Genomic DNA, 112,578 nt, shown 5'->3' with positions numbered 1-112,578 from the left:
TCGTCGTCTGCGCCGCGGGATTCTGGGGCGCGCAATTCGCCCGGCAGGTCGGCCTGGTGCTGCCGCTGGTGCCGATGGCCCACCAGTACGCCACGACCGGCCAGGTGGCCCCGCTGGTCGGCCGCAACAGCGAAGCGCTCGAGGCCGGCCTGCCCATCCTGCGTCACCAGGACGCCGACCTGTACTTCCGCGAACACGTCGACCGCATCGGGATCGGGTCCTACGCCCACCGCCCGATGCCGGTGGAGATGGCCGGCCTGTCCGCGGACACCGCCGGCGAGGCCATGCCCTCGATGCTGCCGTTCACCGACGAGGACTTCGCCCCCGCGTGGGCCGAGGCGACCGCACTTCTTCCCGCGCTGGACGACTCGAAGGTCGAGGAGGCGTTCAACGGCATCTTCTCGTTCACCCCGGATGGACTGTCGCTGATGGGCGAGCACCGTGAGCTCAGCGGCTTCTGGGTGGCGGAGGCCGTCTGGGTGACGCATTCGGCCGGGGTGGCGAAGGCGACCGCGGAGTGGATCGTCGACGGCACGCCCTCGATCGACGTCCACGAATGCGACCTGTACCGGTTCGAGGACGTGGCGCGCAGCCCGAAGTTCATCGCGCAGACCAGTTCACAGGCCTTCGTCGAGGTCTACGACGTCATCCACCCGCACCAGTACCGCACGGCCCTGCGGGGGCTGCGCACCAGCCCGTTCCACGCCCGGCACCGCGAACTCGGCGCCTACTTCTACGAGGGCGGCGGCTGGGAGCGTCCGGCCTGGTTCGAGGCCAACGCCGGGCTGGCCGAACGCATCGACGGCCTCGACACCCCGCAGCGCGACGACTGGTCGGCGCAGTTCTGGTCGCCGATCTCGATCGCCGAGGCGCACTGGACCCGGCACCGGGTGGCGATGTACGACATGACGCCGCTGACCCGCTACGAGATCGCCGGACCGGGCGCCGCCGCGTTCCTGCAGCGGATGACCACCAACAACGTCGACAAGAGCGTCGGCTCGGTCACCTACAGCCTGCTGCTCGACCACACCGGGGGCGTCCGCAGCGACCTCACGGTCACCCGGCTCGCCGACACCACCTTCCAGGTGGGCGCCAACTCGCCGCTGGACTTCGACTGGCTGGCACGCCATCTGCCTCCTGACGTGACACTGCGCGACATCACCGGCGGCACCTGCTGCGTCGGCGTGTGGGGGCCGCTGGCCCGCGACCTCGTCCAGCCGCTGTGCCCCGACGACCTCTCCCACGTCGCCTTCCCGTACTTCCGCGCGCGGCACACCCACCTCGACGCGCTGCCGGTGACCATGCTGCGCGTCTCCTACGTCGGCGAGCTGGGCTGGGAGATCTACACCGACGCGCAGTACGGCGCGGCGCTGTGGGACCTGCTCTTCGAGGCCGGCCACGACCACGGCGTCATCGCCGCGGGCCGGATCGCCTTCAACAGCCTGCGCATCGAGAAGGGCTACCGCAGCTGGGGCACCGACGTCACCGCCGAGCACTCTCCCGCGGCCGCCGGGCTCGGGTTCGCCGTCCGGATGGCCAAGGACGACTTCGTCGGCAAAGCGGCGCTCGAGTCCGCGGAACCGCCGCCGAACACGTTGCGCAGCATCGTGTTCGACGACCCGGCGGCAGTGGTGCTCGGGAAGGAGCCGGTGTACGTCGGCGCGGAGTGCGTGGGCTACGTGACCAGTGCGGGATACTCGCCGACCGTCGGCCGCACCATCGCCTACGCCTGGCTGCCCACCGACACCGCAGACGGCGCCGCGGTCTGCGTGGACTACCGCGGAACGCGGCACACCGCTGCCGTCCACTCCGAACCGGTGGTGGACCCCGAGATGGCCCGGATCAGAAGGTAGGCCATGACATACGACGTCATCGTGATCGGTCTCGGCGGGATGGGCAGCGCGGCCGCCTACCACCTCGCCGCCCGCGGGCAGCGCGTGCTGGGGCTGGAGAAGTTCGGCCCGGCGCATGACCGCGGCTCCAGCCACGGCGGGTCACGGATCATCCGGCAGTCCTACTTCGAGGACCCTGCCTACGTCCCCTTGCTGCTGCGCGCTTACGAGCTGTGGGGCGACCTTGCCGCCGACTCCGGCCGCGAGGTGTTCCGGCTGACCGGAGGGCTGTTCATCGGGCCGCCCGACAGCCTGACCGTCGCAGGCAGTCTGCGGGCCAGCCGGGAATGGGACCTGCCGCACGAGGTGCTCGACTCCACCGAGATCCGGCGCAGGCACCCGAATTTCACGCCCCGCAACGACGACATCGCGCTCTACGAGGCCAAGGCGGGATTCGCCAGGCCCGAGCTGACCGTGCAGGCCCACATCGACCTCGCCGAACAGGCAGGCGCCACCCTGTCCTTCGGCGAGGAGGTGCTGCACTGGGCGGAGACCGCAGGGGGTGTCTCGGTGACGACGACGCAGGGCAGCCACACCGCGGGCCAGCTCGTCGTCTGCCCGGGCGCCTGGGCGCCACAGCTGTTGGCGGAGTTCGGCATTCCGATCACCGTCGAACGGCAGGTGCTGTACTGGTTCGACCCGGTCGGCGGCGCCGACGCCTTCGCCGACCAGCCGATCTTCATCGCCGAGGACAGCGGTGGCGACCAGATCTACGGGTTCCCGGCGATCGACGGCCCGGCCGGGGGAGTGAAGGTCGCGTTCTTCCGCCGCGGTGTGGTCTGCACGCCCGAGACCATCGACCGCGAGGTGCACGACCGCGAGATCGGCGAGATGCGCGCCAAGGCCGCCGAACTGCTGCCCGCCCTGGACGGGCCGCTGTTGCACTCGGCGACGTGCATGTACTCCAACACCCCCGATCAGCACTTCGTGATCGCCCGCCACCCCGACAGCGCGAACGTCACCGTGGCATGCGGCTTCTCGGGGCACGGCTTCAAGTTCGTTCCGGTGGTGGGCGAGATCCTCGCCGACCTGGCCACCGACGGTGTCACCCGCCACCCGATCACGCTGTTCGACCCCCGGCGACTGGTGACGACATGACGACCCTGCAACCGCCCTCGGGGCTGCGCGCCACCCTGCGCGGCGAGTACTACACCAGCGACCGGGTGTTCGCCGCCGAGCAGGAACACATCTTCGAGGACATGTGGTTCTGCGCGGTGCGGTCCGCCGAACTCGCCACCCCCGGCATGTTCCGCAAGGTGCAGGTGGGCAGGGAGAGCGTGCTGCTGGTGCGGGGACGAGACGGGCTGCTGCGGGCGTTCCTCAACATCTGCCGCCACCGCGGCGCGCAGCTCTGCACCGACGACGCGGGCGAACTGCGGCGCAACCTGCGCTGCCCGTACCACTCCTGGACCTACGCCCTCGACGGCAAGCTCGTCGCGGCGCCGAACATCGGGACGCTGACCGACGACGACGGCGCGCCGATCGACCGCTACCGGTTCGGGCTCGTCCCCGTCGCCCTCACCGAATGGCTCGGCTACGCGTGGGTGTGCCTGTCCGATACGCCGCCACCGTTCGACGACGTGATCGCCGAGGCCACCCGAACCCTGGGCGACGCCGACGCGATCAACCGCTACGGCATCGGCGGGCTCGACGTCGGCAGGCGCATCGTCTACGACGTCGCCGCGAACTGGAAACTGATCGTCGAGAACTTCATGGAGTGCTACCACTGCAGCTCGATCCATCCCGAGCTCGTCGGCGTGCTCCCCGAGTTCGCCCGCGGTGTGGCCGCTCAGGCGAACATCGGCCGCGGTGCCGAATTCGGCTCGGCCGTGGACGGGTTCACGGTGGACGGCGCCGCCGGGTTCGAGCGGCTGCCGGGCATCACCGACGGCCAGGACCGCCGCTACTACGCGATCACCGTCAAGCCGACGGTGTTCATCAACCTGGTGCCCGACCACATCATCTTCCACCGGATGATCCCGATGTCCCCGACGCGGACCGTCGTGGAGTGCGACTGGCTCTACACCGCCGACGTCGTCTCCGCCGGGCGCGACGTCACCCGGTCGGTCGAGCTGTTCCACCGGGTCAACGAACAGGACTTCGAGGCCTGCGAGCGAACGCAGCCGGCGATGGCGTCGCGGGCGTACCGGCACGGCGGTGTCCTCGTCCCCGCCGAACATCACATCGCGGAGTTCCACGAGTGGGTAGTGTCCCGTCTCGACTGTGACTGACGGGACGTGTCGTGGACGGTGAACCGGACCTCTACATCGGAGGGTCATGGCGTCATGCCTCCGACGGGGGCACCCGGGAGGTGATCGACCCCGCCGACGGTTCCGTCGCCGCGACCGTAGACGAGGCGACCCCCGACGACGCGCTGGCCGCGGTGGCCGCCGCGCGGGCCGCCTTCGACGACGGGCAGTGGGCGGCCACCGCCGTCGGCGACCGTGCCGCCCTGCTGCTGCGGATCGCCGATCTGCTGCAGCGCGACAAGGACCGGCTGGCCCGGCTGGAGACCCGCGACACCGGCAAGACGCTGGCCGAGAGCGAGATCGACATCGACGACGTCACGTCGGTGTTCCGGTACTACGCACACCTGATCGCGACGCAGTCCGACCGACTCGTCGACGTGGGCGACCCGACGGTGATCAGCCGGGTGGTGCACGAACCGGTCGGCGTCTGCGTGCTGATCGCGCCGTGGAACTACCCACTGCTGCAGATGGTCTGGAAGATCGCGCCCGCGCTGGCCGCCGGCGCCACCATGGTCGCCAAGCCCAGCGAGGTGACACCGCTGAGCACGATCGCGTTCACCCACCTGCTCGTCGAGGCGGGTGTCCCCGCCGGTGTGGTCAACCTGGTGCAGGGCAGCGGCGCCCGCCTGGGCGAGGCACTCACCGACAACGCGGCCGTCGACCTGATCTCCTTCACCGGGGGCGCGGCCACCGGGCGCGTCATCGCCGAGACCGCCGCCAAGCACGTCACCAGGGTGGCGTTGGAGCTCGGCGGCAAGAACCCCCACATCGTGTTCGCCGACGCGGACTGGGAGTCCTCGGTCGACCAGGTGCTCACCGGGGTGTTCCTGCACTCGGGTCAGGTCTGCTCGTCGGGAACGCGGCTGATCGTCGAAGCCTCGATCGCCGGCGACTTCGTCGCCGAACTCGCCCGCCGCGCCGAGAAGATCCGGGTCGGGCACGGCATGGACCCCGCCAGCGAGACCGGCCCGCTGGTCTCCGAATCGCATCGCGCGAAGGTGGAGGACTATGTCGCGCTCGGGATCTCGGAGGGCGCGGTGCTGGTCACCGGTGGCGCGCGGCCCAGCGATCCGGGGTTGGCCGCGGGCAGCTTCTACCTGCCGACGATCTTCGACCGCTGCGACCGGTCGATGCGGATCGTCATCGAGGAGACCTTCGGGCCGATCCTGACCGTGGAGCGGTTCACCGAGGAGTCCGAGGCGATCGCACTCGGAAACGACACGCAGTACGGTCTCGCGGCCGGAGTACGGACATCCGACGCGGCGCGGGGCGAACGTGTGGTGCGGGCACTGCGGCACGGCACGGTGTGGCTCAACGACTTCGGCTACTACACCGCCGCGGCGGAGTGGGGCGGCTACGGGAAGTCGGGCAACGGTCGCGAGCTCGGACCCACCGGGCTCGCGGAATATCAAGAAATCAAACACATCTGGCACAACGTCGCGCCGAAGCCGGCCGGCTGGTTCACGGGCTAGCCGCAGAGAGGACACCACCATGGTGATCAAGGAACCGAACAGGGCGAGCGGAGCGACGGGAGGAATCGCGGCGGACAGCGGGATGGAGGACTTCGGCTACAAGGAGTCCCTGGACCGCAGCATCGGCAAGTTCGCCAGCTTCGCCGCCGGCGTCAGTTACATCTCGATCCTGACCGGCACGTTCCAGCTGTTCTACTTCGGCTTCGGCACGGCCGGTCCCGCCTACCTCTGGTCCTGGCCCATCGTGTTCGTCGGCCAGATGGCCGTCGCACTCTGCTTCATGGAACTCGCCGCGAAGTACCCGGTGGCCGGGTCGGTCTACAACTGGTCGAAGAAGCTGGGCAGCCGCCTCGTCGGATGGATGTCGGGCTGGCTGATGCTCACCGCGTCCATCGTGACGATCTCCGCGGTCGCGCTGGCATACCAGCTCAACCTGCCGAGGCTGTGGAGCGGCTTCCAGATCATCGGCGACGGCACCGGCGAGTACGACTACGCCGCCAACGCCGTGCTGCTGGGCACCGTCCTGATCGCGTTCACCACGCTGATCAACGCGCTCGGGGTGAAGCTGATGTCGCGGATCAACAGCGCGGGTGTGTTCATCGAGCTGATCGCTGCCGTGCTGATCGTGCTCCTGCTCGCGGTGAACGTGGAGCGGGGGCCGGACGTCTTCTTCTCCAGCAACGGGTACGGCGCCGGGGAGAGCGGTGGCTGGCTGGCCGCGTTCCTGATCGCCTCGCTCGCCTCCGGATACGTGATGTACGGGTTCGACACCGCGAGTTCGCTGGGGGAGGAGACCGTGGAGCCGCGGCGCACCGCGCCCAAGGCGATCTTCCGCGCGATCCTGGCGTCGTTCGTCATCGGCGGCGGCATCCTGGTGTTCGCCGTGATGGCCGCACCGAACCTGGAGGATCCGGCGCTCGGCGAGAGCACCGGCGGTCTGCAGTACATCGTCGAGCAGGTGATGTGGGGCCCGCTCGGCACCATCTTCCTGATCTGCATCGTCATCGCGGTGACGGTGTGCACCCTGGCCGTCCACACCGCGGCGATCCGGCTCACCTTCGCCATGGCACGCGACAACGCGCTGCCGTTCGGCGAGCGGCTCGCCACCGTCAACCCGAAGACCCAGACGCCGATCATCCCTGCGGTCACCATCGGCGTCATCTCGGTGATCATCCTGGTCATCAACATCGGTCAGCCGAAGATCTTCACGGTGCTGACGTCGATCGCGATCATCATGATCTACCTGGCGTACCTGATGGTCACCGGTCCGCTGCTCAAGAAGCGCCTGCGGGGCGAGTGGCCGCCGAAGGACCTGAAGGAGGGCGGCTACTTCACGATGGGGCGGTGGGGTCTGCCCGTGAACATCGTGGCCGTCGTCTGGGGTGTCGGCATGGCGCTCAACCTCGCGTGGCCGCGGTCGGCGGTCTACGGCGACCCCTGGTACAACACGTGGGGCGCGTTCGTCTACATCGGCGTCATCCTCGGCGCGGGGCTGCTCTGGTATTTCGTCAAGGGACGCAACCACATCGGTTGCCTGGAGAGCCATGCCGCCACCACGAAGGCCGAGGCCGTCCTGGATGACTGACACCGCTTCTCCCGCAGGCACATTCGATTACGTCGTCGCCGGCGGCGGTACGGCCGGGTGCGCGTTGGCGGCCCGGCTGTCCGAGGATCCGGACGTGACGGTGTGCCTGATCGAGGCCGGGCCCACCGACGTCGGTGACGACGCCATCCTGGTGCTCTCGGACTGGATGCACCTGCTGGACTCGGGATACGACTGGGACTATCCGGTTGAGCCCCAGGAGCGGGGCAACTCGTTCATGCGGCACGCCCGCGCCCGGGTGCTCGGCGGCTGCTCGTCGCACAACTCGTGCATCGCGTTCTGGCCGCCCGCCGAGGCGCTCGACGAGTGGGCCGCGATGGGAGCGACCGGCTGGAGTGCCGACGAGGTGCTGCCGCTGATGCGCCGGTTGACCGGAACGGTCGGCCTGCGTGATGTCCCTGCCGAAGATCCCTGCGGCGCAGCGGTACTCGAGGCGGCCGCGGCACTCGGGATGCCGACCGTCGCGTTCAACCGCGGCGAGACGGTGCGCAACGGCGCCGGCTGGTTCCAGATCAACGCCGGTGAGGACGGACTGCGCAACTCGAGTTCACACGCCTACCTGCACCCGATCCTCGACCAGCGGCGCAACCTGGAGGTGCGCACCGACTGCTGGATCGCCGAGATCCTCTTCGACGACGCCCGCAACGCCACCGGCGTGCGCTATCAGCGGCCCGACCTGACCGGGTACGACACCGTGGCGGCCCGCCGCGAGGTGATCCTGTGCGCCGGCGCCATCGACACGCCGAAACTGTTGATGCTCTCCGGGATCGGGCCCACCGCGCACCTGCGAGAGATCGGTGTCCCGGTCCGCGTGGACTCACCCGGAGTGGGCGCCAACCTCGACGACCACGTCGAAGGGCTGGTGTTCTGGGAGGCGTCGAAGCCGATGGTGACGACCTCGACGCAGTGGTGGGAGATCGGGTTGTTCACCACCGTCGACGAGGGCGTCACCCAGCCGGACCTGATGATGCACTACGGCAGTGTGCCGTTCGACATGAACACCCTGCGGCGCGGCTACCCCACCACCGACAACGGGTTCTGCCTCACGCCCAACGTGACGCAGGGCCGCAGCCGCGGCACGGTGCAGCTGCGCTCGCGGGACTTCCGCGACCGGGCCAGGGTCGACCCGCGCTATTTCACCGACCCGGAGGGCTACGACGAACGCATCATGCTCGCCGGGGTGCGGCTCGCCCGCCGGATCGCCGAGCAGCCGGCGCTGGCCGACTGGGTGGCGCGCGAACTCGCACCAGGGCCCGACGCCACCACCGACGACGAACTGCTCGACTACATCCACCAGTGCCACAACACCGTCTACCACCCGGCCGCCACCGCCCGGATGGGCGCGGCCGACGATCCGATGGCGGTGCTCGACCCGCAGCTGCGGGTCAAGGGGGTGTCGAGGCTGCGGGTGGTCGACGCGTCGGCGATGCCGAAACTGCCTGCGGTCAATCCCAACATCACCGTGATGACGATGGCGGAGAAGTGCGCTGACCTCATCCGCAACCCCTGAGCCGGCGGACCTGCCGGCGTTCCTCGCCGAGCACACGCCGTTCCAGGCGATGCCCGACGAGGAGCTCGCCGCGCTCGCCGCCGGCGCGTCGGTCGTCGAGTTCCCGGCCGGCGCGCTGATCGCCGACTACACCGACCGGGTGCCCGACGACGTCTGGATGGTGCACTCCGGTCAGGTCACCCTGCGGGCCGGCGTCGACGGCGCCGTCATCGACATCGTCGGGCGCGGCGGGATCTTCGGCTACACCCCTCTGCTCACCGGCGGCGGGATGGAGTTCGACGCGCGAGCGTCGGTGCCGAGCACACTGATCCGGCTGCCTGGCGCGCCGGTGCGGGCGCAGTTCGCCCGGCCGGCGGGGCTGGCGTTCCTGGCGTCGTCGGCGTGGAACACCTCCGGCGAGCGCCCCGCGATCGCCCCTGCCACCGACAACCGCGCGGTCGGCGAACTCGTGCACGGCGCCGTGCTCGTGGTGCCGCCGGCCACCTCCGTGCGTGATGCGGTGGTGCAGATGACGGCCAGTCACGTGTCCTATGCGCTGATTCGCCTGCCGGACGGCGCATTCGGCATCTTCACCGACCGGGACCTGCGCAGCAGGGTCGTCGCGGCGGGACTCTCGGTGGACGTGCCGATCTCGGCCGTGATGAGTGCGCCGGTGCGGACCGTGACCGCGGACCAGAGCGCGGAGACGGTGTTGATGGAGATGCTCGAGTGCGGTCTGCGGCACATGCCGGTGGTGACCCCGCGCGGCGACGTCGTCGGCGTGCTCGAGGACGGCGACCTGCTGGCCGCGTCCGCCCGGCAGAGCTTCCTGCTGCGCCGCGGGATCGCCACGGCCGCCGACAGCGCCGAACTGGCCCGCGTCGGCCAGCGGGTGACCGGGGTCGCCGCGGACCTGTTCCGCAACGGCACCAAGGCGTCGGCCACCAGTGCGATCCTCTCGGTCGTCATCGACAGCCTGGTGCGCAAGGCGCTCGAACTGGCGCGGGCCGAGACGCCCGACGCCCCGGACGACGGGTTCGCCTGGCTGACCCTCGGCTCGGTGGCCCGCCGCGAGGCGATGCCGTCCTCCGACGTGGACAGCGCGCTGTCGTGGGCGACGCACCTGCAGCCCGCCGCGGACTCGCTGCGTGCGCTCGCCGCGCGCACCCACCGCATCCTCGACGCGTGCGGTCTGCCGTCGGACCGCAACGGCGCCACCGCGGACCGGCCCGCGTTCTCCCGATCAGCCGCGCAGTGGTCCGGCGCGGCGACGGGCTGGCTCGACGACCCGCTGCGCGACCGGGGCTTGATCCTGTCGTCGCTGCTCATCGACGGACGGGTGGTGTGGGGCGATCCGGCCCTGCACACCGTGCCCGCCGCCTACCGCCGGATGCGTGACCGGCACCCGAACACGCTGCGCCTGCAACTGCTCGACGCGTTGTCGGGCAAGGTGCGCACCCGTTCGCTGCGCGACGTGCTGTCCCGGCGCGGCGGCACGTTCGACCTGAAGAACCACGCGGTGCTGCCGATCGTGAACCTGGCCAGGTGGGGTGGCCTGACCGCCGGCGTGACCGCGGGCGGTACGCCTGCCCGGCTGGCCGCCGCGGCCGAGGCGGGGGCGATCACCGATCACGACGTCACCGCGTTGTGCGACGTCTTCATGATGGTGCAGCGACTCCGGATGACCCACCAGGTCGGTCAGCTCGCCGCCGGCCACGCACCGGGCGACGTCATCACCTACGCCGAGTTGTCGCCGTTGAACCGGAGCCTGCTCGGCGACGGTCTCCGTGAGATCGCCGCCGTCCAGCGCCGGGTCCGCAACTTCGCGATCCCACCCGGATAGGATCGACCGGCGATGGCGAACGGCGAGGACAGACCGGCAGCGGCGGTGCAGTCAGTGGACCGGGCGCTGCTCGTGCTGGAGAGCCTGGCGAAGTCGGGGCAGGCGGGCGTCACCGAGATCGCCGCCGAACTCGGCGTGCACAAGTCGACGGTGTCACGGCTGATCGCGGTGCTGGAATCCCGCGGCTACGTCGAGCAGGTGTCGGGCCGCGGCAAGTACCGGCTGGGCTTCTCGATCGCGCGGCTGGCCCGTGCCAGCAGGGCGCGCCTCGACCTCGGCAAGCTGAGTCAGGACGTCTGCGACGGCCTCACCGAGTCCGTCGGTGAGACCAGCAACCTGGCGATCCTCGCCGACGACCGGGTGATCAACATCGTGGAGTCGATCGCGCCCGCGGAGATCAGCCTGCGCACCTGGGTGGGCCAGACGTGTCCGCCGCATGCCACCTCCAGCGGCAAGGCGTTGCTGTCCGGCCTGTCCGACCAGGAGGTCCGGGACCGCTTCGCCGGTCCGCTCGAGGCGTACACACCGAACACCGTCGTCGACATCGAAGCGCTGCTGCGGGACCTGGCCGGCGTGCGCGAACGCGGCTGGGCGAGCGTCAGCGAAGAACTCGAGGTCGGGCTGAACGCCGTCGCAGCGCCGGTCTACGACGACGATGCGCGGGTGGTCGCGGCGGTCAGCGTGTCGGGGCCGTCCTACCGCCTCGGCGACGACCGGTTCGACGAGGTCGCCGAGCAGACGGTCGCCGCGGCCGAGGCCGTCAGCCGCCGACTCGGCTGGGTCGAACCCGGGGACCGTGCAGCGACTCCGAGTCGCCGGTGATCACCGCCAGGACGTTCCGCCACGCGTCCGACGGCCAGTTCAGCACGTCGCTGTGGGCCGCCGGACCCGCCATCGGCCTGCCGTCGTCGTAGCGGCCGGCGTCGAGCCGGATCACACCGGGCATCTCGTCGGGGTCGGCGCCGTGCGGACCGCCCGGAATGCCCTGGACGGCCTCGATCGGGTCACCCGGTGCGGTCATCGAGAACCGCAGCACGTCGGGATTGCGGTTGTGCCATTCGTCCGGATGCTCGACGCCGACGCCCGCCCCTGCGGCCGCAACGTAGAGGATCCGGTCGCCGGTCAGGCCCAGCGCCTCGGCGGTGCCCACGATGGAGCCGCCGTAGGAATGCCCGACGTACGTCACCGGCACGCTGCGGCCGGTCGCGTCGACGACCCGGTCGACGTCGTGGCTGAACGACACCAGCCGGGGTGCCATGTCCAGCGCGTACCGGGGGTCGGCGGCGGCGACGAGGCCGGTCAGCGGATTGCCCCGGGGGAACGGCCCACCCAGGTAGGTGATCATCGCGACGTCGCCGCGGGTGGCCGACACGAATCGGCGCGCGGTCTGCGTCGTCCCCGCCGACCCCTCGACGGTGGTGTTCAGTCCGGGCACCAGCACCGCCACGCTGCGCGCGGTGGCCAGCGACCCGGTGAGTTCGACGAGTGATGCCCGGGCCGGATCGAAGGCCAGGATCTGCCGGTCGACACGCGCGCCGGTGCGGGCGGGGTCGTCGATCTCGGCGAGCAGGCCGCGGTAGAGCTCGATGCGTCGTCGCGACGCCGGATCGGCGCCGTCCTCGGCCACGACCGCCTGCGCGATGTTGATCCGGTTGGCGGCGATCCGCATGTCCCACGGGATGCCGTCGGTGTTGCCGACCTGCTGGGGGAACTCGTCGACGAGGGTGCGGCGCTGCCCGGGCGTCATCGCCGCGATCTGCGCGGCGATGCGGTGCTGTGGGAGCCCGGGCCAGCCGGCCACCAGGTCGGCGCTCGACACCGGCGCACTCGCAGCCGGATCCGTGGCCGCGGGCGCTCGCCCGGGTGCGCCGGAGGACTCGACCGCCTCCTCGAGGTCGCGGGCGGCGTCGGCGTCGGCGGCGCCCAGCCGGTCGAGCGCGGCGGTGATCGCCTGCGTGAGTTCGGCGGCCCTGCGCACCATCAGTCCGCGGGCGATCGACGGATCCCCGCCGGAGAGTGCGACGAGCAGCGGCGCCGCGGCCGCGCCGGGGGAGACGGTGCCGTCGTCGGCCACGACGAAGCCGTCCGCCCGTGCGGAGCCCACCACCGCCACCACGTCGGCCAGCGCGCGTGCGAGCTGACCGGCGCCGTCGCGGGCGGCGACCGCGGCCAGCGTCGTCGCCCGCAGCAGCGCCTGACCGTCGGCTGCCACCTCGACAGCCCGGCGCCGCGCGGCTTCGGCCGCCGCACCGGCAGACGGATCACCGCCGGAGCAGGCGGCGACGATCGACGCGAGCAGTTCCTCGACGCGCGCGGCGGTGGTGTCCCAGCCGTCGGCCAGCGCCGCGAGCGCGTCCGGCCGCCACCCCGACGCCGTCGCCAGGGTCGGTGCGCTCACCGGCCGAAGCGGCGGGCGGCGCCCTGCTCGGTGCCCTCGAACGCAGCCGCCGCGGCCACCGCTGCGCCCGCCCAGTCCCGCAGGGCCGCCGCCAGTTCGGCGGTCAGGGTCGCGAGCACCCCGGGCACCGCCGCCCTCCCCACGTCGGACCCGCGGAGAGCCTCGACATCCAATGTCGGCCAAGGCAAGCCGCCGAGCTCGTCGGCGGCGCGCCGCACGGAATCGGCCGACGCCCGCAGCCGGGCCGGATCGACCTCGGTGTGTCCCCCCATGCCTCATGCTGACAGATTCCGGGGCGGCGGCGCCGACGTTATCCACAGGCTCCGCACCGCCCCCCGCGCACCCGCCGGCGCCCGGACCAGTGCGATCACCGGGCGGCCGTGACATTCGGTGACGCGACTGTCAACGCCAGTCGCCGCGGCGCGCGATCGACGGCTTGCCCGCCGCTACCACACGGCACCCCGTAAGCTCGACAGTGTGCAGCGACGAATCATGGGCATTGAAACCGAATTCGGCGTGACCTGCACGTTCCACGGCCATCGCCGGCTCAGTCCGGACGAAGTCGCCCGGTATCTGTTCCGCCGGGTGGTGTCGTGGGGCCGCAGTTCCAACGTCTTCCTGCGCAACGGCGCGCGCCTGTACCTCGACGTGGGCAGCCACCCCGAGTACGCCACCGCCGAATGCGACAACCTCACCCAACTGGTGACCCACGACCGCGCCGGCGAGCGGGTGCTCGAGGACCTGCTCATCGACGCCGAACAACGGCTGGCCGACGAGGGCATCGGCGGGGACATCTACCTGTTCAAGAACAACACCGACTCGGCGGGCAACTCCTACGGCTGCCACGAGAACTACCTGATCGTGCGCGCAGGCGAGTTCTCCCGCATCTCCGACGTGCTGCTGCCGTTCCTGGTGACACGGCAGCTGATCTGCGGCGCGGGCAAGGTGCTGCAGACGCCCAAGGCCGCGACGTTCTGCCTCAGCCAGCGTGCCGAGCACATCTGGGAGGGCGTGTCGAGCGCGACCACCCGCAGCAGGCCCATCATCAACACCCGCGACGAGCCGCACGCCGACGCCGAGAAGTACCGCAGGCTGCACGTCATCGTCGGCGACTCCAACATGTGCGAGTCCTCGACCATGCTCAAGGTGGGCACCGCGTCGCTGGTGCTGGAGATGATCGAGGCAGGCGTTCCGTTCCGCGACTTCTCCCTGGACAACCCGATCCGCGCCATCCGCGAGGTCAGCCACGACCTGACCGGACGGCGCCCGGTACGGCTGGCCGGCGGGCGTCAGGCCAGTGCGCTGGACATCCAGCGCGAGTACTACGCGCGCGCCGTCGAATACCTGCAGACCCGCGAGCCGGACTCCCAGATCGAGCAGGTGGTCGACCTGTGGGGCCGTCAGCTCGACGCGGTGGAGAGCCAGGACTTCGCCAAGGTCGACACCGAGATCGACTGGGTGATCAAGCGCAAGCTGTTCCAGCGCTACCAGGACCGCTACGACATGGAGCTGTCCGACCCGAAGATCAGCCAGCTCGACCTGGCCTACCACGACATCAAACGCGGCCGCGGCGTCTTCGACCTGCTGCAGCGCAAGGGGCTGGCCACCCGCATCACCACCGACGAGGACATCGAGGCGGCGGTGGACACCCCGCCGCAGACCACCCGGGCCAAGCTGCGCGGCGAGTTCATCAGCGCGGCACAGGAAGCCGGCCGCGACTTCACCGTCGACTGGGTGCACCTCAAGCTCAACGACCAGGCTCAGCGCACGGTGCTGTGCAAGGACCCGTTCCGGTCGGTCGACGAGCGGGTCAAGCGGCTCATCGCGAGCATGTAGGGCGTCTCAGAACAGCCTGCTGCCCGCGCGGGTCAGCACGAAACCGTGTTCGCCTGCGCGGCACGCGAACATGGCGTCTTCACTGACCGCGCACTCCATTCCGTCGGACAGGGCGATCCGGTGGCCCGGCGGCAGCACCGGCAGCGTCGACGGCCCGGCATCCGCGCCGGCGGGCGGGTCCGCCTGCTTCGCGGTCGCCGCGTCGTCCGGTCCGAAAGACAGGTCCCAGTAGCCGTCGATGTCGGGCCGCGGCCCGTGACACCACAGCCGGTGGGCGTAGTCGCGGGTGTTCTTCGAGCACAACTGCCCGCCGGGGGTCGCGAACGCCGACCCGCTGAAGTACCGGCGGGTGTCCTCGGCACGATAGGGGGTCCAGTCGACCTCGGGGTAGTGCGCGAGGTCGGGGAAGGCCGTCACGGGCGTCGCCGGGTGACCGTCGGTCAGACGGCCGCACGCGACCGAAGCGCCGAGGACGAGCAGCACCACGGCAGTGCGCAGGTGTCCGTTCATTCCACGGCCTCCCGTGCTCGTCGTCCTACTGATTGTGACGGCGGTGTCGATGCGTCTGGTGCACCAATCGGCGGCTCGAGCGTCAACCGGGCAGCGGAAACTGCGCGCTTCGTCCCGCTCGCCGCCCCGCCGGTGCGAGGAAACGGACAGCACAAGCCCTAGGCTTGGCGGCGTGGCGACCTCCAAAGTCGAACGGTTGATGAACCTCGTGATCGCGCTGTTGTCGACCCGCACGTTCATCACGGCCGACCGCATCCGTCAGGTCGTCGCCGGTTACGCCGACAGCCCCAGCGACGAGGCCTTCGCGCGGATGTTCGAGCGGGACAAGAACGAGCTGCGCGATCTCGGCATCCCGCTGGAGACCGGCCGGGTCTCCCAGTTCGACCCCACCGAGGGCTACCGCATCAACCGCGACGCCTACGCGCTGCCCGCCGTCGAGCTGACCGCCGACGAGGCGGCCGCCGTCGCCGTGGCCACCCAGCTGTGGGAGTCACCCGAGCTGATCACCGCCACGCAGGGCGCTCTGCTCAAACTGCGGGCAGCCGGCGCCGATGTCGACGTCGCCGACGGCGTGGCGATCACCTCCACCGCGGCGCTGCCCGGGTTGCGCGGCTCCGAGGAGGTACTCGGGATCCTGTTGGCCGCCATCGACGCGGGCCGGGCCGTGCAGTTCGGCCACCGGCCGGCACGCAGCGAGCCCTACACCACCCGCACGGTCGAACCGTGGGGCGTGCTGACCTACCGGGGCCGCTGGTACCTCGTCGGCCACGACCGGGATCGCGAGGCCACCCGCACCTTCCGGCTGTCGCGGATCGGCGCCGAGGTCACCGCCATCGGCCCGGCGGGCGCCGTTCGCCGGCCCGAAGGGGTGGACCTGCGCGACATCGTGCACCGGGCCGTCGCCGAATGGCCCACCGGCGGGCAGGCGCGGGTGTGGGTGGCCGACGGCCGCGCCACCGCGCTGCGCAGGCAGGCCACCGTGATCGGGCCCCGCACGCTGGCCGGCCGCCCCGGCGAGGAGATCGCCGTCGACATCGGGATGACCGACCGGCTGGCCCGCGAGATCGCCAGCTTCGGCGCCGATGCCGTTGCGCTGGAGCCGCATTCGCTGCGCGACGATGTGCTGGCGCGATTACGGGCGCACGCCGAGAGCGGGGTGACGTCGTGAGTGCGGTCTCGACGCGGCTGGTGCGGCTGCTGAACATGGTCCCGTATTTCCAGGCCAACCCGCGGATCACCTACACCGAGGCCGCGTCCGACCTGGGTGTCTCGGTCGGCCAGCTGCGCGAGGACCTCAACCAGCTGTGGATGTGCGGGCTGCCGGGCTACGGTCCCGGCGACCTCATCGACTTCGAGTTCTCCGGTGACACCATCGAAGTGACCTTCTCGGCGGGCATCGACCATCCGCTGCGGCTGACCTCCCCGGAGGCGACCGGCGTGCTGGTGGCGCTGCGGGCACTCGTCGACGTGCCCGGCATGGTCGATCCCGAGGCGGCGCGCAGCGCGATCGCCAAGATCGAGTCGGCAGCCGGCGCCGCCGGTCACGACATCGGCGACGCGGTGACCGCCGTCGACGAGCGCGCCCCGGCGGAGAGCGAGGCGGCCGCCGCGGTGCGCGCCGCCGTGCGCAACGTGCGCGCGCTGAGCATCGAGTACTACTCCGCCTCCCACGACGTGTTGACCAGCCGCGTCGTCGATCCCATCCGGGTGGTGCTGGTCGGCGACAACAGTTATCTGGAGGCGTGGTGCCGGTCGGCCGAAGGCGTGCGGCTGTTCCGCTTCGACCGCATCGTCGAGGCCCGCGTGCTCGACGAGCCCGCCGCGCCCCCGCCGCCGGCGGTCGAGGCGGCGCCCGACACCTCGCTGTTCGACCCCGACACCGCCGATCCGGCGCTGCCGTCGGCGACGCTGCTCATCGACCGCTCCGCGTCGTGGATGTTCGACTACTACCCGTTGCGGGTGGTGCGTGAGCTGCCCGACGGCGCCTGCGAGGCCGCGATGACCTACGCCTCCGACGACTGGATGGCCCGCTTCGTGCTCGGCTTCGGGCCGGCGGTGCGCGTACTCGCCCCGGAGTCGCTGGCGCACCGGGTGCGCGAATCGGCCGCCGCGGCGCTGCGCGCCTACGAGGGCGGCGCCGCAGGCGGGTAGACTCGGCCCAGACTTTGGAGGTGACCAACATGGGCGGTCTACAACCCTGGCACTGGGTAATCGTCATCGCGGTGTTCGTGCTGCTCTTCGGCGCCAAAAAGCTGCCGGACGCCGCGCGCTCGCTGGGCAAGTCGATGCGGATCTTCAAGTCGGAGATCAAGGAGATGCAGGCCGACGGCAAGACCGAGCCGAAGCCCGAGACGCCCGGCCCGGCCACGCCGATCGCCTCCGAGCGCCTCGACGTCGCCGATCCCGCACCCGCCGCCGAACCGTCGTCCGACAAACGCCCGGCCTGACCCCACCCTTCTCGTGTGACGCGGCCCGGCGCCGCGCCCGTCAGGCTGTGCTCGTAGGTCGCATCCATTAGGCAGGCCGTTGCAGACCCCTCCGATCCTCAGGAAGCTCGATCCGCGCCGCCGGCGCGCCCGGGCCAATCCCGACGGCACCATGTCGTTGGTCGAACACCTCGCCGAGCTGCGTAACCGGCTGCTCATCGCGGCCGCCGCGGTGGTGCTGACGACGATTCTCGGGTTCTTCTGGTACACCCACGGCATCTTCGGCATGCACAGCCTCGGTGAATGGTTGCGCGGCCCGTACTGCGCGCTGCCCGACTACGCGCGCGCCGACATCACCCCCGGCGGCGGGTGCCGCCTGCTGGCGACGGGGCCCTTCGACCAGTTCATGCTCCGCCTCAAGGTGGCCCTGCTGGCCGGCATCGTGCTGGCCTGCCCGGTGTGGCTGCACCAGCTGTGGGCGTTCATCACCCCCGGGCTCTACAAGAACGAGCGCCGCTTCGCGACCGCGTTCGTGGCCATCGGGGCGCTGCTGTTCATCGGCGGCGCGGTGCTGGCCTACGTCGTGCTGGCCACCGCGCTGGGCTTCCTGCTCACCGTCGGCAGCGACGTGCAGGTCACCGCGCTGTCCGGCGACCAGTACTTCGGCTTCCTGATCAACCTGCTGCTGGTGTTCGGCATCAGCTTCGAGTTCCCCCTGCTGATCATCATGCTCAACCTGATCGGCGTCCTCACCTACGAGCGGCTCAAGGCGTGGCGCCGGGGGATGATCTTCGGGCTGTTCGTCTTCGCCGCGTTCGCCACGCCCGGTTCTGATCCGTTCACGATGCTCGCCCTGGCCGGCGCGCTGACCGTGCTGCTCGAACTGGCCATCCAGGTCGCGCGCATCCACGACAGGCGCAAGGCGAAGCGCGAGGCGCTCGAGGATGTCCCCGAAGACGAAGCCGCGCCGATCGGCACCGCCGATCCGATCGAGGCGCCGTCGGCGGTGCCCTCACCCTCCCGGGTCACGATCGATGACGAATCCACCTGAGTCGACGGCGACCGAACTCGCCGACTTCACCGCCGCGCTGCCGTTCGCGCTCGACGACTTCCAGCTGCGGGCCTGCCGGGCGCTGGAGAGCGGGCACGGGGTTCTGGTGTGCGCACCGACCGGCGCAGGTAAGACGGTGGTCGGTGAGTTCGCCGTCCACCTCGCTCTGGCCGCCGGCCGAAAGTGCTTCTACACCACGCCGATCAAGGCGCTGAGCAACCAGAAGCACACCGATCTGGTGGCGCGGTACGGCGCGGCGCGCATCGGGCTGCTCACCGGCGACCAGTCGATCAACGGCGACGCCGACGTGGTGGTGATGACCACCGAGGTGCTGCGCAACATGCTCTACGCCGATTCCCCGGCATTGCGCGGACTGGCATTCGTGGTGATGGACGAGGTGCACTTCCTCGCCGACAGGATGCGCGGGGCGGTGTGGGAGGAGGTGATCCTCCACCTGCCCGACGACGTCCGGCTGGTCAGCCTGTCGGCCACCGTCAGCAACGCCGAGGAGTTCGGCGGCTGGATCCAGACGGTGCGCGGGGACACCACCGTGGTGGTCGACGAACACCGGCCGGTGCCACTGTGGCAGCACGTGCTGGTCGGCAAGCGGTTGTTCGACCTCTTCGACTACCGCGCCCACGACCCGTCCGCCCGTGGCCGCGAACTCGTCGTCGATCCGGAGTTGTTGCGCCACATCGCGCACCGCAGAGAGGCCGACCGGCTCTCGGACTGGCAGCCGCGGGGCCGCGGCGGCCGGTCGTCGCACCGCGGCCGGTCGGTGGGTGCCCGGCCGCCCAGCAGACCCGACGTGCTGGCCGCGCTCGACCGTGAAGGCCTGCTGCCCGCGATCACGTTCATCTTCTCCCGCGCCGGCTGCGACGCCGCGGTCAAGCAGTGCCTGCGGTCCCCGCTGCGGCTGACCGACGACAAGGAACGGGCCCGCATCGCCGAGATCGTCGAGCGCCGCTGCGCCGACCTGCCCGAGGACGACCTGATCGTGCTCGACTACCACGAGTGGCGCGAAGGCCTGTTGCGCGGCCTGGCGGCCCACCACGCGGGCATGCTGCCGGTGTTCCGGCACACCGTCGAGGAGTTGTTCACCGCCGGGCTGGTCAAGGCGGTGTTCGCCACGGAGACGCTTGCGCTCGGCATCAACATGCCCGCCCGCACCGTGGTGCTGGAGCGGCTGGTCAAGTTCAACGGCGAGCAGCACATGCCGCTGACGCCGGGGGAGTACACCCAGCTGACGGGCCGGGCAGGGCGGCGCGGCATCGACGTCGAGGGCCACGCGGTGGTGCTGTGGCACAGCCACGACGACATGGCCGAGCCGGCCGAGATCGCCGGGCTGGCCTCCACCCGCACGTTCCCGCTGCGCAGTTCGTTCGCGCCGTCGTACAACATGACGATCAACCTGATTCAGCACATGGGCCCGGAACAGGCCCATCAGCTGCTCGAGCAGTCGTTCGCCCAGTACCAGGCGGACCGTTCGGTGGTGGGCCTGCGCCGTGGCGTCGAGCGCGGCGAGCGGCTGCTCGACGAGATCGCCGCCGAGCTGGGCGGGCGCGAGTCGCCGGTGCTGGAGTACGCGCGGCTGCGGGCGCAGATCTCCACCCGTGAGCGCGCGCAGTCGCGGGCCTCGCGGCTGCACCGGCGCAAGGCCGTCAACGACGCGCTGGCCGCGTTGCGCCGCGGCGACATCATCAACATCGCGCAGGGTCGCCGCGGTGGGCTGGCCGTCGTCCTCGAACCGGACCGCGACAGCGACGACCCGCGGCCGCTGGTGCTTACCGAACACCGTTGGGCGGGCCGGATCTCGTCGGCCGACTACACCGGGGCGTCGACCACGGTGGGGTCGATGACGCTGCCCAAGCGTGTCGAGCACCGCAATCCGCGGGCGCGCCGTGACCTGGCCTCGGCGCTGCGCTCGGCGGCTGCCGGCCTGGATCTGCCGTCGCACCGCCGGAGAAGCGGGGAGGCGCCGGAACGCGACGTCGACCCCGAGCTGGCCGGGCTGCGGGAGCAGCTGCGCAACCATCCCGCGCACCACGCACCCGACCGCGAGGACAAGGTCCGCCTCGCCGAGCGCTACCTGCGCATCGAGCGCGACAACGCCGAGATCCAGCGGAAGGTGGCCGCCGCCACCAATTCGCTGGCCCGGACATTCGACCGGATCGTCACGCTGCTCGCCGAGCGCGGCTACATCGAGACGGCGGACGACGGTGACCCGAAGGCGACCGACGACGGCCGGCTGCTGGCCCGGATCTACAGCGAGAGCGACCTTTTGGTGGCCGAGTGCCTGCGCGGCGGCATCTGGGAGGGTCTCGGGCCCGCCGAGCTGGCGGCGGTGCTGTCGACGGTGCTCTATGAATCCCGGGGCGACACACCCGGCGCGCCAGCGGGTCTGGAGGCGCCGACGGCCGCCCTGCGGCGTGCGCTGGCACGGACCCGGCGGACGTCGGCCGAGTTGCGGGCCGAGGAGCAGCGGCACCGGATCGGGCCGAGCCGTGAACCGGACGACGGGTTCGTCGCCGCGGTGTACCGGTGGGCCACCACCGGCGATCTCACGACCGCGCTGGCCGCATCGGACGTCGCGGGCAGCGGGTCACCGCTGTCGGCAGGCGATTTCGTCCGGTGGTGCCGCCAGGTGCTCGACCTGCTCGACCAGGTGCGCAATGCGGCGCCGACGGCGGCGATGCGCACGGCGGCGAAACGCGCCATCAACGACATTCGGCGCGGCGTCGTGGCAGTTGATGCGGGGTAGTGTGTTGCCAGCCGACCCAGGACTTGACCGCAGGATCCACCTCAGGACGACCAAGGAGAGACGATGAGCGGACCGCAGGGTTCCGACCCCTCGCAGCCGTGGCCCGGCCAGCAGCCGGAGACCGGCGCCGATCAGCCGTCGGGTGAGCCGTCGAACGCATCGTGGCAGCCCTCCGGCGCCGGCGGTGACCAGTCCACCTCCCAGCAGCCGGCATGGCAGCCGCAGGCCGCCGACGAGTCGACCACCCAGGTGCCCAGCTGGCAGCAGCCGCCGCCGGCCTACGGTCAGCAGCAGTATCCGCAGTACCAGCAGCCGGGCCAGGAGCATTCGACCTATCAGGCGCCGCAGCCGCAGTACCCGTCCACCGAGCAGTACGGGCAGTACGGCCAGCAGCCCGGGCAGCAGTACGGGCAGCCGCCGCAGTACGGCCAGCAGCCGGGACAGTACGGGCAGACCGGTCAGCAGCCGCAGTACGGCCAGCCTCAGTACGGGCAGCCGGGCCAGTACGGCCAGCAGCCCGACCAGTACAACCAGTACGGGCAGTACCAGGCGCCCGGCTCCGAGTCCGGTTCCAAGAGTTCGCTGAAGCTGATCCTCGGCGTCGTCGGCGGGCTGGTGGCGATCCTCGTCATCGCCGTGCTGGTGACGGCGCTGTGGCTGCCGGGCTGGGCGGTCACCACCAAGCTCGACGTCAACGCCGCGCAGTCGGGGGTGGAGCAGATCCTCACCGACGAGGAGAACGGCTACGGCGCCAAGAACGTGCAGGACGTCGTCTGCAACGACGGCCAGAGCCCCGAGGTCAAGCAGGGCGCCACGTTCGACTGCGACGTCAGCATCGACGGCACCAAGCGCACGGTGACGGTCACGTTCCAGGACGACGACGGAACCTACGAGGTCGGCCGGCCGCGCTAGTCGGGCAGCTCGTCGAGCGCCTTCTGCAGTCGCCCGACCGACGACGTGACGCCCAGTTCGCCGGCCAGGTCGGCGACCTTGCGCGGGTGAACGGCGGCCAGCGGCAGCGTGTCGGACTTCGTGGTGAAGGTGACGGGCGCGTCCTGGGCCACCCGCACCACCGGACCGGCGGCCTCGATGTAGTCCGTCGCCGCGAGCAGCTTCTTTCGGTAGGCCTTGCTCATCTTGGACTTCGGATCGTCGGCGGCGGCCACGATCGCCTCCAGCGAGCCGTACTGCGCGAGCAGGGTGGCCGCGGTCTTCTCGCCGACTCCGGGCACACCGGGCAGACCGTCGGACGGGTCGCCGCGCAGCAGCGCGAGTTCGGCGTACGCCGGCCCGGCCCGCTCGACCGGGACGTGGTACTGGTCGGCGACCTCGGCCGGGCCGAACATCGTCGCCTTGGCCATGCCGCGGCCCAGGTAGAGCACCCTGACCTGGACGGGGTCGTCGGCGACGAGTTGTAGGAGGTCCCGGTCCCCGCTGACCACGACGACCCGGTCCGTGCGTTCGCGGGCGGCGAGGGTGCCCAGCACGTCGTCGGCCTCGTACCCGGGGGCGCCGGCCGTGGCGATCCCGAACGCGTCGAGCACCGCCATGATCATGTCCACCTGCGGGGTCAACTCGTCAGGCACCTCCTCGACGTCGGGGGTGCCCGCCGGTTCGGCCTCCGCGACGCGGTGCGCCTTGTACGACGGGATCAGGTCCACCCGCCACTGCGGGCGCCAGTCGTCGTCGCGGCACACCACCAACCGGCCCGGCCGTTCGCGGCCGATCAGCATCGCGACCGCGTCGAGGAAGCCGCGCAGTGCGTTGACCGGCCGGCCGTCGGGCGCGGTGATCGACGACGGCAGCGCGAAGTAGGACCGGAACCACATGCTGGCCCCGTCGAGCAGGAGCAGCGGCCCGCTCATCGTGCGCTCTCGAACACGTACGCGCCGCTGGTGATCGGCCTGTCGCCGTTGCCCTCGTCGTAGAGCACCACCCTGGCTGCGAGCAGCCCGTCGGCGCCGGTCACCGCTTCGGACTCGGCGCGGAAGGGGCCGGCCGTGCCCCGCGCCATGAACATGACGTGTGACGACGCGCCCTGCAGCCGCCCGGTGCCCGCGAGCCGCGCCGCCGCGTCGGTGGCCGCCGTCTCGAGCAGCACGAACTGCGGCCCGATGTGCAGCGCCGCGTCGGGTGAGGCCACGTCGGCGGACAGTTCGGGCAGCGCCCAGTGCCCGTCCGGCCTGCGGTGCCCGCCGAACACCTGCCACAGCGGCGGCAGATTCGGCGAGTCCACCACCTCGATGTTGTCGACCTCCATCTTCTGCAGGCCCTCCGGCGGGACGCCGATGCTGACGCCCTGGCCCTCGATCAGGGCGAGCACGCGGTCCGGCCGGTCCGCGTCGACGATCTTGGCCCGGCTGTAGCCCATCTGCCTGCCGCGCCGCAGTTCCTCGGACACCACCTCGAAGCGGCGGACGTCGCGGCCGGGGTCGATGACCTGACACGAGTGCACGACGGGGTTGGGCACGGCCTCGAGGTCGGACATGTGCCCGCTCTCGGGCGCCGCGACCGACAGCACCGCGAGCAGCAGGCCACCGGTGGGATTGCGCATGTCGTGGCGCACCACGACGGTGTCGTCGACGTCCCGCGGATCCATGGTGGCGTACTGCCTGCCGATGTAGCGGTAGCTGAGCAGGCCGCCCCAGCGCCGCCGCAACTCCTCGGCGTACTCGTGACTGTCGGTGAGTTCGCGGATGTCGCGCAGCATTCGGCTCACACTACTGGCGGCGATTAGCCTTTCAGCCATGAGTTCCGACCGTTTCGATGCCGATGTGTACGCCCGCCGACTGGCCGCCGCCGCGAAGGCGACCGGCGAGGCCGGGCTGGCCGGCCTGGTCATCACCCCCGGTTACGACCTGCGCTACCTGACGGGTTCGCGGGCGCAGACCTTCGAGCGACTGACCGCCCTGGTGGTGCCGGCGAGCGGAGCGCCGACGGTGGTGGTGCCGCGGCTGGAGCTGGCCGCGCTCAGGGAATCGGCGGTCACCGAACTCGGCATCACCGTGCGCGACTGGGTGGACGGCGACGATCCCTACCGGCTGGTGGCCGACGCGCTCGGCGGCGCACCGGCCGCCACCGCGGTCACCGACGCGATGCCCGCCCTGCATCTGCTGCCGCTGGCCGGGGTGCTCGGCGTGGTCCCGGTGCTCGCCACCGATGTGCTGCGGCGGCTGCGGATGGTCAAGGACGCGGCCGAGATCGACGCGCTGCGCACGGCCGGCGCGGCGATCGACCGGGTGCACGAGCGGGTGCCCGAGTTCCTGGTGCCCGGTCGCACCGAGGCCGACGTCGCGGCCGACATCGCGAAAGCGATTGTCGACGAAGGTCATTCGGAGGTCGCGTTCATCATCGTCGGCTCGGGCCCGCACGGCGCCGACCCACACCACGAATGCTCTGACCGGGAACTGCGGGCCGGCGACATCGTGGTCGTCGACATCGGTGGACCGGTCGAACCGGGCTACAACTCGGACTCCACCCGGACCTACAGCATCGGCGAGCCGGATCCCGAGGTGTCGCGGCGGTATGCGGTGCTGCAGCGCGCGCAGCACGCCGCCGTGCAGGCCGTCCGGCCCGGCGTGACCGCCGAGCAGGTCGACGCCGCGGCCCGCGACGTGCTGGCCGCCGAGGGTCTGGCCGAGGCGTTCGTGCACCGCACCGGGCACGGAATCGGGCTCTCGGTGCACGAGGAGCCCTACATGGTGGCGGGCAACGACCTGCCGCTCGAAGCCGGGATGGCGTTCAGCGTCGAACCGGGCATCTACTTCCCGGGACAGTGGGGCGCCCGCATCGAGGACATCGTGATCGTCACCGAAGACGGAGTGCTGCCGGTCAACAGCAGGCCGCACGAGCTGATCGTGGTGCCGGCAGGTCCCGCCGCGACGGTGTGACGCGCGGCGCCCGCCCGCTAGTCCTCGCCGCGGTCGAGCAGGTCGGAGGAGCCCAGCACCCGCTCCACCCGCACCTCGATGACCACCCGACGCGGGTTGACCCGCGGCGTGCGGTAGCGCTGGGCGTAGCGCAGTTCCGCGTCGCGCACCGCCTCGGGGTCGGTGTTCACGGCGGATTTGCCCTCGAGCGACAGCCAGCGGGCGCCGTCGACCTGACTGAGCACGGCCACGCCGCGCTGGTCGGCGTTGACCGCCTTCTGCGAGCCGCCGGTGGTGATGACACGCGCGATGTGGGTCTTGGGGTCGAAGGTGAATCCGACGGCCACCACGTGCGGCGAGTTGTCCGCCCGCAGCGTGGTCAGCATGGCGAGATGGCGTTCGGTGAGGAACGCGATCGCGTCGTTGGTGAGCCGGGTCGTTGCCTTCGCCATCAACGCCCACGCTAGCGCAGGACATAATCGCAGCTGTGAAAGACACGGCCGACACGGCGGACAAGGTCGGAGGCGTGATCGTCGTCTTCGGCGGCCGCAGCGAGATCGGCACGGAACTCGCCGTGCGGCTGGCGCCCGGCGCCACGGTGGTGCTGGCGGCCCGCGGCCCCGACCGGCTGGCCGAGCAGGTGGCGGCGGTGCGGGCCGCGGGTGCGCACGCCGTGCACACCGTGGCGTTCGACGCCGACGACGTCGCGGCACACGGCGCTCTGGTCGACGCGATCGTCGCCGAGCACGGCCCGATCGGCACCGCGGTGCTGGCGTTCGGCGTGCTCGGCGACCAGGCCCGCGCCGAGCGCGACCCGGCACACGCCGCGGCGATCGTGCACACCGACTTCGTCGCGCAGGTGAGCATGCTCACGGCGCTGGCCGCCGCGATGCAGGCCGCCGGTGCGGGCACCATCGTGACCTTCTCCTCGGTGGCCGGGGTTCGGGTGCGCCGCGCCAACTACGTCTACGGCTCGGCGAAGGCGGGGCTCGACGGGTTCTGCGCCGGCCTGACCGACGCGCTGCACGGATCGGGGGTGCGGCTGCTGGTCGTGCGGCCGGGGTTCGTGATCGGCCGGATGACCGAGGGGATGTCGCCGGCGCCGCTGCCGAGCACACCCGCGCAGGTCGCCGACGCCACCGTGCGGGCGCTGCGGCGCGGGCGCAGCCACGTCTGGGTGCCGGGCGCACTGCGGGTGTTGTTCTTCGCGTTGCGGCTGGTGCCGCGGCCGGTGTGGCGCAGGATGCCGCGATGAGCGCTCGCGCGAAGAGCCGAGGACACCGGTGAGTCGGATCTACGTGGTGGGCATCGGCGCTGACGGCGTCGGGGGACTGGCGCCTGCGTCGGCGGCGGAGTTGCGGCGCGCGACGGTGGTGTACGGGTCCGCACGCCAGCTGGGCCTGCTCGACGAGTCGGTGAGCGCGCAGCGGCGCGAGTGGCCGTCGCCACTGCTGCCAGCGCTGGCGGCGCTCGGTGAGGCCACCGGCGATGTGCACGTGGTGGCGAGCGGCGACCCGATGCTGCACGGGATCGGCGCGACGCTGATCCGGCGGTTCGGCGCGGACCGGGTGTCGGTGCTGCCGCACGTCTCCTCGGTGACGCTGGCCTGCGCCCGGCTCGGCTGGAGCGTGCAGGACACCGAGGTGATCAGCCTCGTCACCGCCGACCCGCACACCGCGGTGCGCCGCGGCGGCCGCGCGGTGGTGCTGTCCACCGACCGCACCACACCGAAGGCGCTGGCCGCGCTGCTGGCCGCGCACGGCCGGGGCGACTCCGAACTGACCGTTCTCGAGCAACTCGGCGGCCGGGACGAGCGGCGCCGCGACGGCACCGCCGCGCAGTGGGCGGACCGGGGTTCCGCCGACGTCGACGACCTCAACGTCGTGGCCGTGCACTATCTGCCCGACGAGCGGGTGGCGTGGCCCGGCGACGACGCGTTCGTCCACGACGGGCAGATCACCAAGCACGGCATCCGCGCGGTCACCCTCGCCGCGCTCGCTCCGCGCCCCGGGGAGCTGTTGTGGGACGTCGGTGCCGGCGCGGGCAGCATCGCGGTCGAGTGGTGCCGCAGTGGACCGGGGTGTTCGGCGGTCGCCTTCGAGTCCGACGAGCGGCGCCGCGCCCGCATCGTGACGAACGCCGAGGCGTTCGGGGTGCGCGTCGACGTGCGCGGCGCCGCCCCCGAGGCATTCGACGCCGCCGAACTCAGCAGTGCAGGCGTGGGCGGGGTGCCGACACCCGCGGCGATCTTCGTCGGCGGCGGCGTCACCGCACCGGGACTCCTGGACGCCTGCGTCGAGCGGCTGCCCGCCGGTGGGCGGCTGGTGGTCAACACCGTCACCGCCGAATCCGAAGCGCTTGTGCTGCAGTGGTATTCACGGTTGGGGGGTGAGCTGCGCCGATTCCAGCACTACCGCGGCGAGCCGCTGGGCGGATTCACCGGATGGCGGCCCGCGATGCCGGTCACCCAGTGGTCGGTGGTGACACCGTGACCGTGTACTTCATCGGCGCCGGCCCGGGCGCCGCCGACCTGATCACCGTGCGCGGGCAGCGACTGCTGCAACGGTGCCCGGTGTGCCTCTACGCCGGCTCGATCATGCCCGACGATCTGCTGGCCTCCTGCCCGCCGGAGGCCAGGATCGTCGACACCGGCCCGCTGACGCTCGAGCAGATCGTCACCGAACTGGCCGACGCGCATGCCGCGGGACTGGACGTCGCGCGGCTGCACTCGGGTGACCCGTCGATCTACAGTGCGCTGGCCGAGCAGTGCCGTCGTCTCGACGACCTCGGGGTCGACTACGAGATCGTCCCGGGGGTGCCTGCGTTCGCCGCCGCCGCGGCCGCGCTGGGCCGTGAGCTGACCGTTCCCGGTGTCGCCCAGACGGTCACGCTGAGCCGGGTGGCGACGCTGTCGACGGCGATGCCTGCGGGGGAGGATCTGCGCACGCTGTCGGCGCCGGGCGCCACGCTGGTGCTGCACCTGGCGGCCGCGCAGATCGACACGATCGTGCCCGAGCTGCTCGCCGGCGGTTATCGACCCGAAACTCCCTGTGCTGTGGTGGCATTCGCGAGCTGGCCGCAGGAGGTGGTGGTGCGGTGCGTGCTGGGCGAACTCGCCGAGCGGACCCATGCGGCCGGCATCACCCGCACCGCCGTGATCGTCGTCGGCGATGTGCTGGCCGCCGAGGGATTCACCGACAGCTACCTGTACTCCAGCGGCCGGACGCGGCGCGGGCGGCATTGAGATGTGCCGGTGACGGCCCGCTTGCGGGTGTTGCTGCTCGGCGGCACGGGCGAGGCCCGCGCGCTCGCCGCCCGGCTGCATCCCGGTGTGCACGTGGTCAGTTCGCTGGCGGGCCGGGTGCCCGACCCCGCGCTGCCGGTCGGAGAGGTGCGCATCGGCGGCTTCGGCGGCGTCGAGGGACTGCGGCACTGGCTGGCGGAGGCGGGCGTCGACGCCGTGGTCGACGCGACGCACCCGTTCGCCGCCACCATCACCGCCAACGCCGCGCAGGCGTGCGGGCAATCCGGCGTGCCACACCTGGTGCTGGCCCGGCCTGCGTGGCCGCACGGCACCGCGATCGTCGTCGGCTCGGATCGGGAGGCCGCCGGAAAGGTTCAGCAGCAAGGGTTCTCGCGGGTGTTCCTGACCACCGGGCGCTCCGGCATCGCGGCGTTCACCGGCGTCGACGCCTGGTTCCTGATCCGCGCCGTCACCGCACCCGACGCCGGCGTGCTGCCACGGCGCCACGAGCTGGTGCTGTCCCGCGGGCCGTACCGCTACGACGAGGAACTGCAGCTGATGCGGGACCGTCGCATCGACGCCGTGGTCACCAAGAACAGCGGCGGAGACATGACGCGGGCCAAGCTCGACGCGGCGGCCACCCTGGATCTGCCGGTGGTGATGGTCGACCGGCCGCCGCTGCCCGCGGGAGTCGACACGGTGCACACCGTCGACGAGGCGGTGGCCTGGCTCAGCTCCCGATGAGCTCCAGCGCCCCGAGGTCGCGGATCGCCTGGCAGCCGCGCTGCGCCATCACCGCCATCATGTCGTCCCCGCGCTCGGTCGACGACGCGAACGCGCACCCCAGCACCGTGATCAGCGGGGCCTGCAGGGTGCCGAGCCGGTAGTCCCGCCAGCAGTCCTCGGCGCTGTAGTCCGGCACGCCGTGGGTGAGCAGCTCGCGGTGGTAGGCCTCGACCAACTCGCGTTCCACCTGGGGGCGCAGCTCCGACGGCAGGCTGGTGGCGAGGAAATAGGCGAGGTCGCGGGCAGGCAGACCGACACCGAGGGTCTGCCAGTCCACCACCGTCACCCGGGTGCGGTCGGGGTCGAAGAGCAGGTTGTCGAGCCGGTAGTCGCCGTGCAGCAGCGAGAACCGGTCGGGCTCGGTGAGCAGCCACGGCGTCACCACCGACATGGCCTCGACCAGCGTCTCGCGGTCCTGCGGCGACACCTTGTCGCCGAGCTTCTCGATCGTCATGTCGGCGGCCATCCTGGCGACGTCGCCCATGCCCTGGGCGGAGGCCGCATCGGGCTTCACCATCGCGATCCCGGGGGTGGCCGCGAGGTCCTCGTCACCCCAGCTGGGCCCGTGCAGACCGGCGATCGCGACCGCCGCGAGCCTCGCCTCCTCGGCGGTGCACCCGGCGATCTGGTCACCCTGGACCGCGGGCGCCATGTCGGCCAGCAGCAGCACGAAATCCGCTCCGTCCCGGTCGATCTCGCAGTGATAGCAGTCCGGCACCGGAACCGTGGTGCGGTCGGCGAGCGACTGGTAGAACGCGTGCTCGGACAGGTAGCCGAGGGTGACGCGCTCGCGCACCGCCTCGTCCTGGGCGGGCAGCTTGACCGCGAAGGTGGCGGGCAGGCGCACGTCGGCGTCGCCGTAGCCGACCGACAACCGGTAGGTGGCGCCGGTCTGGCCGGTCCCGATCGGCGCGACGTCCACCTCGCGGACGTCGGCACCCAGCACAGAGGTCAGCCACTGCGGGGTGATGTCGGTGGGCCGCGCGGGGATCGAGACGGTCGAAGTCATGCGAACTACCTATCAGGTCGGATAGCGCCGTGGTGTGAAAACCCGGTCACCGGAGTCGTCACCGTGGGAATCGTCGCGGTACCACTGGGTCTGGGAGGACCCCACGATCAGCAGGCAGCGCATGTCGACGTCGGCGGGGTCGAGGTCGGCGAGGCGCACCACCGTGATCCGCTCGTCCGGCCCGGCGACGTCGCGTCCGATCACCACCGGGGTGTCCGCGTCGCGGTGGCGCAGCAGCAGGTCGCGCGCCGCGCCCACCTGCCAGGTGCGCGACTTCGACGCCGGGTTGTAGATCGCCAGCACCAGGTCGGCGGCGGCCGCAGCGGCAAGGCGCTTCTCGATCACGTCCCACGGCTTGAGCCGGTCGGACAGCGACACCACCGCGTAGTCGTGGCCCAGGGGAGCGCCCACCCGGCTCGCGACGGCCTGGGCCGCCGTCATCGCCGGAATCACCCGCACCGCGACCCCCGGCCACTGCTTGGCCTCCTCGACGACCGCGGTGGCCATCGCGAACACCCCCGGATCGCCGGAGGACACCACGGCGACGGCGCGGCCCTGCTGCGCCAGTTCGCACGCCAGGCGGGCGCGGGCGGGTTCGTCGGTGTTGTCGCTGGGGTGCCTGCGCTGGTCGGCGCGCGGCCGGACGCGGTCCAGGTAGGGGGCGTAGCCGATCAGGTCGGTGGCCGCGGCCAACTCATGGCGGCTCTGCGGCGTCAACCAGTCCGGGTCACCGGGTCCCAGGCCCACCACGGCCACGCCACCGGGCAGCGGCGGGCGGCGGTGACCGCCGGGCAGCATCGCCAGCGAGAAGTACGGCACCGCATCGGCGTCGGCGTCGCCTGCGGGCAGCACCCGCTGCGCCGGCGTGCTCGCCCGTTCCACGTAGAAGGCGCCGTCGAGCCGATCGGCCGCCGAAAGTGCCTCCCGCACCGCCGGATAAGACCGGCCGAGCTTGAGGATGACGGCGGCGTCGGTGTCGGCGAGGCGGCGGCGCAACTCGTCGGCGGGCAGTGTGCCGGGCAGGATGGTCAGCACCTCGTCGCCCTGCACGAGCGGGATGCCGGTGGCCGCGGAGGCGGCGCTCACCGACGTCACCCCGGGCACGATCACCGCGTGAAAGCGCTCGGTGAGCCGGGTGTGCATGTGCATGTAGGAGCTGTAGAACAGCGGGTCGCCCTCGGCCAGCAGCGCCACGTCGCGGCCCGCGTCCAGGTGGGCGGCGATCCGCTCGGCGGCCTCGCGGTAGAAGTCCTCGATGGCGCCGGCATAGCCGCCGGGGTGGTCGGTGGTCTCGGTGGTGACGGGGTAGACCAGGTGCTCCTCGATCTGTCCGTCACGCAGATAGGGTTCGGCGATGCCGCGCGCGATGCTGCGGCCGTGCCGGGCGCTGTGGTAGGCGATCACGTCGGCCTGCCCGATCACCCGGGCCGCCTTGACGGTCACCAGTTCCGGGTCGCCGGGTCCCAGGCCGACACCCCAGAGTGTGCCCCTCATTCGTGCTCACTCGCGATCGCGTTGACGGCGGCGGCCGCCATCGCGCTGCCGCCGCGCCGCCCGGTCACCATCAGATAGGCGATGCCGCGCGGGTTGTCGACGAGTTCCTGCTTGGATTGCGCGGAGCCGACGAAGCCGACCGGCCCACCGAGCACCGCGGCCGGGACCGGCGCGCCGGCGTCGATCAGCTCGAGCAGGCGGAACAGCGCGGTCGGCGCGTTGCCGATGGCGAGCACGGCGCCGTCGAGCCGGTCGGCCCACAGTTCCACCGCGGCCGCCGACCGGGTGTTGCCGGTGCGCTCGGCGTGTGCGGCCGCCCGCGGGTCGGCCACCAGCGACACCACCTCGTTGTCCGCGGGCAACCGGGACCGGGTGATGCCCGCGGCGACCATCGAGGAGTCGCAGAGCACGGGAGCGCCCGCGGCCAGCGCGGCGTGGGTGCGGGCGACGACGTCATCGGTGAAGGCCACATGCTCGGCCACGTCGACCTGACCGCAGGTGTGGATCAACCGCACCACCACCCGCGCGACATCGGCGGGGAAACGGGTCAGATCCGCCTCGGCGCGGATGGTCGCGAACGACTGACGGTAGATCTCCGCCGCGTCGCGGATGTAGTCGAGCACGCGCTCACCCTACGGTGCGCGACACCCGCCGCTGATAGCCGGAGTCGGTCGCCACGAGCACGTCACCGGTGGCGGGGCTGCCGCAGGCGCGCTCGCAGCCGACGAAGTGGCGGTGGCCCTCGGCGGGGGTGTGCACGGCGGCTGCGGCGTCGGCCCGCACGTCGGCCGCGGACCGCTCACATCCGGGACTCCCGGTGCACGCGCTGATATCCAGCCACGGCGAGTTCGCGTCGAAGACCAGGCCCATCGGCGCCAGCACCCGCAGCGCCACGTCGGCGACGCCCTCGTCCAGATCGTGCACCAGCACCGAACGCCACGGCGTGATCACCATCGGCGCCTCGATCGCGGCCAGGAATTCGGCGACGCGGGCCTGCAGCACGCCGAGGGGCACCGCGGCGCCCAGGGTGACGCGGCCGTCGTCCTGGGGCAACCATCCGACGGGCGGCCGGGCCGACGGCGGCCATGTCCGGCCCGCGGGGGCCGGCCGGTCGAACCCGTCGAGCAGCGCCTCGATGTCGGTGAGTTCGTCGACACGCCAGCACGTTCCGCGGCAGGCGGCGAACCGCACGGCGATCGTGACGAGCGTTTCGACCACGTCGGCGGGGGACAGCCGTACCCCGGTGTCGCGGCCGGCCAGCAGGAGCGCGGCGGTCTCGCCGTCGAGCATGTGCACACCGGTGTCGGCGGCCAGCCCGGAGACGTCGCCGCGGCCGTCGTCGAGGCCGAACCAGAACCGGCCGGACAGCCCGGCCAGCTCCGGCGCGCCCTGGATGCCGTCGTCCAGCAGACTCACCAGGGCGCGGACGTCGGCGGCGCCCCCCGTGCGGCCGGACAGCGGCGACGCGACGACGTTGCGCACCCGCTCGTGGGACGCCGACGGCAACAGTCCGGCGGCGGCGACCGCGTCGGCGAGTGCGGCGGTGTCGGTGACGGCGCGGATCTGGACGTTGCCGCGGGAGGTGATCTCCATTGCCGGCGAACCGAATTCGTTGGCCGCCGTGGCCAGCGCCCGCAGCTGGTCGGGTGTCACCATGCCGCCGGGCAGGCGCACCCGCGCCAGCGCACCGTCGGCGGCCCGGTGCACGCTGAGTGCGCCGGGGCAGGCGTCCTGGTCACGGTGTCGGCTCATCGGTGCCACCATTCTAGGAGTCCGGCCGAGCGTGGCGATGGCGCGTTAGCGAGGAAGTGGTCCGGTGTCGTCTCCTGCCGCCGCGCAGATAGCTGACATTCCACTGAACAGGACTGACAGCGACAGAGGCGGTAGCCACGCGCACGGGTAGTCGACTACGCGTGAGGTAGCTGGGGTCGCGCCGTAGCGTTCGGTTCATCAAGTCCGGGGGGTCCGGACGCGAGGGGGTTGATAAGATGACCGAACTGTCAACGGCACCAGCCGCGGCGACGATGCCGCTGGTCGTGCCGGTCGCGGCTGAGCCGACCAACCAGGTGCTGATCACCGAGCAGCAGGTGCTGTTCTCCACCGCCGCGGCCGCACCGTTGGCGCCCCGCAGGCCACACCGGATCGCCCAGTGGCTGCACGCGTTCTTCGAGGCCCCGCAGCGGCCGAAGCCACCCGCGCGCCTGGACTTCCTGGAGCGCTCCCTGATGTCGCGGGAGATGGGCCGGCTCTAGCGTCAGCTGGCCAGCGCGATCGGTGTCACCACCGCCGAATAGTGTGACGCGTCACCGGAGATCACCCTGCTGCGCCTGCCGTGGACGTCCACCGGGATGTCCCCGGCCAGGGTGACCCGGCTGAGCCGGCGGAACTGGTCGTCGTAATCGGAGACCGCGTAGTGCTGGGTGGCCCTGTTGTCCCAGATCGCCACGTCACCCGGTGCCCAGTTCCAGCGAATGGTGTTCTCCAGCCTCGTGATCCGGGTCTGCAGCAGACCGAACAGGGCGGCCGACTCCGCGGAGTTCAAGCCGACGAAGTGTTTGACGAAGTGGCCGAGCACCAGCACCCGCCGTCCGGTCTCCGGATGCACCCGCACCACCGGATGCTCGGTCTCGTAGTAGTCCTTGACGAACTCCGACCGGTACTGCCGCTCGGCGGCCGACGCCGATGCCGATGGCGTCTCGACATCGGCGATGTAGTCGTACGCGTTGGTGTGCACCGCCCACAGGTTGTCCACCAGCGCGCGCAGCGGTTCCGGCAACCGGTCGTAGGCGGCCTCGGTCGACGCCCACGTGGTGGTACCGCCGTATTCGGGCAGCGTCACCGCCCGCAGCAGCGAGGCCTTCGGGATGCGGTCGACGAACGTCACGTCGGTGTGCCAGCTGTTGGCCTTGTCGTAGCGCGAGTCGATCGGCAGCACCCGCTCACCGCGGGAGGTCACGGTGGGATGGGCCGTCGTCGGCGTCCCGAGCCTGCGTGCGAACGCCAGTTGACCGTCGTCGTCCAGGTCGTGCTGCTCGCGGAAGAAGACGACCTTGTGCTCGAGCAGCGCGTCGTTGATGCGTGCCGCCGTCCCCGCGTCGGACACGCTGCTCAGCTGGACTCCATCGATGCGGGCTCCGATACGGGCACCCAGTTTCACCACGCGCACGGGCGCACACGCTGCCGCAACGGCGCTCGCCGGCCCAGGGTTTCACTCAGTGAGAACCGAACTGGCTGCAGCAGCGCCCCGTTTTGATCTAGTCGGGTTCGGGTACCAGCCAGCCACCCCGGGCGTAGGGTGCTGCGCACACACGGGACGAAACCTACAGCGGAGGTGGGCGTGCGAGGTCTGTGGGACTACGTGACCTCCCATCAATCCCAGCTCCTGTTCGACTCCTATCAGCACGTCAGCGCGGTGGTGCAGAGCGTGCTGATCGCCACCGTCATCGGCGTGGCGGTCGGTGTGCTCACCTACCGCAGCCCGCTGGCCGCCAACCTCGCCACGACCACGTCGAGCATCATCCTGACGGTCCCGTCCTTCGCGCTGCTCGGCCTGCTCATCCCGCTGTTCGGCCTCGGCGTCGCGACCAGCGTGGCGGCGCTGGTGCTGTACTCGCTGCTGCCGATCGTCCGGAACACCATCGTCGGGCTCACCGCGATCGACCCCGCCCTCACCGACGCGGCGCGTGGCATCGGGCTGAGCCGGCTCGGCACCCTCGGCCGCGTCGAGATCCGGCTGGCCTGGCCGTCGATCCTGTCGGCCATGCGGATGAGCACCCAGATGTCGATGGGCGTGCTGGCCATCGCCGCCTACGTCAAGGGCCCGGGTCTGGGGAACCTGATCTTCGCCGGGCTGGCCCGGGTCGGCAGCCCCACGGCGCTGCCGATGGCCCTGGCCGGCACCCTGCTCATCGTCATCCTGGCGCTCGCGCTGGACGCCCTGCTCGTTCTGCTCGGGCGCCTCACCACATCGAAAGGTGTTCGATGACAACCGGACTGACAGCCGAAAGCCCCGCCGAGCAGGACCCGACCGGGGTGCGGATCCTGCTCGACAACGTCTCGAAGGTGTACCCGGGGTCCAAAGACCCTGCGGTGGAGAATGTCTCGCTCGAGATCCCGGCCGGCGAGATCGTCGTCTTCGTCGGCCCGTCGGGGTGCGGCAAGACCACCACGATGCGGATGATCAACCGGCTGTCCGAGCCGACGTCGGGTCGCATCGAGATCGGCGACAAGGACGCGCTGTCGATCAAGCCGACGGAGCTCCGGCGTTCGATCGGCTACGCCATCCAACAGGCCGGCCTCTTCCCGCACATGACGATCCGGCAGAACGTCGGCCTGGTCCCGGGCCTGCTGGGCTGGGATCGCAAGCGCATCGGCGACCGCGTCGACGAACTGCTCGACATGGTGGGGCTCGAGCCCGCGCAGTACGCGCAGCGGTATCCGCGCCAGCTGTCGGGCGGCCAGCAGCAGCGGGTCGGGGTGGCCCGCGCACTGGCCGCCGATCCGCCGGTGCTCCTCATGGACGAGCCGTTCGGCGCGGTGGACCCGATCACCCGCAGCACCCTGCAGGACGAGCTGCTGCGGCTGCAGACCGAACTGCGCAAGACGATCGTCTTCGTCACCCACGACTTCGGCGAGGCGGTCAAGCTCGGTGACCGCATCGCGGTGCTGGGGCAGCGGTCCAAGGTGCTGCAGTACGACACGCCGCAGACCATCCTGGCCAGCCCCGCCGACGACACCGTCGCCGGCTTCGTCGGATCAGGAGCCTCGCTGCGGCAACTCGGCCTGCTGCGGGTCAAGGACGTCGACCTGCGGCCACATCCGGCCGTGCGCCGCGACGACACGGTCGAACAGGCCCGCACCGCGCTGGCCGGAACCGACTTCGACTGGCTGGTGCTGCTCGACGACCGTGACCGCCCGGTCAGCTGGGTGCGCGAGAAGCGGCTGCGGCACGCCGGCTCGCTCAGCGACGTCGCCGAGCCGCTCGACGTGGTCAGCACACAGTCGACACTCGAGGACGCGCTCGAGGCGATCCTGGCCGAACAGCACGCCTCCGCGGTGGTCGCCGGACCCGGCAGCCGGTACGTCGGGGTCGTCACGCTGGACACCCTGATCGAGACCATCACCACGCTGCGGTCGGACGCGGAGGCCGCCACCGGGAACGACGAACCGTGACCACTGCCGTCAAGACCGTCGACACACCCAAGGCCACCGCGGCCGAGCGGGTCCGGCTCTACATCCAGCCGGTGCTGGTGCTCATCGTCGCTGCAGCCGTGGTGTTCTGGGCGTTCAACCGCGATCTCACGGCCACCCAGAAGGAGAACATCAATCCCGGCAACGTCGCCTCGCTGATCTGGCAGCACCTGCTGATCACCGGGGCCGTCACGGCGATCGTCCTGCTCATCGGCGTTCCGCTCGGAGTGCTCGTCACCCGTCCCGGCGCGAAGGTGTTGCGGCCGTTGGTGATCGGTGTGGCGAACATCGGGCAGGCGGCGCCGGCGATCGGCCTGCTGGTGCTGTTGTTCCTGCTCACCGCACGGACCGGGTTCTGGATCGGCGTGCTGCCGATCGCGCTGTACTCGCTGCTGCCCGTGCTGTCCAGCACCATCCTGGGCATCGATCAGGTCGACCGGTCGCTGATCGACGCCGGCCTCGGCCAGGGCATGTCGCGCGCCGCGCTGCTGCTGCGGGTCGAACTGCCGCTGGCCGTGCCCTACATCCTGGCCGGGCTGCGCACCTCCCTGGTGCTGGCCGTCGGTACCGCCACTCTGTCCTTCCTGGTCAATGCGGGCGGTCTGGGCATCCTGATCGACACCGGCTACAAGCTGCAGGACAACGTGACGCTGATCCTGGGCAGTGTGTTGGCGGTGTGCCTGGCGCTGCTGGTGGACTGGGTCGGCGGGCTCGCGGAGTTCTACGTCGGCCCCAAGGGCCTGCGGTGACGGCGCGGCGGGCGTTGCTCGCGCTGGCGTCGTGTGTCGTATTGGTGCTGCCCGGCTGCGGCCTGGGATCCGGCAGCGCGGTGCCGTTCGAGGTGGGTCCCGGATCGATCCAGCCTGCGCCGGAACTGCAGGGCGTGAAGATCACCGTCGGCTCCAAGGAGTACACCGAGCAGGTCATCCTGGGCTACATCCTGGAGTACACCCTCGCCGCGGCCGGCGCCGAGGTCCGCGACCTCACCGGGATCGTCGGCTCGCGCAGCACCCGCGAGGCACAGTTGCGCGAACAGGTCGACGTCGCTTACGAATTCACCGGCAACGCCTGGATAAACTATCTCGGCAACGAGAAGCCGATTCCGAACACCCGCGAGCAGTACGAGGCGGTGCGCGACGCGGACCTCGCCCGCAACGACATGGTGTGGCTGGAACCGGGACCGATGGACGACACCTACGCACTGGCCGCCAGCAGGCGGGTGGTCGAGCGGACCGGCGTGCGCACCCTGTCTCAGTACGCCGACCTGGTGCGCCGCGACCCCGCCGCCGCGAAGACGTGTGTGGACACCGAGTTCCGGGCCCGCCAGGACGGTTTCCCGGGGATGGCCGCCGCCTACGGGTTCGACCCGGCCCGTGCCCAGACGCCGATCCTGCAGGTCGGCATCATCTACCAGGCCACTGCCGACGCCACACAGTGCGATTTCGGCGAGGTGTTCACCACCGACGGCCGGATCGCCGCACTCGACCTGGTGGTGCTCACCGACGACAAGCAGTTCTTCGCGCACTACAACCCGTCGGTCACCATGAAGCGCGACTTCTTCGACGCCCACCCCGAGATCGCCGCGGTGACCGCGCCGGTGACGGCGGCGCTGACGAACGACGCGATCATCGAGATGAACAAGCAGGTCGACGTCGAGGGCCGTGACCCCGCCGTCGTCGCCCGCGACTGGATGATCGCCGAAGGCTTCGTCACCGACCGCTGACGTGCGCGCACGCCGTCGATGTGACGTCCTTCACATTGTCGGGCCGTGTGATCTCCTCCACACAAACGCTTTGTTTCGCCCTTGCCCCTCCGTACCTTTCAGGTGAGGCGATACCGCCGGTATCGCATACAAGGGAAGGGGGCAGCGATGTTCACCATCATCGCTCTCGTCGTCGCTCTGTTCGTCCTCATCGCCGCGATCGGACTGCCCTACCAGCAGTCGTGGCACGCGCGCTGGGGAAACTACGACCGCTGACCCCGGGTGGGGTACGAATGACGGGTGGCCCAGCCGACCCGTCATCCGACCGTCCTGTTGCTGTCGACGTCCGACACCGACCTCACCACCGCCCGCGCCAGCGGCGCGCAGTACCGGTGGGCCAATCCGACCCGCCTGGTGGCCGGTGAGCTGACGGAATTGCTGGACGGCGCCGACTGCGTCGTCGTACGGATCCTCGGCGGGTACCGCGCATGGGAGGACGGCATCGACGCCGTCGTCGCCAGCGGGGTGCCCGCCGTCGTCGTCTCCGGGGAACAGGCCCCCGACGCCGAGCTGATGCGCCGCTCGACGACACCGGCCGGCGTGGCGCTGCAGGCCCACATCTATCTCGCCCAGGGCGGGCTGGAAAACCTGAGGCGGCTGCACGCCTTCCTGTGCGACACCATCCTGATGACCGGATTCGGTTTCGCCCCACCGGAATCCACGCCTGAATGGGGCGTGCTCGAACGCGACGCCGCCGATGTCGACGGCCCCACGGTCGCCGTCCTCTACTACCGGGCCCAGCACCTGGCCGGTAACACCGGGTACGTCCAGGCACTCTGCTCTGCCATTGAAAACGCCGGGGGACAACCACTTCCGGTGTTCTGCGCGTCGCTGCGCACCGCGCCGGCCGAACTGCTCGACACGCTCGCGGCCGCCGACGCCATGGTCACCACGGTGCTGGCCGCCGGGGGAGCGACACCCGCCTCGGTGGGTGCCGGAGGCAACGACGACACCTGGGACGTCGCGCATCTCGCGGCGCTGGACGTCCCGATCCTTCAGGGGCTGTGCCTGACGAGCTCGCGCGCGCAGTGGGCGGCCAACGACGACGGGATGTCGCCGCTGGACGTCGCCACCCAGGTGGCCGTGCCGGAGTTCGACGGCCGGCTCATCACGGTTCCGTTCTCGTTCAAGGAGATCGACGCCGAGGGCCTGGTCTCCTACGTCGCCGACCCGGAGCGGTGCGCCCGGGTGGCGGGGCTCGCCGTCCGGCACGCACGGCTGCGCGCCGTCGCGCCGCCGGACAAGCGGGTCGCGGTGGTGTTCTCCGCCTATCCGACCAAGCATGCCCGGATCGGCAACGCCGTCGGGCTCGACACCCCGGCCAGCGCCGTCGAGCTGCTGCGCGCGATGGCCGCACACGGGTACGCCATCGGGGACATCCCCGGTGTCGAGGCCGGCGACGGCGACGCGCTGATCCACGCGCTGATCGAACGTGGCGGCCAGGATGCCGCCTGGCTGACCGAGGGCCAGCTGGCGGGGAACCCGATCCGGGTGGGTGCGGCCGAGTACCGCGCATGGTTCGCCACCCTGCCCGCCGAGCTCACCGACGCCGTCGTGAAGCACTGGGGGCAGGCGCCGGGCGAGCTGTTCGTCGACCGCAGCCGTGACGCCGACGGCGAGATCGTCATCGCCGCGATGCAGGCGGGCAACGTGGTGTTGATGGTGCAGCCGCCGCGCGGTTTCGGCGAGAACCCCGTCGCCATCTACCACGACCCCGACCTGCCGCCCAGCCATCACTACCTGGCGGCCTATCACTGGCTCGACGCGGGCTTCCGGGCGGACGCCGTCGTGCACCTGGGCAAGCACGGCAACCTGGAGTGGCTGCCGGGCAAGACACTCGGCATGTCCGCGGCGTGCGGCACCGACGCCGCGCTGGCGAACCTGCCGCTGATCTACCCGTTCCTGGTCAACGACCCCGGCGAGGGCACCCAGGCCAAGCGCCGCGCGCACGCCACCCTCGTCGACCACCTGATCCCGCCGATGGCCAGGGCCGAGAGCTACGGCGACATCGCCCGCCTCGAGCAGCTGCTCGACGAGCACGCCAACGTCTCGGCCCTCGATCCGGGGAAGCTGCCCGCCATCCGCCAGCAGATCTGGACGCTGATGCGGGCGGCGAAGATGGACCACGACCTCGGGCTCGCCGAGCGCCCCGACGAGGACTCGTTCGACGACATGCTGCTGCACGTCGACGGCTGGCTGTGCGAGATCAAGGACGTCCAGATCCGCGACGGCCTGCACGTGCTCGGACACCCGCCCGAGGGTGAGTCGCAGCTCGACCTGGTGCTGGCGATCCTGCGGGCCCGCCAGCTGTTCGGCGGCGAGCAGACGGTGCCCGGGCTGCGGCAGGCCCTCGGTCTGGCCGAGGACGGCAACGACGAGCGCACCGCCGTCGACGCCGCGGAGGCCGCCGCCCGCGAGCTGGTGGCCGCGCTGCAGCGGTCGGGGTGGGACGCCGGGGCCGTCGACGGGATCACCGACGACCCCGCGGTGGCGGCCGTCCTGCGGTTCGCCGCCACCGAGGTGGTGCCCCGGCTGGCGGGCACTTCCGCCGAGATCGAGCAGGTGCTTCGCGCGCTCGACGGCCGCTTCATCGCCGCGGGCCCGTCGGGCTCACCGCTGCGCGGCCTGGTCAACGTGCTGCCGACCGGCCGCAACTTCTACTCGGTGGACCCCAAGGCCGTGCCGTCCCGGCTGGCCTGGGAAACCGGTGTGGCGATGGCGGATTCGCTGCTGGCCCGCTACCGCGACGACCACGGCAGCTGGCCACGGTCGGTCGGCCTGTCGGTGTGGGGCACCTCGGCCATGCGCACCTCCGGTGACGACATCGCCGAGGTGCTGGCGCTGCTCGGTGTGCGGCCGGTGTGGGACGACGCCTCGCGGCGCGTCGTCGACCTCGAGGCGATCACACCCGCCGAGCTCGGCAGGCCCCGCATCGACGTCACCGTGCGGATCTCGGGGTTCTTCCGCGACGCGTTCCCGCACGTGGTCACGATGCTCGACGACGCGGTGGCGCTCGTCGCCGGCCTCGAGGAGCCCGCCGAGGACAACTACGTGCGCGCCCACGCCCAGGCCGACCTCGCCGAACACGGCGACCAACGTCGAGCCACCACAAGGATTTTCGGCTCCAAGCCGGGCACCTACGGCGCGGGCCTGCTGCAGCTGATCGACAGCCGCAACTGGCGCGACGACGCCGACCTCGCCGAGGTCTACACCGCATGGGGCGGATTCGCCTACGGCCGCGGCCTGGACGGCAGGCAGGCGACCGAGGACATGAACCAGAACTACCGGCGCATCGCGGTGGCCGCGAAGAACACCGACACCCGCGAGCACGACATCGCCGACTCCGACGACTACTTCCAGTACCACGGCGGGATGATCGCCACCGTGCGGGCGCTCACCGGCAAGGACCCCGCGGCGTACATCGGTGACAACACCCGCCCGGACGCGGTGCGCACCCGGACGTTGAACGAGGAGACCACCCGGGTGTTCCGTGCCCGCGTGGTCAATCCCCGCTGGATGACCGCGATGCGCAGGCACGGCTACAAGGGCGCCTTCGAGATGGCCGCCACCGTGGACTATCTGTTCGGCTACGACGCCACCGCCGGAGTGATGGCCGACTGGATGTACGAGCGGCTGAGCCACGAATACGTCCTCGACGACGAGAACCGCAAGTTCATGTCGGAGTCCAACCCGTGGGCGCTGCACGGGATGGCGGAGCGGTTGCTCGAGGCGGCGGGCCGGGGAATGTGGGCGCAGCCCGAACCCGCAACGCTGGACGGCCTGCGCCAAGTGCTGCTGGAGACCGAGGGCGACCTCGAGGGCTGATCGGCCGGAATGGGTAGGTTGCACATATGCCCGTCACATTCGCCGAGGTCGCCAAGGCCGAGTACATCCTGCTGACCACGTTCACCAAGGACGGCAGACCCAAGCCGACACCGATCTGGGCCGCGCCGTCCGGCGACGGGCTGGTGGTGATCACCCAGGAGAAGTCCTGGAAGGTCAAGCGCATCCGCAACACCCCTCGGGTCACCATCGCCGAGTGCGACCGCAGCGGCAATCCCAAGGGCGAGGCCGTCGAGGCGACGGCGAGGATCCTCGACAAGTCGGCCAACGGCCCCACCTACGACGCGATCGGCCGGCGGTACGGCCTGCTCGGGAAGGGCTTCGGGTTCTTCTCGAAGCTCAACGGCGGGCTGAAGAAGAACGTCACCGTCGAACTGACGGCGGTGAGCTGACATGGCTCCGACGTTCCAGGACGTCTACGGCGAGAAGTACCTGCTGCTGACGACGTTCACCAAGGACGGCAGGCCGAAGCCGACCCCGGTGTGGGGTGTGCCCGACGGTGACCGGCTGCTCATCAGCACCGACGACGGCTCGTGGAAGACCAAGCGCATCAACAACACTCCGCGGGTGACGATCCAGAAGTGCGGGGTGCTCGGCAAGCCCAAGGGTGAACCGGTGGAGGCGATCGCCCGGAACCTCCCCAAGTCGGAGACCCGGCGGGTGTTCGACATGGTGACCCGGCGCTACTGGTGGCACGCCTGGTGGTGGATTCCGCAGGCACTGATCCGCGGCGGTGTGGACAAGGTGCACGCGGCGATCGAGGTGCGGGCGGCCTAACCGGCGCGCAGGTGCGTGTCGAAGAACGCGAACACCCTCGACCAGGCGTCCGCGGTGGCAGCCTCGTCATAGCCGAATCCGGTGATCCGCAGCAGCGGTTGGGCCGGCAACTGGTTGGCGAAGCTGTGGCCGGCGTCCGGGTACACCTTGACGTCGGCGGTGATGTTGCGGGCCTCCACCACCTTGGTCAGTCGCTCGCCGGCGCCGATGCCCAGCGGGTCGCGCCTGCCGAAGCTCGCGACGACGGGGCACGACGCGTCGAGCGCCTCGTCGAGGCCGCGCGGCAGCGGCGTGCCGTAGAACGGCGCCGACGCGGCGAATCCGCGCGGCGACAGCAGCAGCGCGAACTGTCCACCCATGCAGAAGCCCACGATGCCGACCGGCCCGCTGCACTCGGGCATGGCGAGCAGGTGTTCGCGGGCGGCCAGGATGTCGTCGACGGTGGGACCGGTGCGGGTGAACAGGCTGCGGAACGCACTGGTGATGCATCGCACCCGGCCGCGGGAGAACAGATTCGGGGTGATGGTCACATAGCCCTCGGCGGAGATCCGCGCGGTCGTCCTGCGGTTGTCCGGGCCGTAACCGATCGCGTCGTGCACCACCACCACGCCCGGCCACGGGCCTGACCCGTCCGGTACGGACACCATCGCCTCGAGGGGACCGTTGGGTGCGGAGATCCGGATGTCGCGTACGTCGTCGGCCACGCGCCCAATCTACGGAACCCGGGGGACGTGCGGAACGTTGTCCGATCATGATGATGCGGCTGTTCCTGCTCTACGCCGTCGTCGAACTGGCGGTGCTGGTCGCGCTGGTGTCGACGCTCGGCTTCGGCTGGACACTCCTTCTGGTGCTCGCCACGTTCGTGCTCGGGCTGGCGCTGGCGGGCTCGCAACTGAGGCGCCAGATCGGCCGGCTGCAGTCCGGGCTGACCGCCGCGTCGGCCCGCGGGGCGGTGACCGACAGCGCACTCGTCGCCCTGGGCACGGTGCTGGTGGCGATCCCCGGCGTCGCGTCGTCGGTGCTGGGCGCGCTGCTGCTGCTGCCGCCGACGCGGGCGGCCGTCCGGCCCGCGGCGACGGCGCTGGCCGCCCGCCGTCTCGGCCGTGTCCCGCTGGTCACCGTGCCGGGGATGGCGCCCACCCACGGCGCCCGTGACTACAGCGACGGCGGCTACATCGACGGGGAGGTCCTCGAGGTGCACGACACCCCGCCCACCACCGCTTCGGCCGCCCTGCCCGACGTCGTGGAGCGCAAGCCCGACTAGCGTGTCGGACTCGTGGTGACGACACTGCTGGTGGGCGGGCGGATACACAGCCCGGCGATGCCCGACGCCACCGCGATGGCGGTCCGTGGCGACACCGTCGCGTGGCTCGGCGCCGACGACGTCGGCCGAGCCCAGTTCCCCGATGCCACCGTCGTCGACCTCGACGGCGGGTTCGTGGCGCCGGCGTTCGTCGACAGCCACATCCACCTGACCGCGACCGGATTGACGCTGACCGGGCTGGACCTGCGTGCCGCGACGTCGCTGCGGCACTGCCTGACGCTGGTGGCCGATCACGCGCAGGCCCACCCCGACGGGGTGATCTGGGGACATGGCTGGGACGAGTCCGGGTGGCCCGAGCGCCGGGCGCCGAGCACCGCGGACCTCGACGGGCTGCTCGGGGACCGACCGGCCTACCTGTCCCGCGTGGACGTCCATTCCGCGGCGGCCACCACGGCGCTGCGCCGATCGGCCCAGGGTGTCGAGGACGCGGCCGGGTTCGCCGTCGAGTCGCCGCTGACCGCCGACGCCCATCACCGGGTGCGGGCCGCCGCGCGTGAGCGGCTGACCGCCCGGCAGCGCCGGGACGCGCAGACCGCGGCCCTCGACGCGGCGGCCGCGCAGGGGATCGTCGCGGTGCACGAGTGCGCCGGTCCGCAGATCGGCGGCCTGGACGACTGGCTCGCCGTCCGCGACCTCACGCACGGTGTCGACGTCGTCGGGTACTGGGGTGAAGCGGTCGGCAGCCCCGGTGCGGCCCGTGACCTCGTCGACCGCACCGGAGCGCGCGGGCTCGCAGGCGACCTGTTCGTCGACGGCGCCCTGGGCTCGCGGACGGCCTGGCTGCACACGCCCTACGCGGATGCGCCGGACAGCTGCGGCAACACGTACCTCGACGCCGACGCGATCACCGCGCACCTGGCCGCCTGCACCGAGGCCGGAATCACCGCCGGGTTCCACGTGATCGGCGACGCCGCGGTCGGCACGGTGGTGGAGGCCATCGGCCGCATCGTCGAGCGGGTCGGCGCGCCCGCAGTCGCGCGCTGCGGGCACCGCCTCGAACACCTGGAGATGGTCACCGCCGAGCAGGCAGCGCTGCTCGGGTCGTGGGGTGTGCACGCCAGCGTCCAGCCCGCCTTCGACGCGCTCTGGGGTGGGTCCGGGGGCATGTACGCCCAGCGGCTCGGCCCGGATCGCGCCGCCGGGCTCAACCCATTCGCGCTGTTAGCATCCCAAGGCGTGCCCCTCGCTTTCGGCTCGGACAGCCCCGTCACCGGGTTGGATCCCTGGGGCTGGGTCCGCGCCGCGAGCGCGCACCGGACACCGGGCAGCGCGGTGTCGCTGCGGGCCGCGTTCGCGGCGGCGACCAGGGGCGCCTGGAGGGCCGCAGGCGTCAACGACGGCGTCACCGGCACCCTGGTCCCCGGTGCGCCCGCCTCCTACGCGGTGTGGGACGCCGATGAGCTGACGGTGAGCGCTCCGGCCGACGGCGTGGCGCGCTGGTCCACTGACCCGCGGTCCCGTGTCCCGGCACTGCCGAGGCTGGCGCCGGACGACCCGTCGCCGCGGTGCCGCCGGACTGTGCACCGAGGTGTCGTCATCCATGGCTGACCCGCCGGGCCGACGCCGCCGCCGGGCGATGGACGACACCGACGTGATCCCTGCCGTCCCCAGCGACGATGTCGGCGACCTCGACACCGGCCCGAACGAGACCGTCGACGAGAAGACCGCCGACTCGAAGACCGCCGCCCCGCGCACCCGCCGGGCGGACCGGCACCCGCGGCCGTCGCGCTTGGCCCGCGTCGCCCGCGCCGCCGGCCCGGCCGTGCTGTCACGGTGGGCGCAGCTGAGCGCGGCCGGCCTCGGCGGGCTGCTGCTGTGCCTGAGCTTCCCGCCGTTCGGCTGGTGGTGGGCCGCATTCGCGGCGTTCGCCCTGCTGGGGTGGACGTTGACGCGACCATCGACGACGGTCGCGGGCGGGTTCGGCTACGGCGTCCTGTTCGGCACCGTGTTCTACGTGCCGCTGCTGCCGTGGATCAGCGGGCTGGTCGGCCCGGTGCCGTGGCTGGCGCTGGCCGTGGTGCAGGCGCTGTTCCCCGGGCTGTTCGGCGCCCTCGCGGTGCTGGTGCGCCGGCTGCCCGGCCAGCCACTGTGGTTGGCGGCGCTGTGGGTGGGCCAGGAGTGGCTCAAGTCGACGGTGCCGTTCGGCGGGTTCCCCTGGGGTGTGGTGGCGTTCGGTCAGACCAACGGACCCCTGCTGCCCCTGGTGCAGGTCGGCGGCGCGCCACTGCTGTCCTTCGCGGTCGCGCTGACCGGGTTCTGCCTCACCGCGATCGTCGTCGAGGCTGTCCGCTGGTGGCATCACGAGGACGACATGCACACCGCGCTGCCCGCCGTCGTGTTGCCCGGCATCTGCATCAGCGCGGCACTGCTCGGCACCGCGCTGGTCTCGCCGCAGGTCCGGCACTCCGGTGTGGGCGCCACCGACGATCCCACCGTCACCGTCACCGTCGCCGCAGTGCAGGGCAACGTGCCCCGGCTCGGGCTGGACTTCAACGCCCAGCGCCGTGCGGTCCTCGACAACCACGTGCAGGAGACGCTGAGGCTGGCCGAGGACGTACGGGCCGGCCGCGCGCCGCATCCGGCGCTGGTGATCTGGCCGGAGAACTCCTCCGACATCGACCCGCTGGCCAACCCGGACGCCGCGGAGGAGATCACCGCCGCCGCCGATGCCGTCGACGCGCCGATCCTGGTCGGCGGCGTCGTGCGGGCTCCCGACTACCGCCCGGAGAATCCGGTGTCCACCAACTCGGTGATCGTGTGGGAACCCGGAAGCGGACCGGCCGAACGGCACGACAAGCGGATCGTGCAACCGTTCGGGGAGTACCTGCCCTGGCGCGGCTTCTTCTCCAAGCTGTCGCCCTACGCCGACCGGGCCGGCTACTTCATCCCCGGCTCCGGCAACGGGGTGGTGCACGCTGCGGGCATCCCGGTCGGGGTGACCACGTGCTGGGAGGTCATCTTCGACCGGGCCGCGAGGGAGTCGGTGCTGGCCGGCGCGCAGCTGCTGGCGGTGCCGTCGAACAACGCCACCTTCACCGAGCCGATGAGCGAGCAGCAACTGGCGTTCGCCCGGCTGCGCGCCGTCGAGCACGACCGGTACGTGGTGGTCGCGGGGACCACGGGCATCAGCGCGATGATCGCGCCGGACGGACGCGAACTGTCGCGCACCGGGTTCTTCGAACCGGCCTACCTCGACCAGCAGGTCCGGTTGAAGACGCAGCTCACGCCCGCCACCCGCTGGGGACCCGCCGTGCAGGCCGTGCTGGTCGCCGTCGGCGTCGGGGCTTTGCTGGCGGCCATGCTGCACAATGGAGCGTTCGTATCGGCGATCAGACGGCGCCGGCGCAGGGCCGGAAGGGCCGGGCACAGCCCGTCCGACGAGGACGGCAACGACGGAGGACTGACATGACTGTCCCTGGTGGAGCGCAGCCGGGGGAGGGTGCCGGCGGCGCCATCCGGCCGAGTCAGCGCGCATTGGTCATCATCCCGACCTACAACGAGCGGGAGAACCTGCCGTTGATCGTCGGCCGCGTACACCAGTCGTGCCCCGGCGTGCACATCCTGATCGTCGACGACGGCAGCCCGGACGGCACCGGTGAGCTGGCCGACGAGTTCGCGCTGGCCGACCCGGACCGGGTGCACGTCATGCACCGCACCAGCAAGGACGGGCTGGGAGCGGCGTATCTGGCCGGTTTCGCGTGGGGGCTGGGCAGGCAGTACTCGGTGCTGGTGGAGATGGACGCCGACGGCAGCCACGCACCCGAACAGCTGCACCGGCTGCTCGAGGCCGTCGACGGCGGCGCCGACGTGGCGATCGGGTCGCGATACGTCCCGGGCGGCACGATCCGGAACTGGCCGCGGCGGCGCTACGCCCTTTCCAAGACCGCCAACACCTATGCCCGCGTGCTACTGGGCGTCGACATCCACGACATCACTGCCGGCTACCGGGCCTACCGACGTGAGGTGCTCGAGAAGATCGACCTGGCCGCGGTGGACTCCAAGGGCTACTGCTTCCAGATCGACCTCACCTGGCGCGCGATCAACCAGGGCTTCGTCGTGGTGGAGGTGCCGATCACGTTCAGTGAACGCGAACTCGGCGTGTCCAAGATGAGCGGGTCCAACATCCGGGAGGCGATGTTCAAGGTCGCCACCTGGGGTGTCCGCGGGCGCCTCGACCGCGCCCGCGGCATCGTCCGCTAGCGGGTGCTCAGCTGCCGCGGCGCTTGGACTTGATCAGGTCCAGACGCTCCTTGAGCAGCTCCTCGAGCTCGTCCACCGAGCGCCGTTCCAGCAGCATGTCCCAGTGCGTGCGCGGCGGCTTCACCTTCTTGGGCTCGGGCACGTCACCCTCGATCAGGGTGCCCTCCATGCCGTTGCGGCACAGCCAGGTGCCGGGGATCTCGGCGTCGTCGGCGAACGGGACGTCGAACTCTTCGCCGTTGTCGGTGCGGTAGCGGGCCACCTGACGCGGCGCCAGGTCGTGGTTGCGGTCGGTCTCGTAGCTCACGGCTCCGAGGCGACTGCCTCTCAGGACGCGATCAGCCATCGTCAACACTCCTCGATGTGTAAGTTGCCGGATCATCAACGCGGTCGGTGCCCGTTGAGTTCCCGACTCGACCTCCAGGATACCGGGAACCGCACCACCGGCCGTCTACAGTCGACCACCGTGGGGCCTGAAGTGCGTAGCCGCGAGCATCGCGAAGATGTCCGTCGCCGCCGTCTGCAACCCTGCCGGTGGTGCGGCCGCGAGGTGGCCGACGCCGGGATGGGCAGGCGGCGGCAGTACTGCAGGCAGTCCTGCCGCCAGCGTGCCTACGAGCAGCGGGCCATGGTCAAGGGCACCGCACTCGCCCCGGACGCGGTCGTGCTGACCGCCGACGAGGCCGCGCAGCTCTCCGACCGGGTGTACCAGGTGCGTTGCGCCGCAGAGGATGTCGCGACGGCGGTGGACGAGGGCGCCGCGGCCGACGAGCTGCGCCAGCTGTGTGACGAACTCGTCCGGGCGGCCAAGGCGGCCGACGGCTGGCGCTAGTTTGGCCCCGCGGCCGCGGGGTAGCAGACCGCGGTGTCGCAGCACCGCACCGAAACGCATGACGATCTGGCCGCCGTGGCGCAGCGGGAATTCGGCTGGTCACGGCTTCGGCCCGAGCAGCTCGAGGGCATGGAGGCGGTGCTGGCCGGGCGTGACCTGCTCGCGGTGATGCCGACCGGTTGGGGCAAGTCGGCCATCTACCAGGTGCCGTCGCTGCTGCTGGAGCACGCAACCGTGGTGGTGTCGCCGCTGATCGCCCTGCAGCACGATCAGATCGCCGCACTGGACGGCACCGCCGCGGTGGCCGTCGCGGTGCACTCGGGGCAGCGCGTGGCCGAACGGAGGCGCACCTGGGACGCCATCGGCCGCGGTGAGGCCGACGTGATCTTCGTGTCCCCGGAACAACTGGCCAACGACGACGTCGTGGCCGGCCTCGCCGACGCGGCGGTGAGCCTGATCGTGGTGGACGAGGCGCACTGTGTGTCGGCGTGGGGGCACGACTTCCGACCGGACTATCTGCGGCTGTCCGACGCGTTCGGCCGCCTCGGCCCCGCTGTACCGGTCGCGGCCCTCACGGCGACGGCGTCCACGGTGGTGCGTCGCGAGATCGTCGCGGGTCTCGGCCTGCGCGACCCGGTGCGGGTGATCGGCGGTTTCGACCGCCCGAACCTGCGGCTGTTGGTCGAACAGCACCTCGACGACGACGGCAAGCGTGCGGCGGTCTGCGAGCGGGTGCCCCTGCTGGGCAGCCCCGGCCTGCTCTACACCGCGACGCGCAAGGACGCCGAGTTCTACGCAGACGCGCTGGCCGAGCGCGGTATGCGCACCGCCGTCTATCACGCCGGCCTCAGCGCGGCGCAGCGCGACGACGTGCACGCCGGCTTCCGCGACGACAGGTTCGACGTGGTGACCGCGACATCGGCCCTCGGCATGGGCATCGACAAGGCGAACGTCCGCTTCGTGGTGCACGCCTCGGTGCCCGAGTCGCTGGACTCCTACCACCAGCAGATCGGCCGCGGCGGGAGGGACGGCGACGCGGCGACCTCGCTGCTGTACTACCGGCCCGAGGATCTCGGGCTGGCACGGTTCTTCACCACCCACACCCCCGACGAGCAGACCATCTCCGACGTGTACCGCGCGCTGGACGAGGACAAGCCCCGACGGCTCAAGGAGATCCGCGGCACGCTCGATCTACGCGGACGGGCCCTGACGAACGCCGTCAACCTGCTCGAGCAGGCCGGCGCCGTCCGCTCGTCTCGCAAGGGCCTGACGGCGACGGGCATGGACGCCGCGGTCGCCGTGGAGCAGGCGCGCAAGGTGGTCGAGACCCGCGAAAGGATCGACCGCAGCCGCGTGGAGATGATGCGGGGATACGCCGAGACCCGCGACTGCAGGCGCCGGTTCCTGCTGGCCTATTTCGGCGAGGCGCTGCCCGGCCCGTGCGGCAACTGCGACCGGTGCCTGGACCCCGGGCGACCGATCGGCGACAGCGCCGACGGTGTGGCCGTGCCCGTGGACACCGCGGTGCGCCACCGCGAATTCGGCGACGGTGTGGTGATCGGCGGCGACCAGGACCGCGTCACCGTGCTGTTCGAGGAGTACGGGTACCGCACGCTGTCGCTGGCGGCGATCGGGGACAAAGGCCTGCTGACCCGTCTGTAGAAGCAGGTGTGCAGGCGCTGTTTCCGCCCGTGATCGGTAACGGCGGGGGATGCTGAGCACATGCTCACCCACCTGCGCGCACTGCTGGTGGGCATCGGCGCGCTACTCGCGCTCGGTCTGGCCGCGTGCTCCGGCGGTTCGTCGCCGGAGGCGATCGAGTCCTCGGTCGGCGCGACGTCGGCCACCACCTTCCCGCCCGCGGGCACCTACATCGCCGACATCACCAGGGACGGCCGGGCGATGAGCATCGGGATCTCCGTCGACGGTTCGGAGATCGCCGCTTACGCGTGCAACGGCGCCGACGACGAGGCATGGTTCTTCGGCAGCCAGTCCGCAGGCCGCATCGACATCGACTCCCGATTCCGCGACACCCTCGAGGCGACGTTCGACGGCACCGACGTCGAAGGCGAGCTGACCATGAACGGCATGGCGTACCCGTTCATCGCCACACCCGCGCAGGCGCCCGCAGGGGCGTACACCGCCGACGCAGGCGGCGTGCGTTCGTCGTGGGTGCTGCGGACCGACGGGTCCGCGATCGGTGTCCAGTTCAGCGGCGGTGTCAGCGATCACGACCTCGAACAGGCCGAGCGGCTCGCGGCCGAGCAGTTCCGCGACCAGGTGCGCAGTCGGCGCCAACTGCAGCAGGCCGCCCCGCTGGTGGTGATGCACAGCGGCGCGATGGGGTCGACGATCAACGGCAGGGCGGTGACGCCGACGCTGGTCCAGGGAGGCTTCCGGCTCGGCTGACGGCACCCGCGTTCCCGGTCGCCGGGGCGCTTCTTTTCCTCACGGCGAATAGAACCCTTATGCCCTCGAGGCGTCCGCCCGTAGCGTCGTTTCACCGTGGCGAGTTCATCCGAGGTGGCGACTCCGCCGGGCGCGATCGCCACGGCAGGCATCGGCGGGCAAGCGAAAGGCTTACGCGGAGAACGGAAGTGGGCCGTCATCCGGCTCGCGTCGCCGGTGGTGCTGCTGCTGTTGTGGCAGCTGGGCAGCGCGCTGGGCCTCATCCCGCAGGACGTGTTGCCCGCGCCGTCCCTGATCGCGGAGGCAGGCGTCGAGCTGATCGGCAACGGTCAGCTGGCGGACGCACTGCGGGTGTCGGGCATCCGCGTCGTCGAAGGTCTGTTGCTGGGCAGCGTCGTCGGCGTCGCGCTCGGCACCGCCGTGGGGCTGTCCCGGTGGCTGGAGGCCGGCGTCGACCCGCCGATGCAGATGGTGCGGGCACTGCCGCACCTCGGCCTCATCCCGCTGTTCATCGTGTGGTTCGGCATCGGCGAACTGCCCAAGGTGCTGCTGGTGGCGCTCGGCGTCAGCTTCCCGCTCTACCTGAACACCTTCTCGGCGATCCGCCAGGTGGACCCGAAACTCTTCGAAACCGCTCAGGTGCTGGGCTTCTCGTTCTGGCAACGGTTCCGCGACATCATCGTGCCCAGCGCCGCCCCCCAGGTGCTGGTCGGTTTCCGGCAGTCCCTGGCGATCGCATGGCTCACCTTGATCGTGGCCGAGCAGATCAACGCCGACAAGGGCATCGGCTTCCTGATCAACAACGCCCGCGACTTCCTGCGCATCGACATCATCATCTTCGGTCTCGTCGTCTACGCACTGCTGGGCATCGGCACCGATGCCATCGTCCGCGCCCTCGAGCGCCGAGCACTGAGGTACCGCACATGACCATTGCCAGCGAACGCCGTACGCAGACCGCGGGCGAACTCCGCCACGTCGACAAGTGGTACGGCGAGCACCATGTGCTCAACGACGTCTCGCTGCACATCGCCCGCGGTGAGATCGTCGCGCTGATCGGCCGCAGCGGCTCGGGCAAGTCGACGGTGCTGCGGGTGCTGGCGGGACTGTCCACCGATCACACCGGCGACCGGGTGGTCGCCGGGGCGCCCGCGCTGGCGTTCCAGGAACCGCGTCTGTTCCCGTGGCGCGATGTGCGCACCAACGTCGTCTACGGGCTGACGCGGCAACGCCTGTCCCGCGGCGAGGCGAACGAGCGGGCGCTGCGGGCACTGGCCGACGTCGGCCTGGCCGACCGCGCCGGTGTGTGGCCGTTGACGCTGTCGGGCGGTCAGGCGCAACGGGTTTCGCTGGCCCGCGCGCTGGTCGCGGAGCCGGAGCTGATGTTGCTCGACGAGCCGTTCGGTGCGCTCGACGCGCTGACCAGGCTGAGCATGCGATCCCTGCTCGTCGACCTGTGGCGCGAACACGGATTCGGCGTGCTGCTGGTCACCCACGACGTCGACGAGGCGGTCGCACTGGCCGACCGGGTGCTGGTGCTCGACGACGGAAAGGTGGCGCACACCCTCGACATCGACGAGCCGCGCCGCCCGCCCGGCGAATCGACCGCCCACACCGAGCACTACCGCGCCGAGCTGCTCGACCGGCTCGGCGTCAACCGCTGACCGCCACTACGGCTTCGACAGAGGAGACGACCATGCCCAGATCCCGGCCGATCGCCGTGCTGCTCGCCGCAATGACCGCGATGAGCCTTCTCGCCGGCTGTGTGTCGCGTCAGGACTCGTCCGGTGCGCAGCAGGCGCCGCAGACCGTTCCGCTCTCGGAGCTGGCCGGTGTCACCCTGCACATCGGCGACCAGAAGGGCGGCACCCAGGCGCTGCTGACCGCCGCGGGCGCACTGGAGAACCTGCCCTACGCCGTGGAGTTCTCGACGTTCACCTCGGGCCCGCCGCAGATCGAGGCCGCCACCGCGGGCAAGATCGACTTCGCGATCACCGGCAACACCCCGCCGATCTTCGGCGCCGCGTCCAACGCGAAGGTGAAGATCGTCTCGGCGTACGACGGCGGAGGGTTCGGCGACCAGATCCTGGTGCACGCCGATTCGCCGCTGCAGTCGGTCGGCGACCTGCGGGGCAAGAGCATCGCGGTCGCCAAAGGCAGCTCCGCACACGGCCATACGCTGGTGCAGCTCGACCGGGCGGGGCTGACGCCCGACGACGTCAAGCTGGTGTTCCTGCAACCCGCCGATGCGCTGTCGGCGTTCACCCAGCGCCGCGTCGACGTCTGGGCGGTCTGGGATCCCTACACCGCACAGGCCGAGACGGAACTGCCCGTCCGCAGCATCGCCCGCGCCACCGGCGTCACCAACGGCGCCGGCTTCGGTGTGGCGGCCGACGCGGCGCTGGCCGACCCGAAGCGCAACTCGGCGCTGCGCGATCTGCTGGTGCGTTACGCCAAGGCCGTCCGGTGGGCGCACGACAATCCCGCCGAATGGGCCACCCGCTACGGCGAGGATGTCGGCCTCGACCCCGGAGTGGCACAGTTGGCGCAGGGGCGAAGCCTGCGACTGCCCTTCGACCTGTCCGATCAACTCGTGGCTTCCGAACAGGAGATGGCCGACCTCTTCGCGAAGTCGCAGCAGATCGCGTCGGCCCCCGACTTCTCCCGCTGGGTCGACCGCCGCTACGGCGACGTGCTGGCCCCGCTCTACATCGACCGCAAGAAGGAGTGAGATGTCCACCCTCGCCACACCCGGATCGCAGGCTTCGCCCGCTGCAACTGAATCGCAGGCTTCGCCCGCCAAGTTCTTCTGGTTCCTGCCCACCAACGGCGACAGCCGCAACATCGTCGGCGCCTCGCATGCCTCGGCCCACCACACCGTGCCCGCCGGCTACCGCGAACCGAGCAGGCGCTACCTCGCCGAGGTGGCCCGTGCCGCCGACCGGCTGGGTTTCGAGGGCGTGCTCACCCCGACCGGAACCTGGTGCGAGGACGCCTGGTTGACCGCGGCGGCGCTGCTTTCGGAGACCGAGCGGCTGAAATTCCTGGTGGCCTTCCGCCCCGGTCTGGTGCCGCCGACGCTGGCCGCCCAGCAGGCCGCCACCCTGCAGCGCTTCTCCGACGGCCGCGTCCTGCTCAACATCGTCAGCGGCGGAGACGACCTGGAACAGCGGCGGTTCGGCGACTGGCTCGACCACGACCAGCGCTACGCCCGTACCGGCGAGTTCCTGCACATCGTCAACTCGCTGTGGCAGCAGGAGTCACTCGACTTCGACGGCGACCATTACAAGGTCGCCGACGCCCGGGTGTCTGCACCGCCGAACCCGTTGCCCGGCATCTACTTCGGCGGGTCCTCGGCGGCCGCGCTGCCGATCGCCGCGCAGTACGTCGACGTCTACCTGACCTGGGGTGAGCCCCCGCAGGCGGCGGCCGCAAAGATCGAGCGGGTTCGCGCGTTGGCCGCCGAGCGCGGGCGCACCATCCGCTTCGGGATCCGGCTGCACACCATCAGCCGCGACACGTCCGCGGCGGCCTGGGCCGTCGCCGACGAACTCGTCGGCCGGCTGACGCCCGAACAGATCGCGAAGGCCACCGCCCTGCACTCGAAGTCGGAATCCGAAGGGCAGCGGCGGATGACGGCGCTGCACGGCGGACGGGTCGACCAGCTGGAGATCTACCCGAACCTGTGGGCGGGGGTCGGGCTGGTCCGCGGCGGCGCGGGCACGGCGCTGGTCGGCAGCCACGAGGAAGTCGCCAACCTGATCGTCGAGTACCACGCCCTCGGTTTCGACGAGTTCATCCTGTCGGGCTACCCGCACCTCGAGGAGGAGCACTGGTTCGCCGAGGGCGTGCTGCCGCTGCTGCGGCGCAAGGGCGTGGCCTGACCTGACACCGCGGCGCCGCTGCTCGTAGTCTGCGGTGACGATGGATGAATGGTTTGAGCACAGCCCGTTCGTGGGGTTCGCACCGTGGATTCTGTACTGGGTGGTGGCCGGCAGCTCGAGCACCTGGCTCTACGGCGGTCTGTGCGCGGTGATCGCGGCGTTCATCCTCGGGGTGTCGATGCGCGTCGGCGGTCCCCGGTTGCTCGAGGTGGTGACGATCGTGTTCTTCGTCGCCGTCACGGTCGCAGGCATGATCACCGGCGCCAGCGACATGGACTGGATGGACGTCTACTCCACGACGCTGTCGAGCGGCGTGTTGGCCGTGATGGCGCTCGGATCGCTGGCGTTCACCCCGTTCACCGAGCAGTACGCGCGGGACTTCACGCCGCGCAGCGACCGCGAGGAGGCGGCGTTCCGGCGCACCAACCAGATGCTCACCCTGATGTGGGGATTGGTGTTCGCGCTCATCGCGGTGCTCGGCTTCGTCGCGGCCGGTGCGCCGTCGACCGGGCACTGGACCAACTGGGTGATCCCGGTGGTGGTGATCGCCGGTGCGGTCGGGATGACGAACACCTATCCCGAGCGGGTGCAGGCGCGGCTCCGCACCACCGACTAGGTGCGGCGGGTCATTCCGGACAGCCGAACCGGACGCCGACGTCGGCCGGCGGGCTCACCGACTTCAGGCAGCCGAACGGCGCCACCCCCGCGTCACTGAGGCGGGCGGCCGTCTGATGGGCGTAGTTCACGCAGAACAGGCCGGCCGGGTCGGCGCGGCACCGGAAGTCACCGAAGGCCAGTGACCGGCCGTACGGCAATGCCGCACCGTCGCCCCGGACGAAGGGCCCTGGATCGCCGTGCACCGACCCGACGTCGAGCGTCGGACCGGTGAAGTCCACCCAGTCGCCGATCCACTGCCCCGCGATGTCGGGCGGGGCCGGTGGCGGATCGGTGAACCGGACCAGGCAGTCCAGTCCGCCCTCGGACTGCGGATCGGTCATGCACCGCGTCGTGCCCGACGGTGTGGTGAACGCAACCGCCTCGCCGAGCTGTGACACCTCGCCGTCCCGGGTCGCCGAGTGGAAACCGCCCACGTCGGCAGGCGTTCCGGCGGCCACGAACGCGACGACGTCACCGATCGGAGCGCCCGTGACAGGGGCGCCCACCGGCGGCGTCGACGTCCGCGTGGTCGTCGGCGGGGCACTCGGGCGCGTCGCGGGCGACGGCACCGACAATCGGGAACCCGGCGGTGACCCGGACTCGCCGCCCTGCCCGCCGCACCCCACTGAACACCCCGCCACCAGCACAGACGCCGCGAGAAACACAGCAATCCGCATGACGCCAGGCTAGCGGGCCGATGCGGTGAGGCCCGTCAGGCGCGGCGAACAGCGGTTCGTTCGCTACGGTCGGGAGATGCACGAACACACAGTCCGCGCAACGATCAACACCGGCACGATCGAAGGCTTCACCCGTGACGGTGTGCACCGCTGGCGGGCCGTCCCGTACGCCCAGCCGCCGGTCGGCCGCCTGCGGTTCCGGGCGCCGTTGCCCGTGCAGCCGTGGCGCGGTGTCCGGCACTGCCACAGCATCGGGTACTGCGCACCACAGCAGCGCCGGTACACCCTCATCGGGGTCAACAAGTACCAGCCGATGAGCGAGGACTGCCTGACGCTGAACGTCGTTGCGCCGCAGACACCGCCCGACGGCCCGATGCCGGTGATGTTCTTCATCCACGGCGGCGGCTACCTGCTCGGCAGCTCGGCGACGCCCCTCTACGACGGTGCGGCGATGGCACGGCGGGGCTGCGTGTACGTCTCGGTGAACTACCGGCTCGGAGCGCTGGGCTGTATGGACCTGTCCGCGCTGTCCACGCCGGAGAACCCGATCGACGGGAATCTGTACCTGCGGGACCTGGTGATGGCGCTGCGCTGGGTGCGCGACAACGTCGAGGTGTTCGGCGGCGACCCGGACAACGTGACGATCTTCGGCGAGAGTGCCGGCGCGCACGCCGTCGCCACCCTGCTGGCCGTGCCGCAGGCCAAAGGGCTGTTCGCGCGGGCCATCTCGCAGAGCCCGGTCAGCGGCATGGTGCGGTCACCGGAAGCCGCCGCCACATTCGCCGACCAGTTCGCCGGGTTGCTCGGCGCGCGTCCGCAGGACGGGGCCGCCGCGTTGATGGCGGCCAGGCCGAGAGAGCTGGTGACCGCACTCGACCGGTTGCTCACCCACGGCACCGACGACATGCCGGGAGCCTTCGCGCTGGGGCCGGCCTTCGGCACCGACTATCTGCCGCGCGATCCGGTCGAGGCGATGCGTGAGGGCACCGCCCACCGGGTGCCCCTCATCGTCGGCAACAACGCGGAGGAGGGCAAGCTGTTCACCCGATTCCTGCAGTTGCTGCCGACATCCGAGGCGACCATCGAGCTGTTGCTGGCCAACTCGGACGCCGAGCGGCGCGAACGCATCACCTCGGCCTACCCGGGTTATCCGAGCCCGTCGGCGTGTGTGCGGCTCGGCGGTGACTTCGTGTTCGGCACGGCGACCTGGCAGGTCGCCGAGGCGCATTCCCGGCACGCGCCGACCTACGTGTACCGCTATGACTACGCGCCCCGCACGCTGCAGTGGTCGGGACTCGGCGCCACGCACGCCATGGAGTTGCTCGCCGTGTTCGACACCTACCAGACCCGGCTGGGTTCGTTGCTCACCGCGGCGGCCGACCAGCGGTCCGCGCGCCGGGTGAGCCGGGACGTGCAGCGGCGCTGGCGGGCGTTCGGCAGCACGGGTGTGCCGGGGGAGGACTGGCCGCTCTACACCGCCGACCGACGCGCCGTGCGCGTGTTCGACCGCAGGCCCAGGATCGAGTTCGATCCCGACGTCGACCGCAGGACGGCCTGGGAGGGTTTCAGCCTCGCGGCGCGGTAGCGCCGAGCACATCGAATCGCTGCGGGGCGCCGCCGGATGTGATTGCGTGAGCGCGTGCACCCTCTGGATCCCCTGGCCGCAGACGAATTCGCGGCGGTGGCGGCGATACTGCGTCGCGACACCGACGTCGACGACGGCTGGCGGTTCGCCTCGGTCGAACTGGCGGAACCGGGCAAGGCGGAGCTTCGGGAGTTCGCCGCCTCGGGCACCCGGCCGCCGCGCCGCGCCACGGTGATCTGTCTGCAGCGAGCCACGAACAGCACCTACAAGGGTGTGGTGTCGCTGACGGGCGATCGGGTCGAGTCGTTCACGCATCTACCCGGCGTGCAGGCGAACTTCACCGTCGACGAGTTCGCCGAGTGCGATCGGATGCTGCGGTCGCACCCGGACCTGATCGCCGCCCTCGCCCGCCGCGGCATCACCGACCTCGAACTGGTGTTCATGGACACCTGGACGTACGGAAACGCTGTCGCTCCACCGGAATTCCGTGACCGCCGGATCGGCTGGTCGGACACCTGGCTGCGCGGCGCACCGGGTGCGAACCCGTACGCGCACCTGGTCAGCGGGCTGCACTGCGTCGTCGACCTCAACGCCATGTCGTTGCTCCGGATCGAGGACACCGGCCCGTTCGCCGGTGGCGGCGCCGAATTGCCGGACGTCATGGGTGAATACGCGCCGAGCCACATCCCCGAGCGGATCAGGTCGGCATGGCGCCGCGAGCCGCTGGCGCCGCTGCACATCACCCAGCCGGAGGGCACCTCGTTCCGGCTCGACGGCAATCTGCTGCAGTGGCAGAACTGGTCGCTGCGGATCGGGTTCAACCACCGCGAAGGGATGACACTGCACACGGTGTCCTACCGGGACGGCGACCGCGACCGGTCGGTGGCGCACCGGTTGTCGTTCGCCGAGATGGTGGTGCCGTACCGGGACTCGTCGCAGGACCACTACCGCCGCACCGCTTTCGACATCGGCGAGTGGGGCCTCGGCTTCATGACGACCTCCCTGGAACTCGGCTGTGACTGCCTCGGTGAGATCCGCTATCTGGACGCCGTGCTGCACGACAGTCGCGGCGTGCCCTACACGATCACCAACGCGATCTGTATCCACGAGGAGGACAACGCGGTCCTGTGGAAGCACGTCGACCACGACGCGGGCGCCGAGGTACGCCGGATGCGGCGGCTCACCGTGTCGTTCCACGTCACGGTCGCGAACTACGAGTACCTGGTGTACTGGCGGCTCTACCAGGACGGCAACATCGAATGCGAGGTGCGCGCGACCGGGATCATGGTCACCACCCCGCTCGCGCCAGGCCAGCCCCATCCGAACGGCACGCTGGTCGACGACCGCACGTATGCGCCGTTCCACCAGCACTTCCTGGTGGCGCGGCTCGACCTCGACGTCGACGGCAGCGAGAACACCGTTTACCGCACCGAGTCCTACGCCGAGCCGATCGGACCCGCCAACCCCTACGGCCTGTCGGTGCTGCTGCGCGAGGTGCCTTTGCGCACCGAGGCCGACGGCATGCAGGACGTCGACTTCGCCTCCCAGCGCGGCTGGAAGGTGGTGAACACCAACGTCGTCAACGGGTTGGGCACCCACCCGTCCTACAAGCTGACCCCCACCGGGGCGCTCCCGCCGATGTTCGATCCGGCGTCGCCGGTGCTGCGGCGCGCCAACGTCATCGGCCACACCCTGTGGGTGACGCCGAACAGCCCGGACGAACGTTGGCCCGCAGGCGAATTCGTCAACCAGTCGGAGACCGACACCGGGCTGGGCGAGTGGACGAAGGCGAACCGGCCGATCGACAACACCGACGTGGTGCTGTGGTACGTCTTCGGCATCCATCACATCACCCGACCGGAGGACTGGCCGGTGATGCCGGTGGACGTGGTGTCGTTCTGGCTCAAGCCCTACGGCTTCTTCGATCGCAACCCCGCACTCGACGTGCCTGCCGCGCCGCCGCAGCACTGCCATACGCCTTCCACCACCAGCGCGCCGCACTGATTGACACCCGTCAACAGTGTGATCCACCCCACTGCTACGTTCATCCGGTGGATGCACGTGACGACCTGGTGATCGAACAGCCGGCCGACCTCACCGCCGACTGGCTGACCACGGCGATCGGCGCGGGGCGCGTCGCCGACTTCTCCTTCGAACGCATCGGCACCGGCCAGATGAGCGAGTGCTACCGCGTCGCGCTGCGGTACGCCGACGACGCGGCCACCGGCCCGGAGTCGGTGGTCCTCAAGGTCGCCGCGACCGACGCCAACAGCAGGCAGACCGGACTGGCGATGGGACTCTACGAACGCGAGGTGCGGTTCTACACCGACATCGCCCCGCGACTCGGCGGCCCGGTCGCGCCCTGCCACCACGCCGCCTACGATCCCGCGAACGGGACGTTCCACCTCGTCCTCGGCGACGCCGCGCCCGCCGTCGTGGGTGACGAAATCCGCGGCGCCACAATCGAACAGGCCGCCCTCGCGCTGACCGAACTGGGCCGGGTGCACGGGCCGCTGCTCGGTGACCCCGCCCTGGCCGACGCGGACTGGCTCAACAGGGAGTCGCCGTTGAATCAAGGCCTGATCGCGGCGTTGTGGGCCGGCTTCGCCGAGCGGTACGCCGAGTCGATCGCACCCGAACACCGCGAGGTGTGCGAGCGGCTGGTGGCGAGCTTCGACGCCTACCTCGCCGAAGAGGCCGCCGCGCAACGCATCGCGGGGCTGGTGCACGGTGACTACCGGCTCGACAACATGCTGTTCGGTCAGGCAGGCGCCGACCGCCCGTTGACGGTGGTGGACTGGCAGACCGTCACGTGGGGCCCGGCCTTCACCGATGTGGCCTACTTCCTGGGCTGCGCCCTGTCGGAGTCGGGGCGCCGCGACCACTACGACGACCTGCTGCGGGCGTACCACGAGGCGCTCGGCCCGCAGTCGCCGGTCAGCCTCGACGGTGTACGGGACGGCGTCCGGCGGCAGAGCTTCTTCGGCGTGATGATGGCGATCGTGTCGTCGATGCTCGTCGAGCGCACCGACCGCGGTGACCGGATGTTCATGACCATGCTCGCCCGGCACTGCTCCCATGTGCTGGACACCGGCGCGCTCGACGTGCTCCCGTCGGCGCAGCCGCCCGAAGCCTTGCAGCCCTCGACCGACGACGAGGGCGCGCACCACCCCGGCGACGAGGAATTGTGGAACGAGAGCTGGTATTTCGACTTCGCCGACGCCGGCCAGGGCATCGGCGGCTGGGTCAGGGTCGGCCTGTACCCGAACCGGCGCACGGCCTGGCTCAACGCGCTGATCTGCGGGCCCGACATGCCGACCGTCGCCGTCCTCGACTTCGAGGCGCCACTGCCCGAGGACCCGTTCCTGGCCCGCGGTGACGGTGCCGAGATCACCATGGCGGCCGACGATCCGCTGCGCAGCTTCCGGGTGACCGTGCGGGGCGGTGGCCAGGCGTTCGACGACGCGGGCGCGCTGCTCGACGGCGCGCAGGGGCGTCCGGCCGAGTTGACGATGGACCTCACCTGGACCACCGTCGGCACGCCCTACCAGTACCGCATCACCCCCCGCTACGAGATCGCCTGCACGGTGTCGGGTTCGGTCACCGCCGACGGTCGGACCGTGACGGTGCGCGACACACCCGGGCAGCGCGACCACTCATGGGGGGTACGCGACTGGTGGTCGATGGACTGGGTCTGGAGTGCGCTGCACCTCGACGACGGCACCCATCTGCACGGCGTCGACCTGCGCATCCCGGGGGTGCCGCCGATGAGTGTCGGCTACGTCCAACCGGCGGGAGCGCCGCTGCAGGAGACGGCGACCGTGAGCGCGCAGGCGACGTTCGCCGAGAACGGCCTGCCCGTCACCACCAGGTTGACGATGTCGCCCGGCGACGTGGACGCCACCGTTGACCTGCGCGGTTTCGCGCCGGTGCGGCTGACGGCCGACGACGGCCGCGTCAGCCACTTCCCGCGCGCCTGGGCGGCCGTCACGCTCGCCGACGGTCGCACCGGCGTGGGCTGGCTGGAGTGGAACCGCAACCTCGGCTAGCGCTGGCCGAGCGTGCGTGTCTGCGGCCCGACACGCCCTCAATCACCGACAAATTTGCACGCTCGCGGCAGGCTGACGGGCATGGTCGTGGCCAAGTCGGTGATGTTGTTCGTGCTCGCGGCGCTGCTGGAGATCGGCGGCGCCTGGCTGGTCTGGCAGGGCGTACGGGAACACCGCGGCTGGGGGTGGGTCGGATTGGGGGTGATCGCCCTCGGTGCCTACGGATTCGTCGCGGCCTTCCAGCCCGACGCCCAGTTCGGCAGGGTGCTGGCCGCCTACGGCGGTGTGTTCATCGCCGGCTCGCTGGCGTGGGGGATGGTCGCCGACGGCTTTCGCCCGGACCGGTGGGACATCACGGGCGCGGTGGTGAGCCTCATCGGCGTCGGCGTGATCATGTACGCGCCGCGCTGAATTGTGACGGATTCCGGACGCCGCGAATGACGGCAGGGCCGACGGGTACCCGCCGCTGCATGAGCGAAGATTTCAAGAAGGGCGACAAGGTCAGCTGGCAGAGCCACGGCAGCACCGCCGAGGGCACCGTCCAGGAGAAGATCACCTCGGAGAAAGAGGCCGCCGGCCGCAAGGTCAAGGCGTCCAAGGACGAGCCGCAGTACCGGGTCAAGAGCGAGAAGAGCGGTAACGACGCCGTCCACAAGCCGGGCGCACTGAAGAAGAAGTGACCGATGGCCGACAGTGACACCAAGAAGGACGACACCAAGCAGGACGAGGACCACAAGCAGACGTGGGACGAATTCCACGATGTCGTCAACATGACCGCGTCGGAGCTGCAGAAGTGGCTGGACTCAGATGATTCGAAGTCGGTGGGCCAGAAGTCCGGCGGCGGCGAGTCCACCGGCCACGAGAGTGGCAGGCACATCGTCAAGATCCTCGAGGCCAAGAAATCCGACCTGTCCGACGACGACTACGCCCACATGCGCAAGGTCGTCGGTTACGCCAGACGCCATCTGGCGCAACGGCCGTCAGGCGACATCGAAGACTCGGCGTGGCGTTACTCGTTGAAGAATTGGGGCCACGACCCCGTCAAGAAGTCCTGAGTCCGGCGCCGTCGTCGTCGAGGTCGTTGCGGTTGAGGCCCATCGGGGTGGCCTGGGGCAGGTCGCCACCCGCCACGACGGCGCGGGCGAGTGGTGTCAGCGTCTGGAACAGCAGCTCCACCTCGTCGTCGGTGAGGCCGTCGAGCGCCGAGAGCGACAGCGCATCGGTGGTGTCCTCGATGTGCTGCTTGAGCGCCCGGCCGGCATCGGTGAGCCCACCGTCAGCGTCGATCAGGCCGCGGCCGGCGAGCCGGCTCTGGTGCTCGGCCCACTGCTGCTCGTCGTAATCCCTACTGCGCATGATCATCTCGGCGGGCACCTTGCCCGCGGCGGCGTGCAGCACATTGCACTCGCGGCCGCTGATGCCCGCGGCGGCGAGCACCGCGACGTGCGCATCACCCCGGTGTTCGCGCAGCAGCGTCACCGCGTGCCACAACCGCGCCAGAGGATCGGTGGGCCAGTCCAACGACAGGTTGGCGGCGAACAGCGGCCGGCCGTCGACCGGCGCCGCGACGGCCGCCTTGGCCGCGAGTTCGGCTGCGGTGCGCAGGCCGTCGTCGTCGACCAGGCCGTAGCGGCGCAGCGCCGCGACGGCCGACTCCTCACGCGCGCGCAGCGCCTCGGCAGGGCCGGCCACTTCCCAGGCCGCGGGCAGCGCCTTGGCCACCCGCGCGGGTGCGAAGTTGTAGAACACGGCGGTCACCACTTCTGCGGGGACCGGCCCCAGTGGCGCGGAGCGGGCGGCGAAGTACCCCATCCAGAAGCCGCGGTACCCGAGCGCGTCCATCGCGGCCCGTGCCTCCGGGGCGAAGTACGTGACGGCGTGCACCGGCTCGAACCGGTCGAAGAAGCGGCGCGCGAGATTCGGTTGTCTGCCCACCATGGCAGTTAACCACTGCCGCATCATCCTGATCGTCGCCGCTGGCGGCGGGTTCAAGCAGGTGCATGCGTCAACTTTTGTTGACGCGCGCGGACCAGGGGGGACTGCCGAACCGCGCCGCACCTAGCGGACGCAGGCCGTCAGCCCTTGATGACCTGCGTCCCGCCGGCCAGCTCGTCGTGTTTGCCCTGCTTGGTCGGGCTGCTGTTGATGGTCACCGCGATGACGATCATCGCCACGAACGCCAGCAAGCCGCCCACCAGCGGGATGATGGTGAGGACGGTGAACGCGTTGCGGATCGCGGCTTCGCGGGCGGTCGGCCTCGGGGCGCCGCCTGCGCCACGCACGTGCAGGCCGAGCAGCTTCTTGCCCGGGGTCCAGCCCTGGGTCATCTCGAACACGAAGAAGTAGAGGAACATCGGCACGCCGGTGAAGAGCCCCGACGCCCAGAAGCTCGACATGGTGTCGGTCAGCACGATGAGCAGCCCGGAGACGATCCCGACGAGAACACCGTCGATCAGCCGGGCCAGGAACCGTGGCAGCAACGCGCCGGGCGCACCCGCTCCGGGCGAGCCGTAGGAACCGGACGGGGAACCGTACTCGCCTGAAGTCATCGCATTCACTCCTGATCAGGATGGGTGGATGCGAATGTACCGCCCGAGCGGGCGCCGGGAAGGGGCGACGGCCGCTCGGGCGGTGACGGATTTCGGTGTCAGCGCAGGCGCTTCTGCTGCTTGTTGAGTTCCTTGCGGGTCTTCTTCAGTTCCTTGCGGGTGGCGCCGGCGATGTCTTCGGCCCGGTATCGGGCGGCGTCGGCGACGGCGGCGCTGCGCTTGGCGGCCGCGTCGGCGAGCTCCGGAGCCCGGTCGCGTGCGACGTCGGCCCACTCGTATCCGCGTTCCCGCGCCACCTCGGCGAGTTCGGCGCTGCGCTTGCTCGCGACGTCGGCCAGTTCGGCGCCGCGCTTGCTCGCGACGTCGGCGAGCTCGGCGCCGCGCTCACGGGCCACATCGGCCCACTCGGCACCACGCTTGCCCGCGACCTCGGCGAACTCGGCGCCGCGCTCACGGGCGATCTGTGCGAGCTCGCGGCCGCGCTCGGCGCCGACCTGCAGGCCGTGGCCGACCTTGTCAGCCAGTTCACTGTCGGTCAGCGAGTTGCCCGCGGCCGCACCCACCGGAAGCGCGGAGGAGACCGCGACGGAGACCTTGCGGGCAGCGCGGCGGCCCCGCCAGCCCAGTGACGGCCTGCCCTCGGTATCGACGGCGGCGATGATCAGGCCGCCGATGAGGCTGATGTCGGTGAGGAACGCGCGACGCTCGTCGGCTTTGCGGCCCGGCTCGGTCTCGGTCCAGAACGCGTGGGCGCCGAGGCTTCCCGGCACCACGCTCAGGGCGAGTGCGGCCGAGGCGAACCGCGGCAGCTTGCCCGTCGCCAGCAGCAGGCCGCCACCGATCTGCACGGCGGCGGTGACCTTGGCGACCGTCTCGGCGTCGGACGGGACATTGGGGCCGACCGGATCCGGCAGCTTGCTCAGGCCGTCGAGCGTCGGTCGGGCGGCGTCGGCGGCGGGCTTGGGGCTCCGCAGCGCATCAACGCCGCGCCCGATGAAAACGGCAGACAACATGGGGCGCGCGACTCGTCGAATCAACATGGCCCGGGGGTTCCCACGGCATCGGCTTCACAAACCCTGATCTGCCTCAATAGGACGTGTCGGTCTTGCGTCGTCCCCACAGCGGCAGCGCGAACCAGAAGGTGTTCAACGCCAGCAACGTGGCGGCTCCGGCGATCCACGCCCCGGTGCGCCCCGCGACGGTGTCGAAGATGACGACCGCGACTCCGGTGAGTGCGGCGCCCAGCAGCAGCAGGCCCCAGATCGCGTACCGGTGCGAGGCGGACACCAGCGCCTCCATCCGGTGCCGCCGGAACAACAACCGGTGCATGCCGACCGGCGCAACCAGCAACACCGTGGCGCCCACCGAACAGGCCACGGTGATCAGGTACACCATCCGCATCACCGCGTCGAGCTGGGGGAACCGGGCCTGGAACGGCAGCGTGAGCAGGAAGCCCGTCAGCAGCTGCACCCCGGTCTGCGCCACGCGCAGCTCCTGCAGCAGGCTCGACCAGTTGCGGTCCAGTCGCTGCGCCTCGGTCTCGTCGCGATCGTCATCCCATCGCCCGGCACCCGGGTGCTCGACGTCCACACCGGCCATTCTCGCAGCAGGGTCATCGGAGCACCCCGCTTCGGCGAAGTCAGCAGGCGCCGTACTTCAGCAATGTGACGCCCGAGGCGAAGGTGCGTGCCGGCTCGAGCACCGAGAGCCGCGGGAGCGCGGTGCCGTCGGGGAACAGCGGCCGCCCGCGGCCCTGCACGGCGGGGTAGACCGACAACCGGAACTCGTCGACCGATCCGGCCGCGATGAGCAGATGGGTGAGCGTGATGCTGCCGGTGACCACGATGTCGCGGCCGGGTCGGGACTTCAGATCTGCCATCTCGGCGACCGGATCTCCGCGCAGCACGGTCGAGTTCGCCCAGCCGGGGTCCGTCATCGTCGACGACACCACATACTTGGCGACCTTGTTGAGGCAGTCGGTGATGCCGGTGCTGTCCTCGGACTGCGCGGGCCAGTACTCCCGGAAATCCTCGAACGTCCGCCGGCCGAGCAGCAGGGCATCGGACTGCCGGTCCTGGCGGTGCGTCTCTTCGAGGAGTTCGTCGTCCTGGACCTGTGGATCGAACCAGTCATCGAGCATCTCGATCGATCCGTCCAGCGTCACGTTCTGGGTGATGACGAGTTTTCGCATGCCGATACCGACTCGCGCAGCGGCCCGGAATCATCGGCGGTGCTGACTAGGCTGTCGAGACGACCCGAGTCGAGGAGGTGGCGGTGACGCTCGTTGCGGGGTTCGACTCGTCGACGCAGTCCTGCAAGTTGGTGATCTGCGACGCCGAGACCGGCGAGGTGGTGCGCGCGGCGTCGTCGCCGCATCCCGAGGGCACCGAGGTCGACCCGCAGCTGTGGTGGTCGGCGCTGCAGGCCACCGTCAGCGCCGCGGGCGGCCTAGACGACGTCGCCGCCGTCGCCGTCGGCGCGCAACAGCACGGCATGGTCTGTCTCGACCGGCACGGTTCGGTGGTACGAGATGCACTGCTGTGGAACGACACCCGGTCCGCCTCGGCCGCCGCGGATCTGGTCGGCGAACTCGGCGGCGGCGCCGCGTGGGCCGACCGGATCGGTGTCGTTCCGGTCGCCTCGATCACCGCGGCGAAATTGCGCTGGCTGGCCGATGACGAACCCTCCAGCGCCGACGCGACGGCGGCGGTGTGTCTGCCGCACGACTGGCTGACGTGGCGGCTGTCCGGCTCCACCGACATCGCCGACCTGCGCACCGACCGCAGCGACGCCAGCGGCACCGGATACTTCTCGGCGGAACGTGATGCCTACGACGACGGGCTGCTGGAGCTGGCGACGCGGGGCCGCCGTCCGTCGCTGCCGACCGTGCTCGGACCCCACGACGAGGCCGGCCGCACGCCGGCGGGCGCGGTGCTCGGGCCCGGAGCGGGGGACAACGCCGCCGCCGCGTTCGGCCTCGGGGCCCAGCCGGGGGACTGCGTGATCTCGCTGGGAACGTCGGGGGTGGTCAGCGCGGTCGGCCACACCGCACCCCACGACGCGGAAGGCATCGTCGCCGGATTCGCCGATGCCACCGGCCGTCAGCTGCCCCTGGTGTGCACACTCAACGGCGCACCGGTGCTGGCCGCGGTGGCCGCCATGCTGCGGGTGGATTTCGACGAACTCGACCGGCTGGCACTGTCGGCGCTGCCGGGGGCCGAGGGCCTGACCCTGGTGCCCTACCTCGACGGGGAGCGCTCGCCGAACCTGCCCGAGTCCGCGGGCGCCGTGCAGGGGGTGACGACCCGCAACCTCACCTCCGCCAACATGGCACGGGCGGCGGTCGAGGGCCTGCTGGCGTCGATGGCCTACTGCATCGACAAGATCTCGGCGCAGGGTGTGGCGGTGGAGCGCATCATCCTGGTGGGCGGCGGGGCCCGATCCCGGGCCGTGCGCAAGATCGCCCCCGCGATCTGGGGCAGGCCCGTCCACGTCCCGACCCCGGGGGAGTACGTGGCGCTCGGCGCCGCGCGGCAGGCGGCGTGGACGCTGTCCGCCGGCGGGGAGCCACCGGAATGGTCCTTCGGCATCACGGCGTCCTACACCGCCGACGCCACCCCTGCCGTGCTGGACCAGTACCGCGCCGCGCAGCCGCTGACGCTCGGCCAGTGACGTAAGCGGTTGCGAGACAGAGGTCTCCGAATTCGCTCAGTGGCGGGCCGCAGGCCTCGGCCACGATTCGGCGGGCACCGGATTGCCGCGCGGCCGCAGCCGGTCGAGCACCAGCCGCAGCGGCGGCCAGGTGGAGCGGCCGCGCCGGGTGACCGCGAAGGCGGTGAGCATGACGGCGGGTTCGGTCAGCGGCAGCACCCGCACGCCGGGTCCCGTCGGCCGGTGCACGGGCAGCAGTCCGACGCCGTAGCCGGTCCTGATCAGGTCCTCGACGAGTTCGAGGCTGTCGATCTGGTGGGCGATGGTCGGGGTGAATCCGGCCAGCGACGCCAGGGTGCGGACAGCGTCCTCGTCGGCGGTGTTGCGGGAGTTGACGATCCAGCGGCGATCCGCGAAGTCGCGGAGGTCGGCGGTGTCGCTGGGGTCATAGTCGGGCACCCCGAGGCCCCACGGTGTGGTCCACAGCGGAACCGCCTCGAGGACGGCGTCCGGTGATGCGGGCGCGAGGTCGTACTCGTAGGTCAGCGCCAGGTCGAGGTCGTCGTCGGCGAGCAGGCGGAACGCCTCGATCGGTTCGTATTCGCTGATCACCACCTCGACCTGGGGGTGGCTGCGGGAGAGTTCGTCGAGGATCGGCAGCAGTGAGACCCGGATCCCGGTGGCGAACCCGCCGACGCGCAGCGTGCCTGCCGGGTCGGCCTCGGGGTCGAGGTCGAGCCGCGCGGCGTCGACCGCAGCCAGGATCGTCACGGCGTGGTCGGCCAGCCGCCGTCCGGCCGGGGTCAGTCGGACGCGCCGGCCGTCGGGTTCGATGAGCCGGGTATCGGTGTCCCGGGCCAGCGCGGCCAACTGCTGCGACACCGTCGATGTGGTCAGGCCGTGCGCGTCGGCGACCGCCCGCATCGAGCCGAGCCGCGACAGCGCCAGCAGCAGGTGCAGCCGGCGGGTGTCCACATTCTCGATTGTCCGTGATCGCCGCATCGTGTGTCCACCACCGTCCGGCGATGATGAACGATACGCGTCTGTGCGAAGATGCCCCGGTGACCCGACCCGCGCACTTCACGCAGCTCGACGAGGATCGCTTCCAGCCGACGCGGTTCGCGCAAAGTCATTGGGGTGCCGACCATCTCAACGGGCCGGCCGTCGTCGGACTCGCCGCCCGTGCACTCGAGACTCATTTCGGGTCGCCGGAGTTCACGCCGGCCCGGCTCACCGTCGACCTGTTCCGCGCCGCACGGGGAGTGCCGACCGAGACCGTCACCCGGCTGGTGCGCGACGGCAGGCGGGTGCGCAACGCGGAATGCGAGATCGTGCAGGGCGATGTGACGGTGGCCCGCGCGACGCTGGTGCAGTATCGGCGCGGTGCGCAACCGCGCGGCGAGGAGTGGACCGCGACAACAGAATTCGCTCCGCCCGCCGACCTGGACCAGGGCCGGCCGATCAACATCGGCAGCGACGGGGTGGGTTGGTCCCATGCGATCGTCGACCACCAGAACGCAGCCCGTAAGCGCACCGTGAACCGCACCGCGGACGTCGTCGAGGGGACGGACAACACGCCGTTCGTCCGGGCGGCGATGGTGGCCGAGGGCACCAGCCTGGTGACCAATCTCGGCACCGCCGGTGTCGGCTACATCAACGGCGATCTCACCGTGGCGCTGGCCCGGTTGCCGGTCGACGACTGGGTGGGCGTGCAGGCCGACGCGCACTGGGTCGACGACGGCGTCGCGGTCGGCACGGCCACCCTGTTCGACCACCTCGGACCGTTCGGGACGGGGATGGTGACCGCGATCGGCAATCCCGACGCGCAGATCGACTTCTCCGACGATCCGTTCCCGTCACGCACCCACTGATCGGCCCACGCCCGGGCAGGCCCACCGCGTAGGGTCGGGACCGTGGATCTGCTGCTCGGAATCGACATGGGCACGGGAAGCACCAAGGGCGTGCTGGTCGACGCCGAGGGTTCGGTGATCGCGTCGGAGACGATCACCCATGCGATGAGCCTGCCGCGCCCGGGATGGGCCGAGGTCGACGCCGAGGCGCTGTGGTGGCGCGAGGTCTGCCAGATCAGCACCGTTTTGATGGCGCAACTGCCCGCCGGCGCCGCGCTGGCCGGCATGTGCGTCAGCGGTGTCGGACCGTGCCTGGTGCTGTGTGACGGCGACCTGCGGCCGCTGCGTCCCGCGATCCTGTACGGCATCGACACCCGCGCCACTGATGAAATCGTCTCGCTGACGGCAGAATTCGGCGAGGAGGCGATCCTCGAGCGGGCAGGCACGCTGCTGTCGAGCCAGGCCGTCGGGCCCAAGCTGGAGTGGGTCCGCCGGCACGAGCCCGAAGTCTTCGAACGCGCCACCGGCTGGTACGGGTCGAACTCCTACATCGCGGCCAAGCTCACCGGCGAGTACGTCATGGACCATCACACCGCCAGCCAGTGCGATCCGCTCTACGCCACCAGGGACTTCGCCTGGAACGACGAATGGGCGCGCCGGATCTGCCGGCATCTGCCGCTGCCACGGCTGGTGTGGCCGAGCGACGTGGTGGGCCGGGTGACCCCGGCGGCGGCCGAGGCGACCGGCGTGCCCGCGGGCACACCTGTGGCGGCAGGCACGGTCGACGCCTACTCCGAGGCATTCTCGGTCGGTGTCCGGCGGCCGGGCGACCAGATGCTGATGTACGGGTCGACGATGTTCCTGGTGCAGATCATCGACACCTATCACAGCGACCCGGCGCTGTGGACCACAGCCGGTGTCGAACCCGGCACCCTCGCGCTGGCCGCGGGGACGTCGACAGCGGGCAGCCTCATCGGGTGGCTGCAGAACGTCACCGGCGGTGCGAGTTTCGACGATCTGATGGCCGAGGCGCGCAGCGTGCCGCCGGGCAGCGACGGCCTGCTGATGCTGCCGTACCTCGCCGGAGAGCGCACGCCGGTGTTCGACCCGCAGGCCCGCGGGGTGGTCGCCGGCCTGACGCTGAGGCACGGCCGCGGTCACCTGTTCCGTGCGGCGTACGAGGGCATCTCGTTCGGTATCCGGCAGATCCTGGAACGATTCGACGACGCCCATTCGGCGGCCCGCACGGTGGCGGTCGGCGGCGGCCTGCGGAGTCCGGTCTGGGCACAGACGCTCTCCGACATCACCGGCCGCCCGCAGCTGGTTCCCGAGCAGGCGATCGGCGCGAGTTACGGTGATGCGCTGCTCGCCGCGATCGGCGTCGGCCTGGTGCCGCCGAGCACCGACTGGGCCAGGATCGCCACGGAGATCGAACCCGATCCGGCCAACCGGGCCCGGTACGACGACCTCTACGAAACCTGGCGGGAGCTGTACCCCGCCACCCGCGAGCAGGTTCACCGGCTGGCGGCCGCCGAGCAGGGCGGTCAGCCCATCGTGTAGCCGCCGTCGAGCGGAAGGTCGACTCCGTTGACCATGCTCGCGGCATCGGAGGCGAGCCACACCACCGCGTCGGAGACCTCGTGCGGGACGGCGAAGCGGCCCAACGGGATACGGGCGAGCATGGGAGCCGCCTTGGCCTCCTCGCCCCACACCCGCTGCCCCATCTCGGTGAGCACCACCGTCGGGCACACCGAGTTTGCCCGGATGCCGTGCGGGCCGAGTTCGCGGGCGAGCACCTTGGTCGCCATGACCAGTCCCGCCTTCGACGCGCAGTACGCGTAATGGTCGGGCAGCGGCGCCAGCGCGGCGGCGGAGGCGACGGTGATGATCGCGCCGCCGGTGCCCTGCCGGACCATCGCCGCACCGACGGCGGCGGCCAGCAGCGCAGGCGCCCGCAGATTGACGGCGATGGTGGCGTCGAACAGCGCGGGATCGGTGTCGACGGCCGGCTGGGGGTGCGAGATCCCGGCGTTGTTGACGAGGACGTCGAGGCCGCCGAACGCGTCGGCGGCGACTCCGGCGAGCGTGTCCGGTCCCTCCAGGTGCGCGAGGTCGACTGCCGCGGTGCGTACCTGGGCACCGTAGCGATCCGAGAGTGCGGTGCGTGCGGCATCGAGTTCGTCCTCGTCGCGTCCGCTGAGCACCAGATCGGCGCCTGCGGCGGCGAAGGCCCGCGCGATGTCGGCGCCGATACCCTTGGTCGCGCCGGTGATCAGGGCGCGTTTGCCGTCCAGGCGTAGCACCCCGGAGTAGCGCGCATCGGCGGTCGTAGTCACGGGAATCCTTTCGGGAGCAGCGCCGGTCAGGCGTCGCGGTCGACGGCGTCGAGGATCGCCGCGGCCGTCGCCGGATCGGTGACGAGTTGATTGAAGTACCCGCCACGGGCGCCGGCGATGATCGACTCGACCTTGTCCGGCCCGACGGCCACCGCGATGGTGACCGGGATGTGGCGCAGCGCATCCAGTTCGACGGCGATCAACCGGTCGCTGCCGTCGAAGTCGACCGGTTCACCGTCGCGGTCGTAGAACCGGGAGCAGACGTCGCCGACCGCGGCGCGCAGCGAGGTCGAGCGGGTGGGCACGAACCGGGGGATGTCCGATCGCATGAGCGGTGGCGCCCCGACGCCCATGAGCGCGCACCGGGCCTGCGGCCACAGATGCAGCACCCGCTGGATGCTCGGGTCGTTGAGCAGCGACGGGTACAGGTCCGCACCCGGAAGTGCCGGAGCGAAGAGGTAGTTCGGCCTGCCGTTGACGCGGTTGGCCACCAGCCGGGTGATCTCGTTGGTCTGGTACCACTCCTCGGGCTGGTCGTTGCCGCCCACGGTCGGCGCAACGAGGACGCCGGGCAGTGCGTGCATCTCGTACTGCGCCACCTCGTAGACGGTGCGTCCCGACGACACCAGCAGCACGTCGCCCGGCAGCAGCCCCGCCGCGCCGAGGGCACGCCCGACGGCGGGTGCCAGTGCTGCACCCATCACGTCGACGATCGTCCTTCCCGGCCCCGGATTCGGCAGGGGGTGGCTGAGGAACACCGTCGTCAGCGCCAGGGCGCGCATCAGCCGGTCACTCAGATCGCCGGTGGCGACTTCGGCGGGTGGGACGACCTCGATGCGCACGATGCCGCGCCGTTTGGCTTCGGCGAGAAGACGACTCACCGTTGCACGGCTGGTGCCGAGCTGGGCGGCGACGTCCGCCTGGGTGGCGTCCTCGGTGTAGTAGAGCTTGGCGGCCGTGTACAGCAGGGACGGCGAGAAGTGACCGGCATCGGCGTCGGCGGCGGCGGCGTCGACACCGGCCGGGCTGACGGGCTGTGCGGGCCGGGGCACGCACCGAGTATGCCATCGACCCGCAGTTTGAACACCTGTTCCTGAACGAATTCTCCTTGAACAAGTGTTCTGGACATATGTGCATGGGTTGGTTAGTGTGACTGCAACCACATCCCGAGGAGCCGCGATGACCGCACAGATTCCCGAGAAGATGCAGGCAGTGGTGTGCCACGGCCCGCATGACTACCGACTCGAGGAAGTCGCCGTGCCGCAGCGCGGTCCCGGGGAAGCGCTCATCCGGGTCGAGGCGGTGGGCATCTGTGCCAGCGACCTGAAGTGCTACCACGGCGCAGCCAAGTTCTGGGGTGACGAGAACCGGCCGGCCTGGGCCGAGACCATGGTGATCCCGGGGCACGAATTCGTCGGCCGGGTGGTCGAACTCGACGACGAGGCCGCGCAGCGCTGGGGGATCGCGGTCGGCGACCGGGTGGTCTCCGAGCAGATCGTGCCGTGCTGGGAGTGCCGGTTCTGCAAGCGCGGCCAGTACCACATGTGTCAGCCGCACGACCTCTACGGCTTCAAGCGCCGCACACCCGGGGCGATGGCCAGCTACATGGTGTATCCGGCGGAAGCGCTGGTGCACAAGGTGTCCGGCGATGTCGCGCCCGCGCACGCCGCATTCGCCGAGCCGCTGTCGTGTGCCCTGCACGCCGTCGAGCGCGCCCAGATCACCTTCGAGGACACCGTGGTGGTCGCCGGCTGCGGCCCGATCGGCCTGGGCATGGTCGCCGGTGCACGCGCCAAGAACCCGATGCGGGTGATCGCGCTCGACATGGCGCCGGAGAAGCTGGAACTCGCCACCCGCTGTGGCGCCGACCTGACCGTCAACATCGCCGAGCAGGACGCCGAGCAGATCGTCAAGGACCTCACCGACGGCTACGGCGCGGACGTCTACCTCGAAGGGACCGGCCACACCTCCGCGGTGCCGCAGGGCCTGAACCTGCTGCGCAAGCTCGGCCGCTACGTCGAGTACGGCGTCTTCGGCAGCGACGTCACCGTGGACTGGAGCATCATCAGCGACGACAAGGAGCTCGACGTCCTCGGCGCTCACCTCGGCCCGTACTGCTGGCCGGCCGCCATCAAGATGATCGAGTCCGGTGTGCTGCCGATGGATCAGATCTGCACTCACCAACTGCCGCTCACCGATTTCCAGAAGGGTCTGGACCTGGTGGCGAGCGGCAAGGAGTCCGTCAAGGTCTCGTTGATCCCGGCCTGAACGAGCGAAGGACCGAAGACATGAGTCGATTCACTCCCTCGGGCCCGCGGATGACGCGGCGGGACCTGTTGACCGCAATGGGCATCGCCGGAGCCGCCGCGGCTAGCCTGCCGGTGCTGTCGGCCTGCGGCGTGGGCGGGAAGGCCGGTGCGCCGAACGGCGCGTCGGAGATCAGCGGCGGGTTCGACTGGCGCAAGGCGGCCGGGTCGACGATCAACATCCTGCAGACCCCGCACCCCTACCAGCTGTCGTATCAGCCACTGCTGCAGGAGTTCACCGAACTCACCGGCATCAACGTCAACGTCGACCTGGTGCCCGAAGCCGATTACTTCACCAAGTTGAACACCGAGCTCGCCGGCGGTTCGGGCAAGCACGACGCGTTCATGCTCGGCGCGTACTTCATCTGGCAGTACGGCCCGCCCGGCTGGATCGAAGACCTCGATCCCTGGCTGAAGAACAGTTCCGCCACCAGCGCGGAGTACGACTTCGAGGACATCTTCGACGGCCTGCGCACGTCAACCCGATGGGACTTCACCCTCGGCAACCCGCTGGGCACCGGTGGGCAGTGGGCGATCCCGTGGGGTTTCGAGAACAACGTGGTGGCCTACAACAAGCGGGTCTTCGACGAGAAGGGCATCAAGAAGCTGCCCGACAACCTCGACGACTTCATCCAGCTCGCCGTCGACCTCACCGACCGCTCGGAGAACCGGTACGGCCTGTCCACCCGCGGATCCAAGTCGTGGGCGACCATCCATCCCGGTTTCATGACGCAGTACACCCGCCAGGGTGCGGTGGACTACACGTTCAACGGGTCCGAACTGGTCGCCGAGATGGACAGCGACAAGGCCATCGACTTCACCGAGAAGTGGATCGACCTGCAGCACCGGGCTGGTCCGACGTCGTGGACCACCTACGACTATCCCAATGCCACCGGCGATCTCGGTGACGGCAAGGCGATGATGGTGTTCGACGCCGACAGCGCCACCTACCCGAAGAACAAGCCGGGGGCGAGCAAGGAGGCGGGCAACATCGCCTGGTACGCCGGACCCGCAGGGCCCGACGGCAACTACAAGACGAATCTCTGGACGTGGAGCTGGGCGATGAGCTCGGCGTCGCGGAACAAGCTGCCCGCCTGGCTGTTCATCCAGTGGGCCACCGGCAAGGAGTCGATGAACAAGGCCGTCCAGGGCGGCACCTACGCCGATCCGGTGCGCAAGTCGGTGTTCGACAGCACCTTCAAGCGGGTCGCCGCCGACCAGTTCGGCTACCTCGAGGCATTCGAGACGGTGATCGGGGAGTCGAAGATCCAGTTCACCCCGCAGAAGAAATTCTTCGACACCACCCAGAGCTGGGCGGTGGCGCTGCAGGACATCTACGGCGGCGACGACGCGGCCACCCGGCTGCGCAGCCTCGCCAAGACCAACACCTCCAAGGTCAACCTCTAGGAGCCGTGGCGCACATGACAACTCAGACCCCCAAGGCACCGGAGACGTCGTCGGAGCAGCCGGCGCATGTCCCGGGGCGCGACCTGCCCGAGGTGCCGACCTGGCGCCGCAGGCTGCGCCCGTACCTGCTCTCGATCCCGGCCCTGGTCATCGTCATCGGGATTCTCTACCCGTTCGCCGTCGGCGCGTACTACGCCTTCCTCAACTACGCCGCGGTCAATCCCGACCCGCACTTCGTCTGGTTCCAGAACTTCGCCTCGGTGCTCGGCGACCAGGTGTTCTGGCGCAGCGTGCAGGTGACCGCGATCTTCGCGGTGCTCGCCACGGCCATCGAGACGGTGCTCGGTGTCGGGTTGGCGCTGCTGCTCAACCGGTCGTCGATCATCGGCAAGATCTTCGAGAAGGTGCTGATCCTGCCGCTGATGATCGCCCCGGTGATCGCGGGCGTCATCTGGAAGCTGATGTTCAACCCGCAGTTCGGCATCCTCAACCACGTTCTGGGGCTGGGCAACACCTTCGACTGGCTGTCGGCGGGCAACGCGCTGTTCTCGGTCATCCTGGTCGACATCTGGATCTTCACCCCGTTCGTGGCGATCCTCGTGCTGGCGGGCATCCGGTCACTGCCCAGAGAGCCGTTCGAGGCGTCCGAGGTCGACGGCGCGAACTGGTTCTACATGTTCCGCAAGCTGATGCTGCCGATGCTGTGGCCATACATCCTGGTGGCCGTCATCTTCCGGTTCATGGACAACCTCAAGGTGTTCGACCACATCTACGTGCTCACGGCGGGCGGTCCGGGGGTGGCCACCCGCACCCTGCAGATCGGCGCGTTCGAGGACTCGATCATCAACCTCGACTACTCCCGCGGCAGCACCTACATGTTGCTGCTCTGGATCATCGTGTTCATCACCGCGCGCTACCTGGTGAGCGTGCTCGGCAAGGCGCAGCGTCGTGCTGCCGGAGCGGAGTCCTGAGAGATGGCACTGAAATTGAGCCGGGCCGAACTGCTCCCCGGCCAGAAGCGGCTCTCGATCGGCGCGGTGGCCGCCGACGTCGGACTGGTGTTCTGGTTCCTGTTCTCGCTCTTCCCGATCTTCTGGATGCTGATGCTGGCCCTGAAGAACGCCGAGCAGCAGACCACCACCTACTTCTCGTTCAGCCCGACGTGGTCGAACTTCGCCACGGTGCTGTCCGAGAAGGGCACCCAGATGACCAGCGTCGACTTCAAGGCGTCTCTGCTCACCAGCCTGCTCAACTGCGGTGGCGCCGTTCTGGTCTCACTCGTCATCGGCATCCCGGCCGCCTACGCCGCCGGCCGCTGGCAGTACCGGGGCTCCAACGACCTGATGTTCCAGATGCTGTCGTTCCGCTTCGCGCCGGAGTTGATGGTGATCGTGCCGCTGTTCGTGATCTACAACCAGATCGGGCTGTTCGACACCAAGGTCGGCATGATCTGGGTGCTGCAACTGGTCACCATGCCGCTGGTGGTGTGGATCCTGCGGTCCTACTTCCAGGACCTGCCCGAGGATCTCGAGCAGGCGGCGCTGCTCGACGGCTACACCCGCAGGCGCGCGTTCATGATGGTCGCGCTGCCGATCGTGCGGCCGGGTATCGCCGCCGCGGCGCTGCTGGCGTTCATCTTCGCCTGGAACAACTACGTGTTCCCGCTCATCCTGGCCGACAGCAATGCCGGCACCGTCACCGTGGCGATCACGAAGTTCCTCGGCGGCGGCGGCCAGGCGTACTACAACCTCACGGCCGCGGCGGCGATCATCGCGGCTCTTCCGCCCCTCATCCTGGCGCTGACCATTCAGCGCTACCTGGTCCGGGGCCTGTCGTTCGGGGCGGTGAAAGCCTGATGGCCACGGTATCGGTTGTCGATCTGCACAAGTCGTTCGGGAAAACCCACGCGGTCAACGGGATATCCGTCGACATCGAGGACGGCGAGTTCTTCGTCATCCTCGGTCCGAGCGGCGCGGGCAAGACCACGACGCTCAAGTCGATCGCAGGCCTTGTCGACATCGACGACGGGTCGGTGGCGATCGGCGGCCGGGACGTCACCCTGGTCGAGCCGTATCACCGCAACGTCGCGATGGCCTTCGAGAGCTACGCGCTGTACCCGCAGAAGACGGTCAGCGAGAACCTCGCCTCGCCGCTGAAATCGGGCCGCACGGGCCGCTACACCGAGGCGCAGCGCACCGAGCGGATCGACCAGGTCACCACCACGCTGGGGATCAACCACCTGCTGAAGCGGTTCCCGCGCGAGCTGTCCAACGGCCAGCGTCAGCGCGTCGCCCTGGGCCGGGTGCTGGTGCGGCCGGCCGACATCTACCTGCTCGACGAACCGCTCAGCCACCTCGACGCCAAGCTGCGCGCCTCGATGCGGGCCGAACTCAAACAACTGGGCGCGATGTCGAACACCACCACGCTCTACGTCACCCACGACTACCAGGAGGCACTCGCGCTGGGCGATCGCATCGCGGTGATGCGCGACGGGACCCTCGTCCAGATCGGCACCCCGGAGGAGATCTGGCGGCGACCGGCGGACACCTTCGTCGCCAAGGCGCTGGGCCAACCGGAGATCAACCTGCTCGACGGCGTGGTCGACGACGGCCGGATCCGGCTCGGTGACGGCTCGTTCGACGTGCCGGTGCCCGCGGGCACCTCGGTCGACCGGGGTGATCGGGTCCGAGTCGGCCTGCGGCCCTGCGACATCCACGTCACCCCCGGTGCGGGCGTACTGCGCGGCAGGGTGTCGCTCGCCGAGCGACTCGGCCGCAACGTGGAGCTGACCGTCGAGGTCGGGGGAGTGCCGTTGATCGTGCTGGCGTCCGGCCGCGAGGGCGTCGACGAGGGCGCCGAGATCACCATGTCGGTCGCGGACGGCGACATCCACGTGTTCTCCGCCGGCGACGGCGACACCCCGCGGCTCGGCGCCGACAAGATGCTGGAGGCGATGAAGTGACGACCACGACGGTCGACCCGAAGACCACCACCGCGCAGAGCCTCACCCTCACCGACCTGGTCAAGACGTACATGGCGCGGGGACGCGAGAGTTTCCAGGCGGTCAAGGGCATCAACCTCGACATCGCTCCCGGTGAGCTGATCGCGCTGCTCGGCCCCTCGGGGTGCGGCAAGACGACAACCCTGCGGATGATCGCCGGACTGGAGACCGTCACCAGTGGGTCCATCAAGATCGGTGAGCGGGAGATCTCCGGGCTGCCCGCCGCCAAGCGCGGTATCGGGGTCGGATTCGAGAGTTACGCGCTGTATCCACCGATGTCGGTGCGCGACAACCTGCTCTACGGCCTGAAGGCACGCAAGGTCAAAGGTGCCGAGCAGATGGTCGACTCCATCAGTGAGCGGCTGGAGATGCGCGAGATGATGAACTTGCGGCCTGCGGGGCTGTCCAGCGGTCAGAAGCAGCGGGTGGCCTTGGCCCGCGCACTGGTCCGCAACCCACCGGTGCTGCTGCTCGACGAACCGCTCAGCCACCTCGACGCCTCGGCGCGCCAGCGGGTGCGGCGTGAACTGAAGGTGCTGCAGCGGGAGTTCGGCTACACCACCATCGTCGTCACCCACGATCAGGTCGAAGCCCTTTCGCTGGCCGACCGCCTCGCGGTGATGGACGCCGGCGTGGTCCAGCAGTTCGGCACCCCGGACGAGGTGTTCGACGACCCGGCGAACCTGTTCGTCGCGCAGTTCGTCGGCGAACCGCAGATCAACGTGCTGCGCGGTACCGCGCGCACGGTGGACGGCCGCGTGCGTGTCGAGATCGGCAGGGACGCAGGCGCTCTGGACACCACCGTGACCGGCGTCGCCGACGGCACGAAGGTCAGTGTCGGCGTCCGCCCGCAGGACTGCGCCATCGCCGCCGACCCGTCCCGCGGCGTGGCCGCCACGATCGCGTATTTCGAGCACCTGCTCGAGTTCGGCCTGGCCACCAGCACCGTCGCCGGGATGGAGGAGGGCATCGTGGTGCAGACACCGGCCGCGGAGAGCTATGAGCCCGAGCAGCAGGTGACCGTCACCGCGCCGCCCGAGCGGGTCTACCTGTTCGACGCCGAGTCCGGAGATCGGTTGCGATGACCAAGCTCTTCAACGACCCGGCGCGGTTCACCGAGGACATGCTCGCCGGGTTCCTCGACGCCAACGCCCGCTACGTCGTCGGCGTGCCCGGCGGAGTGGTGCGCGCCCAGGAGACCCGGCCCGGGAAGGTCGCCGTCGTCATCGGCGGCGGATCCGGCCACTACCCGGCGTTCTGCGGCACGGTGGGAACCGGTTTCGCCGACGGCGCGGTGGTCGGCAACATCTTCACCTCCCCGTCGGCCGAGGAGGCGGCGTCGGTGGCGCGCGCCGCGCACGGCGACGCGGGTGTGCTGCTCACCACCGGGAACTACGCGGGCGACGTGATGAACTTCGGCCTGGCGGTGACACAGCTGCGCGGCGAGGGCATCGACGCGCACTACTTCGCCGTGACCGACGACGTCGCCAGCGCCCCGAAGGGCGAAGAATCCAAGAGACGCGGCATCGCAGGCGATTTCACCGTTTTCAAGTGTGCGAGCGCCGCCGCCGAGGAGGGTCTCGACCTCGCGGGTGTGGTCGCGGTCGCGGAAGCCGCGAACGCCGCCACCCGCACCCTCGGGGTGGCGTTCGACGGCTGCACCCTGCCGGGTGCCGATCACCCGCTGTTCACCGTGCCCGAGGGCACGATGGGCGTCGGCCTCGGCATCCACGGCGAACCCGGGGTGGCCGAGGAGTCGATGCCGACGGCGGCGGACCTGGCCGCCACCCTCGTCGACGGCGTGCTGGCGGAGAAGCCGGACCAGTCCGGGGAGCGCATCGCGGTGATCCTCAACGGACTCGGCCGCACCAAGTACGAAGAGCTGTTCGTGGTGTGGGGCGAGGCGGCACGGCTGCTGCGCGAGCGGGGCTACACGGTCGTCGAGCCCGAGGTGGGCGAACTCGTCACCAGTCTCGACATGGCGGGCTGCTCGCTGACCGTGATGTGGCTCGACGAGACGCTCGAGCGGTACTGGACCGCCCCCGCGGACACCCCGGCCTACCGGAAAGGCGCGGTGCCGGTCGCCGGGCAGGGTCCGCGGCGCTCGGAATCCGACACCGCATCCGCACCCGACGCACCGCGGCCGGCCGAGCTTTCCGACGAGGACGGCCGGGCCGGCGGCCGGCTGGTGGCGAAGGCTCTCGAGGCGATGGCCGCAATGCTGGCCGACGCGGAGGACGAGCTCGGCCGCATCGACGCGGTCGCAGGCGACGGCGACCACGGCCGCGGCATGGTGAAGGGGTCGTCGGCCGCCCGTGCCGCCGCCACCCGCGCCGTGGACGACGGCGCAGGCCAGGGCTCCGTACTGACCGCGGCGGGCAGGGAGTGGGCGGCCAAGGCCGGCGGCACCTCCGGCGTGCTGTGGGGCGCACTGCTCAGCGCCATCGGCGGACGCCTCGGCGACACCGGCCGCCCGGACTCCGCCACCGTGGCCGCGGGCCTGCGCGACGGCTACGACGCGCTGATCGAACTCGGCGGCGCGGCACCGGGGGACAAGACCATGCTCGACGCACTGCTGCCGTTCGTCGAGGAACTCGAGCGCCGGACCGCAGACGGCGAATCCTGGCAACAGGCTTGGACATCGGCGGCCGAGACCGCCACCGACGCGGCCCGCGCCACCGCCGAGATGCGGCCCAAGGTCGGCCGTGCCCGGCCGCTCGCCGAGCGCAGTGTCGGCACACCCGATGCCGGCGCCACGTCACTGGCGATGTGCGCACGCACCGTCGCGGGCTGCCTCACGGCGACCGCAGGAGGAGACAGGAAATGACCGACGGACTTCGCATCGTGGTGGGTTCCGACGACGCCGGCTACGAGTACAAGGAAGCGCTGAAGGGCGACCTGAAGGCCGATGAACGCGTCGCCGAGGTCACCGACATCGGCGTGGGCACCGACGAGAACACGGCATACCCGCACATAGCGGTGGCCGCCGCACGCCTGGTGGCCGAGGGCAAGGCCGACCGCGCGCTGCTGGTGTGCGGTACCGGCCTCGGCGTGGCGATCAGCGCCAACAAGGTGCCCGGCATCCGCGCCGTCACCGCACACGACAGTTTCTCCGTCGAGCGGTCGGTGCTGTCCAACAACGCCCAGGTGCTCTGCTTCGGACAGCGCGTGGTGGGCCTGGAGCTCGCGCGGCGGCTGGCGCGGGAATGGCTGGGCTATGAGTTCGACCCCGGCAGCGCATCGGCCGACAAGGTCGAGGCCATCTGCGGATACGAACCGGCGGCTCCGTCGTCCTGACCGGCCGGCGTTTGCCGTCCGGGGGCGACGGGGTAGCCGAAATTCATGGTCACTTCCACCGTCGAGGCACTCGACACCGGTACCCAGAAAGTCTCCCGGCGTGTGCGGGTGAACGCCCCTGCGGCCGAGATCTACGCGCTGCTGGCCGATCCGCACCGCCACCCCGAGCTCGACGGCTCGGGCACGATCCGCGACGTGCCGATCACCGGACCGCATCGCGTGGCGCCCGGTGACTCGTTCACCGTCGGCATGAAGCAGTACGGCGTGCCGTACACGATCACGTCCACCGTCACCGTCGCGCAGGACGATCGGGTCATCGAGTGGCAGCATCCGCTCGGGCACCGCTGGCGCTGGGAGCTCACCCAGGTGGCGGCCGACTCCACCGAGGTCACCGAGACGTTCGACTATTCGACGGCCAAAGCCCCGCTGCTGATCACGATGTTCGGCATGCACCGCAAGAACGCCGAGGGCATCGCGTCGACCCTGCGGAATCTCGCCCAGCGGTACGCCGCGCAGAGCTGACCGGCAGGCCGCGTTTGACGGCCCCCATCCGGGGCACCGTTAGGGCATGGTCCGCCTTCGCAACGACCCGCACGAGCGCGGCGTCGACACCGGCAGCATGCTGCCCCCGGTCACCCACGACAATCCCGTCCAGGCACAGGGTGACGTGCTCGTCCGCGTCGACCAGCTCGGCGAGCGCGGCGTCCGGGAGGTGAGAACCGAGCGGCACGGCGTCCTGGCGGTCGGCGTAACGCCCGACGGAGAACCGTTCGCCGTCGGCAACGTCTGCCGCCACCAGTTCGCCCGCATGGGGCGTGGCCGTGTCACCGCGTCGGGCTGTCTGGAATGCCCCTGGCACCGCGCACGATACGACGTGACGAGCGGCCGGATGGTGGAAGGGCCGAAGGGCCGCATCTTCGGATTCCGCCCGTACTCGGCGATGGTCCGGTTGTTCGGCAACCGGTTCGGGCTGCAGACGGTCCCGGTCCGGCTGCAGGACGGCGCGATACACCTCGTTGCGTGACGGCCACACCGACCGTTCACGGAACATGAACAATGTGTCCGTCGAAATCGCGTGGACGCGAACGGTCTGACTCCCGTTCAATGCAGGAATGTCGAGCAGTCACGTCCGCACCGGGGCGTTCATGGCCGTGGCGGCCATGCTGTCGGTGCAACTCGGCGTGGCGGTCGCCGTCGCGCTGATCGACCGGATCGGCGCCGACGGCGCCGCGTGGTTACGGCTCAGCTGGGCCGGCCTGCTGTTCCTCGTCGTGCTGCGGCCACGCGCCGCGCGGTTCACCCGCCGGACGTTCGCCACCTGTGTCGGCCTCGGCGTCGTCACCGCAGGCATCACCCTGCTGTACATGGCTGCGCTGGAGCGGATTCCGATGGGAACGGCCAGCGCACTGGAGTTCCTCGGCCCGCTCGCCGTGGCGGTCGCCCACGGCCGCGGCCGTGGGCGCATCCTGTGGCCCGCCCTTGCGGCGGCCGGGGTGCTGCTGATGACCGAGCCGTGGTCGGGCACCGTCGACCCGGTCGGCGTGATGTACGCGCTGGCCGCCGGGTGCTGCTGGGCGGGCTACATCCTGCTGACCCAGCGGGTCGGTGACCAGGTCGCCGGGATCGGGGGTCTTTCGGTGTCGATGCCGGTGGCGGCGCTGGTCGCGACCGCAGTCGTCGGTCCCGACGTGTTCGACCGGCTCACTCCGCAACTCCTGCTGATCGGCCTCGGATTGGCCGTGCTGCTGCCGGTGGTTCCGTTCGCGCTGGAACTGCTGGCACTGCGTCGGCTCACCACTGCCGCGTTCGGCACGCTGATGAGCCTCGAACCGGCCTTCGCGCTCGTCATCGGATGGGCGATCCTGCACCAGATCCCCGAGGCCTCGGCGGTGGCCGGCATGTGTTTCGTGGTGGCGGCGGGCGCGGGCGCCGCGCGTGCGGGTGACCGGTCGGCGCCGGTACCCGCCGAGGTCGGCTGAGGGCTACGCTCGTCGGAGCATCAGGGAGGTGGCGATGGCGCGGGGGATGTTCGACTCGCCGCTCGTGGGTGTCGTGAATGCCGGTGTGGTGCGACTGCTGAACCTGCCCCTCGTGGGCCGGCTGGTCGGCCGCGGCCTGGTCGTGATCCGGTATGTGGGACGCCGTTCGGGTACCACGTTCGAGACGCCGGTGGGTTACCGCCGCCGCGGCGACACGATCGTCATCGGCATCGTGGCCCCCGGCAAGAAGAACTGGTGGCGCAATTTCCTCGACGGCGGCGCGCCGATCACCCTGCTGGACTTCGAGGGCCGCGACCGGACGGGGCACGCCGTGGCGCATCGCGACGACCGCGGTGAGGTCTCGGTGGCGGTGACACTGGACCCCTGACAGCCCTGGTACAGCCGCCGCGCGGCGACGACCGCGGGTTCTGCCCAGCCCGGTGTCAGCCCCGGCCGTCGGGCTGGCTGGTGTTCTTGTGCGCACCCCAGCCGTGCACACGCTCGATCTCGAGCAGTGCGCTGACCCGCGGGCGGTCTCGCTGTGCGTACTGCTCACCGGTGTAGTGCCGGGACAGGGCGTCGATGTCGCCGAGGCCGTCGTCCGCATAGATGTCGACTATCCGGCCGATGAGGGTGACGTGGGTGTACCAGTCCTCGCCGTCCAGCACCGTGAGTGACACCCGCGGGTCGTGGCGGATGTGCTCGAGCCGCTTGCGGCCCGCGTCCATGTTCACCAGCACGCGACCGTCGCGCAGGAGGTACCAGGTGGCAGCGGACACCGGTTGCCCGTCGCGCCTGACCGTGCTGATGACGGCCGGATTGGGTTTGGAGAGCATCGCGGTGGCGTCGTCGGACAGCAATGGCGCGGGCACGGTGTCTCCCCTCGAACGAGCGTTGTCGCAGGGCCGGATGCCCCGTCCACCCGGCGATGAAACCAGGACGACCCGCCTCAGCCGTCGATCCGCTTGCGCCGGTAGAGCGTTCCCACCGCGAGCAGGATCAGGCTGACCACCAGGATCGCGGTGGCCAGCACGTTGATCTGCGGTGGCACCGCCGCCTTCACGGCTGCGTTCACATACAGCGGGTAGGTGACCGACGAGCCACTCACGAAGTAGGTGATGATGAAGTCGTCGAGAGACAGCGCGAACGACAGCATCGCCGCGGCGATGATTCCCGGAACGATCAGCGGCAGGGTCACCTTGAAGAACGTCCTGGCCGGACCCGCGCCCAGATCCATCGACGCGTCTTCCAGCGTCCAGTCGAACCCGCGCATCCTGGCCCGCACCGTCATCGCGATGAAGCTGACCTCGAACGCGATGTGCGCCAACAGGATCGTGACGTAGCCCGTCGCCCAGCCCAGGTCGAGGAACAGCACCAGCAGCGACGCACCCATCACCACCTCGGGCGCCGTCAACGGCAGGATCAGGAACGTGTCGACCGCCCGCTGACCGCGAAACCGCTGGCGCACCAGTGCGATCGCCACCAGCGTGCCCAGCACCAGCGCGACCGCCGTCGACACCGCGGCCACATTGAGGCTGAGCTTCATCGCCTCGGTGAGCGCCGGATACTTGAAGGGATCGCGCCAGTTGTCGAGCGTGAACCCCTGCCAGCTGTAGTTGAACTTGCCCTTCGGGTCGTTGAAGGAGAACAGCACGATCACGAAGATCGGGATGAACAGGTAGACCAGCACCAGACCGGCCACGATCCGCAGTGCCCAGTCACCCCACTTCGGGGTGCCCTTGATGGTCTTCCCCGGTTGCCCGGCCTTCCGGGCCGCTGCGGCCACGGCGGCGCCCGCCTGCGTCGTCATACCAGGTCCTCCGTGCCCAGCGCGCGGGTGTAGAGCAGGACGCCGGCCAGGATGATCGACATCAGCACCAGGCTCAGCGCCGCGGCGGCCGGATAGTCCTTGACCACCAGGAACTGTTGCTGGATCACGTTGCCGATCATCGTGGTCTGGGTGCTGCCGAGGTACTCGGCGTTGATGAAATCGCCTGCGGCGGGGATGAACACGAGCAGGCTGCCGGCCAGCACACCCGGCAGGGCGAGCGGCAGGATCACCTTGGTGAAGCTGCGGGTGTTCGACGAGTACAGGTCCTTGGACGCCTCCACCAGCCGCGGATCGATCTTCTCCAGGCTGACGTAGAGCGGCAGGATCATGAAGATGATCCAGTTGTAGATCAGCCCGCCGATCACCGCCCAGCTGGTGGACAGCAGCCGGCCGTCGCTCGGCAGCAGCCCGACGGTGCCCAGTGCGGAGACCACCCAGCCGTCGTCGGCCAGGATCGTCTTCCAGGCGATGGTCCGGATCAGGAACGTGACGAAGAACGGCAGGATCACCAGACCCAGGATCAGGTTCTTGAACCGGCCCGCCTTGAAGGCGATCACGTACGCCAGCGGGAACGCCAGCAGCAGGCACACCACCGTCGCGGTCAGCGCGTAACCGAAGGACCGCAGGATCTGGTCGTGATAGCGACTGAACGCGTCGGCGTAGTTGCCGAAGTTCCAGGAGAACGTCAGCGTCGGCAGGAACACCGACCCGCCCGACGACGACAGCGACGTGCGCGCCAGCGAGACCAGCGGCACGACGAAGAAGATCGCCAGGTACGCCAGCGCGGGCAGGATCATCAGATACGGCGCGATCCAGCTGCGCCGTCTACTGCTGGTGGCGGTGCCTGCCATCGGTCAGGCGCCGGTGACCGCGGCGTAGGCGGCGTTGAACTCCTGGGTCTGTTCATCGGTCAGCGCCGGCCAGGTCTTCAGCTTGTCGCGGGTGGCCTGCGGCGGGTTGATCAACTCATTCTTCGCCAGCGCCGGATCGAGCTTGTCGAGTTCGGCGTCCATGTCCGAGAGCACCGGCACGTACTGGGTGAAGGCGATCAGCTTCGCGTAGTTCGCCCGGTCGTAGACGTAGTTGATCCACTCCTCGGCGGCGGTCTTGTTCTTCGTCGAGTTGGGGATGACCATGGTGTCGATGGAGGTCAGTCCGCCGGATTCGGGCACGATGAACTGCAGGTCGGGATTGTCCTTCTGCAGCTGCACGACGTCACCCGAATAGGCTTGCGCGATCACGAGATTGCCCGCCGCGAGGTCGTCGGAGTAGTCGTTGCCGGTGAACCGGCGGATCTGGCCGCGGTCCTTCTGCTCGCGGATGAGGTCCACCGCCTGCTGAACCGTCTGGGAAGTCGCGTTCTCCGGCGAGTTGCCCTGCGAGAGCATGATCATGCCCAACCCGTCCTGGGTGTCGGAGAACAGGCTCACCTTGCCCTTGAACGCGGGGTCCCACAGGTCGTCGACCTTCGTGATGTCGCGGCCCGTGGCTGCCCGGTTGTAGGCCAGGCCGACCATGTAGGACATGTACGGCGCGCTGAACTTGCGCCCCGAATCCGCAGGCGAATTCATCAGTTCGGGCAACAGGTTCTTCTTGTTGGTCCACCGGGACTCGCTGATCTCGTTGAGCCAGCCGAGCGAGTTGAGCCGCGCCGCCATGAACTGCGTCGGCACCACGAGGTCCGCACCGATGTCCTGGCCGCGCGACAGCGGCTCCTTGACCTTCGCGAACCACTCCTCGTTGTCGTTGTAGTCCTCTTTGTAGTCCACGGTCAGGCCGGTCGCCGTCTGGAAGGCGGCGATGAAGCCGTCGGCCATGTACAGCGGCCAATTCGAGATCCGCAGATTGCCGCTGGCCGGCGCCCCGTCGTCGGTGGCGGTCGCCGACGACGACCCGCCGCCGCTGTCTGACCCGCAGGCGGCCAGCACGGTGGGACCCAGCGCCAGGGCCGCCGCCGCCGCGGCGCCCCCGCCGATGAAGCGCCGGCGGGAGGTCCGGGCCGCGGTCAGCCGGGCGAGCAGTGTGGGGTCGATGTCGGCGGAGTTCTTGGAGCGCATGGCGGGTGTGCCTTTCGTGATGGGTGAGGGGAGCGGACCGGATGGCTCGACGATCAGGAATCGTCGAGCATCTCCTCGAGGTCCTCCGTGGTGGGGATGTCCGCGGCGGGCAGCACCAGCGACGCTTCCGGCGCCCAGTAGGCGAACACCTCGTCGCCCGGGCGCAGCAGCGGCAATTCCTGCTCGGGCCCGACGTGCGCGACGATGGCGGAGCCGTCGGCGGCGGCCAGCGAGAGCCGCACCACCGGCCCCTGAAAGGTCAGGTCGGCCACCTTCGCGCGGACGGCCGCGAACTGCGCGGCGGGCTGTTCCATCGCGACCCTGACCCGCTCGGGGCGGATCATCAGCGTCGCGTGGCCGCCTGCCTCGATGGTGGTCTCGCCGGCGCGGGCCCGCAGCGTGGCGCCCAGCACCTCCACGTCGACCAGGCCACCGTCGCTCCGGCCGGTCTGGCGTCCCGGCCAGAGATTCGCTTGGCCGATGAAGCTCGCGACGAACACGGTGGCGGGCCGCTCGTAGATCTCGTTCGGCGTGCCGATCTGCTCGACGTTGCCTGCGTTCATCACCGCGATGCGGTCGCTCATCGTCAGCGCCTCCTCCTGGTCGTGCGTCACGTAGATGAACGTGATGCCGACCTCGCGCTGGATCCGTTTGAGCTCGAACTGCATGATCTGGCGCAACTTGAGGTCGAGGGCGCCCAGCGGTTCGTCGAGCAGCAGCGCGCTGGGGTAGTTCACCAGTGCCCGCGCCAGCGCCACCCGCTGCTGCTGACCGCCGGAGAGCTGACCCGGCCTGCGCTTGGCGAAGTCGGTCAGGCGGACGATCTCGAGCAGCTCGTCGACGCGACGTTTGACCTCGGGCTTGTCCTTCTTCCTGCTGCGCGGTCCGTAGGCCACGTTGTCCCACACCGACATGTGCGGGAACAGGGCGTAGTGCTGGAAGACGGTGTTGACGTTGCGTTTGTGCGGCGGGACCCGGGACACGTCGGCGCCTTCTAGGCGGATGGCGCCCGATGTGGGTGTCTCGAACCCGGCGATCATGCGCAGCGTGGTGGTCTTGCCGCAGCCCGACGGCCCGAGCATGGAGAAGAACTCACCCGAACCGATCGAGAAGTCGGCGTCGGCCACCGCCACGTAATCGGCGAAGCGCTTCGTGACGTGGTCGATCTCGATCACAGGGCCCGTTGCGGCGGATCCGCCCGGGGTGCCGGTGATCTTGTCGACGGCGGTGGTGTGTGTGCCGGTCAGAACGCAGTCCTCCTCGATGCAGCCCCCCGCAGCCGTATAAACCATGGCCGATACTGGCGACCTTCGCAAGCGATTCCGCAACGAATTAACATTCCGACAATGGAATCCTTCGTCAGACCGTGTGACGCCGAGAGATTCCGCGCAAATGTCGGGCCGCGGGTCGCTGCGCTTCGGAACCCGAAACCGTTTACCTTCAGCGCGTGATCGGGTAGTGAGGTGGCATGGCATCGGTTGACGTTGCGGTTACCTCGGATCTGAGCCCGGAGAAGGCATGGGAGCTGGCGTCGAACCTGCGCCGCTTCGACGAGTGGCTGACGATCTTCGCCGGCTGGCGCAGCGACGTGCCCGACGAGATCGAGGTCGGCACCTGCGTGTCGTCCCTGATCAAGATCAAGGGTTTCCGCAACACCATCCACTGGCGGGTGACGCGGTACGACGAGCCCAAGGACATCGAGCTCGTCGGCACCGGCAGGCCTTCGGTCTGCATCGCGCTGTCGCTGCACGTCGAGGAGAAGGGCGACGGCACGAAGTTCCGGGTGATCGCCGACCTGTCCGGCGGCCTGTTGAACACCCGGGTCGGCAATCTCGTCGCGAAGGTGATCGAGTCCGACGTGCAGAAGTCGGTGTCGAACCTCGCCGCGTTGCGCTAACCCCACTCGTGGTTCATAGCCCGCGTCTCGTAGCGGGCTTCGTCGGACTCCACCCCGCGCTCACGGGAGCGCGACAGCGCGATGAGCACCATCGCCAGCGCGGCGGTCACCGCGCCCGCCCAGAAGATCGTCACGAAGCCGGCCTCCACCGGTAGCCCGGTGCCGGGCTGGGTGTGCGACAGCAGCACCGCGACCACCGCGGCCGCCGTCGAACTGCCGATGGTGCGGGCGATGGCGTTCATTCCGGTGGCCACCCCGGTCTCACCCGCGTCGACGTCGCCGACGATGAGCGCGGGCAGCGCGCCGTAGCCGAGACTGATGTAAGCGTTCGCCAGGATGCCTGCCACGATCACCTGCCAGGGACGGCCGTGGGCGACCGCCAGCATGACGAACCCGGCGATGCCGGCGAGCGCGGCCGCCACCAGCACCCGGCGGGCGCCGAACCGCTCGATGAACCGCCCGCTGACCAGTGCGACCGCGAAACCCGTCACCGCGCCCGGGAGCAGGTACACCACGCTCGCCTCGAGCACATCGGCCCCGAAGCCGTACCCCGCCGCGCTCGGAGTCTGCACGAACTGCGTCAGCCCGAGGAACGCGAAGTACAGCCCCATCCCGACGAACACCGTGGCGAGGTTGGTGAGCAGGATCGGCCTGCGGGTGAGCATCCGGGTCGACACCAGCGGCCGTGCAGCGCGCCGCTCCCACCACCACCAGGCGACCAGCACCAGGACACCCGTCACCGCCGTGCCGATCGTGCGCGGCGACGCCCACCCCCAGATGTTGCCCTGGGTGACGGCGAGCAGCAACGCCGAGAGGCCCGCGGCCAGTCCGGCCGCCCCGAGCCAGTCGACGGTCCCGGACGTCGACCGCGGGCGGGACGGCACCACCGCCAGCACCACGCCGATCACCACGACGGTGAAGGCAGTGGTCAGCCAGAACACCTTCTGGTAGCCGGCGCCGTCGGCCATCAACAGGCCGGTGACCACCAGGCCGGCCCCGCCACCGAATCCCAGCGTTCCCGACATCACCGTCATCGCGCCCACCAGTCGTTCGCGCGGCAGCTCCTCACGCAGCACCGCCACCCCGATCGGGTAGAGCGCGTACGACGCGCCCTGCAGGACGCGTCCGACGATCAGCATGGCGAGCGACGACGTGACCGCCGCCAGGACACTGCCGACGAGCACCACGGCCAGGACCGCGAGCAGGACGCGCTTCTTGCTGTACAGATCGGCGAGCCGGCCGATCAGCGGTGTCAGGGCGATGGCCGCGAGGAGGTTGGCGGTGACCGCCCAGCTGACGGCGACACCGGACACGGCGAGCTGGGTGGCGATGATGCCCAGCACCGGCACCACCGCGGTCTGCAGCACCGCGACGGTGAGCACCACGACGCTCAACCCGGCGACCAGCAGGCCGGGCCGCCGCACCGGCGGGAACGCAGGCGTCGACCGGTTCGCGTCGGTTCCGACCACACCCACTCCGATCGTTAGCTCGCCTTCGTTGTCCGTTCCGATGACGCTAGCCTCCGCGGTGACCGCGCACGGCGTCGAGGTGGCCGGGGCGGGAGCGACCGACCGTGGTCGAATGAACCCATGACTTCTGGCCCGACGTCGAATGCGCTGACCGCGGCGACCTTCACAGGTCACCGACCCTCGGGGGTGGGGGACATGTCCGTGGAGACCCACGGCATCGCGCCCATCCCCACCGACCAGCGGTACGGCAAGCCGGCCCGGTTGTTCACGGTGTGGTTCGCGCCCCAGGTCACGATGAGCGGGGTGTTCACCGGCACGCTGGCCATCGTGCTCGGCCTCGGCTTCTGGCTCGGCATGCTGGCGATGGTGATCGGCACCGTTCTGGGTTCGCTTGTGGTGGCCTACCTTTCGACGTGGGGACCGCGCACCGGGACCGGTCAGCTGCCACATTCCCGGATGGCGTTCGGCGGTGGGGTGGTGCTGCCGGGAGTGCTGCAGTGGGGTTCGTCGATCGCGTGGGACGCGTTGGTGGGACTGTTCGGCGGCGAAGCGCTCGCGGCGCTGCTCGGCATCCCGTTCTGGGCCGCGGTGCTGATCGTGCTGGGCGTGCAGGGCGTGGTGGGGTTCTTCGGCTACGAGCTGATCCACCGGCTGCAGGCCGTGCTGACCGTCGTCCTGTTCGCCACCTTCCTGGTGTTCGGCATCAAGGTCGTCAGCAGCCACGACGTGATCACCGCCGCCACCGTGGCGGGCCCCGACCTGGTGGGTGCGTTCGTCCTGGAGGTGACGATCGCGTTCAGCCTCGCCATCTCGTGGGCCAGCTACGCCGCCGACTTCAGCCGCTACCTGCCCGCGACCTCGCGGCGCGCCAAGGTCTTCGGATACACGTTCGCCGGAATAGTGTTGGCGTACATCTTCGTTCAGGCGATCGGCATCGCCGCCGCCGACCTGCTCGCCGACCAGACCGCAGAAGGTGTGCGGTCGGTGATGGGCGGCGGCGTGGTCGGCGGCCTGGCGCTGGTGGTCATCGCGCTGGCCTCGGTGGGGTCCGGGGTGATGAACGACTACAGCGGCTCGCTGGCCCTGCAGACGGTCGGCGTCCGGGTGCGCAGGCCCGTGTCGGCGGTCATCATCACGGCGCTGGCGTTCCTGCTCATCCTGTGGCTGCACGCCGCCGACACCGCGACGAGGTTCACCGACGTACTGCTTCTGGTGAGTTACTGGATCCCGGCGTTCGTCGCCGTCGTCGTCATCGACTGGCGGCTGCGCAGCGCCGGCCGCGACACCGTGGATCCCGCTGCCGAGCACACCGACCCGCGGGATGCGGCGGTGGCGCTGGCCGCGTTCGTGATCGCCTACCTCGCCGCGATGCCGTTCATGCACACCACGCTCATCGAGGGCTTTGTGGCCCGCGCGTGGCACGGGGCCGACATCGCCTACTTCGTCAACTTCGCGGTGGCGGCGGTCCTCTACGGCGGCTACCGGATGGCCACGCGGCGCCGCGTGCGCGGTCCCGAGGTCGTCTGACTCTGCGAGCGGCGGAGATTCGCGAAGCCGCGATTCGGGTATCGCTCATCCGACGAAAGGGGTCCCCATGCGGGCAGCCACCCTGGCCAAGACGGCCGGAGCAGTCTTCGCCACCGCGGCAGTGGGCGGTCTGGCGAGTCGGCCGGCCGCGTCGGCGTGGTATGCGAAGCTGAAGAAGCCGAGCTTTCAGCCGCCGCGCCAAGCCTTTCCGATCGTCTGGCCCATTCTCTACGCCGACATCGCGGCGGTGTCCGCAGCGACCCTCGACGAGCTCGACGACACCGCGCCCGAGAAGGCGCGCGCCTACCGCGTCGCGCTGGCGGCGAATCTCGTCCTCAACGGCGGCTGGACGTGGCTGTTCTTCAACCAGCACCGGCTCGGGACGTCAGCGGTGGCCGCGGCGGCGCTGACGGCGAGCAGCGCCGACCTGACCCGGCGTGCGATCGAGGCGCGCGGACCCGGCGCGGCGGTGCTGGCGCCCTACCCGCTGTGGTGTGCCTTCGCCACTGCGTTGTCCAGCACCATCTGGTGGCTGAACCGCTGATGGCGAAGCCGACGCGAGAAGTCAAAGACGCCAAGGACGCCAAGAACGAGGAGAAGGAAGACGATCGGCAGCGGTTCGCCGACCGTGCCCTCGGCGTCATGGAAGACGCCATCTACTGGGCGATCGCCGTCGTTCTGGTGATCGGGTCGGGCGCCCTGCTGGTCGCCCAGTTCAACACCATGCTGCGACTGCGCAACTCGGCTGCCTCGACGGTCATGCTCGAGGTGCTCGACGGGCTGCTGCTGATCTTCATCTTCGTCGAACTGCTCTACGCGGTGCGGTCGTGTCTGCGGTCCCACGAGATCGTCGCCGAACCCTTTCTGATCGTCGGCATCCTCGCCGGCATCAAGGAGATCGTCGTGCTGTCCGTGGAGGCGGCGAAACTACTCGACCAGGGCCCGGTTTTCGCCCGCGCCGTCGTCGAGATCGGGGTGCTTGCAGGCGTGGTGCTGGCCCTCGCGGTGGCCGCGTTCGTGCTGCGGGAGCGGCGGCGTGACACCGAGGACGCCGGGAAGCAGGTCGCCGAGGAGGAAGCCGAAGAAGAGGACGACGCGGAGTCCGCGTCCGATTAGGCTGCCGTCGCGCCGTTCCGGGCCTCAGCGCAGAGCGTCCACGAGTGCCTCGGTCACCTCGCGGGTGGAGGCGGTGCCGCCGAGGTCGCCGGTGCGGGTGTGCGATTCGGCCAGGGTCGCGGTCATCGCGGTGACGATGTCCGCGGCGGCCGCCGGGTGACCGAGGTGGTCGAGCATCATCGCGGCCGACCAGACCGCGCCGATGGGGTTGGCCACTCCCTGCCCGGCGATGTCGGGCGCCGACCCGTGTACCGGTTCGAACATCGACGGGTACTGCTTGGTCGGATCGAGATTCGCCGACGGCGCGATACCGATCGACCCGGCCACCGCGGCAGCAAGGTCGGACAGGATGTCTCCGAACAGGTTCGACCCCACCACCACGTCGAAGCGTTGCGGGTGCAGGACGAATTTCGCCGCCAGCGCGTCGATGTGCTCGCTGACGACTTCGATGTCGGGATGGCGGGCGCTGCGTTCGGCGACGACCTCGTCCCAGAAGGGCAGCGTGTGCACGATGCCGTTCGACTTCGTCGCCGAGGTGACGTGTTTGCGCCGGGTTGCGGCGAGTTCCAGTGCGTAATCGGCGATCCGGCTGATACCGACCCGAGTGAACACCGACTCCTGGACCGCCATCTCGTCGGGGAAGCCACGGTTCATCCGCCCGCCGATCTCGCTGTACTCGCCCTCGACGTTCTCGCGGACCACGACGAAGTCCACCCCGTCGGCGTCGCGCAGCGGACTCCGCACGCCGTCGAACACCCGGATCGGCCGCAGGTTCACGTACTGACGGAAGGCCCGCCGGATGGGGATGAGCAGGCCCCACAGCGAGATGTGGTCGGGGACGCCCGGCCAGCCGACGGCGCCGAGCAGGATGGCGTCGAATCCGCCCAAGGTGTCGATCCCGTCGGCGGGCATCATCGCGCCCTCGTTGGCGTAGCGTTCGCACGACCAGTCGAAATCGGTGTAGGACAGCGAAATCGAGTGCTTGCCGCACACCGCGTCGAGCACCGCGCGCGCCGACTCGATCACCTCACCGCCGATCCCGTCACCCGGGATCACCGCGATCTTCTGGGCGGTCACGACCCGAGTCCCAGCATTGCGACCAACAGCGGCAGGAACACGATGATGAGGATCGCGCCTGCGACGTCGAAGGTGATACCGGAGCGGATCATCGTCGTGATCGGCACCGCCCCGGACCCGTAGACGATCGCATTCTGCGGTGTGGACACCGGGAGCATGAAGCCGAATGACGCGGCAAACGTGGCTGCCAGGGCCGGGACGAACGGGTTCACCCCCGCGGCCACCGCCACCGGGATGATGATCGGCACCACGACGGCGGCCGATGCGGTGTTGCTCGTCGTCTCCGACACCACGATCGCCAGCAGCACAGCGAAGATCGTGATCGGCAGGATGCTGGACAACCCGAGGGAGTCGGCCACCGAGGTGCCGATCGTCTCGGCCAAGCCGGTGTCGGCGAGCAGCGACCCGAAGATGATGCCCGTGCCGAACAGCACGATGGTGCCCCAGTCGATCTGCGCGGCGTCACTCCACCGCAGCGTGAATTCCCGTTCCCGCCAGTCGGTGGGCAGCAGGAACAGCAGCGCCGCGCCGAACACCGCTACGGTGCCCTCGTCGAGCCGGTCGCTGACCGCGGTGTAGATGTCGGAGTCGTTGCCGAAGATGAGCGCGATCACGCCGGGGAAGATCCACAGCGAGACCGTGATGCCGAAGGCGATGAGGGTGTTCTTCTCCGCCCGGGACAGCTTGCCCATCTCCGCACGCTGTTCGTCGACGTACTCGGTGACACCCTCGATGTGCTTGATCTCCGGCTTGTTCAGCTTGATCAGCACGAACGCGAGCACCACGAACATCAGCAGGCAGATCGGCGCTGCCATCACCATCCACTGGCCGAAGCTGATCCGCTCACCGGTGGCCTCCTCGATGAGTCCGCGGCCGATCAGGTTGGGCGGGCTGCCCACCGGCGTCAGCAGACCGCCGACACTCGCCGCGTACGCGAGCATGAGCATGATGGCGGCGCCGACCTTCAGCCGCAGCGGGTCGAAGTCGTCCGGGACCTTGCCCTGGACCTGCAGCAGCTTCGCCACGACGCCGAGGATGCCGATCGCCGTGGGCAGCAACATGGCGACGGTGGCGGTGTTGGAGACGAATGCCGACAGCAGCGCGGTGATCGCGCCGAACGCGATGATGACCCCGGTGGTGGACTGCCCGACGCGGGGCAGTGCCAGGATGCGGAACGCGAACCGCCGGGCGAGACCATGTTTGAGCATCGCCTGGGCGAGGATGAAGGCGCCGATGAAGGTGAACACCGTCGAGGATCCGAAGGGGCCCAGCACGTCGTCGGCCGGTGCCACACCCATGAAGACCACCACTGCGACGCCGAGCAGGCCGCCGATGGGGATGGGCACCGCCTCGCTCACCCAGAGCACGATCACGCCGAGCAGCACGCCGGCCAAGGTCTGTTGTTGCGGCGGGATGTCGATGGGCAGTGCGAGGAAGGCGATCGCGACGGCCGGTGCGAGGAAGAGACCGACGGTGCGGCGGCCCTTCTCGAACCGCTCCTCACCTGGCGAGAGGCGCTGTTCACCCAGGCTGCGATACGTGGCGCCGCCCATCAGCGCCTTGTCGACGTCTGTCCTGTTGGCCCGTTCCCCGGCGGTCATGGCGCTCTCCTGACGGCAGCTGGAAGACGTGTGGCTCGCGTCACACCGAGAAGTGGGTGCCCAAACCGGTCCCGGACTAACCGCGCTAACGTGCCCATGTGCCGAGCGCATACCGCGAGTTCACCGCGTACGGGGCGTCGCACTGGGCGGCGATCGCGCTGTTCGTCGCAGGCGCAGTGGCGCTGGTGTGGCTCGGCCGCCGTCAGACGCCGGCGCAGTCCCGGCGGTTCGGCCGCATCGTCGGAGCAACGACGGCGGCGATCTACGCTGTGGCGGTTGTCTATTCGATGTTCCCGCCCAGTCTCGACCGGTCGGTTCCCCTTCACCTCACCGATCTCGCCACCGTGGTGTCGGCGTATGCGTGGTGGTCGCAGCGACATTGGGCGTATGCGCTGGTCTACTACTGGGGTCTGGTGCTGAGCATGCAGGCGCTGATCTCGCCGGCCCTGCGCGGGCCCGACTTCCCGCACTACCAGTACCTGGGGTTCTGGTTCATCCACCTGGTCGTCGTGTGGGGAGCCGTCTATCTCACCTGGGGCCGCGGCCTTCGCCCGAATTGGCGCAGCTATCGCATCGCCGTGGTGGTGACGTCGGCGTGGGTGGTGATCACGTTCGCGTTCAACGAGCTGACGGGCAGCAATTACGGCTTCCTGAACGGCAAGCCGAGCACCGACAGCCTGCTCGACGTCCTCGGCCCGTGGCCGCTCTATGTCGTCGTGGGCCTGGCCGCCGTGTTCCTGGTGTGGGCGTTGATGACGTGGCCGTGGACGCGGACCGCACGCGGTCACGCCTCTCCGGCGGGGTGAGCACCCATCTGCTCGGCGGCCAGCTGCTCCACGCTGAGGCCGTCGACCAGGCGGTCGAGCGTGCCGACCATCGTCGGGCACTCCCGCGCGGGATGGTCGGCCGGACAGTGCAGCGCATGGGTGAGGAACACCTGGGCGCCCTTCGCCTGGGCGATGACGCGGTCGAGGGTGTCGATCTGATCGCGGACGGTCTGGCGCCACTGCGAACTCGGTGCGTCCAGCACCGCGGCGGCGGTGTCCAGTGGCAGTCCCAGTCCGTGGGCGAGTTTGAGGAACGCCAACCGCCGCATCTCTTCGGGCCCGTACATGCGGCGTCCGCCCCTGCGCGCGTGCGGCGACACCAGTCCGCGCTCGTCGTAGTAGCGCAGTGCGGACGTCCGCATTCCGAGCCGCACGGCCGCGTCACCGATCGGAATCAGTTCCATCCCCGCATTTGACTTCAACCCGGCTTGAACCGGCAAGGTTTTTCGAAGACCGCCGCCGGAGTCGAAGGAGTCAGCGATGGCCGAGATCACCGCCGTCAACCATCACGCAGACCATCCGGGCTTCGCCGGCCCGGGCGGGCTGTTGTTCGCGATCGTCCTGCTGCTGGTCGGGCGCCCCAACGCCCGCCTCGCCGTCGAGCTCGCCGAGGTGTCGGGCGCAGATCGCGTGATCGACATCGGTTGCGGCGCAGGGGTTGCTGTGCGCGCCGCCGCTCGCCGTGGAGCCCGCGCGACGGGTGTCGACCCGGCGCCGGTGATGCTGCGCGTGGCCCGGCTCGTCACCCGGGGCGGTCGAACGGTCGACTGGGCGCAGGGGAGTGCCGAGCGGGTCCCGGCGCCGGATGCCTCGGCGACGGTGCTGTGGTCCTTGGCTACGGTGCACCACTGGAAGGACGTCCATGCCGGGCTCGCCGAGGCGCACCGCGTCCTCGAACCGGGAGGCCGGTTGCTGGCCATCGAGCGCCGGACCGAGCGCGACGCCACCGGGCTGGCCAGTCACGGTTGGACCGGTGAGCAGGCGAAGTCCTTCGCCTCACAGTGCCGGGCCGCAGGATTCGCCGACGTCGGGCTCACGCAGCACGGGCAGGGGCGACGCGGTGTGTGGGCGGTGCGCGGCGTCCGGCGGTGAGGCGCGGTCAGGCGACGGTCCGGCGGTTCGCCTCCGGGCTCGAGTGGATGGCGATGATCCGCTGCTCGCCGCGTTGCAGGCCGCGCATCCGGACCGAGCGCCTGGCCGCGGCGTCGAGCAGTGCACGCAGGCCGGGGTGGCCCGCCGCCAGTTCGGCGTGGGCCTGCTCGGCCGGGATGTCGTCATGCACGGCTTGGTCGAGCCGGGCGGCCAGCATGGTCATCCAGCGGTGCCGAAGCGACAGCAGCAGCCCTTCCTCGTCGCCGAAGAGGCGTCGCACATCGGCGGCCCGCTCATCCAGGTCGAGTGCGCCTTCCGGGTCGGAAGTGGCTTGTTCGATGAGATCAGCCATGAAGGCCATGCGTTCGTGCAACTGTGACCATGTCATGGCTCGACGCTACGAACTGGTACGGGCGTACGCGTCGTGCTGCGGGTCGATTGCCGTTGCGACCGTGGTAGGACGACAGATGCCGACCACGGGATGATGTACGCCCGCGGTCGACAGTTCTACGATGGCACGATGCCGCGTCAGGCAGAGCGCTACTACCTGCGGAGATGCCTCCGCCGCGGGGCCGAGATGATTCCGCTCGGTTACACGTGGCGGTTCGTGATGGCCGTCGACGCCACGATGCTGGGCGTCGGCCTCGTCGCGGCGCTGCAGCGCCCGCTGTCCGATCTGCCGATCGCCGTCGTCGCGCTCCTGGTGTCGCTCACGCCGTGGTTGTTTTTCTTCACGTTCGGCCCCAAGTACGAGGGATTCGCGCTGTGCGTGGCATGGACGGCGGCCACCGGAATACTCCTGTTCGCCACTTCGGGCCCGGTCGCCGACGACTTCGCGCCGCTGCTGCTGGGTCTGATGGTGGGCGTGGTGGGCGCATTGACCGCGATGACGGGCGGATTCCTTGCGGCGTCGGCAGCGGCGGTCCTGCTGCTGGTGGCGTCCGCGGTCGGTCGCGTCGACTCGCTGCCGCTCTACCTGAGTTTCATCGGGATCGGTTGGCTGGTGGGGTATCTGATGAACGGTCAGAGCCAGCTGCTGATCCAGCAGCAGCAGGCACAGGCCCGACTCGGCGAGATGGCCGCCGGTGAGGAACGCCGCCGCATCGCCCGCGAGGTGCACGACGTGATCGCCCATTCGCTTTCCATCACCCTGCTGCACGTCACCGGCGCACGCCGCGGACTCCAGGAGGACCGTGACGTCGACGATGCCGTCGAGGCGCTCGAGCAGGCCGAGCAGCTCGGACGCCAGGCGATGGCCGACATCCGCCGCACCGTCGGGTTGCTCGACGCTGCCACGGTGAAGATGGCGCCTGAGCCCGGTGTCGCCGACATCTGCGGGCTGGTCGACGATTTCGCCCGCGCCGGCGTGCAGGTGGACCTCGTCGTCGACGGTCCGCTGGACCGGGTGACCGCCGCCGTCGGCCTGGCGCTGTACCGGATCACCCAGGAGTCGCTGGCGAACGTCGCCAAACATGCCGTGGACGCCCGGTGTCACGTCGCGCTCACCATCACCGCCCATCACGCGGTGCTGACCGTCACCAACGACATCCCCGTCACCGTCGGCGTCGGTTGCCCGGGGGAGGGCCGCGGCATGCAGGGCATGCGCCAGCGCGTCGAACTGCTGGGTGGACAGATCGACGCCGGACCGTCCGGAGGTGAATGGTCGGTGCGTGCCGACATCCCGCTGGCCGACGGGAACACCGGCCGACTGCCGAGACACTGTCCGCTGTGAGCCACGAGACGGCCGAGATCGCCGCGCTACTGGTCGACGACCAGGAATTGGTGCGTTCGGGCTTGCGGCGCATCCTTCGTCGCAAGGACGGCATCGTGGTCGTCGCCGAATGCTCGGACGGCGACGAAGTCCTCGAAGCGGTCGAGCAGCACAGGCCCGATGTCGTGGTGATGGATCTACGGATGAAGCGGGTCGACGGAATCGAGGCCACCCGGTTGCTCGCCCGCGGAGGCGGACCGCCGGTGCTCGCGCTGACGACGTTCAACGACGACGACCTGCTGTCCGGCGTGTTGCGGGCCGGCGCAGCGGGTTTCGTCCTGAAGGACTCGTCGGCCGAGGAGCTGATCCACGCCGTGCGCGCCGTTGCCCGGGGCGACAGCTACCTCGATCCCGCGGTGACCTCGCGGGTGCTCAACGTGTATCGCGGTGCGGCACAGTCGTCGCCCGAACCTGTCGCCGCAGAGCTGACGTCCCGAGAACTGGATGTCCTGACGTTGATCGCCCGAGGTCGGTCGAACGGTGAGATCGCCGACGAGCTGTTCATCTCCGGTGTGACGGTGAAGAGTCACATCGGCCGCATCTTCCTGAAACTCGGTCTGCGGGACCGGGCGGCGGCGATCGTCTACGCCTACGACCACGGGATCGTCTCACCCAACTGACGCGTGTGATCTCGCCAGAACCATTGGCATCGACTACTACGAAGCGTAGTATTCGACGCGAGGGTCAGGGAGGCGCGCCATGCGGTGGAGTTTCGCTCAGGTCGGATTGCTGGTCATCTGTGTCGTGCACCTGATTCAGGCGGTCGTCGGATTCATTGCCGAACCCAGCTTCGCGACCGGACCGGACGCGCCGACCGTGCAGATTCTGGGGATGGACTACAACGGCTGGCACGCGCTCGCCGGCGTTGCGCTGTTCGGACCCGGACTGGTGTTCGCGATGCGCAAATCGTGGTCGGTGCTGTACCTGCTCGCCGCGGCGGTGGCCGGTGCGCTGCCCGGAATCTGGGCGTTCTTCTCCCAGCAGGTCGCCTACGTCTTCACCTTCCCGAACAACGTCACCGACGCGGTGGTGCATCTGGTGACCGCCGCGGTGATGATCACGGTGGCGGCGGTGCAGATCGTCCTCGACGGCGGCATCAAGAATTCATTCGCCGACCTGCGGGGCTGAGCAGTCGTCGCGGGTAGTCCACGGGGCACGAGTCTCCGAAGTCGAGTGGCGTAGTACTCGCAGCCGCGAACCCGATCGGCGCAACGATCGAGTCCTGGGTGACAACACCCGGAAGCGAGGAAGGGAAGCGCCATGAACCAGATTTCGATCGCCTGCACCGCAGCCATCGGCGCCGTGGCCATTCTTGCGGGCTCGACCGTGGCGCACGCCAATCCGGCGACACCCATGCCGGTCATCGAGTCGTCTGCACAGCAACTGTGCGACGCCATCAACGCCGATCCCACCGAAGACGGAGTCTTCGCCGGGATGGCCGGCCTGGACGACGGACGGCTCGACGATATGGACGGGGCGCTGGTGTTGATGACTGCCGTTCAACACGTCTGCCCGCAGCACGAGGAGCTGATGATGAGCGTCATCGATCCGATGGCGGCGGAGGAACTCTGCGGCAAGCCGGCATGATTGCCGCACTTGGCATTTCGTCACAGTGACGATTGCAGGTCGCTGGGGCTGGGTGGGGGGCGACGCGAGGCCGGCCGCCTGCAGCGCACATTGTCGTCGCGTATGGCGACGGCATCAGGCTTCGCGGGCCTTGGGCGTCACGGGCAATGGCGGCGCAGCGCGAGCATGAGCGGCAGGGCGGCACACGCAATTTTGTAGCCACATGAACCTGCTGCGTGCGTCAACATGTGTTGACGGGTGCGCATGCGCACACAGCCTGGGACAGCCCAGCCCCGCAGCTCAGCGTTTTGCCGATAAGCCACATTATGTCAGTTCGTGCGCCGGGCCGTCCGAGGTCTTCCACACCCCCACCCTCACGGCAACGAGTTCAATCTGGTCAGTGGCCGGCTAACACGGAATGGGCATGCCGGTGAACAAGTCCCGGCCGCACTCGACGCGGACCGAGCCCGCCGGTGGGTTCGGCCCGTCCCAGAGATTGCTGTGTTCGAGGCGGAAAGTGCCGTCCAAAGATCGATATGGCACATTGCCCGTCCCTGGCGCGACGCGGTACCACGTGTGGCACACATTCATGTCCCAGGCGCCGGGGCTGATACCCGGTCCCGGCGGAGAAGCCAACGACGTGCCCGGGCACCATGTGTGTGCGCCCGGCGGGTCGGCCGCAGCGGTGCCCGTGGCCAGGCTCAGGCCGGCCGCCGCGAGACTGACCGACGTCAGCGCCCCGGCCAGTATCCGTTTGGTCTGCATGTCGATATCCCTTCGCTTGTTGCGCAACGTCGATTCGCGTCGTCCCGGCGAGTACACCCGGGAAGTACGTCTACCGATCCCAAGAAGACGGGACCGTCGCGCCGCGTGAGCACGCAGGCCGGCTATTCCGCTCCGCGGAAATAAGGTTTAACCGTGCCACTGAGCTTGACGACCATGGGATTTCCGCGGCGGTCCTTCGCGGTAGGGACTTCCACACGCACCCAACCCTCGGCCACGTTGTATTCGTGAACATTGGTCTTCTCGGCGCCGTTGAACCGAATACCGACATCGCGGCGAAGCACCTCTTCGCTGTAGAAGGCGCTGCGCGGATCGATGGAGAGGTGATTCGGTGGAACGTCTGTGTTGTGATCCTCGGACATGATGGCCTTCGTCGAATGCTCGGACTGTTCACAAGGAATCTACGCGACCGTGCCGTAGCGGAATGCCCGTAGCCACTGGAAGCGGCCTGACCGCTCGGGGAACACCACCAGGGTGGACACTATGACGTGGCTCTTTCTGCAACAGTGTTCAAAGTCGAACTCGGCGTCTCCGATGTCGATCACGGTTACTACGCCGATCACACGCTGACCGTAGCCCGTCATCCCAGTGAGACCGATGAGCGGATGGTGGTGCGGTTGTTGGCGTTCGGGCTGCGCGCACACCGTCTCAGCGACGTCGACGGTGAGTTGGCGTTCGGGGCGGGCCTGTCCACCCCCGGCGTACCGGACTTACGGCTTGCGGACTACACGGGCCGGATCCTGGAGTGGATCAACGTTGGCCAGCCCGATGAACGCGTCTTGGGCAAGGCGGCCAGCCAGGCTGACCAGGTGCTGCTGTTCCCGTTCGCCGCCGGCGTGGCCACCTGGTGGCGCACCGTGGGACCGAAAGTGGCGAAGCTGTCGAACCTGTCGGTGTTGCAGATACCGCACGGGCCGGTGCAGCAACTGGCCCAGAGCCTCGATCGACGGGTCTCGGCGCAGGTGATGGTGATGGAAGATGAGGTGACGATGACCGTGGGCGGTGTCGACGTCACCTTCACGCCCGAGCCGTTTCAGTGAACTGCTGAGCCCGAGGTGCCAGTCGATGGCCTGGCCGGCCCTTCCGCCGTGCGATCGAGCTACACGTTGATGTCGAAACCCAAGTCGACGTCGCAGGCGGCCTGGCCGCCGCGAACGCCCCAGTTCTCGACAGCGCTCTCCCGCACGACGATGGTCACGTGATCGGGTGGTATTCCCAGGGCGCCCAGGCGGTCCACGATCTCTCGATACAAGTTCCGCTTGGCCTGCACCGAGCGTCCAGCGAAACAGTCGATCGCCACGAATGTGTACAGCTCCGGATGAGCCAAACTCGGTGAATGCGCGAACCGGTGTGGCTCATGACTGACCAGCCGGACGTGCTTGTCTCCGGGCGGAATCTCGAACGCCGCCACCAACGCATCGTGAACCGCATCGATGATCGCGACCTCTTCATCGGCGGGATATGGCCGCCGAACCTCGATCGTCGTGCTGGGCATCGCAGCATCCTCACACAATGACCCGTTGACGATCACCCGATTTTTGGGCGGGCCGCCCACGCGAATGCGTTGTCTCGTCTCGAGAGAACGAGACAAGCGGCCCAACGCCGCTCCCCCTGTCACGGATATCGGCCCGAACGGTTTGGGCGTTAGAGGACACTGGCTGTATGTCCACTGCGCTCTGGATCCTCATTGCAGTCCTTGCCGTCGGCACCGTCGCCGGTGGCTTGTTGCGGATACGGGCCTGGTTGCAGAAACCAGCCTCGCCCGAGGTGATTGAGGCCGCGCGCCGTCGCGAACAGGACAAAGACTGACCGCGCCGGAGTTGAGCCCCGTCGCCGAGTTCGACTTCGTCATCGTGGGGGCGGGCAGTGCGGGATGTCTGCTCGCCAACCGGCTCAGCGCCAACCCCGATCACCGTGTGCTCTTGATCGAGGCCGGCGGTGAGGACAACTGGTTCTGGATCAAGGTGCCGGTGGGCTACCTGTACACCATCGCCAACCCCCGCACCGACTGGTGCTTCGCGACCGAGGCCGACCCGGGACTGGCCGGCCGCAGCATCCACTACGCGCGGGGCCGGGTGATCGGCGGCAGCTCGTCGATCAACGCGATGATCCACATGCGCGGCCAGGCATCCGATTACGAGCTGTGGGCGCAGGCCACCAATGACGATCGCTGGCTGTGGGACGGCTCCGGCCAGACACTCTCGATCTACAAGGAGTTGGAAGACTACTTCGGCGGCGCCGACGAGTGGCACGGCGCCGGTGGTGAGATCGCTGTCGAACGGCCACGAGTGCGCTGGAAGATTCTGGACGCCTGGCAGGCCGCCGCTGCCGAACTCGGCATCGACCCGATCGAAGAGTTCAACCGCGGAAGCAACGACGGCAGTGCGTACTTCCACGTCAACCAACGGCGTGGCCGTCGCTGGTCGATGGCCGATTCGTTCCTGCATCCCGTCGCCCACCGCCCTAATCTCACCGTCTACACCCACACCCAGGCCCTGCACCTGCTGATGGACGACCAAGTCCACGAAGGTCAGCGGCGCGGCGCCTGGACGACAGCACAGCACCGCGCCACCGGTGTGCGGCTGCGCAAAGACGGCCAGATCATCGACGTCCGGGCCCGCCGGGAGGTGATCCTGAGCGCCGGAGCGATTGGGTCGCCGCAGCTCATGCAGGCCTCGGGTCTGGGTCCGGCCGGGCTGCTCACCCAACACCAGGTGCCGGTGGCCGTCGATCTCCCGGGAGTGGGTGAGAACCTCCAGGACCACCTGCAGCTGCGAACGGTCTACCGGGTGCGGGGCGCCCGGACCGTCAACACGCTCTACCGCAATTGGATCACCCGCGCGGGCATGGGAATTCAGTACCTGTTGCTGCGCTCAGGACCGCTGACCATGCCCCCCTCCACGCTGGGAGCTTTCGCCAAGAGCGATCCCACACTGGCCAGCCCTGACTTGGAGTGGCACGTGCAGCCCTTGTCCTTGGCCAAGTTCGGCGAGCCCCTGCATCCCTTCGGAGCGATCACCCCGTCGGTCTGCAATCTGCGCCCCACCTCGCGAGGCCATGTGCGCATAGCCGGCGCAGATCCCCTGACTTCGCCGCAGATCTCCTGCAACTACCTGTCGACTGACGCCGATCGTCGAATTGCCGTGCTCGGCCTCCGGATGACCCGGCAGATCATGGCGGCGCAACCCCTGACCCGCTACCGCCCAGAAGAAGTGCTTCCTGGCCCCCAACTGAAGAGCGACGAGGACCTGGAGCAAGCGGCCCGCGAGCTGGGGACGACCATCTTCCATCCGGTGGGCACCTGCGCGATGGGGGCGTTCGATCCGCGCGGGCGGCCGCGGTCGGCCGCGACGGTGCTCGACACCGATTGCCGCGTGTACCGCGTCGCCGGCCTTCGAGTGGTTGATGCATCGGCGATGCCCACCATCACATCGGGGAACACCAACGCGCCGGTCATGCTGATCGCAGAACGCGCAGCGCGGGCAATCTTGGAATGAGGGTAGGCGTCGACGCGCCGGTCAGGAATAAACCCGCACCCGCTGAACTTGGCTCAAGAGTCGCCTCTCCCCCGACTCAGGAGCATTCATGACCCGTCCCGTCCGCGTCGCCGTGCAGATCCAGCCGGGCGGCACCCCCGACTACCGCACATGGCGCGACGCCGTCCTGGCCGCCGACGACCTCGGCGCCGACGTGATCTTCGGCTACGACCACTTCCACTACCCGGCGATGAAGGGAATCGTCGACGGCAAGCCGGTCCTTTTCGACAAGCAACCCGACGTCGCCAACTTCGAGGGTTGGACCGCGCTCGCATCGTGGGGCGAGATCACCTCGCATGCCGAGATCGGGCTCCTCGTCACCGGCGTCGGCTACCGCAACGCCGATCTGCTCGCCGACATGGCGCGCACCGTCGACCACATCAGCGGCGGCCGGCTCATCCTCGGCCTCGGCGCGGGCTGGTACGAAAAGGATTACACGACTTACGGTTACGACTTCGGCACCTTCGGCTCCCGCTTCGACCTGTTCGACGAGAGCTTGATCCGCATCGAGAACCGGCTCGCGGCACTGATTCCGCCGCCGGTGCGCAAGCTACCGATCCTGATCGGCGGGACCGGGCCCAAGCGCTCGCTGCCCGCCGTTGCCCGGCACGCCGACATCTGGCACGCGTTCACCGACCTCGACGCTTTCCGCAAGTCCAGCGACCGCGTCGACGAGCTGGCAGCGACCTTCGGCCGCAACGGCGCCGACATCGAACGCTCGACGCTGTGGGTGAACGCCGACAGCGCCGATGCCTTCCGCGAGGCAGGAGTCACGTTGTTCCAGACCGAACTCACCGCCAAGGACGGTTACGACCTGACGTCTCTCAAAGAGGTGCTCACCTGGCGCGACAACGGCTAGGACGGAGCCAGGCCGCACGAGTGGCGCGTCGCGCACCCAGAACCAGATGAGGAACACTGTTGTGACCGATCCGATGAAAGCCGTTGTGCTCGAACGTTTCGGAGGCTCCGATGCTTTCGAGCTACGCGACGTCGACGTACCGCAGGTTGGACCCCGCCAGGTACGGGTGCGCGTTCATGCGACGGCCGTCAACCCGCTCGACTATCAGATCCGTCGCGGAGACTACGCGGACAGCGTGCCACTCCCTGCGATCATCGGACACGACATCTCCGGCGTGATCGAGGAGGTCGGATCCCACGTGACCGAGTTCCGCGCCGGCGATGCGGTGTACTACACGCCCCGGATCTTCGGCGGCCCCGGCTCCTACGCCGAGCAGCACGTCGCCGACGTCGAGCTCGTCGCCCGGAAGCCGGAGAACATCAGTCACCTGGAGGCGGCGAGCTTGACTCTCGTCGGCGGAACGGTCTGGGAGTCCCTGGTGACGCGAGCTCAGCTCACCCTCGGCGAGACGATCCTCATCCATGGCGGCGCGGGCGGTGTCGGCACCATCGCGGTCCAGATCGCGAAGGCCATCGGCGCGCGGGTGATCACCACCGCGAAGGCTGCCGACCATGAGTTCGTGCGCTCTCTCGGAGCGGATGCGGCGATCGACTTCACGTCGACGGACTACGTCGATGCGGTGGCCGACGTGACGCGAGGCAAGGGGGTCGACGTCGTCTTCGACACCATCGGTGGCGACGCGCTCACCAGAAGCCCGTTGACGCTCGCCGACTCCGGACGCGTCGTCAGCATCGTCGACATCGCGCAACCGCAGAACCTCATCGAGGCGTGGGGCCGAAACGCCGCTTACCACTTCGTCTTCACCCGACAGAATCAGGGAAAGCTGGACGCACTCACCGCGCTGGTCGAGCGTGGCCTCGTGAAGCCGGTCATCGGCGCGACTCTTCCGCTCGCCCGAATGGGTGAGGCCCATGAGCTCTTGGAGAACAGGCGGTCCTACGCACTCCGCGGCAAGGTCGCGATCGATGTTGTGGGCGACACCGTGGCGCTTCCGCAGCGCATCTCGTAGGCAGTCAGCTCCGCCCGTACCGCTACTGGAACGGTTCACAACTCACGGTCTCACCGCCACGGCGAACGCCTCAGGATCCTGATCGTGCGCCAGATGTCCCACGTTCGGGATCACCACCGTGTGGAGGTCCGATCGGTGGCGGGTGAACCGGTCATGAATGCGATGGAGCCACGCCGGGCTCTGATCACCGAGTACCCACGTCATAGGTATCGGTGCGGCGGCGACGGATCGGGCGGCGACATGCTCGACGGCGACACCGAACGGATGGGGATCGAACTCGACCAACACCGGTTCCACGTTGCGCCGCATCCCCTCTCGGACTCGGTCATCGGCGAGGTCGTAGGCGTTACCGCCGGACCGCAGCGCGTAGACAGATCGGAAGAACTCCTCGCCCGCCTCGATGCGGCGGCCGCGGAGCTGCTGCCATTTCACCCGGGTCGTGGCGGCGAGCACCGACCTGTCGCCGAGGCGCACGCTGTGGAACGGCGGTTCGATGACGCACAGACTGCGCATTCGCGACGGGTCTGCGGCCGCCAGCGCCATCGCCACGTTTCCGCCGGAACTCCAGCCCACGACATGAGCGGGGCGGTCGCACACCTGCTCCAGCAGCGCGGCCAGGTCATTGGTGTGGATGCGGTAATCGCGCACGGGCCGATGCGTCGAACGGCCGTACCCGCGGCGGTCGTAGGCGATCACCTGATGATCGGCGGCGAGCAGATCGAGGACCGGATGCCAGGTGGTGGCGTCCGCGCCGGTGCCGTGGACCAGGACCAGCGGCTCACCGCTGCCGCTCACGTCGTAGTGCAGTGCGCATCCCGGCACCTCGAGAATGGCCATGCCCAGCCCCCGTTCGTCCATGTCGGCAGACGCACGTCAACGGTCGCACGGCATCGGCGGCGACGCCGGCGGACGGGCCGAATCGCGCATCCGTCCTGGCGATCGCAAGCATCGGCCGCCGCCGAGGGCATCCGGGCGCGACGAGGTGTCACTCAGTCGATGCCCTTCTGCCTTCGAGGCCGAGGATGGCGGTCACGCGGATCTCGACGCGCATCTTGGGTGCCCCCAGCGCCGTGACACCGGTCTCGGTCCAGATCGGCGCGTGGCCGGGCATCCATTTGCGGAGCTGCTCGATCATGACGTCGTTGTGCTCGTCACCGATGGAGTCCGGTTGACTGGCAACGTGATACGAGTTCAGGTGGACCACGTCGCGCCAGGAGGCGCCGGCCGTGGCGAGGGTCCGCTCGACGTTCTCGAAGGCCCGCTCGATCTCGTCCTTGAGCGATTCCGGGAAGTTCAGGGCGTCGTCCCAGCCTCCCTGTCCGGAGATCTCGACCCTGTCCCCGATCCGCACCGCTTGGCTGTAATGCCGTTCTGTCCGCAGCATCTCGCCGTATCCCGGCGTCACGAAGAACTCGACCGCTGTACCTGATTTTACTTCATCCATGAACTGAACATACCGCGATTCACTTCACGTGTAAACTCATGCCGGCATCGACAGGAGGCACCGGTGGCGCGAACCGACGACCCGCAATGGCTCAGCCCGCAGGAGAAAGAGGTCTGGACCAGTCTGATCTCGGTGATCCTGCTGCTGCCTGGAAAACTCGAGTCGCCGCTGCGCGAGGTCGACCTCACGCTTTTCGAATACCTCACGTTGAGCCACATCTCGGAAGCCCCGAACCGCCGAATCCGCATGAGCGAGTTGGCGTATCTGGCCAACGGTTCCCTGTCCCGGCTGTCGAACGTCGTCAAGAGATTCGAGCAACGCGGCTGGGCCACCCGCTCCCCCGACCCCGACGACGGCCGCTACACCATCGCGGCGCTCACCGACGACGGCTACCGTCTCGTGGTCGATGCGGCGCCGGTCCATGTGCGCTCGGTACGCGAACTCGTTCTCGACCGCCTCACTGCCACCGACCAACAGGCGCTGATGCGAATCGCCGGCAAGCTGCGCGTCGTGGGCCCGGAGTCGGCGTAGCCGCATACGACGACGGCCCCCGGATTGCTCCGGGGGCCGTCGTCGGTGGTGTTGGTGTTACTTGACGGTGATGGTGACCGTCGGGCTGAACGTGGAGGTGTTCTTGTCGTTGGTGCGGATGGCGTCGGGGCGGATGCTGGCATTGGGGCTGACCGAGACGACGCGGGCTTCGTCGAGGGCGACGTCGTTGAGGCGGTTGACGTTGACGCGGTAGCCCTGCGAGCGGAGTTCTTCGATGGCTTGTTCGGCGTTGCCGGGGCCGGTGGGTGCGGCGGCGGCGGGGCCGGCGAGGCCGACGAAGGCGGCGGCGAAGGCGCTGGCGGCGAGGGTGGCGAATCCGAACTTGTTCATGGTCTTGCTTCTTTCTTGGGTGCTTCTCGTTGTCTTCTGACTGCTTAAACTCGCAGGTCAGGGGTTTAATTCCGCTGGCAGTAATTGATGGCCGGGTGGCAGGAAGTGCTCTATGTGTCAGGTCGGCAACGTCCGCGTCATCCCTGCCACCAGGACGTGTAGGCGCGCCCGTCGTTTCCGGTGATGAAGGCATCGAGGTTCCTGGCCGAGCGGGAGATCGCGGTCACCTTCCGTCCGGCGGGGAAGAACCCGCCGATGGAGCGCCAGCGGTCGCCCAGTCCGGACCAGTCGGCGCCCTGGTACCACCAGGAGGTGTAGACGCGGCCGTCGTTGCCGGTGATGAACAGGTCGATGCTGTTGGACGACTTCGCGACTGCGGTGACCGGTGCGCCCTTGGGGAAGACCCCGCCGATGTTGCGCCAGGTGTTGTTCAGTCCCGACCAGTCGGCGCCCTGGTACCACCAGGAGGTGTAGACCCGGCCGTCGTTGCCGACGACGAACAGGTCCAGGTTGCCCGCGCTGCGCGAGGTGACCGAGATCGGCGCACCCGCGGGGAAGAACCCGCCGATGGAGCGCCAGCGGTCGCCCAGTCCGGACCAGTCGGCGCCCTGGTACCACCAGGAGGTGTAGACGCGGCCGTCGTTACCGGTGATGAACAGGTCGATGCTGTTGGACGACTT

At 69.9% G+C, this 112,578-nt stretch carries 116 protein-coding genes (1 of these 116 only partly in view); 77 read left to right on the top strand and 39 right to left on the bottom strand.

What is annotated here, in order from left to right; genetic code table 11:
- The 8 genes in view from AB0K11_RS20405 to AB0K11_RS20370 are tightly spaced (at most 49 nt apart) and all read left to right on the top strand, a layout consistent with a single transcriptional unit that may run on beyond the window.
- A protein-coding gene (locus AB0K11_RS20405) for an FAD-dependent oxidoreductase (protein WP_364980903.1) crosses the window boundary here: on the top strand, positions 1-1,853 show its 3' portion. 583 nt of this gene lie to the left of the window's left edge; the window shows 1,853 of its 2,436 coding nt (coding positions 584-2,436); the start codon falls outside the window, past its left edge; it ends in the stop codon at positions 1,851-1,853.
- 3 nt (positions 1,854-1,856) lie between these two features.
- A complete protein-coding gene (gene solA / locus AB0K11_RS20400) occupies positions 1,857-2,990 on the top strand; it encodes an N-methyl-L-tryptophan oxidase (protein WP_364980900.1) in 1,134 nt (377 codons plus the stop codon).
- The gene (locus AB0K11_RS20395) at positions 2,987-4,123 is read left to right on the top strand and encodes an aromatic ring-hydroxylating dioxygenase subunit alpha (RefSeq protein WP_364980897.1); all 1,137 of its coding nucleotides are present in this window, start codon (positions 2,987-2,989) and stop codon (positions 4,121-4,123) included. Before solA ends, AB0K11_RS20395 begins: the two co-directional genes overlap by 4 nt.
- 11 nt (positions 4,124-4,134) lie before the next feature.
- Positions 4,135-5,613, top strand: coding sequence for an aldehyde dehydrogenase family protein (locus AB0K11_RS20390; protein ID WP_364980894.1), 1,479 nt, complete (start codon positions 4,135-4,137; stop codon positions 5,611-5,613).
- A 19-nt stretch (positions 5,614-5,632) separates the two neighbouring features.
- The gene (locus AB0K11_RS20385; RefSeq protein WP_364980891.1) at positions 5,633-7,198 is read left to right on the top strand and encodes an amino acid permease; all 1,566 of its coding nucleotides are present in this window, start codon (positions 5,633-5,635) and stop codon (positions 7,196-7,198) included.
- Positions 7,191-8,726, top strand: coding sequence for a GMC family oxidoreductase N-terminal domain-containing protein (locus tag AB0K11_RS20380; RefSeq protein WP_364980887.1), 1,536 nt, complete (start codon positions 7,191-7,193; stop codon positions 8,724-8,726). Before AB0K11_RS20385 ends, AB0K11_RS20380 begins: the two co-directional genes overlap by 8 nt.
- Before the next feature lie 49 nt (positions 8,727-8,775).
- Entirely contained in the window at positions 8,776-10,548 is a 1,773-nt protein-coding gene (locus AB0K11_RS20375) for a putative nucleotidyltransferase substrate binding domain-containing protein (protein WP_364980884.1), read from the top strand.
- 12 nt (positions 10,549-10,560) lie between these two features.
- A complete protein-coding gene (locus AB0K11_RS20370) occupies positions 10,561-11,370 on the top strand; it encodes an IclR family transcriptional regulator (RefSeq protein ID WP_364980881.1) in 810 nt (269 codons plus the stop codon).
- Here the strand turns inward: AB0K11_RS20370 and AB0K11_RS20365 are convergent.
- Together AB0K11_RS20365 and AB0K11_RS20360 are read right to left on the bottom strand one after the other, a co-directional pair.
- Positions 11,309-12,946, bottom strand: a complete 1,638-nt coding sequence (locus tag AB0K11_RS20365) for an alpha/beta hydrolase (RefSeq protein WP_364980878.1) — start codon at positions 12,944-12,946, stop codon at positions 11,309-11,311. The genes AB0K11_RS20370 and AB0K11_RS20365 overlap by 62 nt on opposite strands.
- Positions 12,943-13,218: a hypothetical protein gene (locus AB0K11_RS20360; protein WP_364980875.1), complete on the bottom strand. Its 276-nt coding sequence runs from the start codon at positions 13,216-13,218 to the stop codon at positions 12,943-12,945. Before AB0K11_RS20360 ends, AB0K11_RS20365 begins: the two co-directional genes overlap by 4 nt.
- Before the next feature lie 205 nt (positions 13,219-13,423).
- Between AB0K11_RS20360 and pafA the strand changes: the two genes are divergently transcribed.
- On the top strand, positions 13,424-14,782 hold the full coding sequence (gene pafA / locus AB0K11_RS20355) for a Pup--protein ligase (protein ID WP_264012757.1): 1,359 nt from the start codon (positions 13,424-13,426) through the stop codon (positions 14,780-14,782).
- A gap of 6 nt (positions 14,783-14,788) precedes the next feature.
- On the opposite strand, the gene AB0K11_RS20350 is transcribed toward pafA, so the two are convergent.
- Positions 14,789-15,292, bottom strand: coding sequence for a hypothetical protein (locus AB0K11_RS20350; protein WP_364980870.1), 504 nt, complete (start codon positions 15,290-15,292; stop codon positions 14,789-14,791).
- A 172-nt stretch (positions 15,293-15,464) separates the two neighbouring features.
- Here AB0K11_RS20350 and AB0K11_RS20345 point away from each other — a divergent pair, with 172 nt between their 5' ends.
- From AB0K11_RS20345 to AB0K11_RS20320, 6 genes are all read left to right on the top strand, one after another.
- Positions 15,465-16,460: a YafY family protein gene (locus AB0K11_RS20345; protein ID WP_364980867.1), complete on the top strand. Its 996-nt coding sequence runs from the start codon at positions 15,465-15,467 to the stop codon at positions 16,458-16,460.
- A complete protein-coding gene (locus AB0K11_RS20340) occupies positions 16,457-17,443 on the top strand; it encodes a YafY family protein (RefSeq protein ID WP_364980864.1) in 987 nt (328 codons plus the stop codon). The genes AB0K11_RS20345 and AB0K11_RS20340 overlap by 4 nt, the downstream gene beginning before the upstream one ends.
- A gap of 29 nt (positions 17,444-17,472) precedes the next feature.
- The gene (gene tatA / locus AB0K11_RS20335) at positions 17,473-17,739 is read left to right on the top strand and encodes a Sec-independent protein translocase subunit TatA (RefSeq protein ID WP_364980861.1); all 267 of its coding nucleotides are present in this window, start codon (positions 17,473-17,475) and stop codon (positions 17,737-17,739) included.
- 79 nt (positions 17,740-17,818) lie between these two features.
- Positions 17,819-18,769 carry a twin-arginine translocase subunit TatC gene (gene tatC / locus AB0K11_RS20330; protein ID WP_364980858.1) on the top strand — a complete coding sequence of 317 codons (951 nt, stop codon included), beginning with the start codon at positions 17,819-17,821 and terminating at the stop codon, positions 18,767-18,769.
- Positions 18,753-21,530 (top strand): RNA helicase, encoded by a 2,778-nt coding sequence (locus AB0K11_RS20325; protein WP_364980855.1) that lies wholly within the window; start codon positions 18,753-18,755, stop codon positions 21,528-21,530. The genes tatC and AB0K11_RS20325 overlap by 17 nt, the downstream gene beginning before the upstream one ends.
- Positions 21,531-21,593: 63 nt before the next feature.
- On the top strand, positions 21,594-22,442 hold the full coding sequence (locus AB0K11_RS20320; protein WP_364980852.1) for a DUF4333 domain-containing protein: 849 nt from the start codon (positions 21,594-21,596) through the stop codon (positions 22,440-22,442).
- Here AB0K11_RS20320 and AB0K11_RS20315 read toward each other — a convergent pair.
- Positions 22,439-23,395 (bottom strand): 5'-3' exonuclease, encoded by a 957-nt coding sequence (locus tag AB0K11_RS20315; RefSeq protein ID WP_364980849.1) that lies wholly within the window; start codon positions 23,393-23,395, stop codon positions 22,439-22,441. The two genes, AB0K11_RS20320 and AB0K11_RS20315, sit on opposite strands and share 4 nt — an antisense overlap.
- Positions 23,392-24,240 carry a hypothetical protein gene (locus AB0K11_RS20310; RefSeq protein WP_364980846.1) on the bottom strand — a complete coding sequence of 283 codons (849 nt, stop codon included), beginning with the start codon at positions 24,238-24,240 and terminating at the stop codon, positions 23,392-23,394. Before AB0K11_RS20310 ends, AB0K11_RS20315 begins: the two co-directional genes overlap by 4 nt.
- Positions 24,241-24,277: 37 nt before the next feature.
- Between AB0K11_RS20310 and AB0K11_RS20305 the strand changes: the two genes are divergently transcribed.
- Positions 24,278-25,420, top strand: a complete 1,143-nt coding sequence (locus AB0K11_RS20305; RefSeq protein WP_364980843.1) for a Xaa-Pro peptidase family protein — start codon at positions 24,278-24,280, stop codon at positions 25,418-25,420.
- 17 nt (positions 25,421-25,437) lie between these two features.
- Here AB0K11_RS20305 and AB0K11_RS20300 read toward each other — a convergent pair whose 3' ends face one another.
- Positions 25,438-25,851, bottom strand: a complete 414-nt coding sequence (locus tag AB0K11_RS20300; RefSeq protein WP_364980840.1) for a F420-dependent biliverdin reductase — start codon at positions 25,849-25,851, stop codon at positions 25,438-25,440.
- A gap of 74 nt (positions 25,852-25,925) precedes the next feature.
- Here AB0K11_RS20300 and AB0K11_RS20295 point away from each other — a divergent pair, with 74 nt between their 5' ends.
- Genes AB0K11_RS20295 through AB0K11_RS20280 form a run of 4 tightly spaced genes read left to right on the top strand, consistent with a single transcriptional unit; the run spans position 25,926 to position 29,387 of the window.
- Positions 25,926-26,654 (top strand): SDR family NAD(P)-dependent oxidoreductase, encoded by a 729-nt coding sequence (locus AB0K11_RS20295; RefSeq protein WP_364981825.1) that lies wholly within the window; start codon positions 25,926-25,928, stop codon positions 26,652-26,654.
- Positions 26,655-26,682: 28 nt separating this feature from the next.
- A complete protein-coding gene (gene cbiE / locus AB0K11_RS20290) occupies positions 26,683-27,891 on the top strand; it encodes a precorrin-6y C5,15-methyltransferase (decarboxylating) subunit CbiE (protein ID WP_364980837.1) in 1,209 nt (402 codons plus the stop codon).
- Positions 27,888-28,643, top strand: a complete 756-nt coding sequence (gene cobM / locus AB0K11_RS20285) for a precorrin-4 C(11)-methyltransferase (RefSeq protein WP_364980834.1) — start codon at positions 27,888-27,890, stop codon at positions 28,641-28,643. Before cbiE ends, cobM begins: the two co-directional genes overlap by 4 nt.
- A gap of 21 nt (positions 28,644-28,664) precedes the next feature.
- Positions 28,665-29,387 (top strand): cobalt-precorrin-6A reductase, encoded by a 723-nt coding sequence (locus tag AB0K11_RS20280; protein ID WP_364981822.1) that lies wholly within the window; start codon positions 28,665-28,667, stop codon positions 29,385-29,387.
- On the opposite strand, the gene AB0K11_RS20275 is transcribed toward AB0K11_RS20280, so the two are convergent.
- Genes AB0K11_RS20275 through cobG form a run of 4 tightly spaced genes read right to left on the bottom strand, consistent with a single transcriptional unit; the run spans position 29,374 to position 33,684 of the window.
- Positions 29,374-30,438 (bottom strand): aminoglycoside phosphotransferase family protein, encoded by a 1,065-nt coding sequence (locus AB0K11_RS20275; protein ID WP_364980831.1) that lies wholly within the window; start codon positions 30,436-30,438, stop codon positions 29,374-29,376. The two genes, AB0K11_RS20280 and AB0K11_RS20275, sit on opposite strands and share 14 nt — an antisense overlap.
- Before the next feature lie 12 nt (positions 30,439-30,450).
- The gene (locus AB0K11_RS20270) at positions 30,451-31,932 is read right to left on the bottom strand and encodes a precorrin-2 C(20)-methyltransferase (RefSeq protein ID WP_364980828.1); all 1,482 of its coding nucleotides are present in this window, start codon (positions 31,930-31,932) and stop codon (positions 30,451-30,453) included.
- On the bottom strand, positions 31,929-32,555 hold the full coding sequence (locus tag AB0K11_RS20265; RefSeq protein ID WP_364980825.1) for a precorrin-8X methylmutase: 627 nt from the start codon (positions 32,553-32,555) through the stop codon (positions 31,929-31,931). The genes AB0K11_RS20270 and AB0K11_RS20265 overlap by 4 nt, the downstream gene beginning before the upstream one ends.
- A gap of 4 nt (positions 32,556-32,559) precedes the next feature.
- Complete coding sequence (gene cobG / locus AB0K11_RS20260; RefSeq protein ID WP_364980822.1) at positions 32,560-33,684, bottom strand: precorrin-3B synthase; 1,125 nt, start codon at positions 33,682-33,684, stop codon at positions 32,560-32,562.
- Positions 33,685-33,920: 236 nt separating this feature from the next.
- Here cobG and AB0K11_RS20255 point away from each other — a divergent pair, with 236 nt between their 5' ends.
- On the top strand, positions 33,921-34,184 hold the full coding sequence (locus AB0K11_RS20255; protein ID WP_364980819.1) for a hypothetical protein: 264 nt from the start codon (positions 33,921-33,923) through the stop codon (positions 34,182-34,184).
- A 2-nt stretch (positions 34,185-34,186) separates the two neighbouring features.
- Here AB0K11_RS20255 and AB0K11_RS20250 read toward each other — a convergent pair whose 3' ends face one another.
- A complete protein-coding gene (locus AB0K11_RS20250; RefSeq protein WP_364980816.1) occupies positions 34,187-35,098 on the bottom strand; it encodes a TauD/TfdA family dioxygenase in 912 nt (303 codons plus the stop codon).
- A gap of 171 nt (positions 35,099-35,269) precedes the next feature.
- Here AB0K11_RS20250 and AB0K11_RS20245 point away from each other — a divergent pair, with 171 nt between their 5' ends.
- From AB0K11_RS20245 to AB0K11_RS20215, 7 genes are all read left to right on the top strand, one after another.
- Positions 35,270-35,917, top strand: coding sequence for an ABC transporter permease (locus AB0K11_RS20245; RefSeq protein ID WP_364980813.1), 648 nt, complete (start codon positions 35,270-35,272; stop codon positions 35,915-35,917).
- A complete protein-coding gene (locus tag AB0K11_RS20240) occupies positions 35,914-37,104 on the top strand; it encodes an ATP-binding cassette domain-containing protein (protein WP_364980809.1) in 1,191 nt (396 codons plus the stop codon). The genes AB0K11_RS20245 and AB0K11_RS20240 overlap by 4 nt, the downstream gene beginning before the upstream one ends.
- Positions 37,101-37,871 (top strand): ABC transporter permease, encoded by a 771-nt coding sequence (locus tag AB0K11_RS20235; protein WP_364980806.1) that lies wholly within the window; start codon positions 37,101-37,103, stop codon positions 37,869-37,871. Before AB0K11_RS20240 ends, AB0K11_RS20235 begins: the two co-directional genes overlap by 4 nt.
- The gene (locus AB0K11_RS20230) at positions 37,868-38,845 is read left to right on the top strand and encodes a glycine betaine ABC transporter substrate-binding protein (RefSeq protein ID WP_364980803.1); all 978 of its coding nucleotides are present in this window, start codon (positions 37,868-37,870) and stop codon (positions 38,843-38,845) included. The genes AB0K11_RS20235 and AB0K11_RS20230 overlap by 4 nt, the downstream gene beginning before the upstream one ends.
- A 279-nt stretch (positions 38,846-39,124) precedes the next feature.
- On the top strand, positions 39,125-42,709 hold the full coding sequence (gene cobN, locus AB0K11_RS20225; RefSeq protein ID WP_364980800.1) for a cobaltochelatase subunit CobN: 3,585 nt from the start codon (positions 39,125-39,127) through the stop codon (positions 42,707-42,709).
- Positions 42,710-42,735: 26 nt separating this feature from the next.
- Complete coding sequence (locus tag AB0K11_RS20220; RefSeq protein WP_364980797.1) at positions 42,736-43,119, top strand: PPOX class F420-dependent oxidoreductase; 384 nt, start codon at positions 42,736-42,738, stop codon at positions 43,117-43,119.
- A 1-nt stretch (position 43,120) separates the two neighbouring features.
- Positions 43,121-43,504, top strand: coding sequence for a PPOX class F420-dependent oxidoreductase (locus AB0K11_RS20215; protein ID WP_264015745.1), 384 nt, complete (start codon positions 43,121-43,123; stop codon positions 43,502-43,504).
- On the opposite strand, the gene AB0K11_RS20210 is transcribed toward AB0K11_RS20215, so the two are convergent.
- Positions 43,501-44,151, bottom strand: coding sequence for a dienelactone hydrolase family protein (locus AB0K11_RS20210; protein WP_364981819.1), 651 nt, complete (start codon positions 44,149-44,151; stop codon positions 43,501-43,503). The genes AB0K11_RS20215 and AB0K11_RS20210 overlap by 4 nt on opposite strands.
- 104 nt (positions 44,152-44,255) lie before the next feature.
- Here AB0K11_RS20210 and AB0K11_RS20205 point away from each other — a divergent pair, with 104 nt between their 5' ends.
- From AB0K11_RS20205 to AB0K11_RS20190, 4 genes are read left to right on the top strand one after another with little or no spacing between them, the layout of a single operon-like run.
- Positions 44,256-44,768, top strand: a complete 513-nt coding sequence (locus AB0K11_RS20205) for an FxsA family protein (RefSeq protein WP_364980793.1) — start codon at positions 44,256-44,258, stop codon at positions 44,766-44,768.
- A 15-nt stretch (positions 44,769-44,783) separates the two neighbouring features.
- On the top strand, positions 44,784-46,376 hold the full coding sequence (locus tag AB0K11_RS20200) for an amidohydrolase (RefSeq protein ID WP_364981816.1): 1,593 nt from the start codon (positions 44,784-44,786) through the stop codon (positions 46,374-46,376).
- Positions 46,369-48,237, top strand: coding sequence for an apolipoprotein N-acyltransferase (gene lnt / locus AB0K11_RS20195; RefSeq protein ID WP_364980790.1), 1,869 nt, complete (start codon positions 46,369-46,371; stop codon positions 48,235-48,237). Before AB0K11_RS20200 ends, lnt begins: the two co-directional genes overlap by 8 nt.
- Positions 48,234-49,028 (top strand): polyprenol monophosphomannose synthase, encoded by a 795-nt coding sequence (locus AB0K11_RS20190; RefSeq protein ID WP_364980787.1) that lies wholly within the window; start codon positions 48,234-48,236, stop codon positions 49,026-49,028. The genes lnt and AB0K11_RS20190 overlap by 4 nt, the downstream gene beginning before the upstream one ends.
- Before the next feature lie 7 nt (positions 49,029-49,035).
- Here AB0K11_RS20190 and rbpA read toward each other — a convergent pair whose 3' ends face one another.
- Complete coding sequence (gene rbpA / locus AB0K11_RS20185; RefSeq protein ID WP_264015750.1) at positions 49,036-49,374, bottom strand: RNA polymerase-binding protein RbpA; 339 nt, start codon at positions 49,372-49,374, stop codon at positions 49,036-49,038.
- Positions 49,375-49,494: 120 nt separating this feature from the next.
- Between rbpA and AB0K11_RS20180 the strand changes: the two genes are divergently transcribed.
- The 8 genes from AB0K11_RS20180 to AB0K11_RS20145 all read left to right on the top strand — a co-directional run bounded on the left by AB0K11_RS20180 (position 49,495) and on the right by AB0K11_RS20145 (position 56,766).
- Positions 49,495-49,860 (top strand): hypothetical protein, encoded by a 366-nt coding sequence (locus tag AB0K11_RS20180; protein ID WP_364980782.1) that lies wholly within the window; start codon positions 49,495-49,497, stop codon positions 49,858-49,860.
- Positions 49,861-49,893: 33 nt separating this feature from the next.
- Positions 49,894-51,522 carry a RecQ family ATP-dependent DNA helicase gene (locus AB0K11_RS20175; protein WP_364980779.1) on the top strand — a complete coding sequence of 543 codons (1,629 nt, stop codon included), beginning with the start codon at positions 49,894-49,896 and terminating at the stop codon, positions 51,520-51,522.
- Between the two features lie 60 nt (positions 51,523-51,582).
- Positions 51,583-52,269, top strand: coding sequence for a hypothetical protein (locus AB0K11_RS20170; RefSeq protein WP_364980776.1), 687 nt, complete (start codon positions 51,583-51,585; stop codon positions 52,267-52,269).
- 135 nt (positions 52,270-52,404) lie between these two features.
- Positions 52,405-53,196: an ABC transporter permease gene (locus tag AB0K11_RS20165; RefSeq protein ID WP_364981813.1), complete on the top strand. Its 792-nt coding sequence runs from the start codon at positions 52,405-52,407 to the stop codon at positions 53,194-53,196.
- A complete protein-coding gene (locus tag AB0K11_RS20160; protein WP_364980773.1) occupies positions 53,193-53,930 on the top strand; it encodes an ABC transporter ATP-binding protein in 738 nt (245 codons plus the stop codon). The genes AB0K11_RS20165 and AB0K11_RS20160 overlap by 4 nt, the downstream gene beginning before the upstream one ends.
- A 32-nt stretch (positions 53,931-53,962) precedes the next feature.
- Entirely contained in the window at positions 53,963-54,997 is a 1,035-nt protein-coding gene (locus AB0K11_RS20155; RefSeq protein WP_364980770.1) for an ABC transporter substrate-binding protein, read from the top strand.
- Between the two features lies 1 nt (position 54,998).
- Positions 54,999-56,150 (top strand): LLM class flavin-dependent oxidoreductase, encoded by a 1,152-nt coding sequence (locus AB0K11_RS20150; protein ID WP_364980767.1) that lies wholly within the window; start codon positions 54,999-55,001, stop codon positions 56,148-56,150.
- Positions 56,151-56,190: 40 nt separating this feature from the next.
- Positions 56,191-56,766 carry a hypothetical protein gene (locus tag AB0K11_RS20145; protein WP_364980764.1) on the top strand — a complete coding sequence of 192 codons (576 nt, stop codon included), beginning with the start codon at positions 56,191-56,193 and terminating at the stop codon, positions 56,764-56,766.
- 10 nt (positions 56,767-56,776) lie between these two features.
- Here AB0K11_RS20145 and AB0K11_RS20140 read toward each other — a convergent pair whose 3' ends face one another.
- A complete protein-coding gene (locus tag AB0K11_RS20140) occupies positions 56,777-57,484 on the bottom strand; it encodes a hypothetical protein (RefSeq protein WP_364980761.1) in 708 nt (235 codons plus the stop codon).
- Between the two features lie 76 nt (positions 57,485-57,560).
- Between AB0K11_RS20140 and AB0K11_RS20135 the strand changes: the two genes are divergently transcribed.
- The 6 genes from AB0K11_RS20135 (at position 57,561) to AB0K11_RS20110 (ending at position 64,173) form a co-directional block, all read left to right on the top strand.
- Positions 57,561-59,069: a carboxylesterase/lipase family protein gene (locus AB0K11_RS20135; RefSeq protein ID WP_364980758.1), complete on the top strand. Its 1,509-nt coding sequence runs from the start codon at positions 57,561-57,563 to the stop codon at positions 59,067-59,069.
- 42 nt (positions 59,070-59,111) lie between these two features.
- Positions 59,112-61,073, top strand: coding sequence for a primary-amine oxidase (locus AB0K11_RS20130; protein WP_364980755.1), 1,962 nt, complete (start codon positions 59,112-59,114; stop codon positions 61,071-61,073).
- Positions 61,074-61,120: 47 nt separating this feature from the next.
- Complete coding sequence (locus AB0K11_RS20125) at positions 61,121-63,118, top strand: phosphotransferase (RefSeq protein WP_364980752.1); 1,998 nt, start codon at positions 61,121-61,123, stop codon at positions 63,116-63,118.
- Positions 63,119-63,199: 81 nt separating this feature from the next.
- Positions 63,200-63,529: a YnfA family protein gene (locus tag AB0K11_RS20120; RefSeq protein ID WP_364980751.1), complete on the top strand. Its 330-nt coding sequence runs from the start codon at positions 63,200-63,202 to the stop codon at positions 63,527-63,529.
- Between the two features lie 59 nt (positions 63,530-63,588).
- Positions 63,589-63,798, top strand: a complete 210-nt coding sequence (locus AB0K11_RS20115) for a DUF2945 domain-containing protein (RefSeq protein ID WP_364980748.1) — start codon at positions 63,589-63,591, stop codon at positions 63,796-63,798.
- Between the two features lie 3 nt (positions 63,799-63,801).
- On the top strand, positions 63,802-64,173 hold the full coding sequence (locus tag AB0K11_RS20110; RefSeq protein ID WP_364980746.1) for a DUF3140 domain-containing protein: 372 nt from the start codon (positions 63,802-63,804) through the stop codon (positions 64,171-64,173).
- Here AB0K11_RS20110 and AB0K11_RS20105 read toward each other — a convergent pair.
- From AB0K11_RS20105 to AB0K11_RS20085, 5 genes are all read right to left on the bottom strand, one after another.
- Positions 64,160-65,053: a hypothetical protein gene (locus AB0K11_RS20105; RefSeq protein ID WP_364980743.1), complete on the bottom strand. Its 894-nt coding sequence runs from the start codon at positions 65,051-65,053 to the stop codon at positions 64,160-64,162. The genes AB0K11_RS20110 and AB0K11_RS20105 overlap by 14 nt on opposite strands.
- 140 nt (positions 65,054-65,193) lie before the next feature.
- The gene (locus AB0K11_RS20100) at positions 65,194-65,667 is read right to left on the bottom strand and encodes an RDD family protein (RefSeq protein ID WP_364980740.1); all 474 of its coding nucleotides are present in this window, start codon (positions 65,665-65,667) and stop codon (positions 65,194-65,196) included.
- Positions 65,668-65,765: 98 nt separating this feature from the next.
- Entirely contained in the window at positions 65,766-66,707 is a 942-nt protein-coding gene (locus AB0K11_RS20095; protein WP_364980737.1) for a DoxX family protein, read from the bottom strand.
- A 46-nt stretch (positions 66,708-66,753) separates the two neighbouring features.
- A complete protein-coding gene (locus AB0K11_RS20090) occupies positions 66,754-67,257 on the bottom strand; it encodes a DUF6328 family protein (protein WP_364980734.1) in 504 nt (167 codons plus the stop codon).
- A gap of 49 nt (positions 67,258-67,306) precedes the next feature.
- On the bottom strand, positions 67,307-67,858 hold the full coding sequence (locus AB0K11_RS20085; RefSeq protein WP_364980731.1) for a dihydrofolate reductase family protein: 552 nt from the start codon (positions 67,856-67,858) through the stop codon (positions 67,307-67,309).
- 83 nt (positions 67,859-67,941) lie between these two features.
- Here AB0K11_RS20085 and AB0K11_RS20080 point away from each other — a divergent pair, with 83 nt between their 5' ends.
- Positions 67,942-69,339 (top strand): FGGY family carbohydrate kinase, encoded by a 1,398-nt coding sequence (locus tag AB0K11_RS20080; protein WP_364980728.1) that lies wholly within the window; start codon positions 67,942-67,944, stop codon positions 69,337-69,339.
- Between the two features lie 36 nt (positions 69,340-69,375).
- On the opposite strand, the gene AB0K11_RS20075 is transcribed toward AB0K11_RS20080, so the two are convergent.
- Positions 69,376-70,293, bottom strand: a complete 918-nt coding sequence (locus AB0K11_RS20075) for a LysR family transcriptional regulator (RefSeq protein ID WP_364980725.1) — start codon at positions 70,291-70,293, stop codon at positions 69,376-69,378.
- Between the two features lie 53 nt (positions 70,294-70,346).
- Here AB0K11_RS20075 and AB0K11_RS20070 point away from each other — a divergent pair, with 53 nt between their 5' ends.
- Both AB0K11_RS20070 and AB0K11_RS20065 read left to right on the top strand, forming a co-directional pair.
- Positions 70,347-71,189: an acyl-CoA thioesterase domain-containing protein gene (locus tag AB0K11_RS20070; RefSeq protein WP_364981810.1), complete on the top strand. Its 843-nt coding sequence runs from the start codon at positions 70,347-70,349 to the stop codon at positions 71,187-71,189.
- A 42-nt stretch (positions 71,190-71,231) separates the two neighbouring features.
- Complete coding sequence (locus AB0K11_RS20065) at positions 71,232-72,728, top strand: FGGY-family carbohydrate kinase (protein WP_364980722.1); 1,497 nt, start codon at positions 71,232-71,234, stop codon at positions 72,726-72,728.
- Here AB0K11_RS20065 and AB0K11_RS20060 read toward each other — a convergent pair.
- Positions 72,713-73,504, bottom strand: coding sequence for a glucose 1-dehydrogenase (locus AB0K11_RS20060; RefSeq protein ID WP_364980719.1), 792 nt, complete (start codon positions 73,502-73,504; stop codon positions 72,713-72,715). The two genes, AB0K11_RS20065 and AB0K11_RS20060, sit on opposite strands and share 16 nt — an antisense overlap.
- Before the next feature lie 26 nt (positions 73,505-73,530).
- Positions 73,531-74,556, bottom strand: a complete 1,026-nt coding sequence (locus AB0K11_RS20055; RefSeq protein ID WP_364980716.1) for a sugar-binding domain-containing protein — start codon at positions 74,554-74,556, stop codon at positions 73,531-73,533.
- 127 nt (positions 74,557-74,683) lie between these two features.
- Here AB0K11_RS20055 and eltD point away from each other — a divergent pair, with 127 nt between their 5' ends.
- The 12 genes from eltD to AB0K11_RS19995 all read left to right on the top strand — a co-directional run bounded on the left by eltD (position 74,684) and on the right by AB0K11_RS19995 (position 85,882).
- A complete protein-coding gene (eltD, locus tag AB0K11_RS20050) occupies positions 74,684-75,772 on the top strand; it encodes an erythritol/L-threitol dehyrogenase (protein WP_364980713.1) in 1,089 nt (362 codons plus the stop codon).
- A 20-nt stretch (positions 75,773-75,792) separates the two neighbouring features.
- Entirely contained in the window at positions 75,793-77,217 is a 1,425-nt protein-coding gene (locus tag AB0K11_RS20045; protein ID WP_364980710.1) for an extracellular solute-binding protein, read from the top strand.
- A gap of 14 nt (positions 77,218-77,231) precedes the next feature.
- On the top strand, positions 77,232-78,188 hold the full coding sequence (locus AB0K11_RS20040) for a sugar ABC transporter permease (RefSeq protein WP_364980707.1): 957 nt from the start codon (positions 77,232-77,234) through the stop codon (positions 78,186-78,188).
- 3 nt (positions 78,189-78,191) lie between these two features.
- Positions 78,192-79,073 carry a carbohydrate ABC transporter permease gene (locus tag AB0K11_RS20035; RefSeq protein ID WP_364980704.1) on the top strand — a complete coding sequence of 294 codons (882 nt, stop codon included), beginning with the start codon at positions 78,192-78,194 and terminating at the stop codon, positions 79,071-79,073.
- Positions 79,073-80,179 (top strand): ABC transporter ATP-binding protein, encoded by a 1,107-nt coding sequence (locus tag AB0K11_RS20030; RefSeq protein ID WP_364980701.1) that lies wholly within the window; start codon positions 79,073-79,075, stop codon positions 80,177-80,179. Before AB0K11_RS20035 ends, AB0K11_RS20030 begins: the two co-directional genes overlap by 1 nt.
- The gene (locus tag AB0K11_RS20025; RefSeq protein ID WP_364980697.1) at positions 80,176-81,303 is read left to right on the top strand and encodes an ABC transporter ATP-binding protein; all 1,128 of its coding nucleotides are present in this window, start codon (positions 80,176-80,178) and stop codon (positions 81,301-81,303) included. Before AB0K11_RS20030 ends, AB0K11_RS20025 begins: the two co-directional genes overlap by 4 nt.
- Entirely contained in the window at positions 81,300-83,045 is a 1,746-nt protein-coding gene (derK, locus tag AB0K11_RS20020; RefSeq protein ID WP_364980694.1) for a D-erythrulose 4-kinase, read from the top strand. The genes AB0K11_RS20025 and derK overlap by 4 nt, the downstream gene beginning before the upstream one ends.
- On the top strand, positions 83,042-83,515 hold the full coding sequence (locus AB0K11_RS20015; protein WP_364980691.1) for a ribose-5-phosphate isomerase: 474 nt from the start codon (positions 83,042-83,044) through the stop codon (positions 83,513-83,515). The genes derK and AB0K11_RS20015 overlap by 4 nt, the downstream gene beginning before the upstream one ends.
- Before the next feature lie 45 nt (positions 83,516-83,560).
- A complete protein-coding gene (locus AB0K11_RS20010) occupies positions 83,561-84,037 on the top strand; it encodes an SRPBCC family protein (protein WP_364980688.1) in 477 nt (158 codons plus the stop codon).
- A gap of 46 nt (positions 84,038-84,083) precedes the next feature.
- Positions 84,084-84,539 (top strand): Rieske 2Fe-2S domain-containing protein, encoded by a 456-nt coding sequence (locus AB0K11_RS20005; protein WP_364980685.1) that lies wholly within the window; start codon positions 84,084-84,086, stop codon positions 84,537-84,539.
- A gap of 88 nt (positions 84,540-84,627) precedes the next feature.
- The gene (locus AB0K11_RS20000) at positions 84,628-85,494 is read left to right on the top strand and encodes an EamA family transporter (RefSeq protein ID WP_364980682.1); all 867 of its coding nucleotides are present in this window, start codon (positions 84,628-84,630) and stop codon (positions 85,492-85,494) included.
- 34 nt (positions 85,495-85,528) lie between these two features.
- Positions 85,529-85,882 carry a hypothetical protein gene (locus AB0K11_RS19995; protein ID WP_364980679.1) on the top strand — a complete coding sequence of 118 codons (354 nt, stop codon included), beginning with the start codon at positions 85,529-85,531 and terminating at the stop codon, positions 85,880-85,882.
- Positions 85,883-85,937: 55 nt separating this feature from the next.
- On the opposite strand, the gene AB0K11_RS19990 is transcribed toward AB0K11_RS19995, so the two are convergent.
- From AB0K11_RS19990 to AB0K11_RS19970, 5 genes are all read right to left on the bottom strand, one after another.
- Positions 85,938-86,366: a PPOX class F420-dependent oxidoreductase gene (locus AB0K11_RS19990; protein ID WP_364980676.1), complete on the bottom strand. Its 429-nt coding sequence runs from the start codon at positions 86,364-86,366 to the stop codon at positions 85,938-85,940.
- 77 nt (positions 86,367-86,443) lie between these two features.
- Complete coding sequence (locus tag AB0K11_RS19985) at positions 86,444-87,304, bottom strand: ABC transporter permease (RefSeq protein WP_364980673.1); 861 nt, start codon at positions 87,302-87,304, stop codon at positions 86,444-86,446.
- Positions 87,301-88,176 carry an ABC transporter permease gene (locus AB0K11_RS19980; protein ID WP_364980665.1) on the bottom strand — a complete coding sequence of 292 codons (876 nt, stop codon included), beginning with the start codon at positions 88,174-88,176 and terminating at the stop codon, positions 87,301-87,303. The genes AB0K11_RS19985 and AB0K11_RS19980 overlap by 4 nt, the downstream gene beginning before the upstream one ends.
- Before the next feature lie 3 nt (positions 88,177-88,179).
- Entirely contained in the window at positions 88,180-89,382 is a 1,203-nt protein-coding gene (locus tag AB0K11_RS19975) for a spermidine/putrescine ABC transporter substrate-binding protein (RefSeq protein ID WP_364980663.1), read from the bottom strand.
- Between the two features lie 53 nt (positions 89,383-89,435).
- Entirely contained in the window at positions 89,436-90,557 is a 1,122-nt protein-coding gene (locus AB0K11_RS19970; protein WP_364981807.1) for an ABC transporter ATP-binding protein, read from the bottom strand.
- Positions 90,558-90,850: 293 nt separating this feature from the next.
- On the opposite strand from AB0K11_RS19970, the gene AB0K11_RS19965 reads away from it, so the two are divergent.
- On the top strand, positions 90,851-91,279 hold the full coding sequence (locus tag AB0K11_RS19965) for an SRPBCC family protein (protein WP_364980661.1): 429 nt from the start codon (positions 90,851-90,853) through the stop codon (positions 91,277-91,279).
- On the opposite strand, the gene AB0K11_RS19960 is transcribed toward AB0K11_RS19965, so the two are convergent.
- The gene (locus AB0K11_RS19960; RefSeq protein ID WP_364980658.1) at positions 91,276-92,748 is read right to left on the bottom strand and encodes an MFS transporter; all 1,473 of its coding nucleotides are present in this window, start codon (positions 92,746-92,748) and stop codon (positions 91,276-91,278) included. The two genes, AB0K11_RS19965 and AB0K11_RS19960, sit on opposite strands and share 4 nt — an antisense overlap.
- A 120-nt stretch (positions 92,749-92,868) precedes the next feature.
- Between AB0K11_RS19960 and AB0K11_RS19955 the strand changes: the two genes are divergently transcribed.
- The 3 genes from AB0K11_RS19955 to AB0K11_RS19945 all read left to right on the top strand — a co-directional run bounded on the left by AB0K11_RS19955 (position 92,869) and on the right by AB0K11_RS19945 (position 95,391).
- Positions 92,869-94,275 carry a cytosine permease gene (locus AB0K11_RS19955; RefSeq protein WP_364980655.1) on the top strand — a complete coding sequence of 469 codons (1,407 nt, stop codon included), beginning with the start codon at positions 92,869-92,871 and terminating at the stop codon, positions 94,273-94,275.
- A 67-nt stretch (positions 94,276-94,342) separates the two neighbouring features.
- Positions 94,343-94,819, top strand: coding sequence for a TspO/MBR family protein (locus tag AB0K11_RS19950; protein ID WP_364980652.1), 477 nt, complete (start codon positions 94,343-94,345; stop codon positions 94,817-94,819).
- The gene (locus AB0K11_RS19945) at positions 94,804-95,391 is read left to right on the top strand and encodes a phosphate-starvation-inducible PsiE family protein (protein WP_364980649.1); all 588 of its coding nucleotides are present in this window, start codon (positions 94,804-94,806) and stop codon (positions 95,389-95,391) included. The genes AB0K11_RS19950 and AB0K11_RS19945 overlap by 16 nt, the downstream gene beginning before the upstream one ends.
- 24 nt (positions 95,392-95,415) lie before the next feature.
- Here AB0K11_RS19945 and AB0K11_RS19940 read toward each other — a convergent pair whose 3' ends face one another.
- Both AB0K11_RS19940 and AB0K11_RS19935 read right to left on the bottom strand, forming a co-directional pair.
- The gene (locus tag AB0K11_RS19940) at positions 95,416-96,468 is read right to left on the bottom strand and encodes a tartrate dehydrogenase (protein ID WP_364980646.1); all 1,053 of its coding nucleotides are present in this window, start codon (positions 96,466-96,468) and stop codon (positions 95,416-95,418) included.
- Positions 96,465-98,069, bottom strand: coding sequence for a DASS family sodium-coupled anion symporter (locus tag AB0K11_RS19935; protein ID WP_364980643.1), 1,605 nt, complete (start codon positions 98,067-98,069; stop codon positions 96,465-96,467). The genes AB0K11_RS19940 and AB0K11_RS19935 overlap by 4 nt, the downstream gene beginning before the upstream one ends.
- A 98-nt stretch (positions 98,070-98,167) precedes the next feature.
- On the opposite strand from AB0K11_RS19935, the gene AB0K11_RS19930 reads away from it, so the two are divergent.
- Positions 98,168-98,875: a TIGR02206 family membrane protein gene (locus tag AB0K11_RS19930; protein ID WP_364980639.1), complete on the top strand. Its 708-nt coding sequence runs from the start codon at positions 98,168-98,170 to the stop codon at positions 98,873-98,875.
- On the opposite strand, the gene AB0K11_RS19925 is transcribed toward AB0K11_RS19930, so the two are convergent.
- The gene (locus tag AB0K11_RS19925) at positions 98,854-99,300 is read right to left on the bottom strand and encodes a MerR family transcriptional regulator (RefSeq protein ID WP_364980636.1); all 447 of its coding nucleotides are present in this window, start codon (positions 99,298-99,300) and stop codon (positions 98,854-98,856) included. The two genes, AB0K11_RS19930 and AB0K11_RS19925, sit on opposite strands and share 22 nt — an antisense overlap.
- 76 nt (positions 99,301-99,376) lie before the next feature.
- Here AB0K11_RS19925 and AB0K11_RS19920 point away from each other — a divergent pair, with 76 nt between their 5' ends.
- Positions 99,377-99,988: a methyltransferase domain-containing protein gene (locus AB0K11_RS19920; protein WP_364980633.1), complete on the top strand. Its 612-nt coding sequence runs from the start codon at positions 99,377-99,379 to the stop codon at positions 99,986-99,988.
- 7 nt (positions 99,989-99,995) lie between these two features.
- Here AB0K11_RS19920 and AB0K11_RS19915 read toward each other — a convergent pair whose 3' ends face one another.
- The gene (locus AB0K11_RS19915) at positions 99,996-100,376 is read right to left on the bottom strand and encodes a hypothetical protein (RefSeq protein ID WP_364980630.1); all 381 of its coding nucleotides are present in this window, start codon (positions 100,374-100,376) and stop codon (positions 99,996-99,998) included.
- A 132-nt stretch (positions 100,377-100,508) separates the two neighbouring features.
- Between AB0K11_RS19915 and AB0K11_RS19910 the strand changes: the two genes are divergently transcribed.
- The 4 genes from AB0K11_RS19910 to AB0K11_RS19895 all read left to right on the top strand — a co-directional run bounded on the left by AB0K11_RS19910 (position 100,509) and on the right by AB0K11_RS19895 (position 103,346).
- The gene (locus AB0K11_RS19910; protein ID WP_364980627.1) at positions 100,509-101,720 is read left to right on the top strand and encodes a histidine kinase; all 1,212 of its coding nucleotides are present in this window, start codon (positions 100,509-100,511) and stop codon (positions 101,718-101,720) included.
- Positions 101,717-102,379 carry a response regulator transcription factor gene (locus tag AB0K11_RS19905; RefSeq protein ID WP_364980624.1) on the top strand — a complete coding sequence of 221 codons (663 nt, stop codon included), beginning with the start codon at positions 101,717-101,719 and terminating at the stop codon, positions 102,377-102,379. The genes AB0K11_RS19910 and AB0K11_RS19905 overlap by 4 nt, the downstream gene beginning before the upstream one ends.
- Positions 102,380-102,458: 79 nt before the next feature.
- Positions 102,459-102,887: a DUF4383 domain-containing protein gene (locus AB0K11_RS19900; protein WP_364980621.1), complete on the top strand. Its 429-nt coding sequence runs from the start codon at positions 102,459-102,461 to the stop codon at positions 102,885-102,887.
- 132 nt (positions 102,888-103,019) lie between these two features.
- A complete protein-coding gene (locus tag AB0K11_RS19895; RefSeq protein ID WP_364980618.1) occupies positions 103,020-103,346 on the top strand; it encodes a hypothetical protein in 327 nt (108 codons plus the stop codon).
- An 866-nt stretch (positions 103,347-104,212) separates the two neighbouring features.
- On the opposite strand, the gene AB0K11_RS19890 is transcribed toward AB0K11_RS19895, so the two are convergent.
- Positions 104,213-104,470 carry a DUF3297 family protein gene (locus AB0K11_RS19890; RefSeq protein WP_364980615.1) on the bottom strand — a complete coding sequence of 86 codons (258 nt, stop codon included), beginning with the start codon at positions 104,468-104,470 and terminating at the stop codon, positions 104,213-104,215.
- Between the two features lie 39 nt (positions 104,471-104,509).
- Positions 104,510-104,671 (bottom strand): hypothetical protein, encoded by a 162-nt coding sequence (locus tag AB0K11_RS19885; protein ID WP_364981912.1) that lies wholly within the window; start codon positions 104,669-104,671, stop codon positions 104,510-104,512.
- Here AB0K11_RS19885 and AB0K11_RS19880 point away from each other — a divergent pair.
- Positions 104,597-105,148, top strand: a complete 552-nt coding sequence (locus AB0K11_RS19880) for a YaeQ family protein (RefSeq protein WP_364980612.1) — start codon at positions 104,597-104,599, stop codon at positions 105,146-105,148. The genes AB0K11_RS19885 and AB0K11_RS19880 overlap by 75 nt on opposite strands.
- A gap of 59 nt (positions 105,149-105,207) precedes the next feature.
- On the opposite strand, the gene AB0K11_RS19875 is transcribed toward AB0K11_RS19880, so the two are convergent.
- Entirely contained in the window at positions 105,208-105,603 is a 396-nt protein-coding gene (locus AB0K11_RS19875) for a tautomerase family protein (RefSeq protein ID WP_364980609.1), read from the bottom strand.
- A 167-nt stretch (positions 105,604-105,770) separates the two neighbouring features.
- Here AB0K11_RS19875 and AB0K11_RS19870 point away from each other — a divergent pair, with 167 nt between their 5' ends.
- The 4 genes from AB0K11_RS19870 (at position 105,771) to AB0K11_RS19855 (ending at position 109,572) form a co-directional block, all read left to right on the top strand.
- A complete protein-coding gene (locus AB0K11_RS19870; protein ID WP_364980606.1) occupies positions 105,771-105,917 on the top strand; it encodes a hypothetical protein in 147 nt (48 codons plus the stop codon).
- An 11-nt stretch (positions 105,918-105,928) separates the two neighbouring features.
- Positions 105,929-107,605 carry a GMC family oxidoreductase N-terminal domain-containing protein gene (locus AB0K11_RS19865; RefSeq protein WP_364980603.1) on the top strand — a complete coding sequence of 559 codons (1,677 nt, stop codon included), beginning with the start codon at positions 105,929-105,931 and terminating at the stop codon, positions 107,603-107,605.
- Positions 107,606-107,693: 88 nt separating this feature from the next.
- Complete coding sequence (locus tag AB0K11_RS19860; protein WP_364980600.1) at positions 107,694-108,503, top strand: LLM class F420-dependent oxidoreductase; 810 nt, start codon at positions 107,694-107,696, stop codon at positions 108,501-108,503.
- 46 nt (positions 108,504-108,549) lie between these two features.
- Positions 108,550-109,572, top strand: a complete 1,023-nt coding sequence (locus AB0K11_RS19855; protein WP_364980597.1) for a zinc-dependent alcohol dehydrogenase family protein — start codon at positions 108,550-108,552, stop codon at positions 109,570-109,572.
- 42 nt (positions 109,573-109,614) lie between these two features.
- Here AB0K11_RS19855 and AB0K11_RS19850 read toward each other — a convergent pair whose 3' ends face one another.
- Together AB0K11_RS19850 and AB0K11_RS19845 are read right to left on the bottom strand one after the other, a co-directional pair.
- Complete coding sequence (locus AB0K11_RS19850; RefSeq protein ID WP_364980594.1) at positions 109,615-110,430, bottom strand: alpha/beta hydrolase; 816 nt, start codon at positions 110,428-110,430, stop codon at positions 109,615-109,617.
- 127 nt (positions 110,431-110,557) lie between these two features.
- Complete coding sequence (locus AB0K11_RS19845) at positions 110,558-111,016, bottom strand: RidA family protein (RefSeq protein ID WP_364980591.1); 459 nt, start codon at positions 111,014-111,016, stop codon at positions 110,558-110,560.
- 63 nt (positions 111,017-111,079) lie between these two features.
- On the opposite strand from AB0K11_RS19845, the gene AB0K11_RS19840 reads away from it, so the two are divergent.
- Positions 111,080-111,547 (top strand): MarR family transcriptional regulator, encoded by a 468-nt coding sequence (locus AB0K11_RS19840; RefSeq protein WP_364980587.1) that lies wholly within the window; start codon positions 111,080-111,082, stop codon positions 111,545-111,547.
- 57 nt (positions 111,548-111,604) lie between these two features.
- Here the strand turns inward: AB0K11_RS19840 and AB0K11_RS19835 are convergent, their stop codons facing one another.
- Both AB0K11_RS19835 and AB0K11_RS19830 read right to left on the bottom strand, forming a co-directional pair.
- A complete protein-coding gene (locus tag AB0K11_RS19835; protein WP_364980584.1) occupies positions 111,605-111,898 on the bottom strand; it encodes a hypothetical protein in 294 nt (97 codons plus the stop codon).
- Positions 111,899-112,035: 137 nt separating this feature from the next.
- Positions 112,036-112,578, bottom strand: a 543-nt coding sequence (locus AB0K11_RS19830; RefSeq protein ID WP_364980581.1) for a hypothetical protein, incomplete at its 5' end; no start/stop codon positions are given.

This window comes from Mycobacterium sp. NPDC050551 (assembly GCF_040674075.1).
GTDB lineage: Bacteria > Actinomycetota > Actinomycetes > Mycobacteriales > Mycobacteriaceae > Mycobacterium.
This window is presented reverse-complemented; position numbering and strand designations above follow the sequence as displayed.

Bases quoted from the DNA above. Each gene is read 5' to 3' on its own strand.
- solA (WP_364980900.1), top strand. From the start codon at position 1,857: ATGACATACGACGTCATCGTGATCGGTCTCGGCGGGATGGGCAGCGCG.
- AB0K11_RS20395 (WP_364980897.1), top strand. From the start codon at position 2,987: ATGACGACCCTGCAACCGCCCTCGGGGCTGCGCGCCACCCTGCGCGGC.
- AB0K11_RS20385 (WP_364980891.1), top strand. From the start codon at position 5,633: ATGGTGATCAAGGAACCGAACAGGGCGAGCGGAGCGACGGGAGGAATC.
- AB0K11_RS20380 (WP_364980887.1), top strand. From the start codon at position 7,191: ATGACTGACACCGCTTCTCCCGCAGGCACATTCGATTACGTCGTCGCC.
- AB0K11_RS20375 (WP_364980884.1), top strand. From the start codon at position 8,776: ATGCCCGACGAGGAGCTCGCCGCGCTCGCCGCCGGCGCGTCGGTCGTC.
- AB0K11_RS20370 (WP_364980881.1), top strand. From the start codon at position 10,561: ATGGCGAACGGCGAGGACAGACCGGCAGCGGCGGTGCAGTCAGTGGAC.
- AB0K11_RS20360 (WP_364980875.1), bottom strand. From the start codon at position 13,218: ATGGGGGGACACACCGAGGTCGATCCGGCCCGGCTGCGGGCGTCGGCC.
- AB0K11_RS20350 (WP_364980870.1), bottom strand. From the start codon at position 15,292: ATGAACGGACACCTGCGCACTGCCGTGGTGCTGCTCGTCCTCGGCGCT.
- tatA (WP_364980861.1), top strand. From the start codon at position 17,473: ATGGGCGGTCTACAACCCTGGCACTGGGTAATCGTCATCGCGGTGTTC.
- AB0K11_RS20325 (WP_364980855.1), top strand. From the start codon at position 18,753: ATGACGAATCCACCTGAGTCGACGGCGACCGAACTCGCCGACTTCACC.
- AB0K11_RS20320 (WP_364980852.1), top strand. From the start codon at position 21,594: ATGAGCGGACCGCAGGGTTCCGACCCCTCGCAGCCGTGGCCCGGCCAG.
- AB0K11_RS20315 (WP_364980849.1), bottom strand. From the start codon at position 23,395: ATGAGCGGGCCGCTGCTCCTGCTCGACGGGGCCAGCATGTGGTTCCGG.
- AB0K11_RS20310 (WP_364980846.1), bottom strand. From the start codon at position 24,240: ATGCTGCGCGACATCCGCGAACTCACCGACAGTCACGAGTACGCCGAG.
- AB0K11_RS20305 (WP_364980843.1), top strand. From the start codon at position 24,278: ATGAGTTCCGACCGTTTCGATGCCGATGTGTACGCCCGCCGACTGGCC.
- AB0K11_RS20300 (WP_364980840.1), bottom strand. From the start codon at position 25,851: ATGGCGAAGGCAACGACCCGGCTCACCAACGACGCGATCGCGTTCCTC.
- AB0K11_RS20275 (WP_364980831.1), bottom strand. From the start codon at position 30,438: ATGACTTCGACCGTCTCGATCCCCGCGCGGCCCACCGACATCACCCCG.
- AB0K11_RS20270 (WP_364980828.1), bottom strand. From the start codon at position 31,932: ATGAGGGGCACACTCTGGGGTGTCGGCCTGGGACCCGGCGACCCGGAA.
- cobG (WP_364980822.1), bottom strand. From the start codon at position 33,684: ATGAGCCGACACCGTGACCAGGACGCCTGCCCCGGCGCACTCAGCGTG.
- AB0K11_RS20255 (WP_364980819.1), top strand. From the start codon at position 33,921: ATGACCGAACTGTCAACGGCACCAGCCGCGGCGACGATGCCGCTGGTC.
- AB0K11_RS20240 (WP_364980809.1), top strand. From the start codon at position 35,914: ATGACAACCGGACTGACAGCCGAAAGCCCCGCCGAGCAGGACCCGACC.
- AB0K11_RS20220 (WP_364980797.1), top strand. From the start codon at position 42,736: ATGCCCGTCACATTCGCCGAGGTCGCCAAGGCCGAGTACATCCTGCTG.
- AB0K11_RS20215 (WP_264015745.1), top strand. From the start codon at position 43,121: ATGGCTCCGACGTTCCAGGACGTCTACGGCGAGAAGTACCTGCTGCTG.
- AB0K11_RS20210 (WP_364981819.1), bottom strand. From the start codon at position 44,151: ATGGTGTCCGTACCGGACGGGTCAGGCCCGTGGCCGGGCGTGGTGGTG.
- AB0K11_RS20205 (WP_364980793.1), top strand. From the start codon at position 44,256: ATGATGATGCGGCTGTTCCTGCTCTACGCCGTCGTCGAACTGGCGGTG.
- lnt (WP_364980790.1), top strand. From the start codon at position 46,369: ATGGCTGACCCGCCGGGCCGACGCCGCCGCCGGGCGATGGACGACACC.
- AB0K11_RS20190 (WP_364980787.1), top strand. From the start codon at position 48,234: ATGACTGTCCCTGGTGGAGCGCAGCCGGGGGAGGGTGCCGGCGGCGCC.
- rbpA (WP_264015750.1), bottom strand. From the start codon at position 49,374: ATGGCTGATCGCGTCCTGAGAGGCAGTCGCCTCGGAGCCGTGAGCTAC.
- AB0K11_RS20170 (WP_364980776.1), top strand. From the start codon at position 51,583: ATGCTCACCCACCTGCGCGCACTGCTGGTGGGCATCGGCGCGCTACTC.
- AB0K11_RS20160 (WP_364980773.1), top strand. From the start codon at position 53,193: ATGACCATTGCCAGCGAACGCCGTACGCAGACCGCGGGCGAACTCCGC.
- AB0K11_RS20155 (WP_364980770.1), top strand. From the start codon at position 53,963: ATGCCCAGATCCCGGCCGATCGCCGTGCTGCTCGCCGCAATGACCGCG.
- AB0K11_RS20150 (WP_364980767.1), top strand. From the start codon at position 54,999: ATGTCCACCCTCGCCACACCCGGATCGCAGGCTTCGCCCGCTGCAACT.
- AB0K11_RS20145 (WP_364980764.1), top strand. From the start codon at position 56,191: ATGGATGAATGGTTTGAGCACAGCCCGTTCGTGGGGTTCGCACCGTGG.
- AB0K11_RS20140 (WP_364980761.1), bottom strand. From the start codon at position 57,484: ATGCGGATTGCTGTGTTTCTCGCGGCGTCTGTGCTGGTGGCGGGGTGT.
- AB0K11_RS20135 (WP_364980758.1), top strand. From the start codon at position 57,561: ATGCACGAACACACAGTCCGCGCAACGATCAACACCGGCACGATCGAA.
- AB0K11_RS20120 (WP_364980751.1), top strand. From the start codon at position 63,200: ATGGTCGTGGCCAAGTCGGTGATGTTGTTCGTGCTCGCGGCGCTGCTG.
- AB0K11_RS20115 (WP_364980748.1), top strand. From the start codon at position 63,589: ATGAGCGAAGATTTCAAGAAGGGCGACAAGGTCAGCTGGCAGAGCCAC.
- AB0K11_RS20110 (WP_364980746.1), top strand. From the start codon at position 63,802: ATGGCCGACAGTGACACCAAGAAGGACGACACCAAGCAGGACGAGGAC.
- AB0K11_RS20100 (WP_364980740.1), bottom strand. From the start codon at position 65,667: ATGACTTCAGGCGAGTACGGTTCCCCGTCCGGTTCCTACGGCTCGCCC.
- AB0K11_RS20095 (WP_364980737.1), bottom strand. From the start codon at position 66,707: ATGTTGATTCGACGAGTCGCGCGCCCCATGTTGTCTGCCGTTTTCATC.
- AB0K11_RS20085 (WP_364980731.1), bottom strand. From the start codon at position 67,858: ATGCGAAAACTCGTCATCACCCAGAACGTGACGCTGGACGGATCGATC.
- AB0K11_RS20070 (WP_364981810.1), top strand. From the start codon at position 70,347: ATGAACGATACGCGTCTGTGCGAAGATGCCCCGGTGACCCGACCCGCG.
- eltD (WP_364980713.1), top strand. From the start codon at position 74,684: ATGACCGCACAGATTCCCGAGAAGATGCAGGCAGTGGTGTGCCACGGC.
- AB0K11_RS20045 (WP_364980710.1), top strand. From the start codon at position 75,793: ATGAGTCGATTCACTCCCTCGGGCCCGCGGATGACGCGGCGGGACCTG.
- AB0K11_RS20040 (WP_364980707.1), top strand. From the start codon at position 77,232: ATGACAACTCAGACCCCCAAGGCACCGGAGACGTCGTCGGAGCAGCCG.
- AB0K11_RS20035 (WP_364980704.1), top strand. From the start codon at position 78,192: ATGGCACTGAAATTGAGCCGGGCCGAACTGCTCCCCGGCCAGAAGCGG.
- AB0K11_RS20030 (WP_364980701.1), top strand. From the start codon at position 79,073: ATGGCCACGGTATCGGTTGTCGATCTGCACAAGTCGTTCGGGAAAACC.
- derK (WP_364980694.1), top strand. From the start codon at position 81,300: ATGACCAAGCTCTTCAACGACCCGGCGCGGTTCACCGAGGACATGCTC.
- AB0K11_RS20015 (WP_364980691.1), top strand. From the start codon at position 83,042: ATGACCGACGGACTTCGCATCGTGGTGGGTTCCGACGACGCCGGCTAC.
- AB0K11_RS20010 (WP_364980688.1), top strand. From the start codon at position 83,561: ATGGTCACTTCCACCGTCGAGGCACTCGACACCGGTACCCAGAAAGTC.
- AB0K11_RS20005 (WP_364980685.1), top strand. From the start codon at position 84,084: ATGGTCCGCCTTCGCAACGACCCGCACGAGCGCGGCGTCGACACCGGC.
- AB0K11_RS20000 (WP_364980682.1), top strand. From the start codon at position 84,628: ATGTCGAGCAGTCACGTCCGCACCGGGGCGTTCATGGCCGTGGCGGCC.
- AB0K11_RS19995 (WP_364980679.1), top strand. From the start codon at position 85,529: ATGGCGCGGGGGATGTTCGACTCGCCGCTCGTGGGTGTCGTGAATGCC.
- AB0K11_RS19985 (WP_364980673.1), bottom strand. From the start codon at position 87,304: ATGACGACGCAGGCGGGCGCCGCCGTGGCCGCAGCGGCCCGGAAGGCC.
- AB0K11_RS19980 (WP_364980665.1), bottom strand. From the start codon at position 88,176: ATGGCAGGCACCGCCACCAGCAGTAGACGGCGCAGCTGGATCGCGCCG.
- AB0K11_RS19975 (WP_364980663.1), bottom strand. From the start codon at position 89,382: ATGCGCTCCAAGAACTCCGCCGACATCGACCCCACACTGCTCGCCCGG.
- AB0K11_RS19965 (WP_364980661.1), top strand. From the start codon at position 90,851: ATGGCATCGGTTGACGTTGCGGTTACCTCGGATCTGAGCCCGGAGAAG.
- AB0K11_RS19955 (WP_364980655.1), top strand. From the start codon at position 92,869: ATGACTTCTGGCCCGACGTCGAATGCGCTGACCGCGGCGACCTTCACA.
- AB0K11_RS19950 (WP_364980652.1), top strand. From the start codon at position 94,343: ATGCGGGCAGCCACCCTGGCCAAGACGGCCGGAGCAGTCTTCGCCACC.
- AB0K11_RS19935 (WP_364980643.1), bottom strand. From the start codon at position 98,069: ATGACCGCCGGGGAACGGGCCAACAGGACAGACGTCGACAAGGCGCTG.
- AB0K11_RS19925 (WP_364980636.1), bottom strand. From the start codon at position 99,300: ATGGAACTGATTCCGATCGGTGACGCGGCCGTGCGGCTCGGAATGCGG.
- AB0K11_RS19920 (WP_364980633.1), top strand. From the start codon at position 99,377: ATGGCCGAGATCACCGCCGTCAACCATCACGCAGACCATCCGGGCTTC.
- AB0K11_RS19915 (WP_364980630.1), bottom strand. From the start codon at position 100,376: ATGACATGGTCACAGTTGCACGAACGCATGGCCTTCATGGCTGATCTC.
- AB0K11_RS19910 (WP_364980627.1), top strand. From the start codon at position 100,509: ATGCCGCGTCAGGCAGAGCGCTACTACCTGCGGAGATGCCTCCGCCGC.
- AB0K11_RS19900 (WP_364980621.1), top strand. From the start codon at position 102,459: ATGCGGTGGAGTTTCGCTCAGGTCGGATTGCTGGTCATCTGTGTCGTG.
- AB0K11_RS19895 (WP_364980618.1), top strand. From the start codon at position 103,020: ATGAACCAGATTTCGATCGCCTGCACCGCAGCCATCGGCGCCGTGGCC.
- AB0K11_RS19890 (WP_364980615.1), bottom strand. From the start codon at position 104,470: ATGTCCGAGGATCACAACACAGACGTTCCACCGAATCACCTCTCCATC.
- AB0K11_RS19875 (WP_364980609.1), bottom strand. From the start codon at position 105,603: ATGCCCAGCACGACGATCGAGGTTCGGCGGCCATATCCCGCCGATGAA.
- AB0K11_RS19870 (WP_364980606.1), top strand. From the start codon at position 105,771: ATGTCCACTGCGCTCTGGATCCTCATTGCAGTCCTTGCCGTCGGCACC.
- AB0K11_RS19860 (WP_364980600.1), top strand. From the start codon at position 107,694: ATGACCCGTCCCGTCCGCGTCGCCGTGCAGATCCAGCCGGGCGGCACC.
- AB0K11_RS19855 (WP_364980597.1), top strand. From the start codon at position 108,550: ATGAGGAACACTGTTGTGACCGATCCGATGAAAGCCGTTGTGCTCGAA.
- AB0K11_RS19850 (WP_364980594.1), bottom strand. From the start codon at position 110,430: ATGGACGAACGGGGGCTGGGCATGGCCATTCTCGAGGTGCCGGGATGC.
- AB0K11_RS19845 (WP_364980591.1), bottom strand. From the start codon at position 111,016: ATGGATGAAGTAAAATCAGGTACAGCGGTCGAGTTCTTCGTGACGCCG.
- AB0K11_RS19835 (WP_364980584.1), bottom strand. From the start codon at position 111,898: ATGAACAAGTTCGGATTCGCCACCCTCGCCGCCAGCGCCTTCGCCGCC.